We start from the raw sequence: 115343 nt of genomic DNA on the forward strand, positions 1-115343 counted from the left end.
CGGGCTGGCCTTGCTCTACCCCTCGCCGATCACCCTCGGCATCGGGGTCGCCCTGCTCGCGGTCGCGGCAGCGCTCACCCGGCTGGGTACTCGTCCGGCGGGGGTGCCGGCGGAACAGGAGAAATGACATGAGGAAGTTCACGACTATCGCTGTGGCCGTGCTGGTTTCAGCGGGCCTGCTCACCGGCTGCGGCGGGCGGCGGGACACTCCCACCGCCGACCAAGGCGGTGCGGTCACCTGCGAGGTGAGCCAGGAAACCCGCATCGGCATCGCCACCGGCAATGCCACCGGCGTCTACTTCGCGCTCGGAAACGCCTATGCCGAACAGATTTCCGATGCCACCGGCGGAAAGGTGAAAGCCACCGCCTCCGAGACGGGCGCTTCGGTGCAGAACATTCAGCAGCTCGTCTCCGGCACCTATCAACTCGCATTCTCCCTCGCCGATTCCGCCGCCGATGCGACCCTGGGCACCGGCAGCTTCACGGAAAAGCAACCGGTGCGCGCTATTTCACGCATCTACACCAACTACACCCAGGTGATCGTCCGCACCGGATCCGGCATCGATTCCCTGGCCGATATGCGCGGCAAACGCGTCTCCACCGGCTCCCCCAAATCCGGCACCGAAGTAATCGCACAGCGCTTGCTGAAATCCGCCGGCCTGGACCCGGAAACCGACGTGTCCGCACAGCGCCTGGACCTGACCAAGACCGTCGACGGCCTGAAGGACGGCTCCATCGACGCCATGTTCTGGTCCGGCGGCCTCCCCACACCGGGCATTACCGACCTGTTCACCACGGCCAAGGACAAGGTGAAGTTCCTCGACATCGCCGACACGCTGGACAAGATGCGCACCGTGAACCCGGTGTACGAGCAGGGCGTCATCCCCGCCGCCGCCTACGGCCTGCCCGCCGATGTGCGGACCATCGTGGTACCCAATTTGCTGCTGGTGCGCGAGGACCTGGACGCCAACCTCGCCTGCGTGCTGACCAAGGTGCTCTTCGACCGCAAGGCCCAGCTCGAGCTGGCCAACCCGGCGGCCAAGGGGATCGACCGGGCGACGGCGCGCAACACCGCGCCGGTGGAGCTGCATCGCGGGGCGGACAAGGCGCTGCAATAGCCTTCCGCCGCAGCGGATTCGACCGGTCCTACCAGCGAATTCGAGGGTGGGGCGGCACTTGTCGGTGCCGTCGCATACCTTATGGCCATCGTGATCGACCGGGAGGGAGAACGATGGTCTCGAATCCGAGCGCCACACCGGATGAACCGGAGTGGGAAAGTACTTCTGTAGTGCGGGTATCGCCGACGGTAGCCCCGCGTAAGCTGAACAAGGTGCCCTTCGTCGAGCTGGCCGACGGCCGGCTGCAGGGCGTGGTGTCGAGCGGGTCCGATATCGCCCGGGTCTACGTGGCCTCGGTGACGGCGGGAACGCACGGGCTCAGCTGCAGCACCAATAACAATCGGCCGTGCGGCGGGTTGAATCAGGGCTGGGCCTGCAAGCATCTGGACTCGCTGATCGAGGAAGCGGTGCTGCAGTACGGGCAGGACCGGGTGGCGCGTTTCCTGCGCGTCGAGGTGCCGGAGGGCTCGCGTCTGGCGCACTGCCTCAAGGGATCTCGCGATCCCGCGCCCGCCGCGGCGGTGTTCAGCCGGTTCCTGCGGCATCTGACGTATCTGGAATTGCCGGGCACGCAGACCGCGATTCCCGAGCTGCAATGGTTCCCGGCGGGGGTGGGTCGCTGATGCGAAGCGTGCAATTGACTGCGCTGCTGGAGAATTCGCCCGAGGGCGTGACGGCGGCACTCGACGTGGTGAACGGTTTCGACACCGCGCTCGTGGACGGTTTCGCCCGGGTCTCCGAACGGCAGACCGCCGCGCTGGCCGCCCTGGCCGGATCCGTGGCGGGTTCGCCGCTGGCCGCGCCGGTCGCCGAAGCGGCGGCGAAGCTGGGCACCGGAGCGATTGGGGCGGATCAGCTGTCCGCACTGGCCGCGGCCCGCGCCGCCCTGCTCGGCGCGGTGCACGACGCCCTGCTCGGTCAGCTGGATACGGCCTTGGGCCGCAATCGATCCGGCTGGGAAGCCGCGACCGCGACGGCCGCACCGAGCCCGCTCGCGGTGGGTTCGCGAGCCTGGCTGGGCGAACTGGCCATCGCCGGCTGGCGGGGCGTGGATCACGACCTGGTGGCCGCCGCGGATCAAACCGTGGAAGCCCTGCTGGCCGATCCCGCGCTGCGGCGGCTCGCGGTGCTGCTGGACGGTTTCACCGCCGAACTCGGCGCCTCCTCGCCCGTCGCGACCATGGACCGGATTCCCGCGCGCCGCTGGGCCGACCTGTGGACCCGCGCCCTGCTGCTGTCCTGGCGCAATACCGAATCGCCTGCGCCCGAAACGGTTTCGGGCCGCCTGCTGATCCTCGGCGTGGACGTGCACGAGCACGGCACCGCGGTGCAGGCGCAGGTGTACGGCGTGCTGGAAAGCAATGGGGCGCCGGCGCGACGGGTGCGGGTGTCGGTGAGCGCCGCCAAGGTGGACACCATTGTCGGCCCGGCCGTCTGGCAGTTGCTCAGCGGCCATCCGCAATTGCTCGCCGCGCTGGCCGGGCATCGAGTTCTGGAGCTCACCGATATGCCGCTCACGGCGACCGGTGATCTGGTGTGGCACGACGTCCGGGCGAAGGCCGGGGAGTCCGCCGATCCGTTCGTCACCGCCACCGTGCTCCTGAACGAGGCGCAGGCCCCCGCGGTCGCGCCGCTGGACCGCGATCCCGTGCACATCGCCGAACCGGTTTTGCTCGAGGGGTACCGGTTCAAGGATGGCGCAATGGAATTGGACGGTCACCGGCTCTGCGTCGAACTGCACGCCCTGCCCACCAGCGGCCCGCTCACCGCGGTCGCCGTGACCAACTCCAGCGCCATGATCGGCCTGCTGCGCTGGGACGCCGCCGGCTGGTCGGTGCGTCCGCTGGCGGTGCAGCGCAAGGTCAAGGGCGCGCTCACCGTGATCCACGGCGGTGACTGGGCGCTCGGCCCGACCGATCCGAAAATCGCCAAGGCGCAGGCCAAGTCGGGCGATGCGGTTGCGGTGCTGCGCGAACGCGCGGGACGGTTGCTGCGCAAATGACAAATCATGAGACGCGGCGCCAGATCCTGTACTGGCGTCTACTGGCCGGTGTCTTCAGCGGGGATCAACAGCCCACGCTGGAGTCCGCGAGCGCGGGCATCGTCGAAGACCTGGGACTGCCCCTCGCCGTCCTGGATCCCGGCGTGTCGATAGATACAGTGGTGCAACGCTTTCCGGAGATGCGCGGCGAGTTCGAACGCCTCGACTTCACCGAGGACAAGGCCACGGATCGGGCGGAGGCCGAGCAGGCCGCGGTTGCGACGGAGCCTGGTGTCAGCGCGGACGATGTGCGCACTGCCGCAATCGTTTCCAAGCTGCTGCTGAACGTCTTCGCCACCGGTGCGGGCGCGGTCAGCGCGGGTCAGCTGGCCGGCTGGCAGTCCGATGCCAAATGGCTGAAGCACTGCCTGGGCGACGAGCAGGCCGGAGCCGTGCGCGGCGTCCTGGCCGACCTGGAAGCCGATCTGGTCAACCGCATGCGCTTGCGCGAGGTGCTGGCCGATCCGCAATTGGCGGCGCAGCTCACCCCGAGCATGTCCCTGGTCGAACAGCTGTTGCGCGACAAGCACAATCTGTCCGGCGTCGCCCTGGCCAATGCCAAGGCGCTCATCAAGCGCTTCGTGGACGAGGTCGCCGAGGTGCTGCGCACCCAGGTGGCGCAGACCAGCGTCGGCACCATCGACCGCACCGTGCCGCCCAAGCGCATTCTGCGGAATCTGGATGTCGACAAGACCATCTGGAAGAACCTGCCCAACTGGAACCCGCAGGACGAGCGCCTCTATGTGGACCGCCTGTACTACAAGCACACCGCCAAGCGCACCGTTCCCGCCAAGATGATCGTGGTCGTGGACCAGTCCGGTTCCATGGTGGACGCCATGGTCAACTGCACCATCCTGGCCTCGATCTTCGCGGGCCTGCCCAAGGTGGACGTGCACCTGGTCGCCTACGACACCAATGCCCTGGATCTCAGCCCCTGGGTGCACGATCCGTTCGAGGTGCTGCTGCGCACCCAGCTCGGCGGCGGCACCGACGGCCGCGTCGCCATGTCCCTGGCCCAGCCCAAGATCGAGGATCCGGCCAACACCGTCATGGTGTGGATCTCGGACTTCTACGAATGGGAGTGCCAGGAGCTGTACGAGAGCATGGAGGCCGTCCATCGCTCCGGGGTGAAGTTCATCCCCGTCGGCTCGGTCAACAGCTCCGGCCATCAGAGCGTGAACCCGTGGTTCCGCGAGCGCTTCAAACAGCTCGGCACCCCGGTCCTTTCGGGCCGCATCCAGAAGCTCGTGCACGAGCTCAAGAACTTCATCGACTAGGAGAACACCATGAACGACGTTTTGCGCGCCCCCGCCGAGACCAAGTACGCCGAGGAACTGGACTGGCTGGAGTCCATCGACGACGGGGCGAAGCCCTTCGCGTGGCGGTTGAGCCCGAAGATGGTGCGGCTGTTCATTCTCGGCTCCGAACGCGCCGACGGGCTGGACCGCGTGGTCGAGCAGAAGTGGTTCGGCGACCGCAGTTTCGTCGAGCGCAGCATCGTCACCCTCGCCTCCGACCGCGGACTGCTGCTGATCGGCGATCCGGGCACCGGCAAGAGCTGGCTGGCCGAGCTGCTGTCGGCGGCCATCAGCCGCAATTCCACGCTGGTGGTGCAGGGTACGGCCGGCACCACCGAGGACCACATCAAGTACTCGTGGAACATCTCCATGGTGATCGCCAAGGGGCAGTCGCGGGAGTCGATGATCCCCTCCCCCATCATGACCGCCATGGAGCAGGGCGTGATCGGGCGTTTCGAGGAGCTCACCCGCTCCACCAGCGACGTGCAGGACGCGCTGATCTCCATCCTGTCCGAGAAGTACGTCTCGATTCCCGAGCTCGACGACGACAACGTGGTGTTCGCGCAGCCCGGTTTCTCGATCATCGCGACCGCCAACAGCCGTGACCGCGGCGTCAACGATCTGTCCTCAGCGCTCAAACGGCGCTTCAATTTCGTGCGCATCCCGGTGGTGTCCAACAAGAAGAGCGAAGCGGAGATCGTGCGCTTCCGGACCGCGGAACTGTTGCGCCGCCACCAGATCGAACTGGAACTGCCGCCCACACTGCTCGACATCCTGCTGGACAGCTTCGCCGACCTGCGCGCGGCCGCCGCGGCCTCCACCAATGACGACGACAAGCTGGAGTCGGCGCTGTCCACGGCCGAGCAGATCGGCGTGCTCGAGGACGCCATCCTGCACAGCCAGTTCTTCGGCGAGCGCGCGCTCAAGGCCGAAACCCTGGCCGGATCGCTGGTGGGTTCGCTGGTGCGCCGGCAGCCCGAGGACCTGGCCATCCTGAACAAGTACCTGCACGGCGTGGTGGAACCGCGCAGCAAGGACAAGAAGGGCGGCGAATGGGCCGAATTCCTGGAGGGCGGCCGGGCGGCGATCGCGAGACTGTCGTGACCGTCTCCGATATTCGTTCCGCGCCCGATACTTTCGCGGCGCTGCGGGATCAGCTGGTGGACGCGGCCGCGACCTTCGCGGGCGCGCCCGGCGCGGCGGGCGACATCCTGGCGGGCATCGTCGACGATGTCGATCGGGCGCTGTCGGAGCAGCTGGAGATCTTCCCGGTCTGCCATCATTCGCCGGCCTCCGGGCTGGCGATGGTGCGGCGGCTGCGCGAAAAGCAGCCGAGCGTCATCTATCTGGAGCTGTGCGAGGATCTGCGGCCGCTGCTGGACGAACTGCGCAACTGCCGGCTGCCGGTGGCGTTGCAGGCGTTCGCCACCGAGACCGCGGACTTCCCGATCGACTGGGCGCCGCTGTCCATCGTCGCGCCGATCACCGAATCCTCGGCCGAATACCAGGCCATCGCCTACGCGCTCGATACGCCGGGCGTGGAGCTGGTGCTGGTGGATCGGTCCACCGATCACGTGTTCCAGTGGGCGCCAAGGGAAGACAAGGCCGAGGCCGAGACCAAGCCCGACGGCCTGCACGGGGAAGCGGTCGGCATCGAAATCGGCGATCTGCGACCGCGTTTCGCCGAACTCGAGGAATACCTGCTGCACCACGGCAAGGTCCGGCACTGGTCGGAATGGTGGGATCAGTACGTCGAACAGCCCTTGGCCGATGCCGACTACGACACCTACCGCCAGGTCATGGTGATGATCGGCAGCCTGTTCCGGCGGCTGCGGCGCGGCAGCACCACCGAGGACGAGGACCGTGAGCGGTACATGTGGACGCGCATGCGCGAGCACCTGACCGCCACCGGCGCCGATCCCGAACGGGCGCTGTACATCTGCGGTGCGGCGCACGCCGCCAGCCGGGTGGAACAGTTCGGGCTGGCGAGCGACGCGCCGTTCGAGATCACGCCGCGGTCGGCGACCAAATGGCATTACGGGTTGATCCCGTCCAGCCATTCGGCCATCGAAGCGCAGTTCGGGCTGGCCGGCGGCGCGGTGTCCATCGCCGCCGCCACCTGGTCGAAGGGGGTGCGGCGCGGCAAGTTGCAGACCTTCCAGCTGGCCGGGCAGCAGGGCGGCAAGACCAAGGCCAAGAAGCCGCTCGGCCCCGTCACGCCGGATTCGGCGGTGTCGGACCAGCTTTCGGGCTTCCTGTCCCGGCCGCCGGTCCTGGATGCCCTGGACGAGGCCGAACTGCTGGAATGGTCGGTCGATATCGTGCGGCTGGCCCGGCGCAACGGCTACCTGGCCAGCACCGCGGACGCCATCTCGGTGTTCGAGACGTCGATCCTGCTGGCGGGCATGCGCAATCGCGCCCGGCCCACCCCGTACGACTTCCAGGACGCGGCGGTCACCTGCATCGAGAAGGACAAGGTGCCCGGCCGCCGCGATGTGGCCCGGCTGTGCGAGATCCTGCTCGGCGGCGACCGCATCGGGCAGGTCGGATACGAGGCGCTGCCGCCGCTGGCGCGCGATGTGCTCGACCGGTTGCAGCCGCTCGGGCTGGATCTCAACAAACGGAATCTGCAACGGGCGCTGCTGGATCTGAAAACGAATCCGGATTTGCGGCCGTGCTCGGATCTGCTGTGGCTGTTGCGCAAGCTGCTGCCGGCCGATGCGCTGCGGCCGATCATGGGTTCGCGTGGGCTGGGTGAGAGTTCGATCCAGGAGAGCTGGGATATCGGGCTCGGGAAGTATCAGCGGTCGCTGGTGGAGCTGGGCTATGAGGGCGTTTCGGTGGAGCAGGTGCTCGAGCAGCGCCTGCGCCGGTCGGTTGCCGCCCCGACCGCGACGGCGGCCATCGCGCTCGAAGCCGTCGAGGACGCGCTGGTGTTCCTGGGTTCGGCGCGGCTCGCCGACGAGCTCGGTAATCGTGCCATCGAACTCCTCGCGGCCGAGCGGACGGTGGACGGCGCGCCCGCCGTGCTGCGGCGAATCCGGTTGCTGCTCAACTACTATCGCTCCACCGAGGGCGGTCTACCGGCCTGGTGCGGGCGGTTCGTGACGGCCGGTTACTCGCACTACTGCACGCTGCTGCCGACCGCTTTCGCCGATGACGAGACCGGTTCGGCGCAGGTGGCGGCCATGCTGGGCTTCCTGTTCGGCATGGAGAACCTGGCGCTGTCGCTCGGTTGCGATCACACTCAGCTGGAATTGGCTGTGCTGCAATCGCATCCGGAAGCGCCGTCGAAGGTGGCGCTGCTGTGGGCGGCGCGGTTCCAGCTCGGGCTGCTGACCATGGCGGAGCTGCGGGAGCGGTGCGACGGGATGCTGTCGAATCCTCTTGTCCTGCCGACGGTTCCGCAGTACGTCAGCGGGTTCGTGCAGGCCATCGATCCAGCTCCGGGCTTGAAGCCGTTCGTCGTGGAACTGCTGTCGAAGGCGTTCGGGCGGCTGCCGGACACCGTTCTGCTGCCCTGGCTGCCGAAGTTGATCACCACGCTGAAAGATCAAGCGGGCGATCTGATTCCGGCGCTGGTGCGGGAAGCGGGACGCACCTTCCCCGGTTCGCTCCCGGCCGTGGACGCCTTCGTGCCGCCGTGGTCGGCCGAGCACACCGCGCCCGCGATACCGGCGGCTGCCGCACCCCGCGGACCGGCCACCGATCTGCTGGCGGCCCATCCCGACACCTGCGACGCGCTCGCCGCTCTGCTGGGCGTCGAGGGCGGCTGGCAGGAGGCGGGTCCGGCGGGCAATCGCGAGGTGACGGGGCTGCTGGATCGGTTCCCCGCCACCGCCGAAGCCCTGGCGGCACAACTGAATCCGGTGCCTGCGCAGAGCTGAGATTCGGTCGGGCCGGTCGGTGCACGCGTGTCGTGTACCGGCCGGCCTTTTGCATTCGCAGGGCGCATTTCCCGGCAGGATGGCCGCCTAATCCACCGGATCGTCCCGGAAATGGGCCCGCAACCGGCCGACGAAGTCGAGCACGTGCGGCCGCTCGTCATCGACCCGGGTCGCGGCGTACCAGGCCCTGGTCTCCCCGCGCTGCCCCATCCGCACGGTGGCGACCTCACCGCGAGCCAGGTACGGCGCGATCACCCAGGACGGCAGCACACCGACCCCTTCCCCGGCCGCGACCAGCTCCACCACGAGTTCGGTGAGCATCGGGACGATGGTGACCTGATCCGGGCGCGCCCCGGGCGGAATCGGCAGCGGCAAGGCGTTCGGGCGGCTCTGGTCGTAGCTGTCGTACAGGATCAGGTTCTCGGTGGCGAAGTCCCGCGCGGTCACGTATTTCCTTGCCGCCCAGCGATGTTCGGACGCCACCACGGCCAGCATCTCGTCGTCCATCAAATGCGTGAGCCGCACCTGCTCGGCCGCCGGGGTCATCTTGGTCAGCACCGCCACATCCACCACCTGCGCCAGCACCGCGTCCGACAGATCGTCGTCCGCGTTGCTCACCATCCGGATCACACTGTCCGGGCAGGCTTTTCGCATCTCCCGCATCACCGGCGTCAGCCACGACACCGTGGTGGAGCACTGGGTCGACAACCGGATATGCCGATCCCCGCTGCGCGCCACCTCCCGCACCTCGCGTTCGGCCGCCGCCAGGTCCGCCAGAATCCGCGATGCGCGCGGCAGCAAACGCACTCCCACCTGGTTCGGCACCAGCCGCCGTCCCACCCGATCGAACACGGCCGTCCCCAGCCGCTCCTCCATCCGCAGCAAGCGCTGGCTCAACGCCGGCTGGCTCACGTACAGCCGGTCCGCCGCCTGCTGCAAGGTCCCGCCACCGGCCAGCGCGTCCAGCAGCTCCAGATCACGCACATCCAGATCCATAAGCTGAGTCTAGTAATACGCGTAAATCCACGTCGTAGACTTATATACCGCCGGGCCCGAAGCTCGAAGCATGACAACAACGACTTCTCGCACCGCGATCGTCACCGGCGGCTCCAGCGGCATCGGCTACGCGGTCGCGGCGGCACTGCTGAAGCGCGGCGACAATGTGGTGATCAGCGGCCGCGACGCCGCCAAACTCGCCTCCGCCGCAACCGAACTCGGCGCGGGCGACCGTCTCCGCCACCTCGTCGCCGACCTCACCGACGAGCGGGCGGGCCAGGCCCTGGTCGACACCGCCGTGGACGCCTTCGGCTCGGTCGACATCCTGGTCAACAATGCCGGCACCTTCGCCTCCGCTCCCTTCGTCGACGTCACTCCCGCCGACCTCGACCACTTCCTCACCGGCAACCTGCGCGGCACCTACCTCATCACCCAGGCCGTAGCCCGCCGCATGATCGACCAAGCCCTGGGCGGCGCGATCGTCAACATCACCACCGTCCTGCTCTCCCACGGCATCACCGGCTTCCCCGTCACCGCCCCCATGGTCTCCAAGGGCGGCGTCCGCGCCCTCACCGTCTCCCTCTCCGCCGAGCTCGCCCCCTACGGCATCCGCGTCAACGAGGTGGCCCCCGGCATCGTCCGCACACCCCTGCACTCCGGCTCCGACGTGGACGCCCTCGGCGCCCTCGCCGTCCTCGACCGCGTCGCCGAACCCGCCGAAATAGCCGACTCGGTCCTGCACCTCACCGACTCCACCTTCCTGACCGGCACCGTCATCGCCGCCGACGGCGGCTACGTCACCGCCCGCCCCTGAAAGGCCCACGAAATGCCTTACATCAACGTCAAAGTCACCCGCGAGGGCGTGACGCCCGCCCAGAAGTCCGAGATCATCGCCCGCATGACCGACGTCCTCGTCGACGTACTGGGCAAGGACCCCCGCACCACCTTCGTCGTGATCGACGAGGTCGAACTCGAGGATTGGGGCGTCGGCGGCCTGCCGGTCACCGAATACCGCGCGCAACAGGCCAACTGAGCGCTCCCGACAGGCCCGGCCGGGTGGCTGTTCGAGGCGACCCGGCCGGGATGGAATGCTGTGGGCGTGGTGTCGCGCAGGGTGAAGAGCACGGAGGGGCGTTGGGCTGATCGCAACGCCGAGCGTCAGCGTGCGGTCATCGAGGCGCTGATCGAGCTGGTGGAGGAGTCGGAGCCGCGTGCGGAGATCTCGTTTCAGGACATCGCGAATCGGGCGGGGATCAGCCGGACGGTGCTGTATCGGCATTTCAGTGATCGGATGGATCTGGACAATCAGGCTCGGGAGCATGTGGTCGAGATGTATCTCGATGCGGTGATGCCGGTCCTCGATCCGACCGAGACCGTGCGGGAGACGGTGTCCATAGCGGTCAACAACTATGTGAATCTGGTGGCCGAGCATCCGCGGTTGTATCAGTGGATGGAGCTGGCCTCGCACGAGGGGTTCACCGGATCGACGGCCGTCATCTCCGCGAAAGACGCTATCGCGCGGCAGATCTCGTCGTTCATCACGCCGATCGCGGCACTGCTCGGGCAGACCGATCCGGGGTTGGACGTCGGGATCTTCGCCATGGTGTCGATGATCGACGGCGCGGTGACGCGGTGGTTGCGCGATATGCCCGAGGGGTGGGACGCACCTGGAGTAGCCAGGATGCTGACCGATTCATTCCTGATCCTGCTCCAGGGGCACGCCGCCCTGCGCGGTGTGAGCATCGATGTCGATGTGCCGATCGACGACCTGGTGGCCGCGGCCCTGAACCGGCCGGCCTGACCCACCCAAACTATTGCGACATCGTGTCGCACTTTCTCTTGTTCGGCCGGTGAGCGCGGTGTAGTTTTGTCCTCATCAATGGCGACACGGTGTCGCATTATTGAGGTTAGGGACGCTCTCATGACCGAAAATCCACCGACTCGCCGGGAACGCACGATCAAGCCGCGGCGCATCCGCTTCCGGTATCCCGTCGAGACCTACCGGCACCACTACGCGAACGACGACCTGGTGCTCAGCCACGCCGTCGCCTTCCTGTCGGCGGTCTTCCCGCCCGGCGAGGACTTCTTCATCCGCTCGGTCAAGCACTACCGCGCCGACATCACCGATCCCGAATTGTTCGACCAGGTAGCGGGTTTCATCGGCCAGGAACTCACCCACGGCCGCGAGCATCGCGAACTCAACGACCGGCTGCAGGACATGGGCTATCCGACCCACAATGCCGACCGCGCCGTCACCTGGGTCTTCGCGCGCATCGATCAGTTGCTGTCGCCGCTCACCCGGCTCTCCTTCACCGCCGCGCTGGAGCACTACACCGCGACCGTCGCCGAAATCCTGCTCACCGACCCGAAAGCCCAAGCGCTGCTGGGTGAAACGGAAGTCCGGACGATGCTGCTCTGGCACGCCTACGAGGAATCCGAGCACAAGTCGGTCGCCTTCGACGTCTACCGCGCCATGGGCGGCGGCGAGCGCCGCCGCGTCTGGGGCATGCGCCTGGTCACCGCCGGTTTCATCATCGGCGTCATCCTCGGCACGGCGGTCTCGCTCGTCCGGGATCGCGCCGCCTACAACCCGATCCGCCTGATCCGCAGCGCGCTGAAACTACGCCACCTGCCGTTCATCGACCGCCGGATGTGGCGGCTCATCGGCGAATACAACCGCCCCGGGTTCCACCCCACCGATACCGACAACGCCGCACTCCTCGAGCGCTGGCGCACCGAACTGTTCGGCGAGCAGGGCGCACTCACGCCCTACCTCCGCTGAGATGAAGCCGGAGCGCCGAATCACGCTGGGGTGTCGGTGATTCGGCGCAGCGCCTCGGCGAGATCGGTTCCGGTGGGGGCGGTTTCGGGGGCGATCAGGTATTGGGCGGCTACGCCGGTGAGCAGGGCCTGGTAGAGGGCACCGGCGGGGTGGGCGGTGTCTGTGTCGGCGGTGCCGTCGAAGAGGCGGGCCAGGCCGGCGCGGGCTTCTTCCATATTTCCCGCCAGTTGTGCGCGGGCTTCGGGGTGGGCCAAGGCGTCGAAGGTGGCGGACCAGACGCCGCGGTGGGCGGCGATGGTGGTCAGCGCGGCGTCCCAGCGGGCGGCGAATCGTTTCCAGGGGTCGGTTTCCTCAGCCGGGACCTCAGCCAATGCCCGCTCCAGATCAGCGCCCCAGTCCTCGGTGGCCTCCACCAGAGCGGCGGTGAGCAGGGCTTCCTTGGTGCCGAAGTGGTAGCCGATCGCCGCCATGCTCACGCCGGCCGCGGTGGCGATGTCGCGGACCGTGGTACGCGCGTAGCCCTTCTCGAACAGGCAGGCCCGGGCGCCGGTCAGCAGATCCTCGCGATTTCCCATGCCGGAAGTGTAGCGCAATCGCCTAAGACATTTGTCTTGCGCAGTTGCGCAAATCGTCTTATGGTTTGGGATATGGAGCAGATGAGCAATCGCAAGGTCCTGATCTCCGGCGCCAGCATCGCGGGACCGGCCCTGGCGTTCTGGTTGCGGCGGTACGGGTTCGAGCCGACGATCGTGGAGAAGGCGCCGGCGCTGCGCGAGGGCGGACAGGCCATCGATGTGCTGGGTACCGCGACCGAGGTGGTGCGGCGGATGGGGTTGCTCGAGCGGGTGCACGAATTGAGCACCGGCAAGCGGGGCACCTCGTATGTGGATGCGAACGGTAAAGCGCGAGCGAGCATTTCGAGTGAGCTCTTCAACGGCGTGGGCGCGAACGGGGACACCGAGATTCAGCGCGGCGATCTCGCGCGGGTGCTGTACGAGGCCACCCGTGACGACGTCGAATACATCTTCGGCGACTCGATCGCCACTCTCACCCAGGACGACGACGGCGTTCACGTCACCTTCGACCATGCCGCGCCGCGCACCTTCGACCTGGTCGTGGGCGCCGATGGAGCCCATTCCCACACGCGCAGACTGGTTTTCGGCCCGGAAGCCGACTTCGCGCGGCACATGGGGTACTACATCAGCATCTACACGATCCCGAACCTCCTGGAACTGGACCACTGGGAGCTGGATTACAACACCCCGGGCACGGTCGCCGGTTCCTACAGCGCCCGCGAGAACACCGAAGCCAAGGCGATCTTCGCTTGGGCGTCGGATCCCATCGACTACGACTACCGGGATGTGGTGCAGCAGAAGAAGATCCTGGCCGAGACCTATGCCGGTCAAGGCTGGAAGGTGCCGGAGCTGCTCGCCCACCTCGACCCCGCCCCCGACTTCTATTTCGACGCCATGGTCCAGATCCACATGGACACCTGGTCGAAGGGCCGCGTCACCCTGGTCGGCGACGCCGGCTACTGCGCCTCCCCGCTGTCCGGCCAGGGCGCGGACCTGTCCCTGGTCGGCGCCTACCTGCTGGCGGGCGAATTGGCCGCCGCCGCAGGCGATCACACAGTCGCCTTCGCGGCCTACGAACAGCAGATGCGCCCCATGGTCGAGGCCTGCCAGCGGTTCGCCGACGGCACCGGCGCCTGGTACGCCCCGGCCAGCAAGGCCATGATCCGCTTCCGCAACCTGAACGTTCGGCTACTCCCCTACCTGCCCTGGCGCGGGCTCATCGGCGGCGCGCCCCAGAAGGTCGCCCGCACCATCGCCGCCAAGGACTACGCAGCCTGATTCAACCCGCGACTAGTCCGTCGCGAACAGCCAAGGGAGACAGTCCATGCCAGCGTTGCACCGCCCGGCGCAGCGCCCGTTCATCGCTGTAGCCGACGCGCCGAGCGATCGACCGCATGGACAGTTCGGGGTCCTTCAACAGCGCCAAGGCGCGTTCCTGCCGCACCTGCTCGACCTCGGTGCGCCAGGTCGTATCGTGTTCGGCGAGCCGGCGTTGCAGGGTCCGCGGACTCATCACCAGCCGCTCGGCGACCGCTTCCAGCGAGACGATATCGGCCTCGAAGACGATGTCGAGCGCCACCCGGAAAGCGTCGTACCAGCGCAGCACCGGTTTGGCGGCGGCCAAGGTCAGATCCGCGTGATGACGCAGGATCTTGTCCAGGCCGGGCTGGGACTGCGGTAGCGGCGCGTGCGCGTCCTGCTCGAGCAGGGTGATCGAATTGGCCGGGGCCTCATAGTCGATGCGCGTGGTCCCGAAGAACTCGACCAGCCGCCGATGCTCGCGCGGCGCCCGATGCGACAGGCTGACCCGCAGCGGCACGATCGCGCGCCCGGTGGCTTCCCGGGACCGCTTCAAGAACAGCGCCAGCACGAAGATCTCGATCGCCTCGACCACATCCGGCACGGCGGGACCCGTCGCGTGCCCGACGATGAACTGACTGCCGCTCTCGAGCACCCGCGTCCGATCCGCGCCCGGATCACCGATCACGTCCAGATAGCTCAGCGCCTGCGGCGTCGTCTCGAGCAGGCTCGCACCCGTCGTGTACAGGTAATCCCACAAACCCAGCGTCCCCACCGGCGCCCGCTCCGCGACATGCACTCCGATCGCGGTCCCGGCATCGCTCACCGTGAGCTGCTCCCACAACGCGATCATGGTCGGGGTCGACACCCGGGCCAGATCATCGGCCAGCACTTCCGGCCGCAGATCCGGCAGGTGCGCGAACTGCCCCCGATCCATCCCCAGCTCCGCCACCACCCCCGACACCAACCGCGCCAGGCTGGACGAAACAGTGCCATCATTCGCGGCACGGGGCCTACCCGCAGTCACCACAATCCTCTATCGATCAACCCGTCGAAACATTAGTCGAACATATGTTCTATTCTGCGGTAGGCTACCTCGCGTGAACATACATTCGACCGCGCTGGCGCCGAATGCTCCAGCCTCAGGATGGCCAGAACTCGCCGATGTCGACCTGCTGCGCACCCTAGTCGAAACCGAACGCCGCCGACGCCGGCTGGACGCCGCCATGCGCGCCGCCGTAGCCGAAGCCGAACGCCGCGGCCTCGCCGCCGACACCGGCTACCGCGACACCGTCGACCTATTGACCGACCTACTGCGCATCACCACCCACGAAGCCCGCCGCCGCATCGAACACGCCGCGCCCCGCCCCCGCCCGCGCTCGCGCAAAATGTGGCGAGTCCTCCCCGCCGCCAGCTGACCCAACACCAAGTCGGGACACAACGCAAAAAGGCCCGAAACCCCTTACGGTCCGGGCCTTCTCGCTCGAGCTACGCGCGATCAGCGAGTCGCGTCAGGAACCCACTTCAACCCGGTGCCACCGGTACTGACACAGATAACAGGCTCCCCCGTGTTCACATCCCAATCCGGCTTCATCATCTCACTCCGCGTACAGGGCGTATGAGCGATAGGCGTCGACGCAGCCGCCGGCCCCGCGAACCCGATCAGCCCCGCGACGGCGACCCCACCGATAACTGCGATCTTGAACATCTTCATTGCATGCCTTCCTTGCTTCGAACGCACGGGGAGGCTCCCCCCAAGCCCCAGTCTGCCGTGCCGATCTTTCGATAGCCAAATGACTTTCGGTTTCGCCGCGGGTCAATCCACGCAGGTGCGCCAGGTTTCGGCGGCTTCCAGGAGGCGGGCGTGTACCAGGTCGGTGTGTGGGCGGGTGGGGCCTCCTACGCGGCGGGCCAGGTAGACGGTGTTGATGGGGGAATCGGCCGGGCGGAGTAGGGGGATCAGGGTGCCGGCGGTTAGTTCGCGGGCGCAGAGGTAGCTGGGGAGGACGCTGATGCCGGCGCCCGCTGCTACGGCGGCCAGGACGGCGCGCAGGTCCGGAATGACCAGTGCCGGTTCGGCTTCGAGGCGGGTTTCGAAGACGTGGCGCCAATAGCGGCGGAGGATGGGCAGGTCCGGGGCGTAGGAGATCAATGGGACGCCGGTGAGGTCGCTGGCGCGCAGGCGGTCGAGGTCTATGCGGGCGGCCAGGTCGGGGGCGGCCACCAGGATGAACTCTTCGTCGGCGAGGGGTTCGGACAGGACGGTGCGGCCGCGCGGGCGGATGGTGGACAGCACCAGATCTAGTTTGCCGACGCGGAGATCGGCCAGGAGATCGTCGGCCAGACCCGTGGAGACGATCAGGCGGACGCCGTCATGGATGAGCGGGGCCACCTTCGGCAGGACCAGGGTGGCGAGGAGTTCGGCGGGGCCGCCCAGCAGGACGGGGGGTTCGGGGGTCGTCACATCGGCCGCCGAGCCGCCGGCGATGGACTCGAGGGCATCGAGCGGCGGGGCCACCCGGGCGGCCAGATCGTGGGCCGCGGGGGTCGGGGTCACGCCGCGCGGGAGGCGTTCGAAGAGGGGACCGCCCAACTGCCGTTCGAGGGCTTGGAGCTGGGTGGTGACCGTCGGCTGAGACAGGCCGACACGGCTGGCACCTGCGGTGATGGAGCCGGACCGGTAGACGGCCAGGAAGGTGCGCAACTGCGTCAGATCGAGGGAACCATCGGTTTGCCTATGCCTCATATTGGCGAGTCTATTGGTCAGACGATATTTACGCGCCTACGTTGAGATCGGTGACGGACTGACAGATCGGGTACGGAATGTCAGATCGTCGGTAAATAGACCGTTCCGTATGAAGGAGCATGCAGTGGCGAAAATTCTGTTCGTCATGACCGGGGTCGACTATTGGACGCTCGCGGATGGGACAAAGCACCCGACCGGGTATTGGGCCGAGGAGTTCGTCGCGCCCTACGAGGCCTTCACCGGCGCGGGGCACGAGATCGTGGTGGCCACGCCCGGCGCAGTGGTGCCCGCGGTCGATCGCGGGAGCCTCGCCGCCGACGCCAACGGCGGCGCCGAGGGCGCCCAGCGGATTGCCGATACCTTGAGCAAGGCCACCGAATTGAACTCGCCGATCGAGCTGGCGGCCGTGGACCTCGCCGACTTCGACGCCGTCTACTACCCCGGCGGTCACGGGCCGATGGAAGACCTTGCGGTGGACGCCACTTCGGGCGCACTGCTGAATGCGGCCCTGGCGTCGGGCAAACCGCTGGGCGTGGTCTGCCACGCACCGGCCGCACTGCTGGCCACCGCCGACGCGGACGGCAAGTCGCCGTTCGCGGGGTACCGCGTGGCGGCGTTCACCAATGCCGAGGAGACCCAGGCCGGGCTCGCGGACAAGGCCAAGTGGCTGTTGCAGGACCGCCTGGTCGCGCTGGGCGTGGACTACCGCGAGGGCGAGCCGTGGGCGCCGCACGTCGAGGTGGACCGGAATCTGTTCACCGGGCAGAACCCGGCGTCCTCCGCCCCGCTGGCCGCGGAGCTGTTGAAAGCGCTGTGATTTCGATGGCGGACCGGACCACGGATGTACTCGACGCCACGCTGCGGTGCCTGCTGCGGTACGGAGCGCGGCGTACCACCATGGACGATATCGCCTCGGAGACAGGCGTTTCCCGGTCCGCCGTCTACCAATACGTGCGCAACAAGGACGATGCGGTGCGGCGGGTGGCCGAACGCCTGCACGACCAGGCGCTCACGCAGGCGCGGCAAGCCGCGGCGTCCGAGGGCGCGCTCGCGGAGCGGGTGTACGGCATCTTGGCCGCGAAGGTCGCGCTGGCCGCCGGGCCGTTCGCCGAATCACCACACGCCACCGAGATTTTCGATGAACAGGCTCGGCTGAGCGGCGATATCTGCCGTCGCTTCACCGAGGAATTGCACAGCCTGCTGACCCGGGTGCTCACCGATGCGCACACCGGCGATCCGGGCGATGCCGCGCATATCCTCCTCGCCCTCACCGTCGGCCTGATCGGCACCGGGCGTCCGGAGCTCTTGCGGCGCGCGGTGGATGCCGCACTCCCCCAATGAAACTCGAACCTCCAGGAGACAATCCGATGACCGTGACCAGTCGTGAATGGCGTTTGATCGCCCGCCCCGTCGGCGAACCCAAGTTCACCGATTTCGAATTCGCCACCACCACCGTCGCCGATCCCGGCCCCGGCCAGGTCCTGGTCCGCAACGACTGGCTGTCGGTGGACCCGTACATGCGCGGCCGGATGAACGATGTCGAGTCCTACATCCCGCCTTTCGTGCTCGGCGAGGCCATGACCGGCAGTGCGGTGGGCACCGTGGTGGCCTCCGGCGCGGACGCGATCCCGGTCGGCGCGACCGTGACCCACTTCGCCGGATGGCGTGAGTACGCCCTGCTCGACGCCGGCGCCGTGCAGGTCGTGGACCCGAATCTGGCTCCGCCGCAGGCATACCTGGGCGTGCTGGGCACCACCGGCCTCACCGCCTACGCGGGCTTGACCGAGGTCGCCCCGATCCAGCCGGGCGATGTGGTGTTCATTTCCGGCGCGGCGGGCGCGGTGGGTTCGGTCGCGGGGCAGATCGCCAAGCAGCTGGGCGCGAGCAAGGTCATCGGTTCGGCGGGCGGACCGGAGAAGGCCGCACGGCTGTTGTCCGACTTCGGTTTCGACGCCGCCATCGACTACCGCGAGGGCAATCTGCCGGTGCGCCTGGCCGAGGCCGCGCCGGACGGCATCGACGTGTACTTCGACAATGTGGGCGGCGATCACCTCGACGCGGCCATCATGAACATGAACCTGCGCGGGCGGATCGCCCTGTGCGGGGCCATCTCCATGTACAACGACGTGGAACTGCCGGCCGGGCCGCCGCATCTGCCGCTGGCCATCGGCAAGCGGATCACTCTGCGCGGCATGAACGTCAGCGACCACTACCACCAGATTCCGGAATGGATCGGCAAGGCCGCCGGCTGGCTGGCCGACGGCTCGCTGCGCGCCGAGGAGACGGTGTACGACGGCATCGATTCCGCGTTCGACGCCTTCACCGCCATGATGGGCGGGGCGAACACCGGCAAGATGCTGGTTCGGCTGTCGCACAGCTGATTACGTGACGTAGCGCACTCGCCAGGGTAGCCGGAACGTGGCTACCCTGGCGCGAGTGAGCGAAAATACTACGACGGGTAGTACAGCTGGCGGACGGGTCTCGCGCCGCGCATTGTTCGGGTCGGGCCTGGCGGCCGCGGGGGTGGCGGCGGCCGGGGTGGCGATCGGGCGGGGCACCGCGAGCGAGGCGGCGAAACCCGCACGGGTCGAGGACTTCCACGGCGTGCACCAGGCGGGGATCGCGACGACGCCGCAGGCGAACGCCATGTTCCTGGCCGCCGATATCGCGCGGGCGGATCGCGGGGTGCTGCGGGAGCTGCTGACGGTGTGGACCGAGACCGCCGCCGCCCTCACGACCGGGGCGGATGCGCCCGAGAATCCCGCCGATGCACCGGGTTTCAGCGTCCGCACCGACTTCGCCAGCGGATTGGATCCGGCGCGGTTGACCATCACCTTCGGACTTGGTCCGGCGGTGTTCGACGAGCGCTTCGGCTTGGCCGGGCGGCGGCCGAAGCACCTGCGCCAACTGCCCGAATTCAGCGGGGACGCACTGCAATCCGCCTGGAGCGGCGGGGACGTCATGGTCCAGATCTGCGCCGAGGACCATCAGGTGGTCAGCCACGCGTTCCGGGCCCTGCGCGCCCGCATGCCCGGCCTGGGCAATATCCGCTGGACGCAACACGGCTTCCTGAGCCAGCCCGTCGATGGCGGTACTTCGCGGAACATGTTCGGGCACAAGGACGGCACCGCCAACCCCAAGCGCGGGACCGCCGAATTCGACAAGGCCGTCTGGGTGGACGCCGCCGACGAACCGGACTGGTTCCACCAGGGCACCTACCTGGTATTCCGCAAGATCCGCATGAAGACCGCCGATTGGGACATGCTGGCGCTGGCCGAGCAGAACAACATCATCGGGCGACGGCGCAGCGACGGAGCGCCGCTCAGCGGCGAAACCGAGACCGACGCCGTGGACCTCGCCAAGCGCCTTCCCAATGGTGAACTCGCCATCCCCGCCGATGCCCACGTCCGCCTCGTCAACGGCATCACCATGCTGCGCCGCGGCTACAACTACGACTACGGCACGCTGCTGTCCACGGCTCCGGGCGCCGCCACCGGCGAAACCGAGCACACCCACGCCCCCGGCACACCCGAGCACACGCACAGCGGCCACGACAAGCTCGATGCCGGATTGCTGTTCGCCGCCTACATGAACAATCCGCCCGAGCAGTTCATCAAAGCCCAGTCCGCGCTGGCCGCCACCGATCGGCTCAACGCGGTCATCCAGCACACCGGTAGCGCCTTCTTCGCAGTCCCGCCCGGCGCGCAATCCGGGACCGCCGTGGCTGATCGGTTGTTCGACCAGTGAGATTCCGCCCGAACGCACGCCGGAATGACGAGGAGAGCAGGTCGTAGCGGGCGCGGGTCGCGCGGGTGAACAGTTCGAACGCGTACAGACGCGGGCGGCTATTCCTGAGATGATCCGGCTACCCGCACCGAAAGGCCGGTCCGTCATGAACGTCGGGAACTTCACGCGTTACGTCGCAATCGGCGACAGCCAGACCGAAGGCGTCGGCGACGGCGACGATGTGACCGGGTTGCGGGGCTGGGCCGATCGGCTCGCCACGCAGGTCGCACTGGCCAACCCTGGATTGCAGTACGCGAATCTGGCGGTGCGCGGCAAGCTGGCACGGCAGATCCGCGCGCAGCAGCTGGACGCGGCGCTGGCGCTGGAACCGGATCTGGTGACGGTGCTCGCGGGCATGAACGATCTGCTGCGTCCCAGCTTCGAGGTCGATGAGGTGGCAGGACACGTGGAGGCCATGTTCGCGGCCTTCGCAAGCACCGGAGCGGTGGTGGCCACCCTGACGTTTCCCGATGTGGGACGCCTGATTCCGATGGCCCGGGCGGTGCGCGGGCGCGTGGCCGCCATGAACGACCGGGTGCGGGAAGCCGCGGCGCGGTACGGAGTGATCGTCGCGGAGGCCGCGCATCACGCCGTGGTCGCCGATCCCCGGCTGTGGAGCCCGGATCGCTTGCACGCCAGCCCGCTCGGCCATCAGCGGATCGCGGACGCGCTGGCCGAGGCGCTGGGTCTGCCCGGCAGCGACGACGCCTGGACCCGGCCGTTGTTCCCGGAGCTGCCGGAACGAAACCTGGTGCAGGCCATCGCCGCCGAGTTCCGCTGGGCGGGCGTCGCGCTGGTGCCGTGGGCCGTGAAGCGCGTACAGGGCCGGTCCTCCGGTGACAATCGGCTCGCCAAACGCCCGCTGCCGCTGCCCGTCGACGGTCTCACCGTCTGAGCGGGATCGACCGGATCCCCTGCGCCATGGCGAATTTCGCCCCAGGGTTTCGCCGATACGACATCGTCAGTTCACCTTCCCATCCGTACCGGGTGCTTAAGCTCTCGTAACCGAGGGGAAGGATGCGCCAAATTGCGAGACCGGCGCACGAAAGTGCTTGTCACGGCGCTGCTCACCGTCTGCGGGCTGCTGGCCGGATGTGGTTCCGACAAGCCGGGATCCGGGTCCGTCACCGCCTACGACGGCGATGCGAAAGTGCTGAATATCGTGGCGGGGTCCGAGCACGAGGCGGTGTTCGAGCAGATCGTGCGACCGTGGTGCCGGGACCAGGGCCTCACCTGCACCATGACCAAGCTGGGGTCGGTGGATCAGGCCCGGCTGCTGCAGCAGGGCGACACCCCGCCCTATGACGCGTTCTGGTTCGCCTCCAGCGTGTTTCAGCAGCTGGGCGATACGGGGCGGCGGCTGAAACAGGCGCAGCCCATGTTCTCCACACCGCTGGTGTACGCGGGCCGCAAGTCCGAACTGGACGCCCTCGGCTTCACCGACCGCGAGGTGGGCATCGAGGAGATCCTCACCGCGGTCGAGGCCAAGCGGACGACGGCGTGGATGACCAATCCGACGCAATCGAATTCGGGCGCGACGGTGCTGCTGGGCTTCCTGAACTACTTCGCCGGCAATGGCCCGGGCGTGGCGCTCACCAAGGAGCAGCTCGATTCCGAACCGGTGCGCACCGGCATCACCCGGTTCGCTCGCGCTTTCGCCAAGACGCCGCCGTCCACCGGCCTGCTCATGGACGAATGCCTGGCCGCCCCGCAGCAGTGCAAGACGCTGTTCACCTACGAAGACCTGGTGATCGAGCGGAACCAGGAACTGGTGAAGCAGGGCCAGGAACCGCTGCACGTGGTGTATCCCAAAGGCGTGCTGGCGATTTCGGACGCCCCGCTGGGCTTCCTGCCGCACGGCGACAATGCCGACAAGCAGCGCAACTTCCAGAAGTTGCAGGATTTCCTGCTGACCGCGGACACCCAGAAGCGGCTGACCGCGCTCGGCCGGCGGCCCATCACCAGCATCGGCCTCTCGCTGCCGGACGCGCCCAAGGACGTGTTCGATCCGGCGTGGGGCGTCAAGGCGACGCTGACCGGACAGCCCATCACCTACCCGGCGAGTCCGGTCATCGAAGCGGCGCTGGAGAACTACCAGACCGTCTACCGCACCCCCACCGACCTGGTGTACTGCATCGACGCCTCCGGCAGCATGGACGGCAACGGCGGCTGGGACGGGGTGCGGCAGGCCGCGAACCTGCTCTTCGATCCGGTCGAATCCAAGAAGTACCTGCTGCAGACCGGGCCCAAGGACCGCACCGCGGTGCTGGTGTTCAGTTCCGCGACCGACAGCATGAAATGGGTTGAAGGCAACAGCACTCCGGGCCTGAACACGCTGCACGACGCCATCCGCAAGCGCAAACCCGACGGCAACACCGGCATCTACAACTGCCTGTCCAGCGCCGCCCGCCAGTTCGACGCCGCCACGCCCGATCGCAAGCGGCTGGTCATCCTGATGACCGACGGCGACGACACCCAGGGCGGCAATGGCCTGGCCGATATCGCCAAGACCGGAATCCCGGTGGTGGCCATCGGATTCGGCGAGGGCACCAATACCAAGGCGTTGCGGGAGATCGCGCAGCGCACCGGCGGCTCGTTCCTGGCCTCCGGCGATATGGTGGCGGCGCTGCGCCAGGCCACCGGATACCGGTAAGGAGTTCGCTTGCCGGGCAATACGGTTCTGATCACGGCGCTGGCGGTGCTGGTCGCGGCCTTCCTCGGCATCTACGCGGTGCTGGGGTCGGTCGCCGGGGCCGCCCTGGTCGCGGCCGGGCTCGCGGTGCTGACAGTCGTTGCGGGACAACCGATCGCGGCGGCGCGGCAGCGGAAAGAGCTGGCGCGACAGGTGCACAAGGCCACCGTGCGGGTGGCCGCGCTGGCCGGGCGGGTCACCGACGCACCCACCCGCGCGGCGCTGCTGCGCGCCTGCGACACGGTGCCGCGCGTGCTCGAACGCACCGAAAAGCTGGATCCGGCCGGTCTTTCCACCGTTTCCGAACATCTCCGCGGCGGACTCACCGGCGTCGAATCGGCGCTGGAACGCTATCTGGAGATCCAGGCGCACCCCGACGCCTACACCGAGGCCGAGACCCTGCTGGCGCGCGGGCGCGAGGTGCTGCGCGGCTTCGAGGGCTTCACCGCGCACGCCGCCGAGCAATTCGGCGCGGCGGACCTGACCGGCTTCTTCACCGATCTCGCGCACCTCGAACTGATCTTCCCCACCCGATTGCCCCCGAGCGAGGAGCGATGAACAAGTCTCGTCTACCGGTACTGATCGCCGTCGTGTTCGCCGTGGTGGTGATCGTGATCGGCGTCGTGGTGATCCGCGGCGCGCAGCAGACCCCGGCCGCCGTCACCAAGCTGAATTGCCTGGGCGGCTCCGAGAAGTCGGCGCTCATGGCCGATCCGGAGGTGACGCGCATCCTGCGCGAGGACTACGGGCTCGAGGTGCGCTTCGACAAGCGCGGCTCCTACGAACTGGCACAGGTGCCCACCGATCAGCTGCGGTCCCAGCGCATCGGCTGTCTGTGGCCGTCCTCGGCGAGCGCGCGCAGCGTATTCGAGCAGAAGCACACCATGAGCGACTTCCCGGACTACCGGGCGGAATCGGTGCTGGAATCGCCGGAGGTGATCTACGCCGGACCCGCCGCCACCGACGCGCTGGTCAAGGCGGGCATCGTCGGCAAGCGCGAGAACTCCTACTACATCATGGATCTCAAACGACTGCTGCTGGAATACGTGCTGCCCAAACAGAAGTGGGAGTCGATCGGCGCCCAGAACCTGGCCGGGCCGATCCGCGTCACCAGCACCGATCCGAAGACCTCCAACTCCGGATTCACGCTCATGCAACTGGAACTCACCGTGGTCGCCTCCGGTGACGTGTACCAGCCGCCGACCCTCGCCGAAGCCAAGGCCGGGCTGACCACGGTGCGGGGGCTCTACGACGCGCAGGGCCTGCAATCGGACAGTTCGGACGGCGGCTTCCGGGAATGGCTGATCCAGGGCGCGGCCTCGCTGTACGCCGGCTACGAGAACCAGATCCTGCAACAGCTGGTCGCCTACCGCGACAACGCTTCCGCCACCGACGCGCTGCTGGCCGGAACCCGCATGCTGTACCCGGAGCCGACCATCTTCAACAGCAATCCGGTGCTCGCTCTGACCGCCGAGGCACAGCAACTCATTACCGCGCTCCAGGATTCGAAGATTCAGCAGATCGCCTGGAAGAAGTACGGTTTCCGGTCCGCCACCCAGCTCGGCGCGGCCAATGCCGCGGACTTCGAGCGCATTCCGCTGGCGGAGCGACCGCGCTCGACCGCACCGCCCAAAGCCGATGTGACACTGCTGCTGCTGACCTGCCTGCGTGACAATGTCTGCGCCTGATCTGGCATGATCTGCGGCGTTCGCTCCGGGGGGACCCGATGTCCGTGACTACTGGAGAGGTTGCTCGTGAATACCAAGTCCCAGCGTTACCTCCGCCGCGTCACCCTGCTCGCCGCGCTCGGCGTTGCCGGTCTGTTCCTCGCGCCGGTGTCGGCGTTCGCCGATGCCCCGCAACCGCAGAAGCTCACCCTCGACTACTCGAAGGGCAAGTGCGGGCAGACCACCATCATGGCGCGGTCCGGGGTGCCGACCACGCTGGAGATCAATACCTCCGACAATTTCACCGATGACGCGCGCATCGAGATGCAGGGCAATCGCGTGAACCTGCCCGACACCTACAAGCCGGTGACCACCCAGGTCGATCTGGGCGTGCCGGGGCCGGGCGCGATCCCGTTCAAGGTGAGCGGGTCGGAATGGCCGGGCAGCGTGGGCACCGGCTGTGAGGGCTACATCATCATCGCCTGATCGCACGGAAAAGGCGGGCGGCCAGGAGATTCCGGCCCGCCCGCCGCACCGCGCGTCCTATTTGCCGTGCGCGCGCAGCTGGTACAGCCCCACGGTCTCGGCGACGACCACGCCATTGGCGTCGGTGACGGTGGCCTTCAGCGTGAAGTCGGCCTTGCCCTTCTCGTCCGCCTCGGCGGCGATCCGGGCGATCTCCTCGTCCGAGAGTTCGGCCACCGCGGTCACATCGGTGCTGGCCGGCTTCTTGAAGAAGATCTGCAGATCCTTCACCAGCGGGAAGTACTTGGCGGTGTCGAAGGTGGCGATGGCGATGCCGCCGCCGAGGATCTCCGCGACGGTGAACAGCACGCCCGCGTACATGACGCCGAAGTGATTGCCATTGCCCTCGATCGGCACCCGGTTGGCGGCATAGCCCGGCCGGACCTCGAGCGCTTCGACGCCCATCTTGTGCGCGATCGGAATGGTGAATTCCAGCGCCCCGTTGACGACGTCCTTCAGCGGCGTGGTGGCGTCGTTCGCCATTGCAGACCTCCCTGTCTCCTACTGGCAGCATGCCAACACGCGAATCATCCCTGGCCGCACGCCGTGAGCGCAAGTGAGGGCAGCTGCATGCCGTTGCGTGCGAGCCGGTGATGCCAGCCACAACCCGGCAAATCCAACCGGTCGGTCGCCTAGGCTGCGACTTGTGTCTAAGACGTATTCATCCGCCGAGCGCGCCTACCGTGAGGTCAAGGAACGCATCCTCACCGGCGAACTGCCCGGCGGCGAGCTGATCAGCGAGGGCGAGATCGCCACCCTGCTCGGCACCTCCCGGACGCCGGTGCGCGAAGCCTTCCTGCGGCTCGAGACCGAGGGCTGGATGCGGCTCTACCCCAAGCGCGGGGCGCTCATCGTGCCCGTGCCCTCGCACGAAGCCGAGCATGTGATCCACGCGCGGTACGTGGTCGAGACCGGCGCCGTGCGCGCGCTCGCCGACACCGATCGCACGGCGCTGATGCCGCGCCTGCGCGCCTCCCTGGACACCCAGCGCGCCCTCGCCGCGGCCCGCGACCTCGACGAATTCGCCGTCGTGGACGCCGATTTCCATCGCGAATACGTGGTCGCGGCGGACAACCCACTGCTGACCGGTTTCTACGACTCGCTGCGCGAACGGCAGCGGCGGATGAACAGCGTCGCGCTGCGACACGGCGAGACCGATACCGACCTGATCATCGAACAACACACGCGCCTGGCCGATCTCATCGAGGCCGGGGACCCCACGGGCTTCGCCGCCGCACTGGCCGAGCACCTGATGGACGTGCATCGCGTGAAATTGAGAGGACTGTGATGGCCACGCTGACCTCCGTCGGCGCTCCGGCAACCGGCACCCGCACCGCGGCGAAAGCGTGGCTGGGCGTCGCGCTCGCCATCTTCGCGATCGCCTGGGGCGGAAACGAATTCACGCCGTTGCTGGTCATGTATAAGCGGGACGGACTGCCGGTCACCACGGTGGATCTGCTGCTGTTCGAATACGTGCTGGGCATCATTCCGGCGCTACTCATCGGCGGGCCGCTGTCGGACCGCTACGGCCGCCGCCCGCTCATGCGTCCCGCGCCGCTGATCGCCGCCACCGGCGCTCTGCTGCTGGCCTTCGGATCCGATTCCGTGCCCATGCTTTCCGCCGGCCGGGTGCTGTGCGGCGTGGCGCTGGGCCTGGCCATGGCGGTCGGCAGCAGCTGGCTCAAGGAGCTCTCGCAGCCGCCGTACGCGCCGGAAACCGCCCCGGGTGCGGGCGCGCGCCGCTCGGCCATGAGCCTCACCGGCGGATTCGGCGTGGGCGCGGGCGTCGCGGGCGTGCTGGCCCAGTGGGGGCCGCTGCCGGACAGCCTCGCCTATCTGATCAACGCCCTGCTCTGCGTGCTGGCCGCCGCCCTGATCTGGCGGACCCCGGAAACCGCCGCACCGCAGGCGCGCCGGTCGCGACTGCTCGACGATCTGAAGGTCCCGGCCGCCGGTCACCGCCGCTTCCGGTGGATCGCGCTGCCCGTCTCGATCTTCCTTTTCACCTCGTCCGCAACGGCTTACGCCATCATGCCCACGCTCATGATGCCCAGGGTGCACGGTGCGCCGATCGCGTTCTCCGCCTTGATCACCGTGATCACGCTGGGCTGCGGGTTCGGCATCCAATCGGTGGCGCGCCGCCTCGACCGTCCCGGCACGCTGCGGCTGCCCGCGCTGGCGCTCGCGCTGATCATCGCCGGAATGATCGCGGCCGCAATCGGTTCCGGGCTGCTGCAGCTGTGGCTGGCCGTGCTGACCGCGATCCTGCTCGGCATGGGCTTCGGCATCGGCCTGGTCGCCGGGCTGCTGGAAATCGAGCGCATCGCCCGTCCCGACGATCTGGCCGGACTGAACGCCGTCTTCTACGCGGTCAGCTATCTCGGCTTCGGCGTCCCGGTGGTGATGGCCCTGCTGCACGACCATCTCGGTCTCGGCTACCCGATCATGCTGGGCGCCTTGGCCGTACTGGCCGCGGGCTCGCTGGCCCTGCTCACCCGGGGCCGGGACTGAATCAGGCCAGGTGCTCGCCGAAGAAGGCGAAGATGCGCCGCCAAGCGTCCTCGGTGGCCTCGTCGTTGTAGCCGAGGCCGGTGACCCGCAGCAGGGGTTCGGCCGGGGTCTCGTTGGCGAAGGAGTGGGTGACGCCGGGGTAGGTCTTGACGTCGTGAGCCACACCGTATTCGGTGAGCGTGCGCTCCAGTTTGGGGCCGCGTCCCGGGTTGGCCGGGTCGAGTTTGCCGTAGCTGGCCACGACCGGGCAGGAGCCGCGCAGGAAGTCGGCGTATTTGCCGCTGCCGGAGGGATAGAACGGGGCGGCGGCGTCGAAACCCTTGGGGGCCACCAGGAGTGCGAAGCCGCCGCCGAGGCAGAAACCCACCACGGCGATCTTGCCGGTGCAGTCCGGGTCGGCGGCCAGCAGTTCGCGGGCGGCCAGGATGTCGCGGGTGCCGACGCCGGGTGCGGCAGTCACGACCTCGCGCAGCAGGGTGGGCACGCAGCGAACGCGGCCGCGCGCGAACAGGTTCGGGGCGATGGTGAGGTAGCCGTTGTTGCTGAGGCGGCGCACCGTGCGGCGGGTGTCGGCGCTCATGCCGAGACCGTCGTGCAGCACCACCACCCCGGGCCAGGGTCCGGGGCCCGAAGGGCGTTCCAGCAGGGCGTCTATGGTGCCGTCGGGCGTGGTCAGGTCGATCGTGCTCATCGTCGAGCGCCTTCCGTGAGTGGCGTCCCCCGGTGGCCGCCGCCGATCCAGACTAACCCGTCTGGGACAATTTGTTTTTCGACGCAGGCGGCGCGGAAACATTGTGACGTCCTCGCGAAACCGTGACAGTGTGCTTGATCAGTACATCTCGAAGGGAGATTCACGTGCGCTTCGGCCTCTTCGTCCCACAGGGCTGGCGACTCGACCTGGTCGGTATCGACCCGGCGGCACAGTGGGGGGTGATGCGGGACCTGGCGCAACGCGCCGACGCCACGGACGCCTGGGAATCCATCTGGGTCTACGACCATTTCCACACCGTCCCGGTGCCCACCGAGGAAGCCACCCACGAGGCCTGGACGCTCATGTCGGCCTTCGCGGCGGTCACCTCGCGGGTGCGGCTCGGGCAGATGTGCACCGCCATCAGCTACCGCAATCCGGCGTACCTGGCCAAGGTGGCCGCGACCGTCGACCTGATCTCGGGCGGGCGCGTCGAGATGGGTATCGGCGCGGGCTGGTACGAGCACGAATGGCGCGCTTACGGATACGGCTTCCCGAGCGCCGGTGAACGGCTCGCGCGGCTCGACGAGGGCGTGCAGATCTTCAAGCAGGCCTGGACCACCGGCAAGGCGACCCTGGACGGCAAGCACTACCAGGTGAACGAGGCCATCGTGCGGCCGTTGCCGTTGCAGGAGGGCGGCATTCCGATCTGGGTCGCGGGCGGCGGGGAGAAGAAGACGCTGCGCATTGCCGCGAAGTACGCCTCGTACACCAATTTCGCGGGCGATCCGGAAACCTTCACCCAGAAGTCCGAACTGCTGCGCGCCCACTGTGCCGACGTCGGCACCGATTTCGACGCCATCACCCGCAGCTCCAATTTCAACACCCTGGTCGGCGCGACCGAGGCCGAGGTGGAGGACCGGCTGGCGGCGCTGGAGGCGCGGCTGACCCCCTTCGTCGGCGCGGACGGGGCACAGCAGCACGTGAAGGATCTGTTCCGGACCTCCCCCGCCGTGGGCACCCCGGAGCAGATCGTCGAAAAGCTCTCCGTCGTCAAGGCTCTCGGCCTGGGCTACTCGATCCACGTCTTCCCCGAGACCGCCTACGACACCTCCGGCGTGGAACTGTTCGAACGCGAGGTCATTCCGGCGCTGCGCTGACCGCGCGCTCCCGGAACCCCAGCGGCGTGACACCGGCGCGCTGCTGAAAGTACTTGGAGAAATTGGACGGATCGTCGAACCCGAGGCGTTCGGCGATCCGCGCCACCGGTTCCTTCCCGTGCACCAGCAGCCGTTTGGCCTCCAGCACGATGCGCTCGTCGATGAGCTGCTTCGCACTCAACCCGGTGTTCTCCCGCGCCAGCCGATTCAACGTCCGCGTCGAATACCCCAGCCGCGCAGCATAATCGGCCACCTTGTGCCGCGTCGCGAAGGTCTTCTCCACCTCGTCCCGGAACCAGACGAACGCCTCCCGCGTCGGGGCGGCCGCGCGATCATCACCGGCGGTGGCGGCCAGCGCGAGCAGCAGCAAAGCTCCCGCGAGCAAATGGGCGCGAGCCGCATCCCGAGTGGCGTTGCCGCTCAGAGAATCCGGCGTGCTTCCAGCCCTTCCGCGCCCGGGTGCGGTGGTCGCGGGCTCGGCAGTGCTCACAACCAGTGGCGTGGGTGCGACGGCGACCGAGACGTCCGGGGCGGTTGAGCCGCCGGTCAGAGCATTCGGCCGACCGGTGCCGGTGGGCAACGGGGTCTGCGTGGGATCGGTGGCGAAGACGGCCGCGAGGGCGATCCGGGCAGGCATGCCGGCCAAGAGCGGTGCGGGCCAGTGGTTCGGGGTGCCGACACCCGCCGCGCCGATGCGCTCGCGGCTGCCGGAGTCGATCGCCGCGGGAGTGAACAGTGCCACCGGGCCGTCGATCGCGGCGATCGCGCCCCACTGGTGCACCTGGCCCGCCCTGATCCAGAGCACGTCGCCCGGTCCGAGCGGGAAATCGGTGAAGTCGACGGTGTGGGAGGCCGTGCCTGCGTCGATGCGCAGCAGGATGTCGAAGTCGAGGCGCTGCGGGGTGCGGAAGCCGTGCGGCCCGGCGCGTTCGCGCATGCGGGCGAGGGTGGTCAGTTCGATCTCGCCGGTGACGCCGGGCGGCGGTTCGTAGCTGACCGGGCGGATGGCGGGGTGTCCCATTTTCACCATGGTACGTCCTGCCGGAACCGTGAAAAGGCCAGTTCATCGCCATAGGCTGCGTGCATAGCCAATCGAGATGACCCGAAGGGAAGATCGCTATGACGAGCTTGGACTACCGGATTTTCGACTCCGCCGACGCCTCGCTGAACAAGACCAGCGTGCTGGTGACCGGTGCGACCGAGGCGCTCGTGGTGGATGCCGGGTTCACCCGGGCGGATGGGCATCGCATCGTGGCCGAGGTGCTGGACGCGGGCAAGCGGCTCACCACGGTGCTGATCACCGCGGGCGATCCGGACTTCTATTTCGGCGCGGAGGTCATCGCCGACGCGTTCCCGGAGGCGAAGTTCCTCGCGCCCGCCGATGTCATCGAGCACATTCACGCCAGTTACGAGGGCAAGCTGCAGGCGTGGGCGCACCTCGGCGCGAACCTGCCCACCCGGCTGGTGAATATCGACACCCTCACCGCGGACACCGTCAGCGTGGACGGCACCGTTCTCGAGGTTCGCCGCGCCACCGACGCGCTCGGCGATCGCGCCTGGTACGTCTACGAACCCGTGGCCCGCGCGCTGTTCGGCGGAGTGCTGTTGTTCGAGGGCCTGCACGTGTGGACCGCGGACACCGCCACGCCGGAGCAGCGCGCCGCCTGGCGGGCCGTATTGGACGAGCTGCTGGCCCTGGATCCGACCTTCGTGGTGGCCGGTCACCGGGCGGCGGGCGCGCCCACCGATCAGACCGCGATCCGGCAGACCAGCGACTACCTGTGGTTCTTCGAGAAGGTCGTCGCCGACTCCCCCGATGCCGCCACCGCCGAGGCCGCATTGCTGGAGGCGTACCCCGATTACGGGCTGAAGATCGCCGCCAACCTCGGCACCAAGGTCGCGAAGGGCGAGATGACATGGGGCTGAACGGGATCGACGAGTCCCCGGCCGCCGTGGTGCGCCGCCAGTACCTCGCCTCCGCGGCGGGCGATCTGGCGGCGCTGCGGGAAACCCTCGCGCCGGACGTGGAATGGACCGAGATGGCGGGCTTCCCGCTCGCCGGGACCTACCGCACCCCCGAGGGCGTCACCTCGAACGTGATGGAGCGGCTGGGCGCGGAATGGGACGACTGGACCGCGCACGACGACACCTACATCGCCGACGGTGAGAACGTCGTGGTCCTGGCCCGCTACACCGCCACCCACAAGGCCACCGGCAATCCGCTGAATGTTCGGGTGGCCCACCACTTCACGGTGCGCGGCGGCAAGATAGTGCGCTTCGAGCAGTTCGTGGACACCGCCCTGGTGCGCGACGCCGCACAGGGCGGGCCGGGTACGCACCGCTCGTGACGCGACGCGGTGGTCAGCGCGGGACCGTCACCGGGTCGGTGCAGCTGTCGAGAGCGTCCACCAGCGAGCAGGCCTGCGGGGCGCGGGTGGGGCGGTAGTCGGCGGGGACGCCGCCGGCGCGGGTGATCTCGGTGTAGGCCGGGACCGCGTCGGTGGGCTTGCGGGTGAGGGCCGGATCGGTCAGCACGTCGACGGTATAGAGGCCGAAACGCGGTGTGTAGGAACCCCATTCGTAGTTGTCGGTGAGGCTCCAGTAGTTGTAGCCGATCACGTTCATGCCGTCGGCCTTGGCGCGCTGAATCCAGTAGATATTGTCGCGGAGGTTGTCGGCGCGGGTGTAGCCGTCGGCGCGGGGCTGACCGTTCTCGGTGGGCATGCCGTTCTCCACGATGTAGAGCGGTTTGCCGGGGAACTTGCGCGAATAGTGTTGCAGCGCATAGTAGATGCCCTCCGGCTGGAGCGGGCGGGTCCACATGTCCTTGACGGCGGCCATCGAGGTGAGAGTGTCCGGGGACAGGCCGTAGTAGTAGTCGATGCCGACGTAGTCGAGCTTGGCGGCGATGCTGTCGACGAAGCGGCCGTTGGCGCCCTCCTCGGCACCGGGCATGTAGGCGACATTGCTGGTGACCAGCGCACCGGGCTGCTTCGCGTGGATGTAGTCGTAGATGTCGTTGTGCGCCTGCGCGAGTTTATCCTGCATGGCGGTGTAGGAGGTGGCGGGCATGCCGCCGAAGCCGATCTCCAGGGCGATATTGGCGAGGGGCTCGTTGAAGGTCACCCACAGCGGGTCGGCGTTCGCGAAACGATCGACCACCACGCGGGCATTGGCCAGCCAATCGGCGACGATGCCGGGATTACTCCAGCCGCCGCGGTCCACCTCCCAGCCCGGGTACACCCAGTGGTCGATAGTGAGCATGGGCCGCATGCCGGCGGCGCGGATCGACGCGATGACATCGTCGTAGAAGCGCAGGCCCTGCTCGTCCCACACGCCCGGCTGCGGCTGTACCCGCGCCCATTCGATGCCGATGCGATAGACCTTCACGCCCAACCCTTTTGCCAACTGGATGTCGGACTTGTAGCGCTCGAAGAAGTCGATCGAATCGTGGTACGGGTCCGACACCTTGCCGCCCGCCACATAGCGCGACCAATTGCTGTCCGGCGCATGCCCTTCCGATTGGTACCCGGAGGCCGCCACACCCCACAGGAAGTCGTCGCCGAGCGGTGCGACCCGGGCGGGCGGCTCCGGGCGCGCGAAGGCCGGGCCGGCCGTCTGGGCGAGCGCGGCGGTGGCGGCCAGGGTCAGCAGGGCGAGAGTGCGGCGGCGGAATCGCATAACGAAAACCGTACAGTGCTCGGTTTTGGACGGCAAGGTGGCCCGCCAGCAGCGCATACACTCGGGCGGTGGCGAAACGCGGGCCCTATGGCAAGGGCATCGAACGACGGGAGCAGATTCTCGAGGCCGCGCTGCGGACCATTGCCGAGCGCGGGTTCCTGGCGACCTCGGTGGCGGAACTGGCCGAGGCGGTCGGGCTGAGCCAGAGCGGATTGCTGCACTACTTCGGGTCCAAGGAGGAGCTGTTCGTCGCCGTGCTGCGCAAGCGCGACGATATCGACGGGGCCGCCATGGCCGCGCACTACGACGAGCCCGAGGATCTGCTCGAGCTCATCCGCCGCAATATCGAAGTGCCCGGGCTGGTGGAGTTGTTCACGCATATGCAGGCCGCCGCGGCCGACCCGCGCCATCCCGCGCACGAGTACATGCGCGAGCACTACCGGCGCAGCGCCGAGGGGATGACCACGGTGCTGCGCGGTATGCGGGCGGCCGGGCGGCTGCCCGAGCACGTCGATATCGATTCCATGGCAACGGTTTTCCTCGCGCTCACCGACGGATTGCAGTCGCGGTGGCTCATCGACAAGAGCATCGATATGACCGCGCACCTGCGACTCGCCTGGGAGCGTTTCACCGCGGGCTAGCCGATCAGCGCCGCCACCGCCAGGAACACACAGATCAGCACGAACAGGATGCCCATCAGCGGGGCGATGAACTTGACGTACCGGTCGTAGCGGACCTTGGCCAGGGCGATACCACCGGTCACCACGGCCGTGGTCGGGGTGACCAGGTTGGCCCAGCCCGAGGCCGACTGCCAGGCCGTGACCACCAAGGAACGCGGCACATGCGCGAAATCGGCGAGCGGGGCCATGATCGGCATGGCCAGGGTGGCGTGGCCGGAGGTGGACGGGATGAGGAACGCCAGCGGGACGTTCACCAGGAACACCGCCACCGCGAACACCGCCGACGAAGTGCCGGTGACCACGCCTTCCAGGGCGTGCAGCACGGTCGAGGTGATCTGGGTGTTGTTCATGATGACGGTGACGCCGCGGGCCAGCACGATGACGATGCCCGCGCCCACGAAATCGCCGAAACCCTTGCCGATCTGCTCGCTCATCTTGGCTTCGCCGAGGCCGCCGACCAGGCCCACCACCACCGCGCCGACCAGGAACAGGGCGGTCAGTTCCGGGAAGAACCAGTCCAGCTCCCACGGATACTTCTGGGCGTCCGGGCCCTTGATGACGGTGCCCCACGGAATGATCGAGAAGATCATGAAGGCGAAGGTCAGGCCGACCAGCCACAGCACCGCGACCTGGCGCTTGGTCATCGGATCCGGTTCGTGGTCTTCGGCTTTCACCTCCCGGTCGCCCGGCAGCCAGCCGGACCAGGACTTGTCCGGATCGGTTTTGACGCGGCGGGCGTACCAGAGGACGTAGGCGACGGTGACCGCGGTGAGCACGATCAGCATGGCGACGCGCAGCACGATGCCGTCGCCGATGGCCACACCCGCCGCCGAGGAGGCGGTGCCGGTCGCGAAAGGGTTGACGGTGGAACACAACACGCCGACGCCCGCGCCCGCGATGATCGCGCCGACCGCAGTCATGCGGTCGTAGCCCAGCGCCAGCATCAAGGGCACCAGCAGGGCGTAGAAGCCCAGCGTCTCCTCCGCGAAACCTTCCACCGTGCCCGCCACCGCGAACACCACCATGATGCCGACGATCAGCAGGAAGGAGCGGTCGCGCAGTTTGTAGGCGAGCCGGCCGATACCGGAATCCAGTGCGCCCGTGGCGAATGCGACCGTGATGAACGCGCCGACCGCCAGCACGAACATGAACACCGCGGCCGCGCCGTACAGGTCGCCGGACAGGTCCGGGCCCACCTGACCGGTCTTGTCCTCGATGCCGTAGAGCCCGTTGATCGGCGCCAGGAACAGGTCCCGCAGCCGTTCCACGAAACTCTTGGTGGAATCGATGCGGTGATACGAGCCCGCGATGGGATGGCCCTGCTCGTCCATCTCGTACACGCCGGGCGGAATCACGAAGGCCAGCAGCCACACCGCGAGGGTGACGCCGGCCAGAATCGTGTAGGTGGAGGGGAAGCCGCGCTTCTTCTTGTGCTGCGCCGGCTTCGGAGCCGTGTCTACCGCCTCGGTCACTTGCGCGTCCCGTCCGCGAAGAGTTGGAAGAATTCGGCCTCGGCGAGTGCGATATTGCGGAATTCGCTCAGCAGCACCCGCTCGTTGAAGCCGTGCATATTGCATTCGGAGTCCTCGACGCCGAGCATGAGCACCTCGGCGCCGGGGTTGGCGGCGGCCATGGAATTGGTGAGCGGAATGGAGCCGCCCATGGCCGAGTCGACGGCGTCCGTCCCCCACGCCTTCTTCATGGCCGCGCTCATGGCTTTGTACGCGGGACCGCTTGTGCCCGCGGCGAATCCGGCTCCGACGTCCCCGCCGGTGACCTGGAGTTCGATGCCGAACGGCTTGACCCGCTTCAGGTGCTCGATGACCGCGCGCTGCCCTTCGGCCGGATCCTGTTCCGGATGCACGCGCACGTTCAGGTAGGCCTTCGCGTACGGAACCACCGCCGAGGCAGCGGTTTTCGTCGGCGGGGCGTCCAAGCCGATGACGGTGATGGCCGGGCCGTACCAGATGCGCTCGCCGATCGGGCCGGTGCCGAGCAGCGGCATGCCCGGTTCCATGCCGGTGGCCTCGGCGAATTCCTGGTCGGTGTAGTTCATCCCGGTCCACTGGTCGCGCCGCAGCCCCGCCACCGCCACATTGCCGTCGGCGTCGTGCAGGGTGGCGAGCGCGGCCATGAGTGCCAGCAGGGCGTCCGGTGCCGCACCGCCGAACTGCCCGGAATGCACCGGCGCGGCCAGGGTGCGAACCTCCACGAAGACATCGGCCACCCCGCGCAGCGCGGTGATCAAGGTCGGGGTGCCGGCGCGAATATTGCCCGCATCGCAGATGAGTAGTGCATCGGCCCGGAACAGGTCCGGATGCTCGGCCGGATAGTCGTCGAAGACCGACCCGTACTCCTCCTGCCCCTCGATGACCACGGTGACGCCGACCGGCGGCTTGCCGTTCCAAGCCCGCAACGCGCCGATATGGGCGATCACATTGGCCTTGCAGTCGGCCGCGCCCCGCCCGTAGATCGCGCCGTCCTTCTCGATCGCCTTGAACGGCGGTGTGTGCCACTGACTTTCGTCCCCCGAAGGCTGGACGTCGTAATGCCCGTACAGCAACACGGTCGGCGCACCCTCCGGAGCCGGAATCCGCCCGTAGATCACCGGCGAGGTATCCGGCAGCTCCAGCACCCTGATGTCACCCACACCCGATTTACGCAATTCATCGGCTACCAGATCGTGCGCCCGCTGCACATTCTCCTTCGGATACCCCGGAAACGCGATCGAAGGAATCGAAACCAGCTGCTCCAGCAGCCCCGTCAGATCGGGCAGCAGCGCATCGATGGCGCCGGGAAGATCCGTCCGCAGTTCCATCCGACCATCGAACCACCTGAACAGTCAGATCCAGCGAATCTCCGGCGATTGTTTATTCAACGGTTTCCGGTCGGCGCTGCCGCCGCCGGCACCCGCGGCGGGCCCGCAACCCCAGCCCCAGCCCAGGCCCCGGAAGGGACTTACGCGGCGGTCCGCCAGGCGGCTGCGAGGCAGAGGATCTGCGCGGCGGTGGCCGCGCCGTAGGCCCGGCTGGCCAGGTGCGGGCGGGCGGCCGGGAAGTTGGAGCGGTGCGTGACCTGGACGCCGTTGGCGAGTTGGACCGTGGTGTTGGCGACGGTCGCGGCGCAATTGCCGCCGGCCTTCGCGGTCAGGTCGACCACGACCGCCCCGGGCGGAAGTGCCGCGAGGCCAGCATGATCCAGCAAGACCGGCGCGGCGCTCCCCCGCTGCCCGGCGGCGCACAGGACCAGGTCCGGCTGGATGCGGATGATCAGTCCGGTGACAGCGTCCGCGGTATGTGCGACGTGGAAGTCACCCGCACCGGCGGCCAGCGCGGCGGCGCGCTGGGCCGGACGGTTGCCGATCACGGTAGGTGGGCCGCCGTCCTCCGCCACCGCAGCCGCGACAGCCGCCAGACCGGCCTGGCCCGCTCCGATCACGAGGACGCGAATCGCGGTACCTTGCGGTGGCGTTCCACTCACTTCGCCAGGCTGCGGGATGTGTTGCGCGGCGGCGGGGTTCGATACCTGGGCGGGGTTGCGGGCGGCCGGGAGCAGGGCGCGAGCACCCAGGTAGGCAACCACGCCGGCGATTCGGCTCATAGCCGAGAGGGGGTCCGGGTGGCCGGGGTCGGGCCGGTGCGGGAGTTGTTCGAAGGCAATCGATTTCACGCCGCGTGCAGCCAAGGCGGCAAGGCGGGTGTGGCGGTGCACCGGATCCTGGAATCCGATCAGCACCTGGCCGGGCCGCAGGGGCAGCGAATCCAGGTCGCGGGCCGGAGGTTTCACCCAGGCGATCACGTCGGCGGTCGCGAAGATCGAGGTCTGGTCGGGGAGGAGGGTCGCTCCGGCCCGGCGGTAGGCGGCGTCGGTGAAGTCGGCTCGCCAACCCGCACCCTGTTCGACGAGGACTGGGATGCCCTGCGCGACCAGGGTTTTCACGTCGGCAGGGGTCAGGGCCACTCGGCGTTCGCCCGGGGCGGTTTCGCGGGGGACGCCGACGATCATGAGGCGACCGGGATGGTGGGGATGCGCAGTTCGCCCAGGGCTTCGGGGTAGGACATGCCCGCGTGGAGGCGGTGCAGGAGGTGTTCGAGGCGGTCGAAGAGTTCGGCGAGCAGGTCGCCCGGGTCGTTGTCCTGGTGGCGGCGAGGGGCGGCGACGTTGAGGCGGACGCCCAGGCGGCGGGAACCGGTGCGGTCCAGGGCTACCGAGTCGATACCGGCGACCGTGAGCAGGAGGTCTTCGAGTTCGTAGGGTTCGCGGACGCCGGCGTTGGCCATCAGATCGGCATCGAATTCGATCGTCATGAACATGCCCTGGCGACTGCCCAAGGGGCGGAGCAGTTCCGCACCGCAGCGGGAGTTGATGCCGGTGAGGAGACGGTAGGCCGCTTCCACTTGATCGTTGAGGTGGCGGCGGTTGGCAGCCAGGTAGGCCTCGGTTGTGTGTTCGATGGTGGCGCGGACCAGGTGGGTGGTCTCACGTTGGAACGACACCCGGAGGCGATCCCGAATGGCGGCCAGCCAGTCGAGGTCACCGGAGCAGACGGCGCCGACCTTGCAGGGGCCGAAGGCATTGAAGGCCTTGGAGTTTCCGGTGATGCTCACCATGCGGTCGTAGAGGCGGACCGGACCCGCTGGGGTGTCCACGGTGAGCGCGGCCAGGGGTAGATGGTCGTCGATCAGCAGATCGAAGGACATATCGCAGATGATGGGGACCTCGGCGGCGACCAGGACGCGAGCGATCTCGGTCAGTTCGGTGACCGTGTAGTCGCCGACCACCGGATTGCCGGGCAGGGTGAGCATGACACCGCACAGATCACCCTGGCGCGCATGCTGTTCCAGGGTGCGGGCGAGCGCATCCGGGTCGATCTTGAAGGAGCCGTCGGGCGTCGCTGGGCTGGTGACCAGCGCGAGGCCGAACTTGACGATGTGCTCCTCGGCGCTCTTGTAATAGCCCTCGGGAGCGACCAGCACCCCGCCCGGACGGGCGATGGTGGCCACCGCCTCCTCCAGCAGAATGGTGCTCGAATACGGGCAGACCAGCACCTCCTCGGGCGCCACCCGGACCCCGGGCACGGTCGCGGCCGGCCGGTGCAGGCGCTGAAACAGCCGCTCGGCGGCCAGTTTCCGGAGCAGGGTGGGCTGGCGTTTGTCGTACAGCCAGCCGTTCCAGTACTCCCGCGGCTGCGCGGCGGTCATCAACTCCCGCCAGGCCGCGTCCAGGGCCGCCGCGGCCGCGGTGTCCATCGCCAGCTCGGTCTCGCCGTGATAGGCGTCGATGACGCCCTGATACATCCGCCCGTGCGTACCGCGGAAGACGGGATGCTCGCCGAGGAAGGCGCGCGCGGTCTTCTTGCGCTCGTCGGAACGATTGGCCAAGCTGAGCCGCTTGGCGCGGGACCACAGCGCGGTCGGTTCGGTCACCGGGCGGCGCCTTCGACCGGCGGCTCCCCGTTGCCGTCGCCCCACGCCTGGCGCAGGGCGGCGCGGAACAGGGCGCGACAGTCGTCTTGGCCGAGTCGCTGATACCGGGCCAGTTCCGGTCGCGCGGCGACGTCGTTGACCACGAGAGCCATTCCGGCACTCCTGAGTTCGTAGAGTTTGTTGAATCTGCGCTGGGAGAATTGCACGTCGTGCTTCAGCGCCGAAAAGCGGGTGGCCACCCGTTCCCGGCGGCCCATATCGTATTCCCCGGTCGCCACATAACTCTCGTCGACGATCAGCATGCTCTGGGCGTTGCTGGCGAAAGCGCGATTGATCAGCACCGTTTCCACCCCGGCCTTGACCTGCTGCCAGAGTTTGTCCTCGTAGGGGACGACGTCCTCGATGGCGTCCACCACGTAGAGCCGGCGCACCGTCACGCCCGCGCCCGCCAGCCGCAGGATCTCCTGGTGGTATTCGTCGCCCACGTCACCGCCGATGGTGCCCAGGTCGGCGGTGTGAATGGCGCAGATGGCGGTGGCGGCGCGGCCCAGCACGGTGAGCCAGTCGTTGATGGTGTTCCACTCCCAGACGGTGGCGCTGCCGGACGGGATTTGCGTCAAGACCTCTTCCGCGCGTTCCAGCTGACGTTCGGCGATGGACCGCAGCGGCTCCACTTCGCCGCGCGCGCCGGCCGCGTCCACCAGGCTCTGCGCCACCGCCAGCACGCGGGAGACCACGGCGGGATCCTTGCCGAGCAGGATATTGAAACGCATGCGCAGTTCGCTGGTCTCGATATCGTCCTCGGATTCCGCGATGCCCGTGGGCAGGCGTTCGCCCAGCACCGAACTCAACCGTTCGCGCAGCGCGAGAGGCGGTATGCGCGTGTTGTTTTCGATCTGCTGGACCAGGCTGCGCGAGCATCCCACCCGCGTGGCCAGCTGGGCCTGGGTGAGGTCGCGTTCCTTGCGGAGTCGGCGCACCAGCGTGCCGACCGGCTCGCCCTCTTGGGCGGAGCGAGACATGTCTTGTCTCCCATCGTGTTCTGCATTGCGGTGCCCAGAACGTATCGTGCGTGCCCCATCCTAAGCACGATGTGTCATGTATGCCAGGCAACTGGAGTGGGTTTTCTGATTTTCAGTTTCGCGGTGGCCGGGAGCGGGTTTCGGGGGCCGACCAGCGAGAATCTTGATACCGCATGGGAAGCATTGCTGCCACTCCATGACTGGTTTTCGCCTGCACTCCAGGCAATCTCGCCTAGTTTCGGACATTTTCTCGATACTTGCTGTGCGTTTTGATATTTCAGTGGCATTGATTGCTTTTTCAAATGCCTTACAGGACACAAACTATCGCTTCTCTACATAGACGCCATGACCTAGCATTGATGTCACAGACCACCGTCGAGTGGTCCCTGCTTCCTTCGAGGAGGTGTACGCCCGTGGCCCTCTACACGACTCCCTGGACCATTACGAGCGACCGCACACCCGAATTCGCCGTGTGCGCACCTACTTCCGGTGACGGCTGGATCCTGAGCTGGCTGCCGGCGCGGGTGCTCACCTTCGATCAGGCCAAGAGCGGCATGGTGCTGGACGAGATCCTCAGCGACCCCGAACTCACCGGGGCCGGGCCCGCCCTGGAACTGGCCGAGTTCCGCGCCGGTGAACTCGGCATGGAATTGCGGGAAGTCGTTGTGCGCCTGGCACAGCGGGTCGAACAGCGCGATCGGCGACGGGCCGGGCGCGCCCGCCGGCGGCCGCCGCGCGGCATCCGGCACTGCGACCATTGCACCGCCGCGGTGCCCTGCGCCTGAGTCGTCGAAGTCGTTATCCGGCAACCCGTTCCGAGATCCCGGGGAGGACGATCTCATGGACCCGCGCCGATCCAGTTTGACCGGCACCGTCACCGGCGCCCGAACACCACTGGAAATGCCTGTCCTGCAACCTTGCTGGTTCATCTTCGCGGCAGCGGCACTGATGCTCGAGGGCATCCCGCCGCTGTCGCGGGCGATAATGGCGGTGACGGCGGGAGGGGTGGCCGTCACCGCCATCCTCGTCCACCTGGCCGCGCGCCTCGCCCCGCATCCGCTCACCGCCCGTTTCGCGCTCGTCCGCCGCCGCACCGGGCTGCGCCTACACGTCACCGACGACACCGGGGCCCTCTGGACACTGCATTTCCTGCCCTGGCTCCCGCACGATCTGCACCCCGGCGACCCCGCTTTCGCCGAAGGCCGCCAGACCGCCGATCGCGAGTTCCGGGCCCTCACCCTCACCAATATCCGCACCGGCAATCGTCATCTCAGCCGGCACGCCATGGCCTGGCTGACCGCCGCCACCTGCCTGGTCCTGGTGGCGCTGCTGCTCGCCACCCCGATCGCCTGAACTGTCAGCCGAGCGGCAGCGGCGGCACCACGGCCGGATCGGAAAGCACAGCGCGCCTGGCGAACTCGCCCGCCCCCAGCAGAATGGCATCCGCCCCCAGCGCGGCCGGGACCACGTCCAGCCGCATCCCCGGCACCAGCGCCCGCCGCCCGGCCAGGCTCGCCTCCATCCCGGGCAGCAACCACGGAAACCATTGCGCCAGTGTGCCGCCGAGCACCACCGCATCCACATCCAGTAGCGCGCCGATCGACTGCACCGCCGCCCCGAGCGCCCGCCCCGCCACCTCGGCCGCGGCGAGAGCCCGCGTGTCCCCCGCTTCGAGCAAGGCCACCAGCTCGTCCGATGCCGCGTACACCCCGTTGTCTCGCACCACTTCTCGCAACCCGGCCGCCCCCAGCACCGCATCCGGCCCGGCATACACGACGAGACATCCCCGCGCCCCGCACACACACTCCGGCCCATCCAGCCCCACCGGCATATGCCCCGGCTCCCCCGCGACCCCGTGACTCCCGATCTCGATCCGCCCGTCCGCCACCACCCCACCGCCGATCCCGGTCCCCGCCTCGATCAACACCACCCGCTCCCGCCCCCGCCCGCGCGCATGGAACTCCGCCAGCGCCGCCGCATTCCCGTCGTTCACCACCTCCACCGCACACCCCAGCCCCGGCATCCGCGCAGCGATCAACTCCCCCAGCCGGACCGGGCTCCGCCACCCGAAATCCGGGGCCACCACCACGGTCCGCGCCGTATCGTCCCGCACCGGCCCGGCCATGGCGACCACCACCCGCACTACCACCGGAGTCCCGGAGATGCCCTGCACCACAACGGAATCCGGTGCAATCTGCGACGCGCCGCCGGCTTCGCGCCGGACAGCGGACCGACCATGCCCCTTCACTTCCCGGCCCGTCGTCGCGGTATCCGCGTCGAGCGCCGGCGATCCGGGCGCCCCGGTTGTCGCGGCGGCGATCGCGCGCCACAACAGGACGGCGATCTCATCGGCGATGCGCTCGGGGGCGATCGGGGTTCGAAGTGGTTCGGCCGCTTCCCAACAGGTCGTGCCGGACAGGTCGGCGGCGCGGACGCGGAGGTGGTCGGCGCTGATCTGGACAGCGAGGGTCAGGGCTCGGGTGGGGTTGAGGCGGACCGGGCGGCCGGGGCGGCCTCGGGTGCCGCTGCGCTGGGCCGCGTCCTCCTGGATGAGGCCGCGGTCCATGAGGTCGGCGACCAGGGCGGTGACGGAGCCGTGGGCCAGGCCGGTGCCGGCGGCTATCTCGGTGCGGGCGCAGGGGCCGTAGTCGGCGATGTGGCGCAGGACCAAGCCCAGATTGCGGCGGCGGACGGCGGCCGCGTCCGCGGGTGTGGATTCGCCGGTGGTCATAGCGGGCGGAGGGTACGGGCCGGTTGAGGAGTCATTGGGTAGAGATTATGCTGGCGGAGAATTTTTTCAACAGTTGACATATATAAACATCGAGGTCGGAATGGGCGTGGAGAAGATCGGGCGGCGGTCGCTGCTGCTGGGAGCGGGGGCGCTGGCATTGGCCGCGGCTTGCTCCACCAAGTCGGAGGCGGGGACGCAGGCGGATGTCGTATCCACCACCTATGGGCCGGTTCGGGGGGTGCGGCGGGATACGGGATTCGCGTTCCTGGGGATTCCGTTCGCGGCCCCTCCGGTCGGAGCGCTGCGGTTCGCGGCGCCGGTCGCACCGACGCCGTGGCGGGAAACCCTGGACTGCGTGAAGTACGGGCCTACGGCACAGCGGAAGCAGTTGGCGGAGGTGACCGCTATTCCGGAGCCGACCATTCCGGGCGACGGGATCCTGAATTTGAACGTGTTCACGCCGGAGACTTCGCGGGACGCGAAACTGCCCGTGCTGGTGTGGATTCACGGCGGCGGGTTCGTGGCGGGGTGTTCGGCGAGTCCCTGGTACGACGGGACGGCGTTCAATCGCGATGGGGTCGTGGTGGTTTCGGTCGGGTACCGGCTGGGGATCGAAGGGTTCCTGCATCTGGAGGATGCCCCGGACAACCGCGCGGTGCTGGATTGGATCGCCGCCCTGCAATGGGTGCGCGACAATATCGCGGCGTTCGGCGGGGATCCGGCGAAGGTGACGGTGGCGGGGCAGTCGGCGGGCGGCGGAGCGCTGTGGGCGCTGATGGGGACGCCCGCGGCGAAAGGGCTTTTCCGGGCGGGCATTTCGGAGTCGGGCGCGATGTCGCAGCCGAACGACCGGGCGACGGCAATGGCCATGTCGGCGCTGTTCACCAAGCGCACGGGACTGCCCGCCACGGCGGCGGCCATGAAAGATCTCGGCCGGGACCAGATCCAGGCCCTGGAGGACAAACTGCGCGCCGCCGGACCGGACAGTTCACCGGCACTGCTGCTGGGGCTTGCGCCGTGGGCCGACGGCACCCTGATTCCACAGTCCAGCACCGATATGGTGAAAAACGGCGCCGCCGTGGACGTTCCACTGCTCCTCGGCTTCACGACGCAAGAGTTCAACGGCGCCGCGCTGAGCGGCGACACCCCTCCGGTCACCGACGCCACCCTCCCGATGGCGCTGGCCGCACTGGGTTTCGATCCCGCCGCCACCGACGGCTTCAAGGCCGCCTATCCCGGCCAGAGCGCGGCGGAACTGTCCGGCCAGGCGCAGAGCGACGCCCTGCTGCGCGCCCCGGCCTACCGGGTCGCCGAGGCGCGCGCCGGCCGCAATCAGCCGACCTGGCTCTACGAGTTCGCCTGGCGCTCGCAGGCCCCGGAATACCGCGGCATGGCCTTCCACTGCCTCGATGTCCCCTTCGCCTTCGATCTGCTGCGGGCCGACGGGGTGACCAAGATCGCCGGACCCAATCCCCCGCAGTCGCTGGCCGACGCCATCCACAAATCCTGGGTGTCGTTCATCGGCAACGGGGACCCGGGAGCCGCCTGGCCTCGCTACACTCTCGACCGGCGCGAGGCCATGATCTGGGCCGATGTACCGAGCGTCCAGTCCGATCCGTTTGCCGCGCAGCGGCCGGTCTGGCTGCGCTGAGCAGGAGAGCTACCGTGTAGTTACACAACGAGACGGATGGGTGGTTGGGCATGCTCGAATCGCACCGCTGGATCGCACCGGCCGCGGTGATCATCGCGCTGGGGCTGTCCGCACCATCGGCGCAGGCCGAGCCGGGCACGAAGATCCCGCTCGGCGGCGGGTCGGGCATCGTGCTCGGCGGCAGCACCAAATGCAGTCTCACCACCATCGGCTACGACGGCGCGGGCCGCCTGGTCGGCTTCACCGCCGGGCATTGCGCGGAGGCCGGTACGCCGGTCGCGGGCGAGCAGTTCCGGGACGCCGGCGTGGTGGGCGTGGTCCGCGCCGCCGACGAGCAGCTCGACTACGCCGTCATCGAATTCGATCCCGCCCTGGTCGATCCGCTGCGCACGGTCGGCGGGACCACCATCGCCGGCACCGCGCCGACCCCGGACGCCTGGGATGTGGTGTGCCAGAACGGGCGCACCAGCGGGCATTCCTGCGGCGCGGTGCTGGCCTCCAGCCCGGTCGGCGTGATCGAGCAGGCCTGTTCCAGCTACGGCGATTCCGGCGGCCCGCTGACCGTGGGCGATCGCCTGGTCGGCATGGTGTCCGCGCCGCTCATCAACGACACCAGGGCTTTCCGGTTCAGCTGCACCAGCCAGTACAACCCCTTCCACTCCCCCGTCATCGGCATCTCGTTCGAGGCGGTGCGGGCGGCGGTGGACGCGGGCAAGGGCATCGGGTCGGGATTCCAGCCGATCTGAGCCGGAATCCCTTATCCGGCAAGCACATCCAGGGCGCGGTCGATGTCTTCCTCGGTGTTGTAGAGGTGACAGGCCAGCCGCAACCGGCCCGCCCGGATGGAGCCGATCACCCGCGCCGCCCGCAGCCGCTCCAGCGCCTCGGCGCCGACCGCGATGGCCACGATGCTCGAATTCCCTTCGGGCAGACCGAGTCCCTTGCGCAACCGGTTCGCCAGCGCGACATCGTGGCGCCGGATGTTCTCGATGCCGATGGATTCGATCAGCTCCAGCGAGACGCGCAACCCGATCCACGCCGACCAGGCCGGTGACACATCGAAGCGGCGTGCGTCCGCGGCCAAGCGCAATGGCGCGTCGTAGCAGGTCTCCCACGGGTTGTATCCGGCATACCAGCCCGCGGCGACCGGCCGCAGCGTATCCAGCGCCGCATCGGTACCGGCAAGGAAGGCACTGCCTTTCGACGCGAGCAGCCACTTGTAGCCGACGCCCACCACCCAGTCCGCACCGGTCGCGTGCACCGGATACCAGCCCGCCGCCTGACTCAGATCGAACAGCACCCGCGCGCCCACCGCCCGCGCGGCCGCGACCACCCCGGGCATATCGGCGATCGCGCCGTCCGCCGACTGCACGACGGCGGCCGCCACCAGCGCGTCCCCGGGCCGCACCGCGGCGGCCAGTCCGGCCAGCGGCACGGTCCGCACCTCCAGGTCCGGCCGCGCCAGGAACGGCCACACCACCGAGGCGAATTCCCCTTCCGGCAGCAGCACTTTCGCGCCCGCCGGCAGGCTGTCCGCGATCACCCCGACCAGCTGCGAAACCTGTGCCCCGATGGCGATCTGCCCCGCCTGGAACCCGGTCAACCGGCCGATCACGGCCCGGCAGTCGGCCACCACGGCATCCACCGCCGGAATCTCGAACTCACCGGTCACCCGCTGCCGGTCCGCGCGTTCCAGCACCTGGGCCGTGGTGATCGGCAGCAGTCCGCAACTGGCCGCGTTCAGATACGTCACCGTGGGGCCGAATGCCGCGCGCACATGATCCGGGAGCGGGGTGGGGAGCGATTCGACGGTCATCACCCCATGCTGCGCGCCGTCTCGCGCATGCGAAAGGGCCAGCGGCAGCGCCACTGGCCCGTTCTCGTGGAATCAGCTCAGGCGGAGCGGGATTCGGCGTCCACCGGGGCCGCACTCCGCGCGGTGCGGCCGAACCGGAGGATGCCGTCCTCGATCGCCTCCTTGCGGAGCATGGTGCGATCGCGGAAGTAATTGTTGATCACGAGCCACGGCCCGCGGGTGCCCTGACGCGGCATGACGCCGTCGCCGCGCTGGATGTAACCGGAGGTCAGCGCGCCGCCCATGAGCGAGGCCTCGGAGCGATCGCCTTCCTCGGGAATCGCGACGACAGTGGTGTATCCCTTGTCGCGCATCAGGTTCAGGATGCGGCAGAAGTACTCCGCGGCCAGATCGGCCTTCAGGGTCCAGGAGGCGTTGGTGTAGCCGAGGATGACCATCATGTTGGGCACGGTGCCCAGCAGTGCGCCCTTGTAGGCCACCAGATCCCGGGTGGCGAGGGTTTCGCCGTCCACCTCGAGCGTCGAGCCGCCCAGCATTTGCACGTTCAGCCCGGTCGCGCTGATCACGATGTCGGCCTGCAGCTCCTCGCCGGAGGACAGCCGGATCCCGTGCTCGGTGAAGGTCTCGATGGTGTCGGTGGCGATGGACGCCTTACCGCTGCGCAGCACCCGGAACAGATCGCCGTTGGGCACCACGCACAGCCGCTGATCCCACGGGTTGTAGCTGGGCGTGAAATGCCGCATGTCGATGTGCTTGCCGACCTGCGCCCGCACCGCCGCCAGCATGAGCTTGGCCGACAGCTTCGGATTGGTCCGCGAGAGTTGGTAACTCGCGCGCTGCAGGGCGATATTGCGGGCCCGGCCGGCCTTGTAGGCGATGGCGGCGGGCACCTTCGCCAGCTTCAGCCCGACCGCGACCGGGTCGTCGGCGGGCAGCGCGGCGATGTAGGTGGGCGAACGCTGCAGCATGGTGACGTGCGCGGCGTCCTTGCTCATGGACGGGATGAGCGTGATGGCGGTGGCGCCGGAACCGATGACCACCACCCGCTTACCGGTGTAGTCGAGGTCCTCGGGCCAGTGCTGCGGGTGCACGATCCGGCCCTGGAACTTCTCCTCGCCGGGGAAGTCCGGGCGGTAGCCCTGGTCGTAGTCGTAGTAGCCGGTGCAGCCGACGAGGAAGTTCGCGGTGTAGGTCTCGGTCTTGCCGGTGCGCTCGTCGTGCGCTTCGACCGTCCACAGGTTCTGCGCGCTGGACCAGCTCGACTTCACGACCTTGCGCCCGAAGCGGATGTGGTCGGTGACGCCGTACTCCTTGGCGGTGTCCTCGACGTACTGCCGGATGTGCGGGCCGTCGGCCAGCACCTTGGTGCCGATCCACGGCCGGAAGCCGTAGCCGAAGGTGTACATGTCCGAGTCGGAGCGAATGCCGGGGTACTTGAACAGATCCCAGGTCCCGCCGATGGCGGTGCGGCGTTCCAGGATGAGGTAGCTGCGCCCGGTCTGCTCCCGGGTCAGGTGGCAGGCCATGCCGATTCCGGACAGGCCCGCGCCGATGATCAGTACGTCGACATGCCGCGTCATTGGGGGTACTCGCTTCACTGGTCGCGCGTCCGGACACCGGCGTCCGGACGCGACCGAGATTACATGTGATTTGAAGTTACGTCTACATGGGCAGGACTTGCGCAGGTCAGGCGGCGCGGACCTGCCCGGGACGATCCGGTTCCGAGCGGTAGCGGGTGCTCGGGCCGTCGATGCCGAGCACCTTCCAGACCCGCTTGGAGACCGGGTTCATCAGGCCGATGCGCTTGGCCAGCGCCCGCACGTCGCCGTAGAAACCCGCGAACGCCTCCTTGGACTCGGGCGCTCCGAAGAACACCTCCTTGCGCACCGCGCGCGGGATGTCGAACTCCCGGAAGAACGAGCGCGGCGGAATCACGATGGCCCGGCCGCCGATCCACATGACGATCGGGAAGGCCAGCGAGAGCACGAACTTGCTCAGCGGATCCGACTGCGGCACATGGTGTTCGAGGAACTCGTGCGCGAACGAGATGTGCCGCGCCTCCTCGGCGATGTGAATCGCCATGACGCCGCGCATGATCGGGTGAATGTCCTCCTGCGCCCGCAGGATCGCCTTCTGCACGTGGTCGATCGGCTCCTCGCCGGAGAGCACGGCGGTGAAGAACAGATTCGGGAACAGCGCGGCCAGCGGCGGCACGATGTAGGTGAGCTGCTTGAGAATCGGCCCCATGCCCGGCACGTCGATGCCGATGCGGTTCACCATCTCCTGGAACATCAGGGTGTGATTGCACTCCTCGATGACCTCGTGGGTGCAGTACCGGAATTCGGCGTCGCCATTGGGCAGCTTGAAGGTGTGCTGCACCATGCCGCCGATGAGCAGGGTTTCGAATTGCAGCCCGACCTTGGCGATATTGGCCTGCCGCCAGAGCCCGATGGCGATCTTGCGGGCCTGCGACTGGGCCTGATACCAGGGGTGGCGCGCGAACATGTCGCCGGACTCGGGGAGAATCCAGCGCGGATCGTCGGCGCGCACCTCGAAATCGGGGTGGTCCCAATCGATATCGGTGAACGGGTCGAAATGCTTGTCGACCGAGCCCTGGGACAGCAGCATGAGCTTGTCGGCGTACTGCCGCGCGAGCGCGAGCACGGGATCTGTGGTCACGGATGCTGACACCATTGTCAGACCCTCCTCAGGTGTGGCGAAGGTTACTGTACCTCATGGTTACACCTAAATTGGCCGGGCGTCAACAACGATCTCCGATCGAACCGGTCCCGGTCAGGTCCAGAAAACCGGCCGCAAACCCCAGGCGTCGAATTCCGCGGTGACCAGTTCGCGCAGCGCGGCGCGGGTCGGGAAGCGGTCCGGGTCCGCCCCGGTGATCGCCAGGATGACGGTTTCGCCGTCGCTGGACCAGGACAGATTCAGGCCGACCTCGATGCGGCGGAAGGTGGCGGCCGGGCCGGTGCAGACCACCGGGCGCATGAGCACCGAGCGGGCGCGCACGCCGGCGATGGTGGCCACGCCCTGACCGGTCTCGCCGAGATTGGTGCACAGGCATTCGGGGGCCTTGGCGGTGCGGGAGAACCATGCCAGTACGGGTTTGGGCAGCAGCATCTGGACGGGTTGCAGGTGTTGCAGGGCCGGAGTGGTGGCGGGATCGCGGTAGGCGGCGGCCGCCTGTTTGACGGCGGTGCGCACCTGGCGCAGATCGGTGCGGTCGCCCTTGCGGTAGGCGACGGCGATGGGCAGGCCGGTGGTGGCATTGCCGCGCGGGTCGTCCGGCGTGCGCAGCGAATGCGGGATATCGACGCGGACGGTCGCGCCGTCGTCGATGCGTTCGCTGCGGCCCAGCAGGCCGACCGCCACGCCGACCATCAAGCCGTTGGCGGTGCCGTCGTGGGCGGCGGCCACCGCATTCCATTCGGACAGGGCGACTTCCACCACCAGGTCGGCGGGAGTGTATTCGGGGCCGACGGGTAGTTCGGGGTCGGCCGGGCGGGGATTGCGCGCCGGTTCCTGGACGCCGCGGGCGGCTATCGCGGCGCGAATGCCCTTGGCGGCGGCGACCAGCTGGCCGCGGGCGTCCGCGGCGTGGGCGCGGTAGCAAGCCAGCGTCCAATCTAGCAGGCCGCCGCCGGAAGCCTCGAACCCCGGAACATCGCCGATCAGGCGGCCCGAACTGTGCGCCACCGACGGCCGCGCGCCCGAATCCAGTTGCCGCAGTGCATCACCCACCGCGTACAGCACCGCGCCGCCGTCCGCACCGACATGGGAGGTCACCAGCGACAGCAGCGTGCCGCCGGCGGCGGTCGGCGCGGCGGACAGCCGCCACACGAGTCCGGCGGCCGGGTCGAAATCCACGCGGCTCTGTGCCAGGTACCAGTCCAGCACGCCGTCCTCCGCCACCGGAAGTTCCTGGTACACAAGCGGAATCGATCTGCCGGACCAGGTCCACCAGGGCCGGGCGATCGGCACGGCGGTGCGCTCGACCCGGCGGGACAGGAAGCCGTGCGTCAGGTGGGCGTGGAAGCGTTGCAGGACTTCCCGGTCCAGGGGCTCGTCGAAACGCCAGGCGAGCTGATTGACCAGGGCATTGCCGTAGAGGGAATGCAGTTTCAGGAACAGGTCGTCGTCGGCGGTGATCCGATTGATGGCCATGCGAATGCTCCGATCAGCGGGCGCGCAGGGTGCGGACGGTCAAGGGGGCGAACACGATCGCGACGAGCAGGGCCGCCCCGGCCGACCAGGCGAAGTCGGAACCGAGGGTGCCGTGGTCGGCCAGCGTGCGCACGGCCGCCACCAGATGCGAGACGGGGTTGTAGTCCGAGACGTGGCGCAGCCAGGCAGGCATGGCCTCGACTGGGACCAGGGCATTGGAGGCGAAGGAGAGGAAGGTGAGCACCAGCATCGACATGCCCTGTACGGCAGCGGGTCTGGCGATCGTGACGCCGATGAAGGCGAAGATCCAGCTCATGGCGGTGGTGGCCAGTACGACCAGGCCCGCGCCGGCGATCAGGCCGAAGGGGTGGTCGGGGCGGTAACCCATGCCGAACCCGACCAGCAGGACCATGAGCGCGGCGATCACGTACCGGGTGGCGCCGGCCAGCAACGCGCCTGTCACGGAGGCGGATCGGGCGATCGGCATGGAGGTGAAGCGGTCGAAGACGCCCGAGCGGATGTCCTCCGACAGCTGTACGCCGGTGGCCACCGAGGAGGTGAGCACGATCTGCACCAGCACGCCCGGCACCAGGGTCGGCAGGTAGGCGTGCAGGCTGCCCGCGATGGCGGTGCCGAACACATTGCCGAACAGCAGCGGGCCGATGATGGGCAGCAGCACGGCGTCGTAGAGCAGTTGCGGGCTGTGCCGGAAGGTCAGCATGCCGCGCTTGGCCATGATCAGCGATTGGCGCAGGGCGGCGCGCGGGCCCACGTGAATCACGGTGGGGCGGCGTTCGATTCGTGGCCCCGGCTGGACCGCGAGGGGTGATTCGGCGAGCACGGTCATGTCAGCCTCCGGTCCGCGTGCTGGGTGAGAGTGAGGAATACAGAGTTGAGGTCGGGCCGGTCGACGGCGAAGCCCCGCAGCCGGATGCCGCTGGTCCGGCAGGCCGCCACCACATCGGCGGCGATATCGGTGTCGCGCAAGGGAATCGCGAGTGTGGCGGGCGTATCACCGTGCAACGGCGTGACGCCGGTGATGCGTTCCACCGCTGCTTCGGCGAGCGGCCGCTGTCCCGGATCGGCGAGGTCGATGCGCAGCATCTCCTCCCCCACCGACGATTTCAGCTCACTCGCGGTGCCTTCGGCCACCACCCGCCCGTGATCGATGACGGCGATCCGGTCGGCGAGCGCGTCGGCCTCTTCCAGGTACTGGGTGGTGAGCAGAATGGTCGCGCCGCGATCGACCAGTCGGCGCACGACCGACCACATGCGTTCACGCGTGTGCGGGTCCAGGCCGGTCGTCGGTTCGTCCAGGAAGATCAAGGGCGGCAACGTGATCAGCGTGGCCGCCAGATCCAGCCGCCGCCGCATGCCGCCCGAGAAGGTGGCTACCCGCCGCTTGGCGGCGGTGGTCAGCTCGAACTCCTCGAGCAGCTCCTCCGCCCGCCGATTCGCGGCCCGCCGGGTCATCCCCAGCAACTGCCCGAACAGCCGCAGGTTCTCCACCGCGGTCAGATTCTCGTCCACCGCGGCGTACTGCCCCGTCAGCCCGATCATCGACCGCACGGCGGTGGCATCACGCAGCACGTCGTATCCGAACACGCTCGCGTGCCCGGCATCCGGCCGCAACAGCGTGGCCAGCATACGCACGGTGGTCGTCTTGCCCGCCCCGTTCGGCCCCAGCAGCCCGAACACCGTCCCCGCCTCGATAGTCAGATCGACGCCGTCCACGGCCGTGGTGCTACCGAAAGTCTTACCCAGACCCCGGGTTTCGATGGCGATCTCACCCGTCATCGGATCTCTCCAATCTTGCTCGGCGAATCACCCGTCAGGGCAATGGATTCCACGACGGCAGCGGCACGTTCCACCCCGTCGTCACGAAAGCGCATCCCATAGGCAGCGGCCCGCAGCACCATCTCCGGCTCCGCGGCCCGCCGCATCGCCCTCTCCAGCCGCTCCCCCGTCACCCGGGCGAACGGCAATGCCACACCCAGCCCAAGCTTTTCGAGCTGCCGCCCCCAATACGGCTGATCGGCCTGCACCGAGCAAATCACCGACGGCACCCCGGCCCGCAGCGCCGCCGCCGTCGTCCCGGCCCCGCCGTGATGCACGGCCACCGAGCACCGAGGCAACACCGCCTGATGATCGACCTGACTCACCACGGCAACATCCCCGTCGATGCCGCCTCGGAACATGTTCCCCGCCAGCAGCAGTCGCATCCCGCGCCGCTCACACACCTCCCGCAGCATCCGCGCGGTAGCGGCTGGATCAGCCACCGGCATGGATCCGAACCCGGCATAGACCGGCGCACTGCCCGCCCCGAGCCATTGGTTCAACACCGCGTCCCCGCCGATCCCACTGTCCGCCTCGACCACCGGGAATCCGGTGATGAACGCCTCCCCGAGCTCATTCGCCAACCCCGGAAAGAGTTCGGCGTCATAGGCATGCAGCACGGTGCGCACACCACCACGGGGAGCACGGACGTCGCGCTGCGCGGCAGCATGGCTCGCACCGGCGGCCCGGCGCACAAGATCGAGCTCCCCGATGCGGGTCAGACCGCGAGCGGCAGCCGGTAGCGAAGCGAACAGTGCACCTGGCTGCAGACCGGCCCATCCGAGTCGCGGGGTCGGCATCGTCCGGCCGGGCCGGTCGGTGGCCACCGGCGGGCCCGCTGCGGGTACCGTATCGACCAGTGTGTTCGGCCACCGCGCGCTCAGCACCACTCGTGACTCCCGCGGCGCGGCCGCCGTCGCCCGCTCGAGCGCCGCTCGCAGCGCGGTGATCTCGGGTGACAAGGCGGCGGCCCGCGCCTTGGTGAGGAGCTGCCAACCAAGGCGATTGGCAGCGGCGGGAACCCGCGAGCCCCAAGCCGCCGGGACGACCGGTACCGCGCCGTTGGGCTGGATCGGGAAGAAGTGCAAGGCCGCCAAGGGGATTGCGCGGTGGCGGGCAACCTCGGCGGCAGCTTCCTCGCACGCCATGCCGGTGACGAGGATGTCGGCGGTGCGGGCGATGGCGAGCAGATCCAGTGCGGCTTCGGCGAAGCCGCGGCGTTGCAGGTCCAGCACCGCTTGCAGGCGGTGCAGCGGGTTGCGGGCGGTGAAGCGCTCGTCGTCGCGCTGGGCGCGCAGCAGCTCGCTGCTGTCCAGGCCGAAAGACGCGGCTTCGATGCCGTGCCCTTCGGCCAGACCGACCAGATTCGGCGAGACAGCGAGGGTCACGCGGTGGCCGCGCCGGATGAGCTCCTGTGCGAGCAGGATTCCCGGTTGGGCGTCACCGCGGCTGCCCGCGAAGGCCAGTAGGGCGTGCATGGCTCAGACCCGCGCCGGGGCGGAGACCCGGGGGGCGTTGGCCGGATTCGCTTCCGCGGTTCCGGGCTGCTCGACCGGGATCCGGTCGTCGGTTCCGAGGACGACGGCGGCGGGTGGGCATGGCGTGAGTGCGGCCGGGACCTGCCCCGCCGGGGTGGCGATCGGCGGCGCGGACTGCTCTTCCGTGGGCAGCCCGACGGCGAATTCGCGCATGGCGCGGGTGAATTCGGCGAGGAAGCGGTCCATTTCGGCGGCCGGGAAGGCGGCGGGGAAGCGGGTGGAGAGGCGGAGGCCGTCGGTGGCGCGGACGATCCAGAAGAAGACCTCGTCGCCGGAGTAGCACTCGGCGCGCAGGGTGTGGCCGCGCAGGGCTTCGACGAGCTGGTAGTCGGGGAGGACGCGGATGTCGAGGAAGGAGATGCCGAAGCGGGGGCGGTCGGTGCAGTCCAGGAGCTCGAGGGCCCGGGTCCAGGTGGTGTCGTTGGCGGCGCGGGAGCGGCGCAGCGCGGTGCGGGTGGATTCGAGGGAGGCGTCCGGGTCGAGATCGGGGGCCAGGGTGATGTCCAAGGGGACGACGTTCACGAACCAGCCCATGGATTCCAGCCACTTCAGATCGGGGCGGGTGGCGATGGGCATGATCGCGCGCATGGACAGATAGCCGAAGGTGCGGCGATAGGCGATGGCCAGTGCCGTGAACGCCGCCGTGGTCAGGCGATGGCCGCGCGCGGTGACGGCCTCCTCGATGCGTTCGAGTTCGGCCAGCTCCAGCAGTTTCCGCGAGACGCTGGTCTGCGGATCGGCGGAGGGGGCGTCGCTGCCGCGGGTGATGGCGGGTTCGAAGCGCGGGAGCATGCCGCCGGAACCGTCCAGAAAACGCTGCCACAGCTGCACTCCGGCGCAGGACGGGGTGAGCGCGGCGGCGGCCGCGCGTTCGTAGGCGGCGAAATCCGCGGCGCTGCCGAAGGTCACCGATTCGCGGGCCGCCTCCCCGGCCGCCACCGAGCGGTACAGGGTGCGCAGTTCCAGGATCACGATGGCCTGCGAGTAGGCGTCCATGACCGAATGGTCGGCGGCGATCAGCACGGTGAAGTCCGCGGTGTCGTGCTCGACGGTGGCGAGCAGGCAGTGCGGCCATTGCAGCGGCGACAACCGCAGTTCGAGGGCGTCGGTGAGATACGCGGTGAGCGCGGCGGGCGTGGTGACGCCGGGCACCGGCTCGTCGGTGACGGTCACCGCCTCCCCGGCGCACACCAGCCGGCCCGGTTCGCCTTCGATGCGATGGGCGAGCGTGGTGCGCAGTCCTTCGTGGCGAACGTGCCACAGCCGCACGGTTTCCCGCCACTGCTCGGGATGGAAAGGCGCGTCCATTTCGAAGATGGTGCCGATCCAGCGCCCGCGCCCGGGTCGCGGATCGGCGGCGTCGGCGCCCTGGCAATGCCGGACGTGGACGCTGGTGAGCGGGCGATCGTCCGGGGTCCAATCGTGGCCGGGGACGAGTTCCGGTCGCCACAGGGTCAATGCTCCCGGGCGCACGGCGAATTCGGACAGGTGGGTGTATTCCATCTCGACGGTCCTCATCGAATTTCGTGCCTACGGTTGGGCGTTCGAATTCCGTAAAGAAATCATCGTGCGCAGAATGATTGCGCTAGCGCCCATGAACCGTGCTGGCGAATTGGAAGTTAATAGCTGAGAGGTGCTGTTGCACCAGGGAACCCATCCGGCCTTCGACGGCCTATTTCGCACCCGCGGAACCGGATCCGGCCGCGGCGCTGCCGGTACCCAGCGCGGAGGCCAGGGTGCCGCCCGCCTGCGCGGATCCGCTGGCCGCGCCGCTGCCGGTGCCGAGCAGGCCCAGCACCGATCCGGGACCGGGGATCAGCGAGCCCACCGAACCGGCGGCGGCACTGCCGGTGCCCAGCGCCCCGGCCACCCCACCCGCGGTGGAACTGCCGGTGCCCAGTGCGGCGCTGCCGCTGCCGAGCTGCGGCAAGACGGTCTGCGAACTGCCCGCGTCGGTGGGCGGCGCGGCGGCGTCGCCCACCTCCGCGGCGGTAGCCAGGCCCGGGACCGCGAGGCTGATCGCGATTCCGGCGAGAACTGTTGCGGCACGGCTGAAAAAGGGTGCGTTCACGGCCTGAGTCCTTTCGAACCTGCATCAGGGAGTGCGCCGGAGCACGGCGACTTTCTGTTTTGAAGCGGGCAGGCCGAGGAGGAGTGCGGCTGGCGACGCTGCCGGGAATGGCACTCGACGGGTTTTACAACTCAGCTCCGTCGGTGGGTCGATTCGACCTGCGCAACTAGAAAATCACCAAAGTCAGATCCCCGCAACTCACAGGCTCGCAAACAAATGGTTAACGAAATGTTCTGCGGCTCTTCAATGTGCGCCAGGCCACGCACAGCTGAAATTCGACGTCAATTCACATTGTCCGGATCTTCCGGGAAAAAACCCGTGGGAGGGATCGCCGGCGGCGATCCCTCCCACGACCGGGCGCGGATTACGAATCCGAGCGGGAATGGCTGCGCTGACCGCCCTTCTGCTTGGCCGCGGTCGGCTGGGCCTGCGCCCCCTTCCTGCCGGCCTCGCGCGGGTCGGCGCCGCGTGCGCTGCCGAAACTGCCGCTGCTCGCCTTCCCGCCCTTGCTGGCCTGCTCCGCGGTATCGGGCCGATTGCCGAATTGTCCGGAATTCTTGGGATCTGGCATGGCCGATCAATCCTTTCGCAGTAGCCGGGTGTTGCCGTGGGCCGCGACGTCGGCCCGTTCCTGGCTCTACCCGGACCGGCACGGCCTAATCGCCGGGAAAACGAGTTGCCCGCCGGGCCTGGACTTTTGGCATGCTGGCTGGGTGAACGCTGGGGAGATCAGGGTCGCCGTCGCGCCGGAGTTGCAAGTGTTCGTCGGGCAGCGCGCGGCCGGGGCGGTGCGGGTGGACGGGGTGTCAAGCCTCGGGCACGTGGTGGAGTCGCTGGGGGTGCCGCTCACCGAGGTGGGCGAGCTGCGGGTCGACGGCCGCACGGTCGGGCCGGGTCATGTGCCGGTCGACGGGGAGGCCGTCACCGTACTGGCGGTCGCCCGGCCGCTGACCCTCGCGCAACCGCCGCGCTTCCTGCTCGACATCCACCTGGGCACGCTCGCCCGGCGGCTGCGGCTGCTCGGCATCGACGCCGCCTACGAGAACCCGGATATCGGCGACGCCGCGCTGGCCGCCCGTTCGGCCGCCGAGCAGCGGGTGCTGCTCTCCCGCGACCGGGGCCTGCTGCGCCGCCGCGAAATCTACTCCGGCGCATACATTTACAGCCATCGACCGGCCGAGCAGCTGGAGGACGTGCTGTCGCGTTTCGCCCCGCCGCTCACCCCGTGGACGCGCTGCACCTCCTGCAACGGGGTGCTGCGCCCGGCGGACAAGGAATCGGTGCGAGAGCTGTTGCCCGACAGCACCGGCCGCACCTACGACAGCTTCGCGCGCTGCGCCGATTGCGGCCAAACCTATTGGAAGGGAGCGCATCACGCCCGCCTCGACGAGATCGTGGCGCGGGCGCTGGCGGGCTACGGCGGGCAGCAGGCGCCGCCCGCCGGAGGGCGCGATTCCGATGCGCCGGCGGCGTCCGGCCCATACGTTTGAGGGCAAGCCACGTGCCCGGCCGGTAGGTAATCTGCGGATTCCGAAGGGCCCGCAATCCGCGACCCTGCCAGAGGACACGTTGCCTCGCGTTCGATGAAGGGGCAAGGATGCCACGCACCACCCGGCTGACCATCGTGCTGCTTTTCGCGGCGTGGGTCGTCGACTACGTCGACCGGACGGTCATCAATTTCGCGCTGCCGTACATCGGCGAGGATCTGCGCCTCGATCACACCCAGCAGGGTCTGCTCGTCTCGGTGTTCTTCATCTCCTATGCCGCCGCGCAGGTGCCGGGCGGACTGCTCGCCGATCGCTACGGCGCGGTGCGGATCGGGGTGGTGGGCCTGATCGCGTGGTCGATCTTCACCGGATTGACCGCGGTGGCCTGGTCGTTCCTGGCGCTGCTGGCCATGCGCTTCCTGTTCGGCCTGGTGCAGGGGGTGTTCCCGGCGGCGGCCATCAAGGCGCTGGCCGAGCGCAGCACGCCCGAACAGCGCACCACCGCCACCGGCTGGACCAATGCCTCGAACGCGGTGGGCATTCTGCTGGCCGCGGTCATCGCCAGCATCCTGTTGCCGACCGTCGGGTGGCGGGCCATGTTCGCGATCATCTCGGTGCTGGGCGTGGCGGTGATCCTGGCCTGGCGGCGCTGGATGCCGGAACCGCTGCCGCAGGACGGCGTCCATCCGATGGCCGGGGTGGACGCCGCCGCCCGGCGGCGGGTGCTGCTGTCGCCCGCGCTGCTCGGGTTCGCGGTCATCTTCTTCGGCTACGACGTGCTGGTGTGGGGCGTGACCGCGTGGCTGCCGACCTTCCTGCACGAGGATCGCGGGCTGTCGATGACCGTCGTTGCGATCGCCGCGGTGCCGTCCACGCTGGCCGCGGCGGCCGGCGTGGTGCTGGGCGCGCGGCTGTCGGATCGGCTGGGCGGGCATCCGCGGCTGCTGGTGGTGCCGGCCATGATGCTGACCTCGATACTGCTGTTCGTACTGCCGCGGGTCGGGTTCTTCCCGCTGTTCGTGCTCACCGGATCGGTGATGACGTTCCTGGCGGGGCTGGCGTTCATGCCCGCCTTCGCGGTTCCGCTGCGCGCGCTGCCGAGCAGCTATATCGGCGCGGCCACCGGCGTGATCATCTTCGGCGGGCAGCTGGCCGGGGTGCTCAGCCCGCTGCTGTTCGGTGTGGTGACCGATCACGCCTCGTACACGACGGCTTTCGAGTCCATGGCGGTCGGGCCGGCGCTGAGCATCGTGGCCGCGCTGCTGGTGCCGCAGACCGCCGCGGCGTTCCGGGCCGCGACCGCGGCCCCGGAGCCGCGCCCAAATAGCGAACGGCCTTCCGTCCCCCGGTGAGTGGGACGGAAGGCCGTGTGACAGTTGCTATTTCGCGGCCGTCGTGGTGGCGGGCGCGGTGGTCGCCGGCACCGTCGTGGTGGTGGGTGCGGTGGTGGTCGGCTTGACCGCCTCCGGCGTGGTGGTGGCCGGGGCCACGGCTTCCACGGTGGTCGTCGGCGGGGCCGGGGTCGTGGTGGTCGTGGTCGTGGTCGGCGCGGTGGTCGTGGTGCCCGACGTGGTGCCGCCCGAGGTGGTGGTGCCTGAGGTGGTGCTGGGCTTGCCGGTGGTGGTGCTCGGCTGACCCGAGGAGCTGGCGGCCAGTGCGGCCTTCTCGGCGGGCTTGGTCGTGGTGGTGGTCTTCAGTTCCCCGGCCTGCGCCTTCTTGGCCAGTTCGGTCAGCCAGGCGGCGGCGTATTCGGCGGAGGTCAGCTGCTTGCCGTCCTCGGGCTTCGCGTCACGCCAGTAGTCGAAGTGATGGCCGGTGCCGTTGGGGCCCAGGGTCAGGTTGTACGGGTCGCTCAGGATGACCGGAATGGTGTTCTGGTTGGTGGTGATCAGCCCGATGATCTCGTTGAAGACCTTCTGCGGCAGGTAGGCCAGCGGCGACATGTTCTCGGCGGCAATGGAATCCGCCTGCTGGGTCTGCGGCTTGGATTCACCCGGCTTGTAGTTCGGGTCCGAGACGCGCAGCAGCACCGACAGGAAGGTCTCGTCGGAGGCCATCCAGTTCTTCTGGGACTGGATGTCGGCGAACGCCTTCATGGCGATATTGGCGAGGTTGACCGCGACGTCCTGGCCGGTGACCGGGTTCAGCCCTTCCTTCTCCAGCTGGTCGGCATTGATCTGCCGGCCCACGTTCACCACCAGCTGCAGCAGCGAGATGTTCTTGGGCGCGGCGCAGGTGAGGTCGCCGTCGGAGCAGAAGGACGCGATCTTGCCGCCCAGTTTGCCGAACCCGCCGGAGTTGCCGGGCAGCGCACCCGAGCCGCTCGCCGAGCCGGTGCCGTTCTGGTACTTGGTATCGAAGTTGTCCGGGTTGCCGTACGGGTTCTTGGCCCCGATGAACGGCCCTTCGCCCTCGGAACGCCCCGAGTCGGCGAGGATGACGACGCCGACCACATCGTCGGGATTGACGGTCTCGTAGCGCCCGTTGGCGTCCGGTTCGCCATTGCCGATCTTCATGGCCACCCGGCGCACCACGTCCGCGCCTTCGCTGTAGCCCACGATCGAGAACTTGGTGTTCGGGCAGGCCACCGAGATATCCCGCATGACCTGCTGGGTATTGGCGACACCGGTGTTCACGGCGTCCTCGTAGCTGGCCATGTTCGCCGGGTAGGCGATATAGACGGCCTGGTAGGAGTCCTCGCCCTCGGCGGCGCGCGGCGCATTGACCACCGGATCGAGCCACTGGCTGGAGTGATCCCCCGACACCGCGGCCGGCAGCTCGTTGCCGTTGGCGTCCACCAGCATCCTGGTGGTGCCCGCGACCGGCGTATCACCGCGCCCCGCCACCGAAATGGTCACCATGTCATGGCATTCCGTCACCGAAGCGCGCAGTGCCGGGTCCGCGCTCTCGGTGGTGTGCGAGGCGGTCAGCGACCACGACGCGGCCACGATGGTCGCCACGCCCAGCACCCCGAGTGCCGAAGCGGACGCCGTGATCTTCTTGTTTTTTGCCAGCAAGGCGCGTTGTCTCTGCACGAACTCGCCGAAAGCCATGCCCAGAACCCCATTCGAGAAAAAGCCGCAAGTGGATGGACAGGGCCCCGACGCCTGTCATGTCAGGGGAGACGTCGCACCCCGCCGCCCCGGCGTTACTCATGCGAACGACCCGCCACCCCCGAACAGCGCCCCCTCGGACCCCGAATCCCGGGAATCATCCCATGTCAGACGGTTTTACGCGGGGATCGAAAATTCTTTGTGGCGATACCGTGCGATCCCGTCCGAACAGGCCCGCGCACGGCATGCTGCGACGGTGCCGTTCACCCTCGCCCACCCCGCAGCGGCCCTGCCCTTACGCCACTGCCTGCCGCTGCCGGGACTGATCGCCGGACGCTGCCGGGGCCGCCGCGCCCGGGGCTCGGGCGGGGGCCGCGGCGGTGGGTGCTGGTTTTCGTGGCCTTCGGGGTGACGCATGCCCTCACCGCGTACGTCCGGTCCGGTGGCTACGATCTCGTGCGGGCTGCGCTCGTGGGTGCTATTCGGTGGGGCGCTGTCGGTTTCGCGATTTACGCCGTCGTGTGGCACCTGGGGGCGCGCCGTGCGGGCTATCTGAGCAGGCTCACCACCTGGCGGTAGGCGGCGCGGGTGGGCGGGGCCAGCTTCTTCCAGCTGACGGGGCCGCCGGAGGCGAGGTGGGGGTCGTAGGGGATTTCGGTGACGCCGCGGACCACTTCGCCCAGGTAGGTGCGGGTGTGTTCGGCGATGAGGGGGCCGTCTTTGGGGTGTTGCCTGGTGACGACGATGACGGCGTCGGCCAGGTGGTACTGGCTGTAGTTGTCGTCGAGCCAGATCAGGGCCGGTTTCAGGCGGTTCACGGCGTCGGGGCGGGCGGCGATGGTGATCACCAGGGCGATGCGGGGGTCGCAGAGCAGGGGGGCCACCGCGCGATTGGTGATGGGCGCGCCGCCGTCGTAGACGGGCAGGCAGCCCGCGCCGCTGAGGTCGCGGTGGACCGAGGCGTAGCTTTCGCGGCGGGGCAGGGCTTCCGGGCCGCGCGGGAGCACGCCGACATTGGCGCTGTTCTCACCGCAGCTGTCCAGCACGGTTGACACCAGATTGCGGTGGGTCATATTCAGCCAGGACTGCACCGTGCCCGCCGGATCGACGGTGTCGCAGCCGCGCCGGGCCAGATCGCCGCCGGTGGCGGTGGCGTCCACCACGATCGGCGAATGACCGCCGGATTCGTATGCGGCGGCCGCGATTCCGAGCGCGGTGGTGGTCGCTCCGGAACCGCCGGAACTGCCCATGACCAAGGCCGGCGGCACATCGGCCCACAGCATGTAGCCCTTGCCGCCGTGCAGTCGGATGCGATCGGTGGGGGTGCCGGGCGGGGCGGGCCGGAGCAGCAGCGAAAGGTCGGTCGGAGTCGCGGAAAGCTCGGCGGGGTGATCGGGGAATGGGTCGTACACGCGAGATTCCTTATGTGCGAGCAGCATTCAAATCTGCGGAATCAACAGTGGCCACCACCGCGCGCACGACGACTCCGGCGGCGTCATCCGCGCGTGTATGACCCGCAGCGCGTTCGGGTCGCATCCAACACCCACACCGTATCGACGAATTGCCCCTGCGCTACGACGTCTTCGATGAAGTGCCTGTCTTCTGTTCTCGCACACCCCCTACCGGCGCACACAAACGGTCGGCATCGGAAAGAATTGCCGTGCAATCTCTTTCGATGCCGACCGATAGTATTACACCGATCTTACCGAAACGGGCATTCGGAACGAATATCCCGCCCGCACTTCGGCTACAGGCTCGCGAGCCGCTCCTTCGCCGCGGCGTATTCCCGAGTCAGCCGGGCGACGATCGCGGCGGTGGGCACCACCGCGTCCACGGCGCCGATGCCCTGACCCGAACCCCAGATATCCTTCCAGGGCTTGGCCCCCGGCGTGGCGGATTCGGATTCCCCGGTGCCGAAATCCATTGCGGAAGGATCGGACTGGCCGAGATTGTCCGGATCCATGCCCGCGGCGGTGATGCTGCCGCGCAGATAGTTCCCGTGTACCCCGGTGAACAAGTTGGAGTAGACGATGTCCCCCGCCGCCGAATCCACGATCATCTGCTTGTAGCCCGGCACCGCATTGGCCTCGTCGGTGGCGATGAAAGCCGAACCGATGTAAGCCAGATCGGCCCCGGCGGCCTGCGCGGCCAGAATCGAACGGCCGTGCGCGATGGACCCCGACAGCAGCAGCGGCCCGTCGAACCAGGCCCGGATCTCCTGCACCAGCGCGAACGGCGACTGCGGTCCGGCGTGCCCGCCCGCGCCCGCCGCCACCGCGATGAGCCCGTCGGCCCCGCGCTCGACGGCCTTGCGCGCGAAGAAGTCGTTGATCACGTCGTGCAGCACGATGCCGCCGTAGGAGTGCACCGCCTCGTTCACGTCCGGCCGCGCGCCCAGCGAGGTGATGACGATCGGCACCTGGAATTCCACGACGGTGGCGAGGTCTTCCTCAAGCCGGTCATTGCTCTTGTGCACGATGAGGTTCACCGCGTAGGGCGCGGCCGGCTGCTCGGGATTATCGGCATCCCACTTGGCCAGTTCCTCGTTGATCCGCACCAGCCATTCGCGGAACTGCGACTGCGGGCGGGCATTCAGCGACGGGAAGGATCCGACGATCCCGGCCTGACATTGCGCGATCACCAGTTCCGGCCCGGACACGATGAACATGGGCGAGGCGACGGCGGGCAGGCGCAGGCGCGCGGACAGGATGGACGGCAGGGTCATGGATCGGTCCTTGCTGCGGTGGTGAACAAAATCTGGTGATAGTGTTCACCACAGTGTGGGGGCGGGCAATGAACGAGGCGGAGATGTGACGGCAGCCACGGGTCGATACGCCGGACTCAGCGCCGACCAGCGGCGGCGGGAACGGCGGGCGCGCCTGCTCGCGGCCGCGGGGGAACTCATCGCGGAGCAGGGTTCGGCCGGGCTCAAGGTGCGGGCCCTGTGCGCCCGCGCGGGATTGAACGATCGGTACTTCTACGAGAGCTTCACCGATACCGACCAGTTGCTCCGCGAACTGCTCGACGAGCAACTGGCCGCCATCACCGCCGAGATGCTCGCGCCCTTGGCCGCCACTCCTTCCGATACCCGGCTGCGGCTGCGCGCCGTCATCGAGACCGTGGTCGCCATCGTGGCCGACGATCCGCTGCGGCGACGGCTGTTCCTGGAACTACAGACGACCGAGGAGCTGCGCGCCCGCCGGGCCGAACTGGTCGGCACCGCCACGACGGTCATGCTCGACCAGGGCCGGGAGTTGCTCGGCGCGGCCGCGGTCACCGGCGTGTACGCCGAATTGGCCGCCCGCACCGTCTCTTTCGGCGGCCTGGAGATCCTCACCGAATGGCTGCGCGGCGACCTCGCCATCGAACGCGCCCAGTTGATCGACTTCCTGTGCGCCATGATCCTGACCGCCAGCGAGATCACCGCGACCGTGCAGCGCGAACTGCACGGCTAACGCTCGGCCGGTTCGCTCAGCGCCGGCCGCCCGGTCAGCGGTTCGTCGGGATGCAGTGTGAGACCACGGGATTGGGCCGTCGACGCGATCGCGCCCCAGGCGAAAGCGGTCAGCTCCTCGGCCAGTTCCCGGGCGGTGATGACCGGTTCGTTGAGCCAGCGCAGCACTCCCAGCCCGATCGCGCCGAGCATGGCGTCCACGGCGTACTGGGTGTGATCACCGTTCGCGCCGCGCAGCCGCAGCAGCCCGGAGAAGAAGTCCGCGACCGTATCGGACAGTGGCCGCCCGTCCTCGAGCAGCCGGGTGGCGCCGAACGCGGTCACCACCTGCGAGCTGACGATGAAGCGAAACAGGTTGGGGCGCTCGGCGACCAGTTCGATATAGGCGATGAGCGCGGTCCGGATGCCGTCGCGCACCGGTCCGGCCGGATCCAGGTGCGGGGTCACCCGTTCCACGATCAGCTGCTGTACCCGCCCGCTCACCGCGGCCAGCAGCTCCACCTTGTCGCCGAAGAACCGGTACAGCTTGGGGCGCGGTATACCAGCGGTTTTCACCACATCGTCGATGGAGAGCTCGGGCCCGTGCGCGTCGATGGCGCGAATGGTGGCCTCGATGAGTTCGGCTCGCACGGTGGCGCGGTGCGAGTGCCAGCGGTCATGCCTGGCATCACCTTTGAGCTCACCCGGACGCTCGTGAGGTGGATGGGAGGCCATGCGCCAGATTGTAATTCGATCCGTTACGGCGAACCCCCTTGCAGACTGTCTGGGACAATCCTACACTGACCTCACATCGAACACTCAGTACTAGGTACTCAGTGTTGCACCAAGGATGGTCCAGATGGTCAATACCCTTCCCGCGACCGGGTATCCCAAGACCCGGCGCATCACTTTCCGCTTCGGACAACAGCATTCCGGCGATCGCTACTTCGTCGACGACGACATGGTGTTCAGCCATTTCGTGGCGGGCATGTCCGGCGGCTTCCCGGCCGGCGAGGAATCGTTCATCCGCTCGGTCCGCCGGGTCGCCGAACTCGTCACCGATCCCACCCTGAAGAAACGCGTCACCGGCTTCGTCGGCCAGGAGGCCATGCACGGCCAGGAACACCGGCGGCTCAACGACAAACTCGTCGAAATGGGTTATCCCATCGAATGGCTGGACTCCGAACGCGCCAAGGAGCGCATGCTGCGCCTGGAACAGCGGCTGCCCGCGGTGGTGCACCTGGCCATGACGGCCGCCGCCGAGCACTACACCGCGGTGCTGGCGCAGCGGGTGCTGTCCAGCCCCGAACTGCAGGCCATTCCGGGCGATCCGGAGGTGTGGAATCTGCTGAATTGGCATGCGCTGGAAGAACTCGAGCACAAATCGGTGGCCTTCGACGTCTTCCGCGCCGCGGGCGGCGACGAGCGCACCCGGATCGGCGTCATGGCCGCCATGTACGCGCTCACCCTGCCGTTGACCTATGCGAGCCTGGCGGTTTCGCTGGCCCGCGATCCGGCGGCGCGACGGCAGCCGGTGCGGGTGGCGCGCGAGGCGTACCGGCTGTTCACCGGTCCGCTGTTCCGCGGGCTGATGCCGGAGCTGGCGAAGTATCTGCGGCCCGGTTTCCATCCCGACGATATCGACACCTCCGCCCTGCTCGGCCATTGGCAGCGTGAGCTCTTCGGCGAGAACGGCGTCCTCAACGACCACTTGAAATAGCCATAACTCCAGAGAGAAAGGACCGACCAATGGCGATCGGTCGCAACCAGGCAAGCACGTCCCTCGACCCGTACCCGAAGGTGCGGCGCATGCGATTCCGGTTCGGGCAGCCCGAGCCGATGGCGCATCATTTCGTCCAGGACGATATTCCGCTCACCCATCTGATCGCGGTGCTGTCGGGGGCTTTCCCGCCGGGCGAGGAATCGTTCATCCGCTCGGTGCGCAAGTTCTCCGGCGAGATCACCGATCCGGTGCTCAAGAAGCGGGTGGCCGGCTTCATCGGCCAGGAAGCCGTGCACGGGCAGCAGCATCGCGCGCTCAACGATCAGTTGATACACAACGGTTTTCCCATCGTCCGGCTGTTCACCTTCGGACCGGGCGCGCTGCGCGAGCGCGGCGTGATCATGGTGGAGAACCTGGTGCCGCGGCATGTGCACCTGGCCTTCACCGCGGCCGCCGAGCACTACACCGCGACGCTGGCCAAGCGGGTGCTGGGCACCCAGGAGATCCAGGACATCCCCGGCGATCCGGAGGTGTGGAACCTGTTGAACTGGCACGCCTTCGAGGAGCTCGAGCACAAGTCGGTGGCCTTCGACGTGTTCCGGGACCGGGGCGGGCCGGAAGCCGTGCGGATCGGGGTGATGGCGGGGATGTACTACCTCACCATTCCCGCGGTGTCCGTGGGGATTCTGGCCTCGATCCTGAGCGATCCGCGCAGCTGGCGGCCGTTGAAAGTGGCGCGGCAGTCGGTGGCGCTGGTGCGCGGGCCGATCGTGCGGGGACTGCTGAAGGAGATGCGGCCTTATCTGCGACCGGGTTTCCATCCCGACGATATCGATACCGATGACCTCCTCGAGCAGTGGCGGCAGGAGCTGTTCGGCGCGGACGGCGAACTGCTGGACCGGATCGGCTGAGAGGTAATCCGTTGAAGCTCAACAATATCAACCCCGAACTGGTGGTGGTGACCGGCGCCGGCAGCGGCATCGGGCGCGCGGTGGCGCGGCGCTTCGCCCGGGGCGGGGCGCAGGTCATCGTCTCCGATATCGACAAGGCGGCCGCCGTGGCCACCGCCACCGGGATCACCGATGCCGGCGGGCGGGCGGTGGCCATGCAGCTCGACGTCACCGATCCGGCGGCCTGGGAGCTGTTCGCCCGGGACGTGTGCGCGGACTACGGCGTGGCGAACGTGCTGGTCAACAATGCCGGAATGCTGGTCAGCGGGGCCTTTCTGGACCTGGAGCCGGCGGACTGGGATCGGCAGCTGAGCGTCAACCTGCTCGGCGTGGTGTACGGCTGCCGGACCTTCGGACGGCAGATGGTCGAGGCGCGGCAGCGCGGGCACATCGTGAACATCGCCTCGGCGGCGGCGTTCACGCCCACCCCGGTGATGTCGGCGTACTCGGTGTCCAAGGCCGGGGTGAAGATGCTCACCGAATGCCTGCGGCTGGAACTTGCGCCGAAAGGCGTTGGCGTGAGCGCCATCTGCCCGGGCGTGATCAATACGAATATCGCGCGGCACGCCGTCGCGGTGGGCGTGGATCCGGCGCTGCTGGAACGCGGGCAGTGGATCACCGAGCAATTGCAGCAGCTGGCCGAACGGCTGCCGGTCGCGCCCATGAGCCCGGACCTGGTGGCGCGGGCGGTGGAGCGGGCCATCCGCTTCGATCTGGCGGTGGTGCCGGTGCGCACCGAGGCATGGCTGGGGTACTTCCTCATGCGGCTCGCGCCCGGGGTGAATCGACGGCTGACGCAACCGCTTTCGATGGATCGCATCCAGGCCGTGGGTGAACTGCTGCTCGGCCGGGGCGGGGCCGGATGAGCGCACGCGCACACCGGATCAAGGTGCGCGAAGTCGTCAGCGAGACCGCCGACGCGGTCTCGCTGATCTTCGATGTGCCCGCCGATCTGAGCGGCCGATTCGCCTACGCGCCCGGGCAATTCCTGACGGTGCGGGTGCCGAGCGAGCGCACCGGATCGGTGGCGCGCTGCTATTCGCTCTCCAGCAGCCCGCACTGCGACGACCGGCCGGCGGTCACGGTGAAGCGGACGGCTGGCGGGTACGCCTCGAACTGGTTGTGCGACAACGTTTCCGCGGGGTCGATACTCACCGTGCTGGAACCGGCGGGGAACTTCTCGCCGCGTTCCCTGGATCGCGATTTCCTGCTGTGCGCGGCGGGCAGCGGGATCACGCCGATCATGTCGATCGCCAAGTCGGCGCTGGCGACGGGGCGCGGGCGGGTGGTGGTGCTGTACGCGAACCGGGATCGGGCGTCGATCATCTTCGAGCGGCAGCTGCGCGAGCTGACCAGGCGGTATCCGCGCCGGTTGGTGGTACTGCACTGGCTGGAATCCGAGCGCGGATTGCCCGGTACGCAAGGGCTGGCCACCATGCTGCGGCCGTACCGGAAGTACGACGTATTTCTCTGCGGCCCCCAAGGTTTCGCCACGGTGACCACCCGGGCACTCGCCTACTTACGCGTGCCCGCTCGCGCAATCCATCGCGAGGAGTACCGGTCACTCACCGACAATCCGTTCGAGCGTCCGGTCGCGGTCGCACCGTCCGAGCTGTCCGACGGCGCCCCGCCCCGCCGGGAGGAACCCGCCGTCACGGCGAACGGTACGGGGACTGTACGGGTGGAGATCGACGGCTCCACCCACACCCTGCCCTGGCCGCGCGACCGCAAACTGCTGGATGTCCTGCTGGACAACGGCATCGACGCCCCGTACGTCTGCCGCGAATCCGCCTGCGGCACCTGCGTGTGCCGGGTGCGGGACGGCCGCACCCGCATGATCATGAACGAGGCGCTCATCGACGAGGAGATCGCCATGGGACTCACCCTGGCCTGCCAGACCCTGCCCGAATCGGACGATGTCCGGATTGTCTTCGATCAGTAGCTTCCCGCGGGAAACCAACTGCCCGACTTGGCGTTTGGCACAATCTGTCACATCCACCCGCCACCGGGTGACGAACCGAGAATGGTGACGACCACTCAGCGTCTGCTAGCCGAGATACTGCACCGCTACGGCAGCCTCGAGGCGTTCTGTGCCCGCCTGCGCGCCGACCACGCCGATCCGCCCACCCTCGAACTCCCCAGTCCGGCCGGTTTACCGAACGGCGGGCGGCATCGGGCCCCCGACTCCGACTGAACCTTTCAGCCGATCCCCACGATCGGCAGCCGCAGCGCCGCCGGAGCGGTGGGCGGCACCACGGGTCGCTTCGGCGCGATGGGGGCGATCCGGCGATACCCGGCGCCCGGCTCCGGACGGGCATCGGCATCGCCCTTGTTCGGCCACAGCGCGATCGCGCGCTCGGCCTGGGCGGTAATGGTCAGCGACGGATTCACCCCGAGATTGGCCGAGATGGTCGAGCCGTCGATCACGTGCAGCCCGGGATGGCCGTACAGGCGGTGATAGGCGTCGACCACGCCGGTCTCCGGGGAATCGCCGATGGCGCAGCCGCCCAGGAAGTGACCGGTCATCGGGATATCGAAGATGCTGCTGCTGGCACTGGCCGTCGGTATCCCGTCGATCTTCGCGGCCACCTTGCGCGCCACCTCGTGCCCGGCGGGAATCCAGGTCGGGTTCGGGTCGCCCTCGCCCTGCCGGGTGGTCAGTTTGCGGCCGAACAGCCCGCGCTTGGTGTACGTGGTGATGGAATTGTCGACCGACTGCATGACCAGCAGCCCGATCATCTGCTCCGACCAGCGCCGCGGATCGTGCAGGTGGAACAGGTCCCGCCGATTGCGCACCAGCTCGCGCAGCCAGGCCCGCCCACGCGGCGGTTCGCCGCCCACCATCACCGTGGTCATGGCGGCGAGCGCATTGCTGCCCTTGCCGTAGCGCACCGGTTCGATATGGGTGTCCGGATCCGGATGAATGGACGAGGTGATGGCCACGCCCTTGGTGAAATCGTTGGCGGCGTTCCGGCTGCGGACCGCCAGCAGCTCTTCGGAATTGGTGCGCGAGAGGTAGCCGAGCCGGTCCGAGATACGCGGCAGCGAGCCACGGTCGCGCAGGCGGTGCAGCAGGCGCTGGGTGCCGAGCGAAGCCGCCGCGAAAATCACCTGTTCGGCGGTGAACTCCTTGCGCTGCTTACGAATCCAGCGTCCGGTGCGCACCGTCTCGACCGCGAAGCCGCCGCCGTTCAGCGGGCGCACGTTCACCACGGTAGTCAGCGGATGCACGGTGGCCCCGGCCTTTTCGGCCAGGTACAGGTAGTTCTTGACCAGGGTGTTCTTGGCATTGTGGCGGCAGCCGGTCATACACTCGCCGCAATGGGTGCAGGCGCGCCGGTCCGGGCCGACGCCGCCGAAGAACGGATCGGGCACGTCCTCACCGGGTTTGCGCCCGGGCCCGCCGAAGAACACGCCGACCGGGGTGCGCTGGTAGGTGCCGGCGACGCCCAACTCCTCGGCGACCTCGCGCAGCACCCGGTCGGTGGGGGTGGTGGCCGGGTTCACGGTCACGCCCAGCATGCGTTTGGCCTGGTCGTAATGCGGGGCCAGCTCGTCCTTCCAGTCGGTGATATGGCCCCACTGCTTGTCGGCGTAGAACTTCTCCGGCGGCTCGTAGAGGGTGTTGGCGTAGACCAGGGAACCGCCGCCCACGCCCGCGCCGCTCATGACGAAGGTGTCCTTCAACAAGGTCAGGCGTTGAATTCCGAAGCAGCCCAGCGCCGGAGCCCACAGAAACTGCCGGGCACGCCACGATGTCTTTGCGAATTCGTGATCGGCGAAGCGGCGGCCGGCCTCCAGCACGCCGACGCGGTAGCCCTTCTCGGTCAGTCGCAGCGCGCTCACGCTGCCGCCGAATCCGGAGCCGATGACGATGACGTCGTAGTCGAAACGCATGTGCACTCCTCGAAATCCGTTGTCGCTCAGCCGACCCGCGTCAGGCGGTAGTCGGCCGGATCCAGTCGTCGCGTCTCCAGCCGGTATCCGGTGACGGTGCCCGGCCAGTTGTTGGTGATGCGCCCGGCGGCATTGCGGTACCAGCTGGTGCAGAAGTTCCACACCGAACGGCCCAGGCGATCCTGAATCCGGTTGTCGTAGGCCGCTTCCGCCTCCGGGCGCACCTCGAGCACGTGCCCGGGCCGGTCGGCGAGCAGGGCCACAGCCTGACGGATATAGCGGGTCTGGGATTCGATGATGTGCACGATCGACCCCGCGCCGAGATTGGTGTTCGGGCCGTAGAGCAGGAACATGTTCGGGAAACCGGAAACCGTGATGCCCTTGAAAGCCTTTGCGCCGCCGGACCATTCATCGTGCAATTTGCGACCCTGAGCGCCGGTCACGGTCATCGGCCAGAGGAATTCGGTGCCCTTGAACCCGGTGCCGTAGATGATCACGTCGACCTCGTGCAGCGTCCCGTCGGCGGTGCGGACGCCGGTCGGCGTGATCTCGGTGATCGCGGTGGTCTCGACCCGCGTATTGGGCTGGGTGAGCGCGGGGAAATAGTCGTTGGAGAACAGTCCGCGCTTGCAGCCGGGCGGGGCGTCGGGGGTCAGCTTGGCGCGCAGGTCCGGATCGGCCACCTGTTTCGCCAGGTGCCGCTTGCTGATGCCGCTGACCAGCGGGCGGATGGCCGGAATGTCGACGATGCTCAGCGACACCGTCTCGCACAGCGCCCACCAGGCCAGGCGTTCGGCCAGCAGCACCGGCGGCAGGCGCCGGAACAGGGCCCGGCGGGTGGCGTCGTAGTCGGTGTCCGGCTTGGGCAGGATCCAGGTGGCGCTGCGCTGGAACAGGGTCAGGCTCGCCACCCGCGGCTGGATGGCGGGCACGAATTGGATCGCGCTGGCTCCGGTTCCGATGACGGCGACGCGTTTGCCGGTCAGCTCGACCGAGTGATCCCATGCGGCGGAGTGGAAGGCCGCGCCCGCGAAGCTTTCGCCGCCGGGGATGTTCGGTACCGCCGGGCGTGACAGCTGGCCTACCGCCGACACCAGCACGGCCGCGGTCAGTACGTCTCCCCCGGCGAGACGTACGGTCCATTCGCCCGTGGCATCGTCGTATTCGGCCGCCGTGACGTCGGCTCCGAAACGGATCTTGTCCAGCAGCCCGTACTTCTCGGTCAGCCCGCGCAGATAGCGCTGGATCTCGGCCTGCGGCGCACAGCGTTTGGACCAGTCCGGGTTCGGCTCGAAGGAGAAGGAGTACAGCGGCGACGGCACATCGCATTCCGCGCCCGGGTAGGTGTTCTCCCGCCACACCCCGCCCACGTCCGTACCGCGTTCGAGCAGCACGAAATCGTGGAATCCGGCCCGGGTCAGCTCCATGGCCATGCCGATGCCGCCGAACCCGGTGCCGATGATGATGATCGACGGGCCGGAACCGGTGCCGCTCATGGTCGTCTCCTCACTGCGCTGTGGTCGACAATGACGCTACGACCTGCGGATATCGCGGCGGGAAAGCGAGACGGCCAGAAAATCCATAGATTCGGCCATAATCGACGCATGAGTACGGTCGAGGAACCCGACGTCCGGACCTGGCATTTCCCGCGCGGCACCGCCAGCGTGGCGGTGATGGCCGAGTTCGCCGCCGAGCACGGGGTGGCCGCCGAACGGGTGCTCGCGGGCACCAGGCTGAGCGCGGGGGTGCTGAGCGATCCCGATGCCCAGATACCGGCCGAGACCGAATTGACCGTGGTGCGCAATCTGGTGCGCGAACTGGCGCATGTGCCCGCGCTCGGGGTGGAGGTGGGGCGGCGCTACCGGATCAGCACCTTCGGGATCTTCGGGTACGCGTGCGTCACCAGTCCCACGCTGCGGGAAGCGATTTCGCTCGCGTTGCGCTACTACCGGCTCGGCTTCGCCTTCTGCACGCCGATCGTGGAATCGCGGCCGCGCGAGGTGGTGACCTGGATTCACCACGACACCGTGCCGGTCGATGTGCAGCAGTTCCTGGTGGAGCGCGACATCGTGGCCATGCATCGGGTGATGAGCGATCTGATCGGCGCGCGCGTCGATCTCACCCGGGCCGAATTCGGTTATCCGGCAAGCGATCAGGCCGGGCGGCTGGAATCGCTGTTCGGCGTGCGGCCCCGCTTCGAGCGGGCGCACACCATGTTCGGCATCGACCCGGATCTGCTCACCCAGCCGCTCCCCCAGGCGAATCAGCCCACCTGGGCGGTGTGCGTGGCGCAGTGCCGCGACCTGCTGCACCGGCGCAGCGCACGCACCGGTATCGCCGCCGAGGTGCGTGATCGGCTGCTACCCGGTTCCGGCACAACGGGTTTCGCCGCCCCGCTCACCTTCGACGCGGTGGCGCGCGAACTCAACCTCAGCCAGCGCACCCTGCGCCGGCACCTGGAAGCGGCAGGCACCTCCTACCGCGCCCTGCTCGACGAGGTCCGCCAAGCCCTGGCCGAGGAGATGCTCTCCGCCACCCCACTCTCGGTGGACGACATAGCGATTCGCCTGGGCTATGCCGAAGCGACGCCGTTCATCCACGCCTTCAAACGCTGGACAGCAACGACGCCCGCAGCGTATCGGCGCGCGCAGCGTCCGACCTGATTCCCTCCCCGGGGCTTACGCGCCCTTGGGCAGTGCGGTGGTTCTGGACTGCTCGAAGGACTCCGCGAGGAAGCGCATCGCCGGCCCGGCGAAAGCCATTGCGCCGGTAATGTGTTCGCGGCCCTGCATGCTCAGCATGGTGACGTCCACGCCGAGCGCCTTCCAGTCCTCGGCCAGCTTGACCGCCTGCGGATACGGGATGATCTGCTCGGCGGTGCCGCCCGCGACCAGCACGGGGGCGGCGGGAGCCAGTGCGCCCAGGGAGTTCTCGCGCAGTTTGCGCTTGACCGCGGGCACCTCGAACGGCAGCCGGTGGCAGTAGGTGGTGACCTTCTTGGGCAGCACCGCGCCGACGCCCACGCCCAGCACCGCGGCGGGGATGACGTGGGTGCGGCGGAAGAGTGCGGCCAGAGCCTTGCCGGAGGGCTTGAGGTATTGCAGGACATCGAGTTCCGGATAGGCGGCGTCGAGACCGAGCACGCCGTAGAACAGCAGGAAGGCGTACGGGCTGTCGTCCAGGAAGGCGATCATGTCGGCCAGATCGGACGGGGCGGAACCGACCACGCCGCCGGCGATGGTGAGTTCCGGCGCGTAGGTGGGCTGCAGTTGCAGCGCCCAGCCGGCCGCGCAGCCGCCCTCGGAATAGCCGTAGATGCCGACCGGGCCGTCCGGGTCGAGGCGAGCCGCGTTCAGCCGCCGGGCGGCGCGAATGCTGTCCAGGACGGCGGGACCGAGGGCGCGGCCCATCACGTACGGATGCGTGCCCGGATTGCCCAGGCCGGGATAGTCGGTGACGACCAGCGCCCAGCCGCGGCGCAGGGCGGCGCGGATGAACAGCGATTCGTATTCCAGACCCCAGCGCAGCTGCCAGGACGCGGCGGCGACTTTATGCGCGATGCCCTGGGTGCCGACGGCGTAGCCGGTGAGCGGGCGGGTGCCCGCACCGCGCCAGGGCGCCCGCGGCACCAGCACCGTCCCGGTCACCCGGTTCGGCTCGCCGTGCGCGTCCGTGGAGGTGTATTCGATGCGCCAGGCGCGGGCCGGAAGCCGCAATCCGGGGAGCATCTTCGCCGACATGGGCTTGGCCGACAGCAGCCGGCCCGGATCGGTGTTCGCAGTCATCGTTGCCTGCCCTTTCAGCACAAACACTTGCTATGCACTTGTCGCGCAACCGAATCCGAATCGTCATAACTGTCTCGGACAGCGCGGCATGAAGCCACGATACCTAAAATGAGAGAGTGTGACAGGTTATGTCGCAGCTACTCCCACACATTGGGACCGGGAGTTCCGGGGGCTCCGCCCCCAAGAAGGAAGAGGGGGTCCGGGGGTGTGACCCCCGGGCCCCCATCTGGCGGGATCAGCGCACCGAAATAGCAGCTCGGCCGGGTACGTTCCCGCAATGGTGAGTACACCCCTGCGCATCTTGCTGATCTCCGGTAGCACCCGGGATCGATCCACGAATACGGCCGCGCTGCGGACCATCTCGGCACTGGCGCCGGAGGGGGTCGAGGCCCTGCTCTATGACGGACTGCGAGACCTGCCGCAGTTCGTGCCCGGCGAGGAGCCCGAGCCGCCCGTCGTCCAGGACTTGCACAAGCAGCTCGGCGCGGCCGATGCGGTGCTGATCTGCAGTCCCGAGTACGCGGGGATGATTCCGGGCAGTCTCAAGAACCTTCTGGAATGGACGGTGGGTGCGGCCGATCTACACGAAAAGCCGGTCGCCTATGTGAATGTCGCGTTCGAGGGCCGGGGCGACGAGGCGGTGGCAACGCTGCGCACAGTGCTGGGTTATGTCGGCGCGGAACTGGTCCAGGCCGCGAGCGGGCGCATCACCGTGCTGAGCCAGATGGTCGGCGCGGACGGGCTGGTGACCGATGCCGAGACGCGGGAACGGCTTTCCGCCGCACTGGAGGCGCTCATCGCACACGTTCGCCCAGTTTGAGTACCCCCCAGGGGTATGAAATCAATCACTCTGCCGAGGTCTTCAATTCAGGTACCCCCCATGGGTATACATGGGGGGTCCGAATTGCCCAGCGGCACAGCGCCTGTGGCCGCCGCCCCCGAGGAGTGATCCCCATGTCCACCAGCACTTCGGCGCCACCGTCCGCACGACGGTGGGTCGCCCTGTCCCTCATCGCCCTGGCCCAGTTCATGGTCATCATGGACACCTCGATCATCGGCGTCGCCCTGCCGGAAATGCAGACCTCCCTGGGCTTCTCGCAGGAGAACCTGTCCTGGGTCTTCAATGCCTACGTGGTGGTGTTCGGCGGCCTGCTGCTGCTCGGCGGCAAGTTCTCCGACATCGTCGGCGCCCGGCGCATCTTCCAGCTCGGCTGGGCCGTCCTCGGCGCCGGATCACTGGTGGCGGGGCTGGCGAACTCCGCGACGCTGGAGCTCATCGGCCGTGGCGTACAGGGTGCGGGCGCGGCGCTCATCGCACCGTCCGCATTGACCCTGCTCATGATGCTGTTCGGATCGAACCCGGGTGAGCTGACCAAGGCGTTCGCGGTCTACGGCGCGGCCGCGCCCGCCGGCGGCACCGCCGGTGTCTTCCTGGGCGGTCTCATCACCGAATATGCCTCGTGGCCTTGGGTTTTCTACATCAATATCCCGATCGCCCTGATCGCCCTGCTCGCCGCGCCCGCCCTGCTGCCCGAGGGCGCGCTCGCCCCGCACGGTTCGGTGGACATCCTCGGCGGCCTCACCGCCACCCTGGGTCTGGGCGCGGCCGTGTTCGCCGTCGTCCGCGCGCCGGAGAGCGGCTGGCTCTCGGCCGCCACCCTGAGCGTGTTCGCGCTCGCCGTCGTCCTGCTGGCCGCCTTCGTGGTGATTCAGCGGCGGCGCCGGGAACCGCTCATGCCGCTGGCCATCTTCCGCGCCCCCGATCTCGGTGCGGCGAACCTGGCCCAGGTGCTGCTGGGCGCGGCGTGGGTGCCGATGTGGTTCTTCCTGAACCTGTACCTGCAGCAGGTGCTCGGCTACTCGGCCTTCCCGTCCGGCGCGGCGCTGCTGCCCATGACGGCGCTCATCATGGCCGGAATGATCGCCCTGTCCCCGAAGCTGTTCGCCCGCTTCGGCGCCCGCACCATGATCATCTCGGGTTTGCTGATCCTGGCGGCCGGGCTGGTGTGGCTGTCGTTCATCCGCGCCGACGGCAATTTCTGGGTCGACGTGCTGCCCGGTTCGCTGGTCGCGGCGCTCGGCATGTCCCTGGCCTTCGTCCCGTCCCTGCAGACGGCCATCTCGGCCGCCGCGCCGGAGGAGGGCGGACTGGCGTCGGGCATCGTGAACACCGGGTACCAGATCGGTTCGGCGCTCGGCCTGGCCGTCGCCACCGCCATCGCGTCGGCGGCCGGGGCCGAACACCTCGGTGACGTGCTCGCGCTCACCGATGGTTTCGCCGCCGCGTTCCGCACGGCCGCCGTCATTGCCGCCGTCGCTGCGCTCCTGGCGGTGCTCACCTTCCGCCGGCCCGCCCGATCGGAGGTGCCTGCCACCGCGTGATCCCCTGCCGGACAATCGAACACAACGAAGGTGGCGTCGTGCCTCAGCACGACGCCACCTTTGCTCTCCGCCTCCGTAGGAGGTCAGTCCTTGCGCGCCAGCCCGCCGTACGCCCCGGACCGCTCCGGATGCTCACCCACATCGGCGGCATTGTCCGGACGCCACAGCGGCAGATGCACCAGCCCGGGATCGACCAGGGTCCAGTCCAGGAAATAGGTCGCGATCTCCGCGCGGCTGCGCAGCACGATCTCGGTGGAGGTCCGCCCCGACAGCTTCTGCGCCTCCAGCACCTCCGGCGGCTGCCCGTCGGCGGTGGCGTGCGTGATCGCCACGTAACTGCCGTACGCGCACCCTTCCAGCAGCCGCGCGACCGCACCCGCCGGATCGGCGTCGTCGGGCACGAAGTGCAGCACGCCCAGCAGCAGCACCGCCACCGGCCGGCTGAAGTCGATCAGCTTGGTGACCGCCGGATCGGCCAGGATCGCCGCCGGATCCGCCACATCCGCGTGCACCACCTGGGCGAGCGGATTGTCGGCCAGGATGGCCTGGCTGTGTGCCACCGCGACCGGGTCGATATCGACGTAGACGACCTTCGCCTCGGGATTGCGGGCCTGGGCGACCTCGTGCACATTCCCGACGGTCGGGATGCCCGACCCCAGATCCAGGAACTGATCGATGCCGGCATCGGTGAGATACCGGACGCAGCGGCGCAGCAGATCCCGGTTCGCGCGCATGGTCTCGGCGACATTCGGGGTGAATTGCTCGATCATGCGCGCCAGCTGGCGATCGATCTCGAAATTGTGCATCCCGCCCACGAAGTAGTCGTAGACCCGCGACGCGCTCGGGCGGTCCAAGTCGATGCCTTCGGGCGCCCAGCTCGGTCTGGTCATCGGATCCCCATCTTCCCGCTGAAATAGCACGTGGTCAGAGCCAATCGTGAAGCGCCGCAATGGTATCCCAATATTCGCCAGGAGGGCAGGCGAAGCGAGCACCGACCGGTCGGGCTACCATCGATCTCCATGGCGTCGGATCCCGGGGTGGGGCCGGAGCAGGGTGGCCCGCACGCCGCAGTGGTGCAGGAGTGGGTAGCCGCGTTGACACGCGGAGCCCGCGATCACGTGGTGCCCATGAGCCGATCCGAAGCCCGGGCGTTGCTGCAGCGCATCGCCCGCGAGCTGGACGCGGTGGCGCGCAGCGCCGAATCCCCGGCCAAGGTCGGCGAACTCGGCGCGGAACTGGCGCGGGCGCATTTCGTCGGCGACGAGGTGCTGGGCCGCAGTATCCGGGTGCTGACTGCGTATCTCGCTGGGCAGCAGGAGATTCCGGCCGCCCGCGCCGCGGAACTGATCGGCGCGTTCACCACCGGCTATGTGCGGGCCTTCCGGGAATGGCTGCTGGCCGAACAGGAAAGCGTGCGGATGGCCGATATCGCGGCGCGGCAACGGGTGCAGGAACAGTTGCGCGCCAGCGAAGCTCGCTTCCGGGCGGTGTTCGCGCAGGCCGGGATCGGCACCGGGCTCTCGGATATGACCGGGCGCATCATCGAGGTCAATACCGCGTTCGCGGACATGCTCGGCTACACCCAGGCCGAGATGTGCGCGCTGTCGGTGACCGACCTCGGCCATCCCGCCGACGATCCGGACATGTGGGGCCTGTACGCGTCGGTGCTGCGCGGCGATGTCGACAACGTGCACATGGAGAAGGCCTATCCGCACAAGGACGGCCGCACGGTCTGGACGAAGATCAACGTCTCGCTCATCCGCGACGATCAGGGCCTGCCGCAGTACACGCTGATCCTGGTGGAGGACATCTCCGAGCAGCGGGTGCTGGCCGAGCGGCTGCGCTATCGCGCCCACCACGATCAGCTCACCGGGCTGGCCAATCGCTCCCGCTTCTTCGACGCGCTGGCGGCAGCCTTCACCGATCCGGAGGCCCGGATCGGGCTCTGCTACGTGGATCTCGACCGATTCAAGGCCATCAACGACACCTTCGGGCACGCGGTCGGCGACGAGCTGCTGGTGCAAGCCGCCGCGCGGCTGACCGGCTGCGCCACCGGCCCCGGCCAGCTGGTGGCGCGCATGGGCGGCGACGAATTCGTGATCCTGATCCCGGATTCCGGGGCCACCGAGCCGGAATCGGTTGGGACCGTTGAAGGTATCGCGCGCTGCGTGCGACGCTCGTTCAGCCGGCCGTTCGAGGTGACGCGCCGGCGGCTGACGGTGACCGCGAGCGTGGGCATCGCGGCCGATCGCGCGGGCGACACCACGGCCGACGATCTGCTGCAGGCCGCCGACTACGAGATGTATCTGGCCAAGGCGATCGGGCGCGGGCCGTCCCGGACCCGGCCCTGAGTCAGAGCGCGCGCAGCTGGGCCAGCACCTGGAAGGCCACGTCCGCCGCCGCGGTCAGCGCCTGGATCTCCAGCACGGTGGGATCGTGCAGCACCGGATCCTGCAGCGCCAGGCCGTTTCCGAAGATCACCACATTCGCCCCGAGGTCGGCCGCGACCAGCAGCGGTTTGGTCGCGACGCCCTTGCCGAGCAGCAGATCCAGGCCCTCGCCGAAGAAGTAGAAGCGCCACAGCGGCCCGAGGTCGGCCTGATAGACCTCCTTGGTGCGGTCCACGATCACCTCGCCCGCGCCCGCGATGGCGGCGACGATCTTGAAGTAGTCGTCGGCATTGTCCGGCCGGGTGTGCACCGCGGCGATGGAGTAGGCGAGGTCAACGGCCAGGTGCGCGCTGTATCCGGCCATGGCCGCCTGCGCGCCGGAAACGGTGCAGTCCCCGGCCAATTCGAAGTAGCGCGCCCAGTGCGGTTCCACGGTGCCGCCGGTGAAGGCGGCGTGCAGATTGTTCAGGTACCGGCTCAGCAGTTCCAGGCTGATGGCGTGCGCGTACTCGCGATCGTGGAAGGCCCCCGGATCGTTCTGCAGGGGCATGACCGCCGCCTGCTCGACGCCGTCCAGCCCGATGCCGAACAGCCCCCGCCGATCCCGGTGCGCGATGAGGATTTCGGTGATCTCGTGATTGCGCTCGACGGCGATGGTCAAGCGCTGCAACGCGTCTCCGGTCAGATCACCGGTATTCGATAGTCGCGCAATGGTGTCCAGCTCGGCCGCCGACAGGGGCGAACCGCAGACCGTCTCGGGCGCCGGGGAGCCGGCCGCCGGCTGGGCCAGGGCCACCGGCCCGGAAAGCAGCGCCGCCGCTGCGCTCATCGCGATGAGGAGCCCGATCCGGGCGAGTTTCCACACGGAGCAGGAGTGTACAGACCGGTCTGCTCTCGCGCGTTCCACGCGAACGCCGTGTCAGCGCCGGGCCGATCGCAGCAATCGGCCCGGCGCTCACACCGGCCTCAGTCCGACGCGTCCGGGAAGTCGCGCTGCTGATATCCGCCGCGCAGCGTGCCCTCCAGATACGCCGTCCGGCAGGCCCGCCGGGCGATCTTCCCGCTGGAGGTGCGCGGAATCGAACCCGCGGGCACCAGCAGCAGATCGCGCACCTGCACCCCGTGCCGTTTGGCGATGGCCGCCCGCACGGTCTCGGTGATCGGCTCCGGATCCAATTTGGCCGCGCCCGTGCCGCGTTCGGCCACTATCACCAGCGCCTCGGCGGCATCGCCGGGATCCGGCTTCACCGAGACGCCGTTCGGCGCGTACGCCTCGGTCGGCAACTGGTTCGCCGAAACCGAGAAGGCCGCAACGAATCCCGGCCGCAGCGCGGTGCTGGACTCCTGCGCGGAGTACTCCAGATCCTGCGGATAGTGATTGCGCCCGTCCACGATCACCAGATCCTTGACCCGGCCGGTGATGTAGAGCTCGCCGTCCAGATACGACCCGAAATCCCCGGTGCGCATCCAGATCGCGTCCGGCGCGGCGCCTTCGGCGTGACTGCCCGCCGGCTGCCGGGTGACCAGCCGGTTCTTGAAGGTGGCCACGGTCTCCTCCGGCCGCCCCCAGTAGCCGACGCCCATATTGTTGCCGTGCAGCCAGATCTCGCCGACCTCGCCGTCCGCCTTCTCGGCGCCGGTCTCCGGATCCACGATCACCGCCCACTGCGACAGCGCCACATAGCCGCAGGACACCTGGGCCACCGCGTTCGGCGCGTCCGGGGTCACCTCGGTCATGCGCCCGGCATTGAGTTCGCCGCGGTCGACGTAGACCACCCGCGCCTCGTCGTCGCGCCGGGTCGCCGAGACGAACAGCGTCGCTTCCGCCATGCCGTAGCAGGGTTTGATGGCGGTCTTGGGCAGCCCGTACGGCGCGAAGGCGTCGTTGAACTTCTGCATGGAGGTCACCGACACCGGCTCGCTGCCGTTGATCAGGCCGATCACCCGGGACAGGTCCAGCTCCTCGCCCGGCTTTGGCAGACCGCGCGCCGCCGCGTGCTCGAAGGCGAAATTCGGTGCGGCCGCGAAGATCTCGGCCCCGTCCTCCTGTGCCGCGAGTTCCTTGATCCAGCGGTACGGGCGGCGCACGAAGGCGCTCGGCGACATGATGGTGATGAACTTGCCGCCGATGGTCGGCAGGATCACCGTGAGCAGGCCCATGTCGTGGAACAGCGGCAGCCAGGTGACGCCGCGCGCCTTCTCTGTGATGCCGATGGCGTTCACCATCTGCAGCAGATTCGTGCCGACCGCGCGGTGCGTGATCTCCACACCGGCCGGCGTGCGGGTGGACCCGGAGGTGTACTGCAGGTAGGCCACCGAATCCACATTGATGTCCGGCCGCACCCAGGTCGCGCCCACGCTGTCCGGAATCGCCTCCACCGCAATGATTCGCGGGCGCTGCGGCGCGGGCAGGTTCTTGAACAGCTCGCGCACCCCGGCCGCGGCGGAGCCGACGGTGAGGATGGCCGAGGGCGTGCAGTCCGCGAGGACGGCGTGCAATCGGTCGGAGTGGCCCTGCTCGTCCGGATCGAACAGGGGCACCGCGATATTGCCCGCGTACACCGCGGCGTACATGGCCACGACGTACTCCAGGCCCTGCGGCGCCAGAATGGCGACCCGGTCGCCCGGCTGCGTGACCTGCTGTAGCCGGGCGGCCACCGCACGCAGCCGGACGCCGAACTCGTTCCAGGTGAGTTCGGAACGCTCGCCGTCGCGTTCGCGCGAATAGTCAACGAAGCGGTAGGCGAGCTCGTCTCCGGCCGCCACCGTGTGCTTGTCGACCAGGTCGATCATGGTCTGGTTGGCCGGAATCCTGATATTGCCGTGCTCGTCCAGATAGTCATCGAAAGTCTCGCCGATCATTCCCTATCCTTTTTCAACTCACAGCCGAGCGTGGCTGTGCAGTGACACCGAACAAAGATCGACACGAAGGCCCGGAAGTAGCTGGGGCTGGAGAACTCTAACAGGGTGTCGATTCGTACGTCACTCAGTACCGGCCGAAGGCGATGGCGACATTGTGACCGCCGAAGCCGAAGGAGTTGTTGAGCGCGTAGTCGTACTGACCGGTCCGTGCCGTGCCCTTGACCACGTCCAGGTCGATTTCGGGGTCCTGATTGTCCAAATTGAGAGTGGCCGGGACGATTCCGTCGCGCACGCTCAGCACCGTGATGACCGATTCGAGGGCTCCGACGGCGCCGATGGAATGCCCGAGAGCGGACTTCGGCGCGTACACCGCAGCGTGGTTGCCCACCGCTTGCTTGATGGCGTTAGCCTCGGCGTAGTCACCGATCGGAGTGGCGGTGGCGTGCGCATTGATATGGGAGACATCGGCTTTGGTGATCCCGGCGTGTTCCATGGCGCGGGACATGGCCCGGGCGGCGCCGCTGCCCTCCGGGTCCGGGGCGACGAGATGGAAACCGTCGGAGGTGATTCCCGCGCCCATGATGCGGGCGTGGATCTTCGCGCCGCGCGCCTTGGCGTGCTCCTCGGTCTCGATGATCATCAGCGCGCCCGCCTCGCCGAAGACGAAGCCGTCGCGATCGGAATCGAAGGGCCGGCTGGCGCCCTTCGGGTCGTGATTGCGGGTGCTCATGGCGCGCATCATGGAGAAGCCGGCGATCGGCAGCGCCTGGATGGAACCCTCCACGCCGCCGGTGACGACCATGTCGGCATCGCCCATGACGATCATCCGCCAGGCGTTCGCGATCGCCTCGGAACCGGACGAACAAGCCGAAACCGGCGTTGTCACACCGGCCCTCGCGCCCAGCTCGCAACTCACCACGGCCGCCGGGCCGTTCGGCATGATGGCCTGCACGGTCATCGGCGACACCTTGCGGTAGCCGCCCGCCTGCAGCCGGTCGCGGGCCTGCATGAGCACCTCCGCGCCGCCCAGGCCGGTGCCGATGGCGACGCCGAGCCGGTCGCCGTCGACCTCCGGGCTGCCGGCATTGCGCCAGACCTCGCGGCCCAGGACGGCGGCCATCTGCTCGACGTAGGACCAGCGCCGGGTCTCCGCACGGGTGAGGGCCGTGCCCGGTTCGACTTTGAGGTGGCCGCCGATGCGCACCGGCAGGTCGAAATCGTCGAGGAAGGTGTCTTCCAGGACGTCGATTCCGCTCTCGCCGTTGAGCAGTCCCTTCCAGGTGGAGTCGACATCACCGGCGATCGAGGTGGTGGCGGCGAGGGAGGTCACGACGACATCGGGGAACTTCCTTCGGTTGGGCGTCTGCATTGTTCACTCTCCGTAGCAATGCTCCGGCGAACCAGGACTCGATCCGCGTGGGCTGTCAAGGACTGTTTTGCAACTAGCGAACGCACCCACCGTGGAGAACTTCGGCGGGGTGTGAAGCCAATCTCGGGCGAACTGGGCTAGATTATCTGAGGCGAAGCCGACCAGTCTCCTCATGGACACGCGGGCATCCCGGATTCCCCTCGGATGCTCCCCCGCGGCCGACGCGGCGATCGCCTGGAATCCCCTCGTTCCACTGCCGGCCATTCCGGCTGACAGGCGTTGATCTCCACCATCATTCCGCAGCGACGAGCCATTTCAAGGGAGGCGCACGACCGTGGCCAGGAATCTCACTCAGCTCGAGTTGCTCATCGAGCTGGAGCCGATCGCCGAGCAGAATGTGAACAGGCATCTATCCATGGCCAAGGATTGGCATCCACACGACTATGTGCCGTGGACGGAAGGCCGCAACTTCGCAGCAATGGGCGGGATCGATTGGGATCCGAAGCAATCGCAACTCAGTGAGGTCGCCAAGGCCGCCATGATCACCAATCTTCTCACCGAGGACAATCTGCCCAGCTATCACCGGGAAATCGCCGAGAACTTCTCCCAGGACGGCGCCTGGGGCACCTGGGTGGGCCGCTGGACCGCCGAGGAGAACCGGCACGGCATCGTGATTCGCGACTATCTCGTGGTGACCCGCGGGGTGGATCCGGTGGCACTGGAGAACGCGCGCATGGTGCATATGACCAATGGCTACCGGTCGGCCAATCTCATCAAGAACTATGTCGGCACCCAGGCGGCGTACACGGCTGCCGGATTCATGTATTCCGTCGCTTATGTCACTTTCCAGGAATTAGCGACCCGCGTTTCTCATCGCAATACCGGCAAAGTGTGCAATGACCCCATAGCGGACAAAATGTTGCAGCGCATCGCCGCCGACGAAAACCTGCACATGATCTTCTACCGCAATCTCTGCGGCGCGGCGCTGGACCTGTCCCCCGACCAGGCCATGGAGGCGATTTCCAATATCATCATGACCTTCCAGATGCCCGGCGCGGGCATGCCGAACTTCCGCCGCAACGGTGTGCTGATGGCCAAGCACGGCATCTACGACCTGCGCCAGCACCTCGAAGAGGTGATCATGCCGGTACTCAAGAAGTGGAATGTCTTCGAACGCAACGACTTCGGCCCCCGCGGCGACGAAATCCGCAACAACCTGGGCGATTACCTCGACAAGCTGCGCCGCGACGTGGTCCGCTTCGAGGAACAGCGCGACCGCTCCCTGGCCCGCGAAGCCCAACGCGCGGACAAGGAATCGATCCTGATCGGCTGAACCCGCACCACGCCGCCATCGGGGGCCCGACAATGGAATGAGCCGCAGCGACCGGCGGTTCAGGCCGGTCCCCGATGGAGGCCGCACCATGAACGTTCAAGAGCTCTTGTCCGCCACTCGCGAATCCCTCACCAGCCACCGGGTTTTCGCCGAACCGGTCGAGCACGACGGCACCACCGTCATCCCCGTCTCGGCGATCGCCGGGGGCGGCGGTGGAGGCGGCGGCGTCCAGGAGGGCGCCGAAGGGTCCGGCGCCGGTTTCGGACTCGGCGCGAAACCGGTCGGGGCCTATGTGATCCGGGACGGCAGCGTGCGCTGGGTGCCCGCGGTGAATGTCGAACACGTCGTCACCGTGGCGGGCATCGTGGCGGTGGCGGCGCTGTTCGCCGCCGTGCGGATCGTCCGGCTGGTGGCCGGGAGCCCGGCGTCGATCGAATAGCCCGTCACGCGGCGAGGGCGCGTTCGCGCAGGGTGCGCAGGGTGCGGTTCAGGATTCGGGAGACCTGCATCTGGGAAACGCCCAGTTCGGCGCCGATCTGCGACTGCGTCCGCGATTGGAAGAAGCTCAGTTCCAGCACGGTGCGTTCGCGGTCGGAGAGGGTGTCCAGCAGGGGCTCCACGGTGAGGGTTTCGTCGACCAGGTCGTAGGCCGGTTCCTCGACGCCGAGCGTGTGCAGCCGGGAAACCTTTGCGGTGCTTTCGGTTTCGAGCTCCGCGTCCAGGGAATCATGACTGTAGCCGTTCGCCGCCACCAGGGCCTGCGCGATCTCCTCGCGATCGGTGCCGAGCTCGGCCGCCAGATCGCCCGCGTTCGGCATCCGATTCAACCGCTGCGCGAGCTCCGGGGTGACCGCGGTGATCCGCAGATGCAGCTCCTTCAGCCGGCGCGGCACCCGCACCGACCAACTCGTATCGCGGAAGTGCCGGCGCACCTCGCCCATGATCGTGGGCACCGCATACGACAGGAACGTGGTGCCGCGCGTCGTATCGAACCGGTCGACGGCCAGCACCAGCCCCACCCGGGCGATCTGCAGCAGATCCTCGAACGCCTCTCCCCGCCCCGCGAACCGTCGCGCGATGTGCTCGGCGAGCGGCAGGCACCGCTCGATGATCCGCTCCCGCAGCACCGGCCGTCCGGGGTCGTCCGTATCGAACGCCGCCAGTTCGGCGAGCCAGGGCTCGATGTCGTCGTAGGGATCACGTCGCGCGCGGGCATTACCGGGTACTTCGGAAAAAGTCGCCATATCAGTGCTCATCTCCGATTTCCTCTATTCGAATGAACTCGGACCATGACCGGTTACCCGCCCGCCCGCGTATCCAAATAGTTATGTGAAATGAGACACAAAGATGTTTAGCCGGTCGGCGCCTGACTCAGAGGAAGACCTGGGCGGTCAACCCCGCGAGTGCGCCACCGAGCAGAGGGCCGAAAACGGGGACCCAGGCGTAGGACCAGTCGGCGGTTTTGTGGCCGGGGGTGGCGTTCGCCGGGAGCTGTTCGGGGATGCGCTCGGCCGAACCGCCGGCGGAGATGTCGGCGGGGATGCGCTCGGGGAGGACGTTCGCGGGGCGGCTCGTCGGGAGGAGGGCGTAGGCGAGGCGGGGGGCGAGGTCGCGGGCGGGATTGATCGCGTAGCCGGTCGGGCCGCCGAGGGAGGCGCCGATACCGACGACGAGGAGGGCGGCGGCGAGGGGGCCGAGGCCGCTCGGGGTATGGCCGAAGGCGAGGATTACGTAGACGAGGGCGAAGGTCGCGATCACTTCCGTAAGGAAGTTCCAGCGGTAGGAGCGGATCGCCGGGCCGGTCGCGAAGGCGGCGAGCTTCTTCGTATCGTCGGGCTCGGCGTCGAAGTGCTTCTTATACGCGAGGAAGGCGAGGCAGGCGCCGAGGAAGGCGCCGACGAGCTGGCCGGAGATATAGGCGACCGTATTCGTGAAGTTCACGGGGACGCCGGGGGCGTACTCCTCGGCGCCGGCGAAGAGATTCCCGATAGTGACGGCCGGGTTCAGATGGCCGCCGGTCTTATAGGCGACGTAGACGCCGCCGAAGACGCCGAGGCCCCAGCCGAAAGTGATCAGGAGCCAGCCGCCGTCGAGACCCTTCGACCTAGCCAGCAATACGTTCGCTACTACGCCCGCACCGAGCAGGATCAGCACTCCCGTGCCTAGTGCTTCACTTAGAAAAATCGAGCTGAAGTCCATAACTGCGCCTCCCGGTCGGCGGTCGCTGCGATGCCGAAAAAGACTCTACGGTCTTTCGTCTGGCAAATCTCTAGAAACACGCTAGGGCCTCGGGAGCCGGGAAACAAACCGGCGAAAGGGGCGGAAAGCCGACGGAACGACGACCAGCGCTGCACCGGAATCCCTTCCGGCACAGCGCTTTCGGTCTATCGATCGATCTCCGGGAAGATCAGCTCACGGCGACCAGGCGGGCCGCGTTCGCCGCCTCGTCGTCGTTCGCCTCGTTCGCCGCGAGCTCCGCGTGCACGCGGTCGTAGTAGCGATTCGTCTCGGCGTTCGTACGGTCGTCATCCCACCCGAGGTGCGGGGCGATAAGGCGGGCGATCTCGGGAGCCGCCTTCAGGCCACGGTCCGGAACCTCGATCGAGATCCGGGTACGGCGGGTAAGGAGATCGTCGAGATGCATCGCGCCCTCGTGCGTGACCGCGTAGACGGCCTCCGCGGCGATGTAATCCTCCGCGCCCGGAATCGGCTGCGCGAGTTCGGGAACCGCGGCGATGAGATCGAAGATCTCGTTCGCGAGCGAACCGTACCGGCCGAGCAGATGCTCGACGACCGCGACCGGGACCTCCGCGCGCGCCGCGACACCGGCGAGATCGTCGAGCATGTCCTGGTAGCCGACCGCGCCGAGGATCGGCAGGTTCGCGGTGACGGACGGCGCGACATCGCTACCGAGACGTTCCGCGGCGGCATCGATCACGTCGGAGGCCATCACCCGGTAGGTCGTGTACTTCCCGCCCGCGATCACGAACAGGCCGGGAGCCGGTTCGGCGACCGCGTGCTCCCGAGAAAGCTTCGAGGTCTCCTTCGACGCACCCGTCATCAGCGGGCGCAGACCGGCGTACGTACCGACGATATCGGCGCGCGTAAGCGGTTCGCGGAGCAGGGAATTCACATGGTCGAGGATGTACTGGACATCCGCCGCGCTCGCGGTCGGATGGTTCTTGTCCAGGGTCCAGTCGGTATCCGTCGTGCCGATGATCCAGTGCTCGGCCCACGGGATTACGAAGAGCACCGACTTCTCGGTCTTCATCGCCAGGCCGGTGTCCATATTCAGGCGTTCGCGCGGCACCATGATGTGCACGCCCTTCGACATGCGCACATGGAACGGGAAGTCCACGCCGGTCATCCGGATCATGTCGTCGGTCCAGACGCCGGTCGCCGAGATGACCGTCTTCGCCCGGATGCTGTGCTCCAGACCGGTTTCCAGATCGGTCACCTTCGCGCCGACGACCCGCTCGCCTTCGCGGAGCAGACCGGTCACCTTCGTGCGCGTCAGGACGGTCGCGCCGTGCTGGGCCGCGGTCCGGGCGACCATCATCGTATGGCGGGCGTCGTCGACCTGCGCGTCGTAGTAGCGGATCGCGCCGGTCATGGCGTCTTCCTTCAGAGCGGGCGCGAGATCCAGTGCGCTGGAACGGCTCAGGTGCCGGTGCATCGGCACCGAGCGCGCGCCGCCCATCGTGTCGTAGAGGGCGATGCCCGCGCCGATGTAGAAGCGCTCGTAGTGCTTCTGGAGAGGGAAGAGGAAGGACACCGGGTGCACGAGGTGCGGGGCGAGCTTGTTCAAAAGCAGCCCGCGTTCCTTCAAAGCCTCACGCACGAGCGCGAAGTCGTACTGCTCGAGGTAGCGCAGGCCACCGTGGATCAGTTTCGAGGACCGGCTCGAGGTGCCGGCGGCGAAGTCGCGGGCCTCGACGAGGGTGACGGACAGGCCGCGCGAGGCGGCATCGAGTGCGGCGCCGGCGCCCGTCACACCTCCGCCGATGACGAGGACGTCGATCTCGGTGTCACCCAGCGAATCGATCGCGCGGGCGCGGTAGGCGGGATCCAGATGTGCGGACACGACATGCTCCTTGTTGTCGTCGGTGCGGTAAGTCATTGCGGGTCAGTCCATCTCGTCATCGTCGAGATCGACCCAGTCGAGCGTGCGCGAGACGGCCTTCAGCCAGCGCGCGTATCCGCGCTGCCGCTGCTCCTCGCTCCAGGTCGGCTGCCAGTTCTTGTCCTCGTGCCAGTTCGCCACGAGTTCGTCGGTGTTCTTCCAGAACCCGACCGCGAGTCCGGCCGCGTAGGCCGCGCCGAGCGCGGTCGTCTCGGGCACGACCGGCCGCGAGACCGGGACGCCGAGGAAGTCGGCCTGGATCTGCATCGCGAGTTCGTTCGCGGTCACGCCGCCGTCCACCCGGAGCGTGTCCAGCTGCACGCCGGAGTCCTGCTGCATCGCCTCGACCACGTCGCGGGTCTGATAGCAGATCGATTCGAGGGTCGCCCGGGCGAGATGGGCATTGTTCGAGAACCGGGACAGGCCCACGATCACGCCGCGCGCGTCCGCCCGCCAGTAGGGGGCGAACAGGCCGGAGAAAGCGGGCACGAAGTACACGCCGCCGGTGTTCGGCACCTGGCGCGCCAGATTCTCGATCTGCGCTGCGCCGGAAATGATTCCGAGCTGATCGCGCAGCCACTGCACGGCCGAGCCGGTGACCGCGATGGACCCTTCGAGGGCGTAAACCGGCTTCTCGTCGCCGAATTGGTAGGCGACGGTCGTCAGTAGTCCGTGCTTCGAGTGCACAATCTCGGTACCGGTATTCAGCATCAGGAAATTCCCGGTGCCGTAGGTGTTCTTCGCCTCACCGGGCCGGAAGCAGACCTGCCCGACGGTCGCGGCCTGCTGATCGCCGAGGACACCGGCGATTTTCACCGCGCCCTTGAACGGACCGTCCGGATTCGTGGTGCCGAAGGTCTCAGGGTTCGCCGAGGGGGCGATCCGCGGCAGCATCGCGCGCGGCACCCCGAACACGGCGAGCAATTCCTCGTCCCAGTCCAGGGTTTCGAGATCCATCAGCATCGTGCGCGAGGCGTTCGTGGGATCGGTGACATGGACGCCGCCGTGCACGCCGCCGGTAAGATTCCAGATCAGCCAGGTGTCGGGGGTGCCGAAGAGCGCGTCGCCCTGTTCGGCGGCGGCCCGCACGCCCGGGACATTGTCGAGGATCCACTTCAGCTTGCCGCCGGAGAAGTACGGGGCCGGCGGTAGTCCGGCGCGGCCGCGAATCAGTTCCGTATGCCCGGCCTTCTCGATCTCGGCGATGATGCGATCGGTGCGGGTGTCCTGCCAGACGATGGCGTTGTAGTACGGCCGCCCGGTCTTGCGGTTCCACACGATCGTGGTCTCCCGCTGATTCGTGACGCCGACCGCGGCGAGGTCTTTCGCGGTGAGGTTCGCCCCGGCGAGGGCGCTCTTGATGACGGTGCGGGTGCGCTCCCAGATCTCGTCGGGATTGTGCTCCACCCAGCCGGCCTGCGGCAGGATCTGCTCGTGCTCGAGCTGGTGGCGGGCAACCACATTCCCACCGTGATCGAAAACCATGAAGCGGGTGCTGGTGGTGCCCTGATCAATGGCTCCGACGTACTGCGTCATCGTGGTCCTTCCCGGAAACTCGTCATTGAGTCACTACGCCCGACGTCCACGTTAGGAAGTGATCGTGATGTCGCCCAGGGTTGCCGTTCGACAATGCCGAACGGTTTGCTGATAGGTTTCCGATATGCCCGGACCGATCCAGTCGATCGAACGCGCCGCCGCCGTCCTGCGGCTGCTCGCGCGCGGCTCCGGGCGCATGGGCGTGGGCGAGATCGCCGCCGCGCTCGGACTGGCGAAACCGACCGTGCACGGCATATTGCGCACGCTGCAGGGCGTCGGGTTCGTGGATCAGGACCTGGCCAGCGGGAAGTATCAGCTCGGGTCGGCGCTGCGGGAATTGGGCGGCGGCATGCTGGATGCCAATGAGTTGCGGTCGCGTGCCATCAATCGCGCGGACGCGCTCGCGGCGCGCAGCGGCGAGTCGGTGCGGATCGCCGCGCTCGTGAACGGCGGGGTGTCCGTCGTGCACCACGTCTTCCGGCCGGACAACAGCGAACAGGCCCTCGAGGTCGGCGAGATGCTGCCGCCGCACGCGACCGCGCTCGGAAAAGTGTTGCTGGCCTACGATTCTCAGCTGTCGGCCGCGGTGCGGGAGGCGGAACTGCCCGCGCTCACCCATCGCACCCTCACCGATCGGGCGGCGCTCGGGCGGGTGCTCACCGAGGTCCGGCGCACCGGCTGGGCCGGGGATATCGGAGAGTTCCGGGCCGGGGAGGCGGGCATCGCGGCGCCGATTCGCGGGCGCGGCGGACTGGTGGTGGGCGCGATCGGGATCACCGGGCCGATCGATCACCTCTGCGACGGGCAACTTCGCTTCCGGCCGCCGCTCGTCGTCCAGGTGCGCGACGCCGCTGCCGCTGTCTCCCGTGATCTCGGTGGCGCACAATGACTTTCGCAGACGACAGGAGCGCGCGCGAATGACGCAACGGTATGTGCTGGCCATCGATCAGGGCACCACCTCCACCCGATGCATCCTGTTCGATCAGCGCGCGCGGCTGGCCGGGGTGGCGCAGCGCGAGCAACGGCAGTACTACCCGCGACCGGGCTGGGTGGAGCAGGACGCGCTGGAGATCTGGCGGAACGTGGAGCGCATCGTGCCTGCGGCACTGCGGGATTCGGGGATCACCGTCGATCAGGTGGCGGCGACCGGCATCGCGAATCAGCGTGAGACGACCGTCGTCTGGGACCGCAATACCGGGACGCCGATCGGGCGGGCCATCGTCTGGCAGGACGTGCGCACCGAGGAACTCGTCACCGAATTCCGGGAAAGGCCTGGGGCGGAACGTATTCGGGAACTCTGCGGCCTACCGCTGACCACCTACTTCGCCGCACCGCGCTTGCGTTGGCTGCTCGATTCGGTGCCCGGGCTGCGGGCGCGGGCCGAACGCGGCGAGGTGCTGTTCGGGACCATGGAGACCTGGCTGATCTGGAATCTCACCGGCGGGGCCGATCACGGCGTGCACGTCACCGATGTCACGAATGCCGGGCGCACGCTGCTGATGAATCTCGAAACCCTGGACTGGGACGCGGAACTGCTGCGCTTCTTCGATGTCCCGGCCGCCATGCTGCCGCGTATCGAACCGTCCACCGGGGACTTCGGGATAGCGCGCAAGGCGGTGCCGGGGGTGCGGATCGCGGCGGCGCTGGGGGATCAGCACGCGGCGCTGTTCGGTCAGACCTGTTTCGCGCCCGGCGAGACCGAATGCACTTACGGCACAGGCGGATTCCTGCTCATGAACACCGGGCGGGAGCTGGTGCGATCCAAGCACGGGCTGCTCACCACCATCGGATATCAGGTGGGTTCGGAGCCGGTGTACGCGCTCGAAGGGCCGATCGCGGTCACCGGGTCGCTGGTGCAGTGGCTGCGCGACAATATCGGGCTCATCGCGAGCGCGCCGGAGATCGAAACCCTCGCGGGCACAGTCGAAGACAATGGCGGATGCTATCTCGTGCCCGCCTTCTCCGGGCTGTACGCGCCGCACTGGCGCAGTGACGCGCGCGGTCTGCTGATCGGGCTCACGTCGTATATCACCAAGGGGCACATCGCCAGAGCGGTGCTGGAGGCCACCGCCTGGCAGACCCGGGACGTGGTCGAGGCCATGAACGCCGACTCCGGATTGCATGCCGAGGCGCTGCGCGTGGCGGGCGGTATGACGTCGGACAACCTGCTCATGCAGATCATCGCCGACGTGCTCGACATACCGGTCATGCGCCCGATAGTCGCCGAAACCGTTTCCCTCGGAGCGGCTTACGCGGCGGGACTCGCGGTCGGCTACTGGCCGGATCTCGAAGGTCTGCGGCACAACTGGCGAGTCGCCGCGCAGTGGACGCCGCGCATGGATCCGACACTGCGTGCCGAGGAGTACGACAATTGGCGCCGAGCCGTGGAGCTTACCTTCGGTTGGCTGCGGCCCAAGAAGTCCTTGACCTAACGTGGCAGGTATGCGGCTGCACGTGGGATGCGCAATGTGGACACACCCGGAATGGCAGGAAAAGCCGCTACCCCCGGCCGAGCGCCTGCGCGCCTACTCCTCCTGGTGCAATGCCGTCGAAGGCAACACCACCTTCTACGCGACTCCGCAGCGCCGCACCGTCGAGTCCTGGTCCCGCCAAACCGATCCCGACTTCCGCTTCGTCATGAAGCTGCCCCGCACCGTCACCCACGACCGCCGCCTGTCCGGCATCGACGACGACATGAACAGCTTCCTCGACGCGATCGCACCCCTCGGCCGCCGCCTGCACGCCCTCTGGATTCAGCTGCCGGCATCGTTCACCGACCTGCGCGCGCTGTCGAACCTGCTCGAGGGGCTGCCATCGCACTACCGGACGGCTGTCGAAGTCCGTCATCCCGCTTTCTTCGAAAACCCCAGAGCCATAGCCCAATTGGAAGCGCTGCTGGAACATACCGGCTCGGAATGGATCCCGTTCGACACCACCGTCCTCTTCGCGACGCCTCCCGTCAGCCCCGCCGAACAAGAGGCCTACGCGAAGAAACCGCGAGTCCCGCGCCGCGCGAAAGCCCTCACCGAATACCCGATCGTCCGCTACCACGGCCGCGACGACGCCGCGACCACCATCGCCGGCTGGCAGCCCTGGGTCCACACCGTCGCCGCCTGGCTCCGCGAGGGCCGCTCCCCGACCGTCTTCATCCACACCCCCGACAACGCCCAAGCCCGCACCCTCGCCCGCCGCTTCCACGACGAAGTCCGAGCCCTCGTCCCCGCCCTAGCTCCCCTCCCCCACCCGATCCCCACCGACCCACCCACCCTGTTCTGATAGTCGAGCGGCACACCATCGAGGGGATTTGCCCGATTCTAGCGCGCTGGTGTGCCACTCGACTGTTAGACCCCGACGCTGGGGAGTTCGCCGGGGGTGGCGCCGAACTGGAGGAAGTGGGTGGGGGGTACTTCGATGAAGAGGGCGTCGGCGGAGGCTATCGGGGTTTCGTTGTCGGTGATGGCGGCGTGGATGAAGAGTTTTCGGCCGGTTCGGGTGACTAGGTGGGAAGTGACTTGGAGTTCTCGGTGGAGGCGGGCGGGGGTGGAGTAGGTGACGTCTAGTTTCGCGGTTACGGCGGGGAGTTGGAGGGGGACGAGGACGGCGCCGGAGGCTTCGTCGAGGGCGGCGGCGAGGATGCCGCCGTGGGCTACGCCGGGGGCGCCCTGGTGGCGTAGATCCAGGGTGAAGGTTCCTTTTACCAGGTTGCCTTGGCGTTGGAAGGTGATTCGGGGGGAGGCGGGGTTCGCGGGGCCGCAGCCGAAGCAGCCGGGGTGGTGGGGCGGGAAGGGGCCCTCGGCGAAGCGGTCACCTAGGGGTAGGGGCTGCGGGGCGGGGGCGTCGGTCATTTACGGAAGTTAACGTGGGTTCGGGGTTGACGACAAGAGACTAGGCTTCGAGCCACTTCGCCTTAGGTCTCATATATTGGGAAAGCAGTTTCATATCTTGGAACCGCTCTGTTTCAATGATGCCCACGCAAGGAGCCAGAGAGCTGTTGGAGGACGTCATGAAGCGCACTGTAGGAACCATCGCCGCGGTTATCGGGGTGGCGGTCGGGACCGGTGGGTGTGGCGCCGAGAGTGGCGAGGCCGGGACTTCGGGCGTGAGCGTGCGGTCTGGGATTCCCGATACCGCTGCGCGATTCGAGGTCCGTAGTGCCGATATCGGTGCCGGGGAGGCGATTCCGCGGGGGTTCTGGGCGAATGCGTTCGGGTGCAGCGAGGCCGGGCGGGCGCCGCGGATCGAATGGTCGGGGGTTCCGGAGGGGGCGCGGAGTTTCGCGGTGACGATGTTCGATCGGGATGCGCCGACGGGGAGCGGGTTCTGGCATTGGCTGAACTGGGATATTCCGGTGCAGGCTAAGGAGTTCGGAGGCGGGGCGGTGGGTGTCGCGGGGACGAACGATGCCGGGGCGACCGGGTATCTGGGTCCTTGCCCGCCGGCCGGGGACAGGGCGCACGAGTACGTGATCACGGTCGTCGCGCTGGATACGGCGAGCCTGGAATTGCCGGCGAGTACGCCGCCCGCCGTGGCGACGTTCACGATGAACAGTCACGTGATCGGGTACGGGCAGTTGACGGCTCGTGCGCAGCGGTAGCGGGAGAGAGAGAAAGGCAGCGCCGCGTCGGGATCCGATGCGGCGCTGCGGCTTTCCGGGGTCAGTTCTTCGTAGCGGCCTTGCCCTTCGAGCTCTTGCCGGCGGCTTTCCCGTTCCCGTTCGTGTGCTCGGACTTCGAGCCCTTACCGGACTTCGGGACGGAGAGAATCGACTCCTCCTCTATCTTCGCGTCGGTCTTCTGCCCGCCGGTGTGATGGATCGCCTCGATCTCGAGACCGTTCTCGTCGGCGTCGATGCGGACCGTATCGCCCGGAGCGAGAGCCCCGTCGAGAATCTTCTTCGAGAGCGCATTATCGAGCTGCTTCTGCACGGTGCGCTTGAGCGGGCGCGCACCGAATTCCGGCTGGTAGCCGTTCTCGGCGAGCCAGTCCATCGCCTTGTCCGAGACGTCGAGTTCGATGTCCTGGGCGCGCAGGCGGCGGCGCGTCCCGTCGAGGACGAGGTTCACGATATTCCGGAGCTGCGCCTGGTCGAGACGATGGAAGATGATCTGCTCGTCGAGGCGGTTCAGGAATTCGGGCCGGAAGTGCTGGCGGAGACGCTCTTCCAGGAGGGGGGTGATCGAGTCGAGGTCGCCGTCCTTCGCGGAGAGTATTAGATCCGACCCGATATTGCTCGTGAGAATGACGATCGTGTTCTTGAAATCGACGGTGCGGCCCTTCGAATCGGTGACGCGACCGTCGTCGAGAAGCTGGAGCAGGACATTGAAGACGTCGGGGTGCGCCTTCTCGACCTCGTCGAAGAGGATGACGGAGTACGGCTGGCGGCGGACCTTGTCGGTCAGCTGGGCGGCGTCGTCGTAGCCGACGTATCCGGGCGGCGCGCCGACGAGGCGGGAGACCGTGTGCTTCTCCTGGAATTCGCTCATGTCGAAGCGGATGAGGCGATCCTCGTCGCCGAATACCTGCTCCGCGAGGGCTTTCGCGAGTTCGGTCTTGCCGACGCCGGTCGGGCCGAGGAAGAGGAAGGAGCCGATCGGACGGTTCGGGTCCTTCATGCCGGCCCGGGCGCGGCGGACCGCCTCGGAGACCGCGACGATCGCCTCCTCCTGGCCGATGACCCGCTTATGCAGTGCCTCTTCGAGTTTCAGCAGCTTCTGCCGTTCCTCGGTGGTGAGATCGGCGACCGGGATGCCGGTCTGGCGCGAGACGACCTCGGCGATATCGGTGACCTCGACGGTCGGGATGGAAGTTCGATCGAACTCGTCCTCCGTTTTCTGCTCGAGTTTCGCGATCTGCGCCTTGAGCTTGTTCGCCTTCTCGTAGTCCTCGCCCGCGACCGCGGCGTCCTTCTCCCGGTTCAGGCGGCGTAGCTCCTCGTCGAGTTCGCGCACCTTCGGATCCGGTGTGCGCGTGCGTAGTCGGACCCGCGCGCCCGCCTGGTCGACGAGATCGATCGCCTTGTCCGGCATGAAACGGTCGGTGAGGTAGCGGTCGGAGAGCTCGGCGGCGGCGATGAGCGCCTCGTCGAGATAGCGCACCTGATGGTGTTCCTCGTACACGTCGACGAGCCCGCGCAGGATCTCGATGGTGTCCGCGACCGACGGTTCGCTGACCAGGACCGGCTGGAAGCGGCGTTCGAGCGCCGCGTCCTTCTCGATGTACTTGCGGTATTCGTCGATCGTGGTCGCGCCGATCGCGTGCAGTTCGCCGCGGGCAAGCGCGGGCTTGAGCATATTCCCGGCGTCCATGGAGCCCTCGCCACCGCCGCCCGCGCCGACGATCGTGTGCAGTTCGTCGATGAAGATCACGAGTTCGTCGGAGTGCGCGCGGACTTCGTCGAGCACCTTCGTGAGCCGTTCCTCGAATTCGCCGCGGTACTTGGAACCCGCGACCATGGAACTCACGTCCAGGGCGACGACCCGGCGGTCGGCGAGCGTCGCGGGCACGTCGCCGTTCACGATCCGCTGCGCGAGACCCTCGACGATGGCGGTCTTTCCGACGCCCGGATCGCCGATGAGCACCGGATTGTTCTTGCGCCGCCGGGAGAGGATCTCGATCGTCTGCTCGATCTCCGCGGCCCGGCCGACGACGGGATCGACGCGGCCCGCCCGGGCTTCGGCGGTGAGGTCACGGCCGTACTCGTCCAGGGTCGGGGTCTCGCTCGGCGGTTTCGGCGCGTTCGGGGCATTACTCGCGGGCATCTTCGCGCCCGCCAAGGCCTGCGCCGCGGGGCTGTCGGTGGCGGCGATGCCGAGGAGGATGTGTTCCGGTCCGATGTAGCTGCTGCCCGCCTCGGCGGCGCTCCGCTGCGCATTCCGCAGGGCGAGCTTCGCGGCGGGGCTGAGCGCGAGGGCGTGATCGCCGCCGTGCGCGCCGACGCCGCTGCCGGCGGCCGCGCGCATGGTCTCGCGCAATTGCTTCGGGTCCCGGCCGATCTCGGCGATGATGCTCTTCGCCGGTTCGATGTCGGCGGCCGCGTAGAGCAGGTGCTCGGGGGTGATCTCAGCGCTCCCCCAGTCGTGCGCCGCCTGCCGCGCACCGTCCACCACCTGCTTCGAGCTTTCACTCAGCAAACGACTCAGATCGATCCGCTGTACCGGTGGCTGCCGGGACATCCCGGAGCTGAAGAAGCGATTGAAGATGTCGTCGAAGGAGTCGAACGATCCCATCGAACCTGGCCAACCCTGAGTCATGATCACCTCGTGGCATCGGGTGGCGCGTCGACCTCCTCGGTCGAAGAGTGTGCCGGCGCGTCAGCTAACGGATGGCGAACTCGACTCTCACAGTAGTAGCCTCACCGAGGACGGCAATACGCTGTGACGAGTTTGTGTTCGGACATCGGACCGACCGGACGGAGCCGGATGAGCGCCAGCCACGACGAACTCGACTCCCGGGCACAGGCGACAACCGCGCAGGTCGTGCGGTGGCGGCGGCATCTGCACCAGCACCCGGAACTGTCCAATCGCGAAGTGCATACCGCGGCCCTGATCGCGGATGAGCTGACCTCGCTCGGTCTCGACGAAGTGCGTAGGGGGGTTGCCGGGTACGGGGTGGTGGGCGTGCTGCGGGGCGGCCTGCCGGGCGATCGGGTGATCGCGCTGCGCGCCGATATCGACGCGCTGCCGGTGCCGGACCTGTGTGGCGTGCCGTTCGCCTCGCACGTGGTGGATCAGAACTATCCGGGCGGGCCGTTCCCGGTATCGCACGCCTGCGGGCACGACTGCCATACCGCGATGCTGCTGGGCGCGGCGACCGTGCTCGCCGGGATGCGCGAGAAGCTGCCGGGGACAGTGCTTTTCGTCTTCCAGCCCGCCGAGGAGGGACCGCCGGTCGGCGAAAAGGGCGGCGCGCGAGAGATGCTCGCCGAGGGGGCGCTGGACGACCCGGAGCCGACGATGGCGTTCGGCTTCCACGTCACGCCGTATCCGAAGGGGTACATCGGGTATCGGGTCGGCAATCAGTTCGGCGCGTCCTGCCTGATCAAGATCGGCATCACCGGGCAGCAGGTGCACGGGTCCACACCGTGGATGGGTATCGACCCGCTGCCCGCGGCGGGCGCGATCCTCACCGGTATCGGCCAGATCTACCGGCAGGTGAGCGCCTTCGATCCGGTGACGGTGAGCATCGGGCATGTCGAGGACGTCGGGCGGTTCAATATCATCGGGCAGAGCGTGACACTCTGGGGCACGATCCGCTGCTCGGTGGAAGCCGATATGGGCGAGGTGCAGCAGCGGGTGCGGACGCTCGCCGAAAATTCCGCGCAGGCCTACAACTGTTCGGCCACCGTGGAATTCCTGCAGGACGTGCCCGCGGTGCACAACGAGCAGGCGTGGATGGACGCCGCCCTGCCGACCTTCCGGCGGGTGGCCGGGGACGAGCGGGTGGTGCCGACCGGGGCGACGCTCGGGTACGACGATGTGTCCGAATTCGTGAACAAGTACGGCGGGCTGTACGTGACGCTCGGGGTGCAGGACGCGGAATTGAACGCCGAGGGCATGCCGGTGCCGGTCGCGGGCGGGCGCGGGCTGTTCATGAACCACAATCCGCACTTCTACGCCGATGACGACACCCTCGTCACCGGGGTGCGCTTGCACGCGCAGGTGGCCTACGACCACCTCACCGGGGTGATCGTCCCGAAATAGCCGGTGCGGCGGGAGGTGTCAGTTGCCGGCTCCCACCGGGGCGAACGGCGCGTAGTCGCGCACGTGACCGTCGGTCCAATCCCACAGCGACAGCGGGTCGACGGCGGCGCCGCGCTGCAGTACCAGGCGCCAGCCGCGCGACTGTTTCTCCCAGATGTCGCCGTCGCGATCCAGATAGAAGCCGGCGTGATCCGGTTCGACTCCGGTTTCACCGATTCCGCGCGGGAAATCCGATTGCTGGGACATGCCAACCGCCCTTCGCTCAGGTTGCTTCCACTCGGAAGTGTCGCGCACGGCTCTTCCGGTTGACTTCCGGCCGAGTTGTGCGACGATCGTCACTGCTTAGCCATGCGAATGGAATTCTGTAGCACGGGTTTTCGGACACCGGCGTGCCGGTCCGTAACTATTCGACAACTGTTTAGCAACCTTTTGGCATCTCGGGGTTTTTGCGAGATAGTGCTCTTCTTGTGGCGAACGTCCGGTTTGCTTTTGGGGCGTAGGAGGGCGCGGATGACCGGAGCGGAACTACGGGTGCTCGGCCCCCTGCTCCTGTCGGTCGGCGGGCGGGACGTGCCGCTCGGAACTCCCATGCAGCGATCCGTACTCGGCCGGCTCATCGTCGCCCGAGGTCAGGCGGTATCCACCGAGCGTCTCATCGACGATCTCTGGGAGGGCCGGCCGCCCGCGAAAGCCGCTTCGGTCCTGCAGGTGCATATTCACAATCTGCGACGGCTGTTCGAACCCGATCGCCCGCGCCGGGCGCCCGCCCGCTATATCGTGTCCGAATCGTCCGGATATGCCTTGAAAATGGCGGAGCACGCGGTCGATGCCTGGGCCTTCGAGGAGCGGCTGCGAAACTATCAGGAAATCGTCGGCAATCCGCGGGAAATTCCGGATCCGGCGGTCCGCAGCGGAATGCTGGAAAATGTGCTCGCGCAATGGCACGGGCCCGCACTGGAAGCTTTCGCGGACTCCGAATGGGCTGCGGCCGAGGCGAATCGGCTCACCGAACTGCATCTCACCGCCGTCGAACTCGACGCCCAGGCGAAGCTCGAACTGGGCCGCGCCGGGGAGGTGGCACTCGCGCTGCGGCCGTTGTTCGAGGCGCATCCGGGGCGGGAGGAGCTGGTGCGGCTGCTGGCGTCGGCGCAGTACCGGCTGGGCCAGCAGCTGGAGGCGCTCACCACGATCCGGCGGGCGCGGGAATTCCTGAGCGGGGAATACGGGATCGATCCGGGTATCGCGTTGCGGCAGTTGGAGATCGCGATACTGAACCAGGCCGTCGATCCCGAGCGGCCCGTCGGCAGCAGTCCAGTGGCGCAGGGGTATTCGGCCGGTGCCAACCCGGTGGCCGGTGCCGCGGCGGCGCACGCGAGCCTGGCGGGCGGGGTCGCGGTCTCGTATGACGTTGCCGCGCAATCATTCGACGTCGCGACGGCCCGGCCGGCGGGGATGTCCGGCTATGCGAGCGAGCTGTCCGAGCTGCTGCGGATCGCCGACGAGGTCGGCGGCGGGATTCGGGCCGAGCGCGGCGGACGCCTGCGGCTGGCCTGGATCACCGGCGAGACCGGGATCGGCAAGTCCACGCTGGCCGAGAGCGTGCTCGGCGCGCTCACCGCGACGGGCTGGACGACGGCCATGGGGAGCTGTCCCGAGATCGAGGGTGCGCCGGCGGCCTGGGCTTGGTCGGAGATCCTGAGCGACCTGGACGCGGCCACCGCCGCGGCCGAGGCGCCGAACGCCGACGATCCGTTCACGATGTCGCGCACCCTCGCCGAACGATGTAGGCGCGCGGCCGCTTCCGGGCCGGTGGTGTTGCTGCTCGAGGATGTGCAGCGCGCCGATACGGCGACCCTGCAGGTGCTGCGGCAGGTGGTGAGCTGGCTGCGCGACGAGGCCGTCCTGGTGCTGGCGACGCTGCGGCGCTCGGAAGCCGAGCCGCAGGTGCACACCACCGCCGCCGCCCTCGCCCCGCAGACCGCGGCCTGGCTGGAGCTGGGCGGGCTGGATCTGGCGGCGACGCGCGGCGCGCTGGCGGCGGCGGGGGTGGAGCCGGTGGGCGAGGAGCTGCTGGCGCAATTGCATCAGCGGGCGGGCGGGAATCCGCTGTTCGTCCGGGAGCTGGCGAAAATGGTTGCAGTGCAGGGGAATACCGATCAGGTGCCGGATTCGATCCGGGAGATCGTGAACACCCGGATCGGGCGGTTGCCGGCGGGCGTGGCCGAAGTGCTGCAACATATCTCGATCTGGGGGCAGGGGGTGGAGCTCGGGATCCTCAGCCTGGATATGGGCTCGAGCGAAGAGGAGCTGATCGACCTGCTCGCCGCCGCGGAGGACGCGGGCCTGGTCAGCACGCGCCGCAACGGCGGCATCACCTTCGAGCACAGCCTGCTGCGCGACACCGTCTACCTCGGCATACCCGCCCTGCGGCGCGGCCGGATGCATTGGGCCGCACTGGAACTGCTGGAAGCGAACGCGCACGCCTATCCCGCCGCGGCCCGGGATCCCGAGGTGCTGGCCCGGCACGCGCTGCTCGGCGCCAGTTCCGAAACCGCCGGGCACGCCATCGAATACGTGAACGACGCGGCGCGGCGCCGGATGCGCCGCCGCATGCGGCACGAGACGGTGCGCCTGGCCCGCGCCGCCGTCGAACTCCATCAGCTCGCCGGTCACGACGGCGAGCACGCCGACCGCGCCGACCGCCGCGCCCTGCTCGACGCCCGCTGCACCCTGGTCGCCGCCTACGCCTACGACAATCACCACCGCGAGGCCCGCGCCGAACGCCGGCGCGCCCTCGACCTCGCCGAACGCCTCGACGAACCGGCCCTGCGCGCCCAGGCCCTCACCTGCTGGCGCGCACCCGTCATCTGGCCGATCCGTGAATGGAAGCGCCCCGACAACCGAATACGCCAGGCCCTCTCGAGTGCGCTCGCCCGCTACGGGCTGCCGCGCAGCGCCCTCCCCACCGGTCCGGATCCCGTGGACCGCTTCCCGCAGCCCTACCGGACGGCTCGCCGCAACGGCTACCGGCCGGCCGACAGCGCCCGGGACCGGACCGGCCGCCATTCGGACGGGACCGGAATCGCCACGGGCCCTGCGGGATCCGATCCAGGACCCGGATGGGCCACGACCCTGGGGGCCGGAGAGCGCACGGCTCGGTCGGCACCGGACGTGATAGCGGACCGTACCGGCCGCACCGCTCGGCCGGTCTCGGATGCGACAGCGAGCCACCGGGACTTCGCGGCTCGGCCGGAGTCCGACGGCGTAGCGGGGCACTCGGACTCCGAAACTCGGGCGGCTGCGTCGCGGGGGCGAGGCGGGATAGCGGGGGCGAGCGGGTTCGCGGTCCTGTCCGAGCGGACGGCGACAGCCGGGTCGACGCGGACCTTGATCCGGCTGCTGATCGCGGCGACGTTCGAGACGGGGGTTTACGAGTACGAGCTGCGGCAGCGGCTGGCGCGGTCGGCGCTGGCGGTGGCGCGGAAATTGGGCGAAGCCGAAGAGATCTGTGCGGCGATCAATGCGGTGACGTATCTGGAATTCGATTGCGGGCCCGAGTTCTTGGCGCTGGCGGACGAGCTGGAAGGGCTGGCGACCGAGGCTGGGCTGGCCGAATACCGGGCGGTGGCGCACGATCTGGGGTATCGGGCGGCGGTGGCGCGAGCCGATCTGCGCGAGGCGGGGCGGCAGGCGGGACTGGCGGTGGAATTCGCGGACGAGGGGCAGTTGCAGGCGCTGCTGGATCGGGTGAGCTGTTTCGCGGCGACCACCGAGCTGCTGCGCGGGGATATCGATGCGGCGGAACGGCTCTACGCGCAGTACGGGGAGCGGATCACCAAGGCGCAGACCATGAACGACCGGGAATCGGAGCTGTTCTGCGCCATCGCGGTGGGGTGGGCGCGCGGGGATCTGGCGGAGCTGGCGGGGCCGATCGCCGAGACCTATCCGGTGCTGCCGAACGCGGTGACGCAGGCGTACGTGCTGGCGCTGCTGGACGCGGGCGAGCCGGAGCGGGCGCGCGCGGTGTTCGAGGCCTCCGATCCGATCGGGACCGGGCTCTATCCGGTCCTGGCCTCGGCGCTGCGGGCGCGGGCGGCGCTGGCGTTCGGGGACACGGCCGCGATCCGCGAGCTGTACCACTATCTTTCGCCGCACACCGGCGCCATCGCCGGGATCGAGACCGGGATGACGGCCTTCGGTCCGATGGACACTGTCCTCGCCGAACTGGCCGCGGCACTGGGGGACTGCGCGGCCGCCGAGAACCATCGCGCCCGCGCCCGCCAACTGCTGGAACGCATCCGCGCCGAACTGCCGCCGCGTGGCGCGCCGCTTCCGCACGCGGCCTGAGCGCCGGTTCCGGAAAGCCGCGGGCATTCGCGAATAGTTCCGGCCGATCCACACAAATCGACCATCCATCGGTACTCCGCCGGTTGTGAAATGGGCTGGTCCGATGGGGTGCGGGCGGTATTCCGGACAGAAAAACGGGCGCGGCCGACCGATGGTCGCCCGCGCCCGGAATTTCCGCCGCCCTCCGGGGAATGCGGTGGGTTATTTCTTGGCGCGCTGGTAGGCGTCCACGATCTCGGCCGGGATACGGCCGCGCGAGGAAACCTGGTGCCCCTGGGCCCGCGCCCATTCCCGGATCGCGGTGCTCTCCTCGCGGTCCACGGCCGGGCGGGTGCGCCCGCCCGCGATCACGCCCGCCTTGCGCTTGGTGGAGCGGCCGACCTTGCGCGCCTTCTCCGTCCAGGGCTCGAGGGACTCCCGCAGCTTGCCGGCGTTCTTGTTCGACAGGTCGATCTCGTACTCGTTCCCGTCGATCGAGAAAAAGACGGTTTCGTCGGCCTTCGATTCGCCGTCGTAGTCGTCAACCAGAGTTACGGTGACTTTCTTCGCCATGGACTGCCCTTCCACGTAGAGGTGCCGCTATTCGCCGAAATGCTAATGCCGCGGCAGTGAGGTTTCAAACCAGGCGCGATTGGAATTCCGGGAGATCAGGCAATTCTGCTATTACCGGAGAGACCAGACGGTCTTCAGCGCACTCGGAATGCGGTCAACCGCCACCCGGAACGACCGCGGACAATGCGGGCGGCCAGTGCGAAATGCCGACTTCCGCGATCGTATCCGGCGAAAACTTCGGCGGTGCGGGGGTCCGACATGATCACATTCACGCTGCTGAGGGCCGCGGACCCGAGCTCGCGGCCGGGAACCGCATCCGCCGTGCACAGCGTGTGAATCGCCGCCAAGACCGAGCGGTCGGCGAGGGCGGTCAACTGCATCACCGAACGCCGCCCGTCCAGGGTCTCCAAAGCCGCCCGCAGTGCCGCCCCCGCGAATTTCCTTGCCCGCGAATCCCCTTCACCGGCCGCCGCCTCTTCGCCATCCTGCGAAGGCCGGAATACGCACCGCCCCACGGCCTGCGGCGGCAAAGCCTTTCGCACCGCGGGATTCCGCGCCGCCCGCGATTGCGGCCCTGGCCGGGAACGCGACGGCAACGACCGGCACCGCCCCGGCCGCGACTCCGACTCTGGAGCGGTGATCAGCGGGCGAATTTCGAAGGTCACGATGCCAGCGTGGCAGCCGGCGGCGCCGGTCCGCACGCGCGGAGCAGCCTCGCGCGACCCCGCCCGGCGCGTCGCTGGATTGCCGGACTTCGTCCTCCCCGTGGGCGGGGCCGGAACACGGTTCAGCGCAGCAGCGCGAGGCGGCCCAGGAGGTCGGTCGGGATGTACAGCAGGGCGCTGGTGGTCCAGAGCTGGCCGGATTGCGGGTCGTAGGTGCTGGGCATGGTGACGCCCTCGGGCGCGAAGGCGGTGAAGCCGCGCTTCGCGGTGGTGGCGGTGGCGCGCCACAGGTGGTCCCGGAACGCCACCACGGCGACCCGGTCGGTGGCGGCAGCGCCGCCGCGGAGTTCGGCGACCTTCGCGGCCACGCCGTCGGTGGACAGGTAGATCAGTTTGCCGTCGGCATCGCGGACGGGATCGATGGCGACCACGTCGGTCAGGCCGTAGCGGGTGCGCAGCACCTGGGCGATCTCGGTCTGCGCGTAGACCGGGGTGTTGCGGTCGCCGCGCGCGGCCATGACGGCGGCGGCCAGTTCCTCGTTCACGGGGCCGGGTTCGCCGATGGTGCGATCCGGGTCCGCGCCGGCCGGCATCCGATTGCCGAAGGAGTAGGCCAGGATGAGCGTGGCGCTGCTCGCGGGGGCGGTCGGCACCTCACTGGAGCCGGTGGCGGCGGAAACCGATGCGCCGGAACCGCTTCCGGCCGCGCCGCCGCCCGAGCCGGGTGCGGCGACGGCGGCGGGCAGCGGGGCGAGGACGGTGGCGGCCGCGGCCGCCACGAACACCTTGTGGGAGAACCTCATGCGGTGATTCTCACCCGGCGGCATTTCAAACAGACTGAAGGGTCCTGTCCTTCGAGACGGGCCGCAGCGTCTTGCCGAGATCGGTGCGGAAGGTGGTGAGCGAATCCAGCAGGTAGTTCTGCCGCACCGTCCACGGATGCTTGTCACCCTGACGCGGGAACGCGTCGATCGAGCGCTGGATGTAACCGGACGCCAGATCCAGCAGCGGGCGCTGGTTCAGCCCCGCCTGCGGATGCGGGACCACGGCGGTGTAACCCTTGCGGTCCATGAAGCCGAGGATCTTGCACACCAGGCGCGAGGTGATGTCGGCGCGCAAAGTCCAGGAGGCGTTCGTGTAGCCGATGCAGACCGCGAAATTCGGCACACCGCTGATCATGGTGCCCTGCCAGACGAATTCGTCGGACAACCGCACCGGCGCACCGTCCACGCGCAGCTGCACGCCGCCGAAGGCGAGCAGTTGCAGACCGGTCGCGGTGACCACCACATCGGCCTCGATCACCCGCCCGGACTTCAGCCGGATGCCTTCCGGCACAAAGGTTTCGATGTGATCGGTGATGACCTCGGCCTTGCCCTTGCGCATGGCCTTGAAGAAGTCGGCGTCCGGCACCGCGCACAGCCGCTGATCCCACGGGTTGTACTCGGGCGTGAAGTGCTCGGCCACCAGATCGCGATCCTTGAGAATGCGCGTGGTGAGCCCGGTGAGCAGTTTGCGCGCCGCCTCGGGCCGCCGCCGGCAGTACTGGTAGAAGCCGATATTGAACAGGATGTTCTTGGTGCGGATGACCCGGTGCGCCAGGTCCGGCGGCAGCAGTTCGCGGATCTTGTCGGCCTGCTTGTCGCGCCCCGGCACGGCGGAGATCCAGGTGGGGCTGCGCTGCAGCATGGTGACCAGTTCGGCCTGTTCGGCCATGGCCGGGACCAGGGTGACCGCGGTCGCGCCGCTGCCGATCACCACCACCTTCTTGCCCACGTAATCCAGGTCCTCGGGCCAGAACTGGGGATGCACGACCGTTCCGGCGAAGTCCTCGATGCCCGGGAAGACCGGTTCGTGGCCGCGGTCGTAGTCGTAGTAGCCCGCGCAGGAGTACAGGAAGTTGCAGGTGAGCGTGCGGTTCTCGGTGCCGTCGGCGGTGCGCTGCGCGATGGTCAGCGTCCAGTGCGAGGCGGCGCTGTCCCATTCGGCGGCAATGACTTTCGCGCCGTAGCGGATATGCCGGTCGATACCGTTCTCGGCCGCGGTCTCGGTGATGTAGCGCAGGATGGACGGCCCGTCCGCGATGGACTTGGCGTCGCGCCAGGGCTTGAACGGGTAGCCGAGGGTGAACATGTCCGAGTCCGAGCGGATGCCCGGATAGCGGAACAGGTCCCAGGTGCCGCCGAGGCTGTCGCGCGCCTCGAGCACGGCGTAGCTGCGCCCCGGGTGCTCGGACTGCAGGCGGTAGGCCGCGCCGATGCCGGACAGGCCGGCTCCGACGATCACGACATCGAGGTGTTCGGCGAGGGTGTCCACAGCGCTCATGCCTACCAGTCTGTTGGCGGTTGCACCCACTTTCTTGACTCTGCGCGACAAGTATTTGATTCTGGACGACATGTCGGTGATCAGATCCGCGGGCCTGCGCGGCTTCCGCGCCACCGTGGCCGAACTGGGCGGCGATGCGGAGGAGTTCGCCGTGCTCTGCGGGCTGCCCGTCGAAGCCCTGGACACCGACGAACTGCTGGTGTCCGATCACGCCGTCGCCGCCGCCATGGAACTGGCCGCGCATCGCCTGGACTGCCCGGATCTGGGCCTGCGCATGTCGCGGCGGCAGGACTTGGAGATGCTCGGGCCGCTGGCGCTGGCCATCCGGAACTCCCCTACCCTGGCCGACGTCCTGGAGTGCACCTCGCGTTATCTCTTCGTGCACGCGCGTTCGCTGAGTCTGACCATGGCGGCCGATCCGTACGGCGATCGCGGGGTGGTCGCGCTGCGGTACGGCGTGACCACCCCGGGCGCGCCGACCCCGGTACAGGGCACCGATGTGGGACTCGCGTTCGTGCACCACGCGATTCAGCGCCTCACCGAGGAGCGCTACGGACTGCGCTCGGTGGAACTGCCCTATCGTCCGATCGCCCCGCTGCGGGTGTACGAGGAATTCTTCGGCGCGCCAGTGCGAATCGAATGCCAGGCCGCGCTGCTGCGGGTGCCCGCCGCGCTGGCCAATCGTCCGCTTTCCGGCGGTGACGAGAATCTGCACCGGCTCGCCATGGCGTTCCTGGCGCAGCAGGCCGGGGGCGCGGCGACCGCGCTCGCGCCCAAGGTGCGGATCGCGCTACAGAAGCTGCTGGGCACCGCCGCACCCGAAATCGGCGCCGTGGCACGGCTTCTGACCATTCATCCGCGCACCCTGCAACGCCGGCTGACGGCCGAGGGGACGTCCTTCGCCACGCTGCTGGACGAGGTGCGGCGCAGCGAGGCCCGGCGCTATCTGACCACCACGGATATGCCGATGAGCCAGGTCGCTTCGCTGGTCGGGCTTTCGGAACAATCGACTTTCACTCGCTGCTGCCAACGCTGGTGGGGCACAACGCCGACCGCGATCCGCCGCGGCGGGGCGGGTCCGAACTGACCTATTCGCAACAAGTTTGCGGCCAGTCGCGTGTCGATCATGGTCAGTGGGCGCCCGGCCGCGCAGGATGGGACGGGTGATAGCCGAATGCCCTTCCTGCGCTTGGCCCTCCCCCACGGCTGTGTCCTCCCACCGCTCGGTGCAATACCTGCGCTGCGTCTGCGGGCAATGGCTGATCAGCGTGCACGGGAAGGTGGTCGGCGCGGCCGGCGGCACCACCTTCAGCAAGACCGATCCGCTGGACGCGATCGTGGGAGCCGGGGACAGATAGGCCGCGTCAGACGAAGATTCGGACCGCCTCGACGCGATTGCCGCGATCGGTGAAGTCCAGCTGGGCGATTCCCCGCCCGGTCCGGGTTTCGACGGAGGCGGTGACGTGGCGGCCCGCCGCGATGGGCTTGCTCCAGCGCAGGCCCTTGGCGCGAGTGGTGAAGTCCTCCAGGGACATCGCGTCGCCGTCGGCCCAGACGAGTTTGGGCACCGGCGCGAGCACGGCCCGGGTGGCGGGCACCTCGCCGCGCGCGAGGGCGTCCAGCAGCTGCCCGGCGGCGCGCTTGCCGTTCGCGCCGACGCTGCGCATGCCGCGCAGGAAACCCAGTGCGCCGCCGACGCCTTGATTGCCGAGCAGCTGCGGCCCCAGCTTGGCCCCGGCCAGCAGGCCCTGCACGCCGGAGCCCAGGAGCTGCGCGATCATGCCGGGCAGTTCCCAATGCGCGCGCAGCACAGCGATTCTCAGCGCGCCGTCCACTTCGGCCAGGTCGTAGCGCAGGTGCATGGGCACGTGCAGGGTGACGCCGGTGGACATGGTGGTGGCGATGGTGAGGTCGCGGAAGACCGTCGTCCCGCACACCACGTCATTGGTGACGTCGAAGGCGATCCCGTTGGGCGCGATGAAGGTTTCGTAGAACCGCTCGATGGCCTCGCGGCCGATGTGCGGGCGCGATCCGACCGGGTCCTCGACGCTGCCGTTGTCCGCGAACAAGCCCACCCAGGCGGCCTTGTCGTGGGCTCCGACGGCCGCCGGGGAGGCTTCGACGGTCGCCAGCAGTTCGGCGGCAGTGGGTTTCGCGGGCACGGGTCCTCCAGGTGGTGAGCGAGCGCGCGCGATGATACCGGCCGGCCGTTCTGTGCGCAGGCGAATCAATGAAACATCAAGGGCGGGCGACGCCCCCGGCCCGTCGCCCGCCCTTGGTGTGGACCGCCGCTACTTGACGCCGATCGGCTTTCCGAAGAACGACGCGAACAGTTCGCCGAAGGTGGACAGCACCAGCTGCGTTCCGGCCGGATCCAGTGCCAGCCAGCCGACGTCGGTGGTGGAGCAACCCGGCTGCGCCGGAACGCCGTCCAGGCGATCCTTCATCCACAGCAGCGCGGGACCGACGCCGGAGATCTCGGTGGCGACGTGCTCACCGAAGTGCTCGCGGGTGTATTTCACATTGGCGGAGGGATTCTGGCAGTAGGTGTCGACCAAAGTGTTGACCTGCCCGACCGGGATCACCTCGTCCGGGTTGGCGTTCCACAGGTACATCGGCATGTCCGGCACCGACTTGCCCATGCGGGTCTTGTTCAGCACGTCCACCACGGCCGGCGCCTGCATCGGATCGCCGCTCGCGCCCAGCATGCCCTTCAGGTTCAGGAACGGCAGCAGCGAGGTGGCGTACTGCACGCACAGCCCCTGGTGCACGAAGGACAGCCCCTTGCCGAGCAGATCCATATTGCTGTCCAGGTACTGCTTGAAATCCGGGTATTCACGGCTGAGCCCGAGCACCGCGTGCAGCACCAGGCCCGAGGTCGCCTGACCGTTGGCCACGTTCAGCACGGTGCCGAGATCCGACGGCACGCCGCCCTCGGCCGCGCCGACGATATTCAGCTCAGGGGCGTAGGACTGCTTCAGCTCGGCCGCGTGCCCGGTGGCGATGGCCCCGCCGGAGTAGCCGTACATGCCGATGCGGGCGTCCTCGGTCAGCCGCATGGGCTGGAAGTTGCGGGTGGCGCGAATGCCGTCGAGGGTGATGCGTCCGGCCAAAGGCCCTGCGGCATAGGCGTTGTCGGGTCCCTGATGGTCCGGGATCACCACCGCCCAGCCCTGTTGCAGCGCGCCCTGCGAGATGGCGAATTCGGCCGGCGCGACGATCTGCCCGACCAGGGCGCTCGCGGACCACTGCTGCACGGCGTAGGACGGGGCGCAATAGCCGCCCAGCGAGTCCTGCGCGATCTGCATCGAGACCAGTTTGTCCGGCGCGGAACCGCGCGGCTTGAGCACGGTCGCGACGGCGGCGATGGCCTCGTCGCGGGTGTTGGTGGAGCGGTAGGACACCTGCCAGGCGTCCACGTTCAGCGGGATCAGCCCGAGGTTGGCGGCATTGATCTGCCGGGCGGCGATGATCTCGCCGGGGGCCTTGTCCGCGTAGAGCGCGGCGGCCGGGTGATAGAAGCCCGGATCCAGTTCCGGCGGTGCGGGAATGGTCGCCGCCGGCGCCACGGGCGCCTGTTCGGCGGGTTCGGCGGTCGCGGTTCCGGTCGCGGTCAGGGCCACCGCCGCCGCGGCGATCACGACCCGTAGCGCGCCCGGGCGGCGCGCCGTCTTCGGCTTGATCAACTTTCTGCCTTCCCAACCTATGTGAGACCACTGCGTCTCACATAGGCGAGGACTATGCCACGAACGTGACCTGGATCGCAACGACCGGGTCAGCGTGCCCCGCGCGACCGGCCGTATCGTCGGACGTGTGCCTGGGTACCGCCGCGCCGCGGCCGCCGTCGCCACCCTGGTCGCGGTGCTGGCCGCGATCGTCTACGCCGGGATACCGGTCTACGTGCACCCGCAGCTGGATCCGCTGCGCCCGGCCGACGCCATCGTGGTGCTGGGCGGCACCGCCTACGAACGCTTCGATCTGGGCCTGGACCTGGCGCGCCGCGGGCTCGCCCCGGAGCTGCTCATCTCCCGCTCCACCGGGGCCGGCGATCCGGCCATGAACCGTTACTGCGCAGGGCATTTCGATTTCACGGTGTCGTGTTTCGTGCCCGATCCGTGGACCACCCAGGGCGAGGCGCGCGAGATCGGCCGGCGCGCGAAGCTCAGCGGCTGGAAGCACCTGATCGTGATCACCTACACCCCGCACGTGTCGCGGGCGCGCTACATCGTGGAGAAATGCTTCGACGGTGAGATCACCATGGTGGCGAGCCCCAGCGATTCGGGTCTGGCGTTCTGGGCCTGGATGTATGTACGGCAGTCGGCGGGATATGTGCGCGCATTCGCACAGACCGGTTGTTGATCGAAACTTGCGCCCCGGCCACGCAATTGAGCGGTTACGATGAGCGCGGGTCAGCCGAAAGTGCGTCCGTCTCGGGGGTGGATGCGGGTGCGGAAGGATTTCCGGTGCGTATCGACGACTTGCGTTCGATCCGGGACAGCGAACTCACCACCGATGTGTGCGTAATCGGGTCGGGCCCGGCCGGGTCCACCCTCGCCGCCGAACTCGCGGGATCGCCACTGCGCGTTCTCGTTTTGGAAAGCGGTGGTTTCGAAATCACCCCCGAAACCGACGAACTCAATGACCTGGAGAATGCCGGGGCCGCGCGGGCCATGCCATATCGCAACGCGCGCAATAGAATTCTGGGCGGTAGCTCGCACACCTGGAGCGGGCGCTGCGCCCCGCTGGACGCCCTGGACTACCGGGCCCGGTCCTGGGTGCCCGGTTCCGGCTGGCCGATCGGACCGGACCAGGTGGAACCGTATCTGGACCGCGCCGCCGCGCACCTGGGGCTGGGCCCGGGCGGGCAGTTCACCGACGATCGCTTCTGGGAGCTGGCGGACCGGCCGCCGCCCGTGCCGGATCTGGACCTCCGCCGGCTGCGCCCGTTCTTCTGGCAGATCAGCAAGGATCCCGCGGATCCCTTCGACAGCAAGCGATTCGGGCCGCATCTGGCCGATATTCCGGCCGGTAATGTGCGAATCATCGTGAATGCCACCGTCGTCCACCTCGATACCGATCCGGTCGGCCGACAGGTAGTCCGATTGCGCGTCGTCGACGCCGACGGAAAACCGCGCACGGTGAATGCGGCGCGAATTGTGCTGGCCGCCGGGGGAATCGAGAATGCCCGGTTATTGCTCGCCTCCAACCGCGAACTTCCGGCCGGTCTCGGAAATCGGCACGATATGGTCGGGCGGTACCTGCTGGACCATCGATGCGGAGTGGTCGGCACGCTCGATCCGCACGGTTCCGCGGCGGCGCGCGACCGGTTCGGCAAATACGTGGTGAAAACGCGGGGCGGAAAACACACCTTCCTGCACGGCGTGGCATTGTCGCCGGAAATCCAGGCCGCCGAGGGATTGTTGAACTGCGCCTTGTGGATTCAGGAAGTGCCCGCCGAGGACGATCCCTGGGAATCGGTGAAGAACCTGCTGCGCGGGCAGCTGAACCTGCACGACGCGCGGACGGTGGCGAGCCATCCGGGACTGCTGCTGTCGGGGGCCAAACGGCGGCTCATCGATCACACCGGGCTGCCGCGCAAGCTGGAACTGGTGGAGCTGCGCTGCATGGTGGAGCAGACGCCGGATCCGGAGAGCCGGATCACCTTGAGCGACAAGGCCGATCGGTTCGGGGTGCCGCTACCGCGGGTGAACTGGCGGCTGAGCGCGCAGGAGGACCGGACGGTGCGGCGGGCGGCGGCGCTGCTGGCCGGGGAGTTCACCCGGCTGGGGTTCCCGCCGCCGGAGCTGCACGATTGGGCACGGGAGGGAAGTTCGCTGCCGGTGCGGCTCACCGACTGGGCGCATCCCACCGGCGCCACCCGGATGTCGGCGGATCCGAGGACCGGGGTGGTGGACGCCGACTGCCGGGTGCACGGGATGGAGAACCTGTGGGTGGCGGGCAGTTCGGTGTTCCCGACGAACGGGCACGCCAATCCGACGCTGACCATCGTGGCGCTGGCGGTTCGCCTGGCGGACCGGCTCCGCCACGGGTGACTACTGCTTGGGCAGGGGCAGGTCGATACTGCTGACCTCGGTGACCTTCCAGTCGTCCTTGGGATCGACGCTCACCGTGTAGTAGACGGTCGAGACGAAACCGTCGGGGCGCTGGGTATTGCTGGTGTTGACGTTCAGATAGACGTTCACCTTGTACGCGCCGTTGTCCCGGTTGACGATCTGCGCGCCGAGCGGGGTCGGGCTGGAGATCCACTGCAGCGGCACCATGAATTTCTGCAGTTCGCCCTTGCCCGCGTCGAAGGCCGCGCCCAGCTTCGGGGTGGTGTTCTTCTGCAGGCGCGCGATCCAGGCGTTGAAGTCGGTGTAGTTGACCGTCGAGACGCCCACCGCGTAATCGGTGGCGACCTGTTCGGCGTGCTTGTCGTCGGCGGCCTGGGCATCGCGATCGCGCAGTTCGCCGCGGGCCGAGGACCACAGCACCGTCATGGTGACGAGCGCGCCGATCAGCACCACGGCCGCCGCGGCGAGCGCCAGCGTGGAGACCTTCAGCTGAATGGTCTTGCCCTGCGGCTCGGCGGCCTTCGGCTCGGTCTCGGCGGCGGACTCCGCGTCGACCGCCCGTTTCGGTTCGGTGCCCTCGGACATCCGCATACCTTCCTCTACTACTTGACGTTGACCTGCACGCGCACGGCGTTGTCACCGGTATTGGCCAGCGCCTGGGTGATCAGGCCGCTGATATCGATCTGCGATCCCGCGGTGCGCGTCGAGTCCACCAGCGGGCGGAGTTGCGGCGCGAGAATCTGCAATTCGGGTCCCGCCTGCCGCAGCCAGTCGCTCAGCTTGGTCAGGAACGGCGCCAGGCCGTCGTCTTCGAGATAGACCTGCGGGCCGGGCGCGCGGTCCACCAGTCTACCGACCGCGTTCACCAGCTCTTCCAGGGACTTCTCGAAGCGCAGGAAGGCCGGGGCCGCGGCGGCGGTGGCCGCGCCCATGCCGTCCATATCCGAGGCCGCGGCCTGGAAGCTGTTGAGCAGCTGCGCGATCTTGGGCTCCCGGCTCATGATGGCCGCGGCCAGCAGATCGCCGGCCCGGGTCAGCGCCGGCATGCTGGATTCGGTGTCGTGGAAGGCCGCGCCGAGGGTGCTCGCCAGCGAGGCGGCCACCTTCGGGTCGAGCTGGTTCATGACCTTGTTGACCAGCCGCGACACCTCCGGAATGGACAGCGGCGATTTCACGGTCGCGGTGTCCAGGCGCTGCCCGTCGCGCAGGTAGGGGCCACCGCCGGTCTTGGGGCGGATCTCCACGTACGGTTCGCCCAGCGCCGAGAGCTGCTCGATGCTGATCACGCTGTCGGTGGGGACCTTGCGGTCCGCGTCCACCCGGAAGCCGACCTCGATACCGGCGGCGGTGCCGTCGATGGAGGTCACCTTGCCGATCTTCATGCCGGTCAGCAGGATCGGCGAACCGACGCTCAGGCCACCGGAATTCGACAGCACCATGGACGCGCGGGTGTACTCGGCGAACGGATCGGCGCGCACCACGCCGAAGGTCAGATAGCTCGCGCCCAGCACGGTGACGGCGGCGATACCGCCGAGGGAGGCCAGCGATCCCCATTTCATCGCACCGCTCCGATCACGCGCAGACCGGACAGAATCGCGGCCGTCTTGTCGTCCTTGGACACCGAATCCGCCTGCACCCCGGTGACATTCACCTTCGGGCCCTGCTCCACGAACGGAGTCAGCTTGTCCCGCAGCAGGGAAAGCAGCAGCGCCAGGTTCGAGGGCTTGGACAGGTCCAGACCCTGACCCGAAAGCGCCAGCGGCACAAAGGCTTGCGCGGCGGCATTGCCGGAGGTGGCGAGCGGCTCCAGCCAGGTCAGCGAGGAACCGAGCTGGCCCAGTGCGGTGAAGAGCCCCGCGACGCCGTTGATGGAAGCGGTGATGCCGGTCATGGCGTCCACCGATTCCTGGCTCAGCTGATGGTCGAGGTAGTCCACGCCGTCGTGCAGCACTTGGGCATTGG

107 protein-coding genes (2 of these 107 running past the window's edge) are annotated in these 115343 nt (G+C 68.2%); 56 read left to right on the plus strand and 51 right to left on the minus strand.

Annotation, left to right across the window (positions count from 1 at the left end; genetic code table 11):
• The 7 genes from NY1_RS19525 to NY1_RS19555 form a co-directional block, all read left to right on the plus strand.
• Nucleotides 1-127: the 3' portion of a TRAP transporter permease gene (locus NY1_RS19525; RefSeq protein WP_067715129.1), read on the plus strand. 1952 nt of this gene lie to the left of the window's left edge; only the last 127 of its 2079 coding nucleotides appear in the window; the start codon falls outside the window, past its left edge; its stop codon occupies nt 125-127.
• Nucleotide 128: 1 nt separating this feature from the next.
• Nucleotides 129-1118, plus strand: coding sequence for a TAXI family TRAP transporter solute-binding subunit (locus NY1_RS19530; RefSeq protein WP_067715132.1), 990 nt, complete (start codon nt 129-131; stop codon nt 1116-1118).
• 212 nt (nt 1119-1330) lie between these two features.
• The gene (locus tag NY1_RS19535; protein WP_233036145.1) at nt 1331-1741 is read left to right on the plus strand and encodes a hypothetical protein; all 411 of its coding nucleotides are present in this window, start codon (nt 1331-1333) and stop codon (nt 1739-1741) included.
• A complete protein-coding gene (locus tag NY1_RS19540; protein ID WP_067715611.1) occupies nt 1741-3120 on the plus strand; it encodes a hypothetical protein in 1380 nt (459 codons plus the stop codon). The genes NY1_RS19535 and NY1_RS19540 overlap by 1 nt, the downstream gene beginning before the upstream one ends.
• Nucleotides 3117-4436, plus strand: coding sequence for a vWA domain-containing protein (locus tag NY1_RS19545; RefSeq protein ID WP_067715138.1), 1320 nt, complete (start codon nt 3117-3119; stop codon nt 4434-4436). Before NY1_RS19540 ends, NY1_RS19545 begins: the two co-directional genes overlap by 4 nt.
• A gap of 9 nt (nt 4437-4445) precedes the next feature.
• On the plus strand, nt 4446-5561 hold the full coding sequence (locus NY1_RS19550; RefSeq protein ID WP_067715141.1) for an ATP-binding protein: 1116 nt from the start codon (nt 4446-4448) through the stop codon (nt 5559-5561).
• Nucleotides 5558-8344 carry a DUF5682 family protein gene (locus NY1_RS19555; protein ID WP_084535122.1) on the plus strand — a complete coding sequence of 929 codons (2787 nt, stop codon included), beginning with the start codon at nt 5558-5560 and terminating at the stop codon, nt 8342-8344. The genes NY1_RS19550 and NY1_RS19555 overlap by 4 nt, the downstream gene beginning before the upstream one ends.
• Nucleotides 8345-8431: 87 nt before the next feature.
• Here the strand turns inward: NY1_RS19555 and NY1_RS19560 are convergent, their stop codons facing one another.
• Nucleotides 8432-9340 (minus strand): LysR family transcriptional regulator, encoded by a 909-nt coding sequence (locus NY1_RS19560; protein ID WP_067715144.1) that lies wholly within the window; start codon nt 9338-9340, stop codon nt 8432-8434.
• Nucleotides 9341-9410: 70 nt separating this feature from the next.
• On the opposite strand from NY1_RS19560, the gene NY1_RS19565 reads away from it, so the two are divergent.
• The 4 genes from NY1_RS19565 (at nt 9411) to NY1_RS19580 (ending at nt 12122) form a co-directional block, all read left to right on the plus strand.
• On the plus strand, nt 9411-10154 hold the full coding sequence (locus NY1_RS19565) for an SDR family NAD(P)-dependent oxidoreductase (protein ID WP_067715147.1): 744 nt from the start codon (nt 9411-9413) through the stop codon (nt 10152-10154).
• Nucleotides 10155-10166: 12 nt separating this feature from the next.
• On the plus strand, nt 10167-10373 hold the full coding sequence (locus NY1_RS19570) for a tautomerase family protein (protein WP_067715150.1): 207 nt from the start codon (nt 10167-10169) through the stop codon (nt 10371-10373).
• Between the two features lie 81 nt (nt 10374-10454).
• On the plus strand, nt 10455-11141 hold the full coding sequence (locus tag NY1_RS19575; protein ID WP_169815377.1) for a TetR/AcrR family transcriptional regulator: 687 nt from the start codon (nt 10455-10457) through the stop codon (nt 11139-11141).
• Nucleotides 11142-11261: 120 nt separating this feature from the next.
• Nucleotides 11262-12122, plus strand: a complete 861-nt coding sequence (locus NY1_RS19580) for a metal-dependent hydrolase (RefSeq protein WP_067715156.1) — start codon at nt 11262-11264, stop codon at nt 12120-12122.
• Between the two features lie 20 nt (nt 12123-12142).
• Here the strand turns inward: NY1_RS19580 and NY1_RS19585 are convergent, their stop codons facing one another.
• Nucleotides 12143-12697: a TetR/AcrR family transcriptional regulator gene (locus NY1_RS19585; RefSeq protein ID WP_067715159.1), complete on the minus strand. Its 555-nt coding sequence runs from the start codon at nt 12695-12697 to the stop codon at nt 12143-12145.
• A gap of 72 nt (nt 12698-12769) precedes the next feature.
• Between NY1_RS19585 and NY1_RS19590 the strand changes: the two genes are divergently transcribed.
• Nucleotides 12770-13975, plus strand: a complete 1206-nt coding sequence (locus NY1_RS19590; protein ID WP_218028393.1) for an FAD-dependent monooxygenase — start codon at nt 12770-12772, stop codon at nt 13973-13975.
• A 1-nt stretch (nt 13976) separates the two neighbouring features.
• On the opposite strand, the gene NY1_RS19595 is transcribed toward NY1_RS19590, so the two are convergent.
• Nucleotides 13977-15023: an AraC family transcriptional regulator gene (locus tag NY1_RS19595; RefSeq protein ID WP_233434392.1), complete on the minus strand. Its 1047-nt coding sequence runs from the start codon at nt 15021-15023 to the stop codon at nt 13977-13979.
• A gap of 73 nt (nt 15024-15096) precedes the next feature.
• Between NY1_RS19595 and NY1_RS19600 the strand changes: the two genes are divergently transcribed.
• Nucleotides 15097-15414 (plus strand): DUF222 domain-containing protein, encoded by a 318-nt coding sequence (locus NY1_RS19600; RefSeq protein ID WP_233036135.1) that lies wholly within the window; start codon nt 15097-15099, stop codon nt 15412-15414.
• A gap of 398 nt (nt 15415-15812) precedes the next feature.
• Here the strand turns inward: NY1_RS19600 and NY1_RS19610 are convergent, their stop codons facing one another.
• Entirely contained in the window at nt 15813-16742 is a 930-nt protein-coding gene (locus NY1_RS19610) for a LysR family transcriptional regulator (RefSeq protein WP_067715168.1), read from the minus strand.
• Nucleotides 16743-16866: 124 nt separating this feature from the next.
• Between NY1_RS19610 and NY1_RS19615 the strand changes: the two genes are divergently transcribed.
• The 9 genes from NY1_RS19615 (at nt 16867) to NY1_RS19655 (ending at nt 25373) form a co-directional block, all read left to right on the plus strand.
• Nucleotides 16867-17559 (plus strand): type 1 glutamine amidotransferase domain-containing protein, encoded by a 693-nt coding sequence (locus NY1_RS19615; RefSeq protein WP_067715623.1) that lies wholly within the window; start codon nt 16867-16869, stop codon nt 17557-17559.
• 5 nt (nt 17560-17564) lie between these two features.
• Nucleotides 17565-18083 carry a TetR/AcrR family transcriptional regulator gene (locus NY1_RS19620; RefSeq protein WP_067715624.1) on the plus strand — a complete coding sequence of 173 codons (519 nt, stop codon included), beginning with the start codon at nt 17565-17567 and terminating at the stop codon, nt 18081-18083.
• Nucleotides 18084-18109: 26 nt separating this feature from the next.
• On the plus strand, nt 18110-19123 hold the full coding sequence (locus NY1_RS19625) for an NADP-dependent oxidoreductase (protein ID WP_067715171.1): 1014 nt from the start codon (nt 18110-18112) through the stop codon (nt 19121-19123).
• 55 nt (nt 19124-19178) lie between these two features.
• Nucleotides 19179-20489: a Dyp-type peroxidase gene (locus NY1_RS19630; protein WP_067715174.1), complete on the plus strand. Its 1311-nt coding sequence runs from the start codon at nt 19179-19181 to the stop codon at nt 20487-20489.
• Nucleotides 20490-20634: 145 nt separating this feature from the next.
• Nucleotides 20635-21423, plus strand: coding sequence for an SGNH/GDSL hydrolase family protein (locus NY1_RS19635; protein WP_067715177.1), 789 nt, complete (start codon nt 20635-20637; stop codon nt 21421-21423).
• Nucleotides 21424-21555: 132 nt separating this feature from the next.
• Entirely contained in the window at nt 21556-23181 is a 1626-nt protein-coding gene (locus NY1_RS19640; RefSeq protein WP_157762359.1) for a VWA domain-containing protein, read from the plus strand.
• A 9-nt stretch (nt 23182-23190) separates the two neighbouring features.
• Nucleotides 23191-23778, plus strand: a complete 588-nt coding sequence (locus tag NY1_RS19645) for a hypothetical protein (RefSeq protein WP_067715183.1) — start codon at nt 23191-23193, stop codon at nt 23776-23778.
• Nucleotides 23775-24908, plus strand: coding sequence for a solute-binding protein (locus NY1_RS19650; RefSeq protein WP_067715185.1), 1134 nt, complete (start codon nt 23775-23777; stop codon nt 24906-24908). The genes NY1_RS19645 and NY1_RS19650 overlap by 4 nt, the downstream gene beginning before the upstream one ends.
• Before the next feature lie 66 nt (nt 24909-24974).
• A complete protein-coding gene (locus NY1_RS19655) occupies nt 24975-25373 on the plus strand; it encodes an HPr family phosphocarrier protein (RefSeq protein ID WP_067715188.1) in 399 nt (132 codons plus the stop codon).
• Between the two features lie 57 nt (nt 25374-25430).
• Here NY1_RS19655 and NY1_RS19660 read toward each other — a convergent pair whose 3' ends face one another.
• Nucleotides 25431-25895, minus strand: coding sequence for a PaaI family thioesterase (locus NY1_RS19660; protein WP_067715191.1), 465 nt, complete (start codon nt 25893-25895; stop codon nt 25431-25433).
• A gap of 163 nt (nt 25896-26058) precedes the next feature.
• Here NY1_RS19660 and NY1_RS19665 point away from each other — a divergent pair, with 163 nt between their 5' ends.
• Complete coding sequence (locus NY1_RS19665; protein ID WP_067715194.1) at nt 26059-26700, plus strand: GntR family transcriptional regulator; 642 nt, start codon at nt 26059-26061, stop codon at nt 26698-26700.
• A complete protein-coding gene (locus NY1_RS19670) occupies nt 26700-27923 on the plus strand; it encodes an MFS transporter (protein ID WP_084535125.1) in 1224 nt (407 codons plus the stop codon). The genes NY1_RS19665 and NY1_RS19670 overlap by 1 nt, the downstream gene beginning before the upstream one ends.
• Nucleotide 27924: 1 nt before the next feature.
• On the opposite strand, the gene NY1_RS19675 is transcribed toward NY1_RS19670, so the two are convergent.
• A complete protein-coding gene (locus NY1_RS19675; RefSeq protein WP_067715197.1) occupies nt 27925-28614 on the minus strand; it encodes a dienelactone hydrolase family protein in 690 nt (229 codons plus the stop codon).
• Between the two features lie 164 nt (nt 28615-28778).
• On the opposite strand from NY1_RS19675, the gene NY1_RS19680 reads away from it, so the two are divergent.
• Nucleotides 28779-29771, plus strand: a complete 993-nt coding sequence (locus NY1_RS19680) for an LLM class F420-dependent oxidoreductase (protein WP_067715200.1) — start codon at nt 28779-28781, stop codon at nt 29769-29771.
• Here NY1_RS19680 and NY1_RS44245 read toward each other — a convergent pair.
• Nucleotides 29752-30792 carry an AraC family transcriptional regulator gene (locus tag NY1_RS44245; protein WP_218028395.1) on the minus strand — a complete coding sequence of 347 codons (1041 nt, stop codon included), beginning with the start codon at nt 30790-30792 and terminating at the stop codon, nt 29752-29754. The genes NY1_RS19680 and NY1_RS44245 overlap by 20 nt on opposite strands.
• Before the next feature lie 98 nt (nt 30793-30890).
• Here NY1_RS44245 and NY1_RS19695 point away from each other — a divergent pair, with 98 nt between their 5' ends.
• Nucleotides 30891-31697, plus strand: coding sequence for an MBL fold metallo-hydrolase (locus NY1_RS19695; RefSeq protein ID WP_067715203.1), 807 nt, complete (start codon nt 30891-30893; stop codon nt 31695-31697).
• Nucleotides 31688-32119 (plus strand): nuclear transport factor 2 family protein, encoded by a 432-nt coding sequence (locus tag NY1_RS19700; protein ID WP_067715205.1) that lies wholly within the window; start codon nt 31688-31690, stop codon nt 32117-32119. Before NY1_RS19695 ends, NY1_RS19700 begins: the two co-directional genes overlap by 10 nt.
• A 13-nt stretch (nt 32120-32132) precedes the next feature.
• Here the strand turns inward: NY1_RS19700 and NY1_RS19705 are convergent, their stop codons facing one another.
• The gene (locus tag NY1_RS19705; RefSeq protein ID WP_067715208.1) at nt 32133-33452 is read right to left on the minus strand and encodes a glycoside hydrolase family 1 protein; all 1320 of its coding nucleotides are present in this window, start codon (nt 33450-33452) and stop codon (nt 32133-32135) included.
• Between the two features lie 68 nt (nt 33453-33520).
• Between NY1_RS19705 and NY1_RS19710 the strand changes: the two genes are divergently transcribed.
• Complete coding sequence (locus NY1_RS19710) at nt 33521-34093, plus strand: TetR/AcrR family transcriptional regulator (RefSeq protein ID WP_084535126.1); 573 nt, start codon at nt 33521-33523, stop codon at nt 34091-34093.
• Here the strand turns inward: NY1_RS19710 and NY1_RS19715 are convergent.
• The 5 genes from NY1_RS19715 to NY1_RS19735 all read right to left on the minus strand — a co-directional run bounded on the left by NY1_RS19715 (nt 34090) and on the right by NY1_RS19735 (nt 40580).
• Complete coding sequence (locus NY1_RS19715; protein WP_067715211.1) at nt 34090-35604, minus strand: YfcC family protein; 1515 nt, start codon at nt 35602-35604, stop codon at nt 34090-34092. The genes NY1_RS19710 and NY1_RS19715 overlap by 4 nt on opposite strands.
• On the minus strand, nt 35601-36950 hold the full coding sequence (locus tag NY1_RS19720) for a M20/M25/M40 family metallo-hydrolase (RefSeq protein WP_067715214.1): 1350 nt from the start codon (nt 36948-36950) through the stop codon (nt 35601-35603). Before NY1_RS19720 ends, NY1_RS19715 begins: the two co-directional genes overlap by 4 nt.
• A 140-nt stretch (nt 36951-37090) precedes the next feature.
• Entirely contained in the window at nt 37091-38137 is a 1047-nt protein-coding gene (locus NY1_RS19725; RefSeq protein WP_067715217.1) for a Rossmann-fold NAD(P)-binding domain-containing protein, read from the minus strand.
• Nucleotides 38134-39558 carry a pyridoxal phosphate-dependent aminotransferase gene (locus NY1_RS19730; RefSeq protein WP_067715220.1) on the minus strand — a complete coding sequence of 475 codons (1425 nt, stop codon included), beginning with the start codon at nt 39556-39558 and terminating at the stop codon, nt 38134-38136. Before NY1_RS19730 ends, NY1_RS19725 begins: the two co-directional genes overlap by 4 nt.
• The gene (locus tag NY1_RS19735) at nt 39555-40580 is read right to left on the minus strand and encodes a helix-turn-helix transcriptional regulator (protein ID WP_067715224.1); all 1026 of its coding nucleotides are present in this window, start codon (nt 40578-40580) and stop codon (nt 39555-39557) included. Before NY1_RS19735 ends, NY1_RS19730 begins: the two co-directional genes overlap by 4 nt.
• A gap of 413 nt (nt 40581-40993) precedes the next feature.
• Between NY1_RS19735 and NY1_RS19740 the strand changes: the two genes are divergently transcribed.
• Nucleotides 40994-41365: a hypothetical protein gene (locus tag NY1_RS19740; protein WP_174567207.1), complete on the plus strand. Its 372-nt coding sequence runs from the start codon at nt 40994-40996 to the stop codon at nt 41363-41365.
• A 55-nt stretch (nt 41366-41420) separates the two neighbouring features.
• Nucleotides 41421-41933: a hypothetical protein gene (locus NY1_RS19745; protein ID WP_067715227.1), complete on the plus strand. Its 513-nt coding sequence runs from the start codon at nt 41421-41423 to the stop codon at nt 41931-41933.
• Nucleotides 41934-41937: 4 nt separating this feature from the next.
• Here NY1_RS19745 and NY1_RS19750 read toward each other — a convergent pair whose 3' ends face one another.
• Entirely contained in the window at nt 41938-43311 is a 1374-nt protein-coding gene (locus NY1_RS19750; protein ID WP_067715230.1) for an ROK family transcriptional regulator, read from the minus strand.
• Nucleotides 43312-43411: 100 nt separating this feature from the next.
• Here NY1_RS19750 and NY1_RS19755 point away from each other — a divergent pair, with 100 nt between their 5' ends.
• Nucleotides 43412-44962, plus strand: a complete 1551-nt coding sequence (locus NY1_RS19755; protein ID WP_084535127.1) for a carboxylesterase/lipase family protein — start codon at nt 43412-43414, stop codon at nt 44960-44962.
• A 50-nt stretch (nt 44963-45012) separates the two neighbouring features.
• On the plus strand, nt 45013-45708 hold the full coding sequence (locus tag NY1_RS19760; protein ID WP_084535128.1) for a chymotrypsin family serine protease: 696 nt from the start codon (nt 45013-45015) through the stop codon (nt 45706-45708).
• A gap of 11 nt (nt 45709-45719) precedes the next feature.
• Here the strand turns inward: NY1_RS19760 and NY1_RS19765 are convergent, their stop codons facing one another.
• The 10 genes from NY1_RS19765 to NY1_RS19810 all read right to left on the minus strand — a co-directional run bounded on the left by NY1_RS19765 (nt 45720) and on the right by NY1_RS19810 (nt 56970).
• Entirely contained in the window at nt 45720-46778 is a 1059-nt protein-coding gene (locus tag NY1_RS19765) for an aminotransferase class V-fold PLP-dependent enzyme (protein WP_067715641.1), read from the minus strand.
• A gap of 77 nt (nt 46779-46855) precedes the next feature.
• The gene (locus NY1_RS19770) at nt 46856-48358 is read right to left on the minus strand and encodes a flavin-containing monooxygenase (protein WP_067715233.1); all 1503 of its coding nucleotides are present in this window, start codon (nt 48356-48358) and stop codon (nt 46856-46858) included.
• 106 nt (nt 48359-48464) lie between these two features.
• The gene (locus NY1_RS19775) at nt 48465-49472 is read right to left on the minus strand and encodes an AurF N-oxygenase family protein (RefSeq protein WP_067715236.1); all 1008 of its coding nucleotides are present in this window, start codon (nt 49470-49472) and stop codon (nt 48465-48467) included.
• A 99-nt stretch (nt 49473-49571) separates the two neighbouring features.
• Nucleotides 49572-50954 carry a hypothetical protein gene (locus tag NY1_RS19780; RefSeq protein ID WP_067715239.1) on the minus strand — a complete coding sequence of 461 codons (1383 nt, stop codon included), beginning with the start codon at nt 50952-50954 and terminating at the stop codon, nt 49572-49574.
• Nucleotides 50955-50967: 13 nt separating this feature from the next.
• The gene (locus tag NY1_RS19785; protein ID WP_067715242.1) at nt 50968-51801 is read right to left on the minus strand and encodes an ABC transporter permease; all 834 of its coding nucleotides are present in this window, start codon (nt 51799-51801) and stop codon (nt 50968-50970) included.
• Entirely contained in the window at nt 51798-52751 is a 954-nt protein-coding gene (locus tag NY1_RS19790) for an ATP-binding cassette domain-containing protein (RefSeq protein WP_067715245.1), read from the minus strand. The genes NY1_RS19785 and NY1_RS19790 overlap by 4 nt, the downstream gene beginning before the upstream one ends.
• Complete coding sequence (locus tag NY1_RS44635; protein WP_067715248.1) at nt 52748-54268, minus strand: glycosyltransferase; 1521 nt, start codon at nt 54266-54268, stop codon at nt 52748-52750. Before NY1_RS44635 ends, NY1_RS19790 begins: the two co-directional genes overlap by 4 nt.
• A gap of 3 nt (nt 54269-54271) precedes the next feature.
• On the minus strand, nt 54272-55846 hold the full coding sequence (locus tag NY1_RS19800; RefSeq protein ID WP_233434393.1) for a condensation domain-containing protein: 1575 nt from the start codon (nt 55844-55846) through the stop codon (nt 54272-54274).
• A gap of 154 nt (nt 55847-56000) precedes the next feature.
• The gene (locus NY1_RS19805; RefSeq protein ID WP_067715253.1) at nt 56001-56399 is read right to left on the minus strand and encodes a hypothetical protein; all 399 of its coding nucleotides are present in this window, start codon (nt 56397-56399) and stop codon (nt 56001-56003) included.
• Between the two features lie 364 nt (nt 56400-56763).
• Entirely contained in the window at nt 56764-56970 is a 207-nt protein-coding gene (locus NY1_RS19810) for a hypothetical protein (protein WP_067715256.1), read from the minus strand.
• Nucleotides 56971-57112: 142 nt separating this feature from the next.
• Here NY1_RS19810 and NY1_RS19815 point away from each other — a divergent pair, with 142 nt between their 5' ends.
• Both NY1_RS19815 and NY1_RS19820 read left to right on the plus strand, forming a co-directional pair.
• Entirely contained in the window at nt 57113-57889 is a 777-nt protein-coding gene (locus NY1_RS19815) for a Mut7-C RNAse domain-containing protein (RefSeq protein WP_067715259.1), read from the plus strand.
• A 107-nt stretch (nt 57890-57996) separates the two neighbouring features.
• Nucleotides 57997-59238, plus strand: coding sequence for an MFS transporter (locus tag NY1_RS19820; RefSeq protein WP_067715262.1), 1242 nt, complete (start codon nt 57997-57999; stop codon nt 59236-59238).
• Nucleotides 59239-59265: 27 nt separating this feature from the next.
• On the opposite strand, the gene NY1_RS19825 is transcribed toward NY1_RS19820, so the two are convergent.
• From NY1_RS19825 to NY1_RS19835, 3 genes are all read right to left on the minus strand, one after another.
• Nucleotides 59266-60939 carry a cutinase family protein gene (locus NY1_RS19825; protein WP_067715265.1) on the minus strand — a complete coding sequence of 558 codons (1674 nt, stop codon included), beginning with the start codon at nt 60937-60939 and terminating at the stop codon, nt 59266-59268.
• A 548-nt stretch (nt 60940-61487) separates the two neighbouring features.
• On the minus strand, nt 61488-62351 hold the full coding sequence (locus NY1_RS19830) for a MinD/ParA family ATP-binding protein (protein ID WP_157762364.1): 864 nt from the start codon (nt 62349-62351) through the stop codon (nt 61488-61490).
• Nucleotides 62352-62686: 335 nt separating this feature from the next.
• Nucleotides 62687-63664 carry an NAD(P)H-dependent flavin oxidoreductase gene (locus NY1_RS19835; protein ID WP_067715270.1) on the minus strand — a complete coding sequence of 326 codons (978 nt, stop codon included), beginning with the start codon at nt 63662-63664 and terminating at the stop codon, nt 62687-62689.
• 85 nt (nt 63665-63749) lie between these two features.
• Between NY1_RS19835 and NY1_RS19840 the strand changes: the two genes are divergently transcribed.
• Nucleotides 63750-64394 (plus strand): TetR/AcrR family transcriptional regulator, encoded by a 645-nt coding sequence (locus NY1_RS19840; protein ID WP_067715272.1) that lies wholly within the window; start codon nt 63750-63752, stop codon nt 64392-64394.
• Here the strand turns inward: NY1_RS19840 and NY1_RS19845 are convergent.
• A complete protein-coding gene (locus NY1_RS19845) occupies nt 64391-65107 on the minus strand; it encodes a TetR/AcrR family transcriptional regulator (protein ID WP_067715274.1) in 717 nt (238 codons plus the stop codon). The two genes, NY1_RS19840 and NY1_RS19845, sit on opposite strands and share 4 nt — an antisense overlap.
• Before the next feature lie 124 nt (nt 65108-65231).
• Here NY1_RS19845 and NY1_RS19850 point away from each other — a divergent pair, with 124 nt between their 5' ends.
• The 5 genes from NY1_RS19850 to NY1_RS43065 all read left to right on the plus strand — a co-directional run bounded on the left by NY1_RS19850 (nt 65232) and on the right by NY1_RS43065 (nt 69239).
• Entirely contained in the window at nt 65232-66092 is an 861-nt protein-coding gene (locus tag NY1_RS19850) for a metal-dependent hydrolase (RefSeq protein WP_067715643.1), read from the plus strand.
• Between the two features lie 29 nt (nt 66093-66121).
• Nucleotides 66122-67006 (plus strand): metal-dependent hydrolase, encoded by an 885-nt coding sequence (locus NY1_RS19855; RefSeq protein ID WP_067715276.1) that lies wholly within the window; start codon nt 66122-66124, stop codon nt 67004-67006.
• 11 nt (nt 67007-67017) lie between these two features.
• Entirely contained in the window at nt 67018-67911 is an 894-nt protein-coding gene (locus NY1_RS19860) for an SDR family NAD(P)-dependent oxidoreductase (protein WP_067715279.1), read from the plus strand.
• Nucleotides 67908-68987: a ferredoxin--NADP reductase gene (locus tag NY1_RS19865; RefSeq protein ID WP_067715282.1), complete on the plus strand. Its 1080-nt coding sequence runs from the start codon at nt 67908-67910 to the stop codon at nt 68985-68987. The genes NY1_RS19860 and NY1_RS19865 overlap by 4 nt, the downstream gene beginning before the upstream one ends.
• Before the next feature lie 81 nt (nt 68988-69068).
• Entirely contained in the window at nt 69069-69239 is a 171-nt protein-coding gene (locus NY1_RS43065; protein WP_157762367.1) for a hypothetical protein, read from the plus strand.
• Nucleotides 69240-69244: 5 nt separating this feature from the next.
• Here the strand turns inward: NY1_RS43065 and NY1_RS19870 are convergent, their stop codons facing one another.
• Both NY1_RS19870 and NY1_RS19875 read right to left on the minus strand, forming a co-directional pair.
• On the minus strand, nt 69245-70942 hold the full coding sequence (locus NY1_RS19870; protein ID WP_067715285.1) for a GMC oxidoreductase: 1698 nt from the start codon (nt 70940-70942) through the stop codon (nt 69245-69247).
• 26 nt (nt 70943-70968) lie between these two features.
• Nucleotides 70969-72438: a flavin-containing monooxygenase gene (locus tag NY1_RS19875; RefSeq protein ID WP_067715288.1), complete on the minus strand. Its 1470-nt coding sequence runs from the start codon at nt 72436-72438 to the stop codon at nt 70969-70971.
• 108 nt (nt 72439-72546) lie between these two features.
• On the opposite strand from NY1_RS19875, the gene NY1_RS19880 reads away from it, so the two are divergent.
• Nucleotides 72547-73605: an AraC family transcriptional regulator gene (locus tag NY1_RS19880; RefSeq protein ID WP_067715290.1), complete on the plus strand. Its 1059-nt coding sequence runs from the start codon at nt 72547-72549 to the stop codon at nt 73603-73605.
• A gap of 15 nt (nt 73606-73620) precedes the next feature.
• Here the strand turns inward: NY1_RS19880 and NY1_RS19885 are convergent, their stop codons facing one another.
• Nucleotides 73621-74727: a lipase family protein gene (locus NY1_RS19885; protein WP_067715295.1), complete on the minus strand. Its 1107-nt coding sequence runs from the start codon at nt 74725-74727 to the stop codon at nt 73621-73623.
• 277 nt (nt 74728-75004) lie between these two features.
• Here NY1_RS19885 and NY1_RS19890 point away from each other — a divergent pair, with 277 nt between their 5' ends.
• The gene (locus NY1_RS19890) at nt 75005-75547 is read left to right on the plus strand and encodes an NADPH-dependent FMN reductase (protein ID WP_067715298.1); all 543 of its coding nucleotides are present in this window, start codon (nt 75005-75007) and stop codon (nt 75545-75547) included.
• 134 nt (nt 75548-75681) lie between these two features.
• Entirely contained in the window at nt 75682-77109 is a 1428-nt protein-coding gene (locus NY1_RS19895) for an MFS transporter (protein WP_067715301.1), read from the plus strand.
• Nucleotides 77110-77192: 83 nt separating this feature from the next.
• Here the strand turns inward: NY1_RS19895 and NY1_RS19900 are convergent, their stop codons facing one another.
• Nucleotides 77193-77999 carry an SAM-dependent methyltransferase gene (locus NY1_RS19900; protein ID WP_067715303.1) on the minus strand — a complete coding sequence of 269 codons (807 nt, stop codon included), beginning with the start codon at nt 77997-77999 and terminating at the stop codon, nt 77193-77195.
• A 129-nt stretch (nt 78000-78128) separates the two neighbouring features.
• On the opposite strand from NY1_RS19900, the gene NY1_RS19905 reads away from it, so the two are divergent.
• Nucleotides 78129-79460 (plus strand): GGDEF domain-containing protein, encoded by a 1332-nt coding sequence (locus tag NY1_RS19905; protein ID WP_067715306.1) that lies wholly within the window; start codon nt 78129-78131, stop codon nt 79458-79460.
• Nucleotide 79461: 1 nt separating this feature from the next.
• Here the strand turns inward: NY1_RS19905 and NY1_RS19910 are convergent, their stop codons facing one another.
• The 3 genes from NY1_RS19910 to NY1_RS19920 all read right to left on the minus strand — a co-directional run bounded on the left by NY1_RS19910 (nt 79462) and on the right by NY1_RS19920 (nt 83730).
• Complete coding sequence (locus NY1_RS19910; protein ID WP_233434394.1) at nt 79462-80364, minus strand: DUF5995 family protein; 903 nt, start codon at nt 80362-80364, stop codon at nt 79462-79464.
• A 101-nt stretch (nt 80365-80465) separates the two neighbouring features.
• Nucleotides 80466-82358, minus strand: coding sequence for a long-chain-fatty-acid--AMP ligase FadD32 (fadD32, locus tag NY1_RS19915; RefSeq protein ID WP_157762390.1), 1893 nt, complete (start codon nt 82356-82358; stop codon nt 80466-80468).
• A 127-nt stretch (nt 82359-82485) separates the two neighbouring features.
• Nucleotides 82486-83730: a KasA/KasB family beta-ketoacyl-ACP synthase gene (locus NY1_RS19920; protein ID WP_067715312.1), complete on the minus strand. Its 1245-nt coding sequence runs from the start codon at nt 83728-83730 to the stop codon at nt 82486-82488.
• Between the two features lie 334 nt (nt 83731-84064).
• Here NY1_RS19920 and NY1_RS19925 point away from each other — a divergent pair, with 334 nt between their 5' ends.
• Together NY1_RS19925 and NY1_RS19930 are read left to right on the plus strand one after the other, a co-directional pair.
• A complete protein-coding gene (locus tag NY1_RS19925; RefSeq protein ID WP_067715315.1) occupies nt 84065-85063 on the plus strand; it encodes an acyl-ACP desaturase in 999 nt (332 codons plus the stop codon).
• 88 nt (nt 85064-85151) lie between these two features.
• Nucleotides 85152-85502 carry a GerW family sporulation protein gene (locus NY1_RS19930; RefSeq protein ID WP_067715318.1) on the plus strand — a complete coding sequence of 117 codons (351 nt, stop codon included), beginning with the start codon at nt 85152-85154 and terminating at the stop codon, nt 85500-85502.
• 4 nt (nt 85503-85506) lie between these two features.
• Here NY1_RS19930 and NY1_RS19935 read toward each other — a convergent pair whose 3' ends face one another.
• The 4 genes from NY1_RS19935 to glpK (NY1_RS19950) form a co-directional block, all read right to left on the minus strand.
• Nucleotides 85507-86319, minus strand: coding sequence for a SigB/SigF/SigG family RNA polymerase sigma factor (locus tag NY1_RS19935; RefSeq protein ID WP_067715322.1), 813 nt, complete (start codon nt 86317-86319; stop codon nt 85507-85509).
• Between the two features lie 115 nt (nt 86320-86434).
• Complete coding sequence (locus NY1_RS19940) at nt 86435-87262, minus strand: MIP/aquaporin family protein (protein WP_067715325.1); 828 nt, start codon at nt 87260-87262, stop codon at nt 86435-86437.
• Between the two features lie 208 nt (nt 87263-87470).
• On the minus strand, nt 87471-89147 hold the full coding sequence (glpD, locus tag NY1_RS19945; RefSeq protein ID WP_157762370.1) for a glycerol-3-phosphate dehydrogenase: 1677 nt from the start codon (nt 89145-89147) through the stop codon (nt 87471-87473).
• A 42-nt stretch (nt 89148-89189) separates the two neighbouring features.
• Complete coding sequence (gene glpK, locus NY1_RS19950; RefSeq protein ID WP_067715329.1) at nt 89190-90722, minus strand: glycerol kinase GlpK; 1533 nt, start codon at nt 90720-90722, stop codon at nt 89190-89192.
• 124 nt (nt 90723-90846) lie between these two features.
• Here glpK (NY1_RS19950) and NY1_RS19955 point away from each other — a divergent pair, with 124 nt between their 5' ends.
• Genes NY1_RS19955 through NY1_RS19965 form a run of 3 tightly spaced genes read left to right on the plus strand, consistent with a single transcriptional unit; the run spans nt 90847 to nt 93998 of the window.
• Nucleotides 90847-91611 (plus strand): IclR family transcriptional regulator, encoded by a 765-nt coding sequence (locus NY1_RS19955; RefSeq protein ID WP_067715331.1) that lies wholly within the window; start codon nt 90847-90849, stop codon nt 91609-91611.
• Between the two features lie 28 nt (nt 91612-91639).
• On the plus strand, nt 91640-93154 hold the full coding sequence (gene glpK / locus NY1_RS19960) for a glycerol kinase GlpK (protein WP_067715334.1): 1515 nt from the start codon (nt 91640-91642) through the stop codon (nt 93152-93154).
• A gap of 10 nt (nt 93155-93164) precedes the next feature.
• Entirely contained in the window at nt 93165-93998 is an 834-nt protein-coding gene (locus NY1_RS19965) for a DUF72 domain-containing protein (RefSeq protein ID WP_084535130.1), read from the plus strand.
• 65 nt (nt 93999-94063) lie between these two features.
• Here the strand turns inward: NY1_RS19965 and NY1_RS19970 are convergent, their stop codons facing one another.
• Nucleotides 94064-94567, minus strand: coding sequence for a PaaI family thioesterase (locus NY1_RS19970; RefSeq protein WP_067715345.1), 504 nt, complete (start codon nt 94565-94567; stop codon nt 94064-94066).
• Nucleotides 94568-94725: 158 nt separating this feature from the next.
• Between NY1_RS19970 and NY1_RS19975 the strand changes: the two genes are divergently transcribed.
• Nucleotides 94726-95316, plus strand: a complete 591-nt coding sequence (locus tag NY1_RS19975) for a YbhB/YbcL family Raf kinase inhibitor-like protein (protein ID WP_084535148.1) — start codon at nt 94726-94728, stop codon at nt 95314-95316.
• Nucleotides 95317-95377: 61 nt separating this feature from the next.
• Here the strand turns inward: NY1_RS19975 and NY1_RS19980 are convergent, their stop codons facing one another.
• Nucleotides 95378-97972, minus strand: coding sequence for an ATP-dependent Clp protease ATP-binding subunit (locus tag NY1_RS19980; RefSeq protein ID WP_084535149.1), 2595 nt, complete (start codon nt 97970-97972; stop codon nt 95378-95380).
• 168 nt (nt 97973-98140) lie between these two features.
• Here NY1_RS19980 and NY1_RS19985 point away from each other — a divergent pair, with 168 nt between their 5' ends.
• Nucleotides 98141-99421 carry a M20 metallopeptidase family protein gene (locus NY1_RS19985; RefSeq protein ID WP_067715348.1) on the plus strand — a complete coding sequence of 427 codons (1281 nt, stop codon included), beginning with the start codon at nt 98141-98143 and terminating at the stop codon, nt 99419-99421.
• 18 nt (nt 99422-99439) lie between these two features.
• On the opposite strand, the gene NY1_RS19990 is transcribed toward NY1_RS19985, so the two are convergent.
• On the minus strand, nt 99440-99667 hold the full coding sequence (locus tag NY1_RS19990; protein WP_067715350.1) for a hypothetical protein: 228 nt from the start codon (nt 99665-99667) through the stop codon (nt 99440-99442).
• 264 nt (nt 99668-99931) lie between these two features.
• Here NY1_RS19990 and NY1_RS19995 point away from each other — a divergent pair, with 264 nt between their 5' ends.
• A complete protein-coding gene (locus NY1_RS19995) occupies nt 99932-103768 on the plus strand; it encodes an ATP-binding protein (protein ID WP_067715353.1) in 3837 nt (1278 codons plus the stop codon).
• Between the two features lie 201 nt (nt 103769-103969).
• Here NY1_RS19995 and NY1_RS20000 read toward each other — a convergent pair whose 3' ends face one another.
• The 4 genes from NY1_RS20000 to NY1_RS20015 form a co-directional block, all read right to left on the minus strand.
• Entirely contained in the window at nt 103970-104320 is a 351-nt protein-coding gene (locus NY1_RS20000; protein WP_067715356.1) for a histone-like nucleoid-structuring protein Lsr2, read from the minus strand.
• 134 nt (nt 104321-104454) lie between these two features.
• Nucleotides 104455-104862, minus strand: a complete 408-nt coding sequence (locus NY1_RS20005) for an Rv3235 family protein (protein ID WP_157762373.1) — start codon at nt 104860-104862, stop codon at nt 104455-104457.
• Between the two features lie 245 nt (nt 104863-105107).
• Nucleotides 105108-105788, minus strand: a complete 681-nt coding sequence (locus NY1_RS20010; RefSeq protein WP_157762376.1) for a hypothetical protein — start codon at nt 105786-105788, stop codon at nt 105108-105110.
• A gap of 25 nt (nt 105789-105813) precedes the next feature.
• Entirely contained in the window at nt 105814-107307 is a 1494-nt protein-coding gene (locus tag NY1_RS20015; RefSeq protein ID WP_067715363.1) for a flavin-containing monooxygenase, read from the minus strand.
• 70 nt (nt 107308-107377) lie between these two features.
• Between NY1_RS20015 and NY1_RS20020 the strand changes: the two genes are divergently transcribed.
• Nucleotides 107378-108394, plus strand: a complete 1017-nt coding sequence (locus NY1_RS20020; RefSeq protein WP_067715650.1) for an AraC family transcriptional regulator — start codon at nt 107378-107380, stop codon at nt 108392-108394.
• A gap of 121 nt (nt 108395-108515) precedes the next feature.
• Complete coding sequence (locus NY1_RS20025; protein WP_233036054.1) at nt 108516-108665, plus strand: hypothetical protein; 150 nt, start codon at nt 108516-108518, stop codon at nt 108663-108665.
• A gap of 6 nt (nt 108666-108671) precedes the next feature.
• Here NY1_RS20025 and NY1_RS20030 read toward each other — a convergent pair whose 3' ends face one another.
• On the minus strand, nt 108672-109469 hold the full coding sequence (locus NY1_RS20030; RefSeq protein WP_067715368.1) for a nuclear transport factor 2 family protein: 798 nt from the start codon (nt 109467-109469) through the stop codon (nt 108672-108674).
• A 129-nt stretch (nt 109470-109598) separates the two neighbouring features.
• Nucleotides 109599-110993, minus strand: a complete 1395-nt coding sequence (locus NY1_RS20035) for a lipase family protein (RefSeq protein ID WP_067715371.1) — start codon at nt 110991-110993, stop codon at nt 109599-109601.
• Between the two features lie 166 nt (nt 110994-111159).
• Between NY1_RS20035 and NY1_RS20040 the strand changes: the two genes are divergently transcribed.
• Nucleotides 111160-111666, plus strand: coding sequence for a YdcF family protein (locus tag NY1_RS20040; protein WP_439956027.1), 507 nt, complete (start codon nt 111160-111162; stop codon nt 111664-111666).
• 104 nt (nt 111667-111770) lie between these two features.
• Nucleotides 111771-113360 carry a GMC oxidoreductase gene (locus NY1_RS20045; protein ID WP_067715655.1) on the plus strand — a complete coding sequence of 530 codons (1590 nt, stop codon included), beginning with the start codon at nt 111771-111773 and terminating at the stop codon, nt 113358-113360.
• On the opposite strand, the gene NY1_RS20050 is transcribed toward NY1_RS20045, so the two are convergent.
• The 3 genes in view from NY1_RS20050 to NY1_RS20060 are tightly spaced (at most 17 nt apart) and all read right to left on the minus strand, a layout consistent with a single transcriptional unit that may run on beyond the window.
• Nucleotides 113361-113966, minus strand: coding sequence for a hypothetical protein (locus tag NY1_RS20050; protein ID WP_233434396.1), 606 nt, complete (start codon nt 113964-113966; stop codon nt 113361-113363).
• A 17-nt stretch (nt 113967-113983) separates the two neighbouring features.
• Nucleotides 113984-114940, minus strand: a complete 957-nt coding sequence (locus tag NY1_RS20055; RefSeq protein ID WP_067715375.1) for an MlaD family protein — start codon at nt 114938-114940, stop codon at nt 113984-113986.
• Nucleotides 114937-115343 carry the 3' end of an MlaD family protein gene (locus tag NY1_RS20060; RefSeq protein ID WP_084535133.1) on the minus strand. 673 nt of this gene lie beyond the right edge of the window, so 407 of the gene's 1080 nt are visible here — the last part of the coding sequence; the start codon falls outside the window, past its right edge — the gene reads right to left on this strand; it ends in the stop codon at nt 114937-114939. Before NY1_RS20060 ends, NY1_RS20055 begins: the two co-directional genes overlap by 4 nt.

The sequence above is a fragment of the Nocardia yamanashiensis NBRC 100130 genome (assembly GCF_001613325.1).
GTDB lineage: Bacteria > Actinomycetota > Actinomycetes > Mycobacteriales > Mycobacteriaceae > Nocardia > Nocardia yamanashiensis.

Bases quoted from the DNA above. Each gene is read 5' to 3' on its own strand.
- NY1_RS19855 (WP_067715276.1), top strand. From the start codon at position 66,122: ATGGCGATCGGTCGCAACCAGGCAAGCACGTCCCTCGACCCGTACCCG.
- NY1_RS19880 (WP_067715290.1), top strand. From the start codon at position 72,547: ATGAGTACGGTCGAGGAACCCGACGTCCGGACCTGGCATTTCCCGCGC.
- NY1_RS19990 (WP_067715350.1), bottom strand. From the start codon at position 99,667: ATGTCCCAGCAATCGGATTTCCCGCGCGGAATCGGTGAAACCGGAGTC.
- NY1_RS19975 (WP_084535148.1), top strand. From the start codon at position 94,726: ATGAAGCGCACTGTAGGAACCATCGCCGCGGTTATCGGGGTGGCGGTC.
- NY1_RS19545 (WP_067715138.1), top strand. From the start codon at position 3,117: ATGACAAATCATGAGACGCGGCGCCAGATCCTGTACTGGCGTCTACTG.
- NY1_RS19940 (WP_067715325.1), bottom strand. From the start codon at position 87,262: ATGGACTTCAGCTCGATTTTTCTAAGTGAAGCACTAGGCACGGGAGTG.
- NY1_RS19785 (WP_067715242.1), bottom strand. From the start codon at position 51,801: ATGACCGTGCTCGCCGAATCACCCCTCGCGGTCCAGCCGGGGCCACGA.
- NY1_RS19610 (WP_067715168.1), bottom strand. From the start codon at position 16,742: ATGAGGCATAGGCAAACCGATGGTTCCCTCGATCTGACGCAGTTGCGC.
- NY1_RS19965 (WP_084535130.1), top strand. From the start codon at position 93,165: ATGCGGCTGCACGTGGGATGCGCAATGTGGACACACCCGGAATGGCAG.
- NY1_RS19980 (WP_084535149.1), bottom strand. From the start codon at position 97,972: ATGACTCAGGGTTGGCCAGGTTCGATGGGATCGTTCGACTCCTTCGAC.
- NY1_RS19620 (WP_067715624.1), top strand. From the start codon at position 17,565: ATGGCGGACCGGACCACGGATGTACTCGACGCCACGCTGCGGTGCCTG.
- NY1_RS19735 (WP_067715224.1), bottom strand. From the start codon at position 40,580: ATGTCTCGCTCCGCCCAAGAGGGCGAGCCGGTCGGCACGCTGGTGCGC.
- NY1_RS44245 (WP_218028395.1), bottom strand. From the start codon at position 30,792: ATGGGACACCCCGCCATCCGCCCGGTCAGCTACGAACCGCCGCCCGGC.
- NY1_RS19760 (WP_084535128.1), top strand. From the start codon at position 45,013: ATGCTCGAATCGCACCGCTGGATCGCACCGGCCGCGGTGATCATCGCG.
- NY1_RS20010 (WP_157762376.1), bottom strand. From the start codon at position 105,788: ATGAGGTTCTCCCACAAGGTGTTCGTGGCGGCCGCGGCCGCCACCGTC.
- NY1_RS19935 (WP_067715322.1), bottom strand. From the start codon at position 86,319: ATGAGCACTGATATGGCGACTTTTTCCGAAGTACCCGGTAATGCCCGC.
- glpK (WP_067715334.1), top strand. From the start codon at position 91,640: ATGACGCAACGGTATGTGCTGGCCATCGATCAGGGCACCACCTCCACC.
- NY1_RS19560 (WP_067715144.1), bottom strand. From the start codon at position 9,340: ATGGATCTGGATGTGCGTGATCTGGAGCTGCTGGACGCGCTGGCCGGT.
- NY1_RS20000 (WP_067715356.1), bottom strand. From the start codon at position 104,320: ATGGCGAAGAAAGTCACCGTAACTCTGGTTGACGACTACGACGGCGAA.
- NY1_RS20055 (WP_067715375.1), bottom strand. From the start codon at position 114,940: ATGAAATGGGGATCGCTGGCCTCCCTCGGCGGTATCGCCGCCGTCACC.
- NY1_RS19565 (WP_067715147.1), top strand. From the start codon at position 9,411: ATGACAACAACGACTTCTCGCACCGCGATCGTCACCGGCGGCTCCAGC.
- NY1_RS19570 (WP_067715150.1), top strand. From the start codon at position 10,167: ATGCCTTACATCAACGTCAAAGTCACCCGCGAGGGCGTGACGCCCGCC.
- NY1_RS19775 (WP_067715236.1), bottom strand. From the start codon at position 49,472: ATGGTGTCAGCATCCGTGACCACAGATCCCGTGCTCGCGCTCGCGCGG.
- NY1_RS19635 (WP_067715177.1), top strand. From the start codon at position 20,635: ATGAACGTCGGGAACTTCACGCGTTACGTCGCAATCGGCGACAGCCAG.
- NY1_RS19550 (WP_067715141.1), top strand. From the start codon at position 4,446: ATGAACGACGTTTTGCGCGCCCCCGCCGAGACCAAGTACGCCGAGGAA.
- NY1_RS19800 (WP_233434393.1), bottom strand. From the start codon at position 55,846: ATGAGGACCGTCGAGATGGAATACACCCACCTGTCCGAATTCGCCGTG.
- NY1_RS19650 (WP_067715185.1), top strand. From the start codon at position 23,775: ATGAACAAGTCTCGTCTACCGGTACTGATCGCCGTCGTGTTCGCCGTG.
- NY1_RS19900 (WP_067715303.1), bottom strand. From the start codon at position 77,999: ATGACCAGACCGAGCTGGGCGCCCGAAGGCATCGACTTGGACCGCCCG.
- NY1_RS19745 (WP_067715227.1), top strand. From the start codon at position 41,421: ATGGACCCGCGCCGATCCAGTTTGACCGGCACCGTCACCGGCGCCCGA.
- NY1_RS19530 (WP_067715132.1), top strand. From the start codon at position 129: ATGAGGAAGTTCACGACTATCGCTGTGGCCGTGCTGGTTTCAGCGGGC.
- NY1_RS19725 (WP_067715217.1), bottom strand. From the start codon at position 38,137: ATGATCGTCGGCGTCCCCCGCGAAACCGCCCCGGGCGAACGCCGAGTG.
- NY1_RS19890 (WP_067715298.1), top strand. From the start codon at position 75,005: ATGGTGAGTACACCCCTGCGCATCTTGCTGATCTCCGGTAGCACCCGG.
- NY1_RS19885 (WP_067715295.1), bottom strand. From the start codon at position 74,727: ATGACTGCGAACACCGATCCGGGCCGGCTGCTGTCGGCCAAGCCCATG.
- NY1_RS19970 (WP_067715345.1), bottom strand. From the start codon at position 94,567: ATGACCGACGCCCCCGCCCCGCAGCCCCTACCCCTAGGTGACCGCTTC.
- NY1_RS20020 (WP_067715650.1), top strand. From the start codon at position 107,378: ATGTCGGTGATCAGATCCGCGGGCCTGCGCGGCTTCCGCGCCACCGTG.
- NY1_RS19660 (WP_067715191.1), bottom strand. From the start codon at position 25,895: ATGGCGAACGACGCCACCACGCCGCTGAAGGACGTCGTCAACGGGGCG.
- NY1_RS19865 (WP_067715282.1), top strand. From the start codon at position 67,908: ATGAGCGCACGCGCACACCGGATCAAGGTGCGCGAAGTCGTCAGCGAG.
- NY1_RS19905 (WP_067715306.1), top strand. From the start codon at position 78,129: ATGGCGTCGGATCCCGGGGTGGGGCCGGAGCAGGGTGGCCCGCACGCC.
- NY1_RS19590 (WP_218028393.1), top strand. From the start codon at position 12,770: ATGGAGCAGATGAGCAATCGCAAGGTCCTGATCTCCGGCGCCAGCATC.
- NY1_RS19790 (WP_067715245.1), bottom strand. From the start codon at position 52,751: ATGACGGGTGAGATCGCCATCGAAACCCGGGGTCTGGGTAAGACTTTC.
- NY1_RS19705 (WP_067715208.1), bottom strand. From the start codon at position 33,452: ATGCGATTCCGCCGCCGCACTCTCGCCCTGCTGACCCTGGCCGCCACC.
- NY1_RS19825 (WP_067715265.1), bottom strand. From the start codon at position 60,939: ATGGCTTTCGGCGAGTTCGTGCAGAGACAACGCGCCTTGCTGGCAAAA.
- NY1_RS19750 (WP_067715230.1), bottom strand. From the start codon at position 43,311: ATGACCACCGGCGAATCCACACCCGCGGACGCGGCCGCCGTCCGCCGC.
- NY1_RS19780 (WP_067715239.1), bottom strand. From the start codon at position 50,954: ATGGCCATCAATCGGATCACCGCCGACGACGACCTGTTCCTGAAACTG.
- NY1_RS19920 (WP_067715312.1), bottom strand. From the start codon at position 83,730: ATGCAGACGCCCAACCGAAGGAAGTTCCCCGATGTCGTCGTGACCTCC.
- NY1_RS19955 (WP_067715331.1), top strand. From the start codon at position 90,847: ATGCCCGGACCGATCCAGTCGATCGAACGCGCCGCCGCCGTCCTGCGG.
- NY1_RS19985 (WP_067715348.1), top strand. From the start codon at position 98,141: ATGAGCGCCAGCCACGACGAACTCGACTCCCGGGCACAGGCGACAACC.
- NY1_RS19670 (WP_084535125.1), top strand. From the start codon at position 26,700: ATGGCCACGCTGACCTCCGTCGGCGCTCCGGCAACCGGCACCCGCACC.
- NY1_RS19720 (WP_067715214.1), bottom strand. From the start codon at position 36,950: ATGGAACTGCGGACGGATCTTCCCGGCGCCATCGATGCGCTGCTGCCC.
- NY1_RS19755 (WP_084535127.1), top strand. From the start codon at position 43,412: ATGGGCGTGGAGAAGATCGGGCGGCGGTCGCTGCTGCTGGGAGCGGGG.
- NY1_RS19765 (WP_067715641.1), bottom strand. From the start codon at position 46,778: ATGACCGTCGAATCGCTCCCCACCCCGCTCCCGGATCATGTGCGCGCG.
- NY1_RS19700 (WP_067715205.1), top strand. From the start codon at position 31,688: ATGGGGCTGAACGGGATCGACGAGTCCCCGGCCGCCGTGGTGCGCCGC.
- NY1_RS19675 (WP_067715197.1), bottom strand. From the start codon at position 28,614: ATGAGCACGATCGACCTGACCACGCCCGACGGCACCATAGACGCCCTG.
- NY1_RS44635 (WP_067715248.1), bottom strand. From the start codon at position 54,268: ATGCACGCCCTACTGGCCTTCGCGGGCAGCCGCGGTGACGCCCAACCG.
- NY1_RS19820 (WP_067715262.1), top strand. From the start codon at position 57,997: ATGCCACGCACCACCCGGCTGACCATCGTGCTGCTTTTCGCGGCGTGG.
- NY1_RS20015 (WP_067715363.1), bottom strand. From the start codon at position 107,307: ATGAGCGCTGTGGACACCCTCGCCGAACACCTCGATGTCGTGATCGTC.
- NY1_RS19810 (WP_067715256.1), bottom strand. From the start codon at position 56,970: ATGCCAGATCCCAAGAATTCCGGACAATTCGGCAATCGGCCCGATACC.
- NY1_RS19930 (WP_067715318.1), top strand. From the start codon at position 85,152: ATGAACGTTCAAGAGCTCTTGTCCGCCACTCGCGAATCCCTCACCAGC.
- NY1_RS19870 (WP_067715285.1), bottom strand. From the start codon at position 70,942: ATGCGTTTCGACTACGACGTCATCGTCATCGGCTCCGGATTCGGCGGC.
- NY1_RS19585 (WP_067715159.1), bottom strand. From the start codon at position 12,697: ATGGGAAATCGCGAGGATCTGCTGACCGGCGCCCGGGCCTGCCTGTTC.
- NY1_RS43065 (WP_157762367.1), top strand. From the start codon at position 69,069: ATGGTGACGACCACTCAGCGTCTGCTAGCCGAGATACTGCACCGCTAC.
- NY1_RS19770 (WP_067715233.1), bottom strand. From the start codon at position 48,358: ATGACGCGGCATGTCGACGTACTGATCATCGGCGCGGGCCTGTCCGGA.
- NY1_RS19995 (WP_067715353.1), top strand. From the start codon at position 99,932: ATGACCGGAGCGGAACTACGGGTGCTCGGCCCCCTGCTCCTGTCGGTC.
- NY1_RS19580 (WP_067715156.1), top strand. From the start codon at position 11,262: ATGACCGAAAATCCACCGACTCGCCGGGAACGCACGATCAAGCCGCGG.
- glpK (WP_067715329.1), bottom strand. From the start codon at position 90,722: ATGACGCAGTACGTCGGAGCCATTGATCAGGGCACCACCAGCACCCGC.
- NY1_RS19835 (WP_067715270.1), bottom strand. From the start codon at position 63,664: ATGACCCTGCCGTCCATCCTGTCCGCGCGCCTGCGCCTGCCCGCCGTC.
- NY1_RS19695 (WP_067715203.1), top strand. From the start codon at position 30,891: ATGACGAGCTTGGACTACCGGATTTTCGACTCCGCCGACGCCTCGCTG.
- NY1_RS19625 (WP_067715171.1), top strand. From the start codon at position 18,110: ATGACCGTGACCAGTCGTGAATGGCGTTTGATCGCCCGCCCCGTCGGC.
- NY1_RS19540 (WP_067715611.1), top strand. From the start codon at position 1,741: ATGCGAAGCGTGCAATTGACTGCGCTGCTGGAGAATTCGCCCGAGGGC.
- NY1_RS19845 (WP_067715274.1), bottom strand. From the start codon at position 65,107: ATGGCCTCCCATCCACCTCACGAGCGTCCGGGTGAGCTCAAAGGTGAT.
- NY1_RS19895 (WP_067715301.1), top strand. From the start codon at position 75,682: ATGTCCACCAGCACTTCGGCGCCACCGTCCGCACGACGGTGGGTCGCC.
- NY1_RS19875 (WP_067715288.1), bottom strand. From the start codon at position 72,438: ATGAGCGGCACCGGTTCCGGCCCGTCGATCATCATCATCGGCACCGGG.
- NY1_RS20050 (WP_233434396.1), bottom strand. From the start codon at position 113,966: ATGTCCGAGGGCACCGAACCGAAACGGGCGGTCGACGCGGAGTCCGCC.
- NY1_RS19850 (WP_067715643.1), top strand. From the start codon at position 65,232: ATGGTCAATACCCTTCCCGCGACCGGGTATCCCAAGACCCGGCGCATC.